The organism is Kitasatospora sp. NPDC001527 (assembly GCF_040298605.1).
Taxonomy (GTDB): Bacteria; Actinomycetota; Actinomycetes; order Streptomycetales; family Streptomycetaceae; genus Kitasatospora.
In genome coordinates, this window is the sequence record NZ_JBEPAM010000028.1 from 1 (window position 1) to 108,007 (window position 108,007).

The window sequence follows — 108,007 nt, forward strand, 5'->3', positions numbered from 1 at the left end:
GCGCGGTCGCGGGGGAATCCCTCGGACATGCACAGCAGGAGGCCGTCCGCGGAGACCACCACCGTGTGCGACACCCCGGGGGTGTTGTCCACGAAGTTGGTGATCAGCCAGTTCAGGTTCTGTGCGGCCTGGCTCATCTGATTCAACTCAACGCTCCTGATGATCTGCGGCGTTGCCGTCGGTCCGGCCCCCGAAACTATCGAACCCGGGCTGCTGGGCACCATGGTGGAAACCGGCCTGGTTGCCCTGGTCGGCCTGGCCCTGGTTGCCCTGCGCCGGGTTGCCCGGCGCCTGGCCGGCCGCCTGCTCGGCACCGGCCCGGCGGCCCTGCTGGATGCCGCGGCGCAGGTTGGTGAGGCGGCCGCGGACCTCCTCGGGTGCCCGGGAGACCTGCGGACCGGTCAGCGGGGACGCCTCGGCGGTGCCGGAGACCAGGTTGGCCTGCGGGGTGCGCCGGGGCAGGCCCGACATGGTCACCCCGCTGGTCGACGGCTCGCGGACCTGCTCGGCGCGGCGCCAGCGCTCGTCGTTGGCCGACGGGCGCCACGGGGCGTCACCCGGCTGCTGCTGGGCCTGCTGCTGGGCCTGCTGCTGCGGCTGCTGGGTCTGTTGCTGGGTCCGGTCGGCCTGCGGCTGGGTGGCCGGCCGGCCGGGTGCCTGCGGCGGGTGGCCCGGGGCGGTGGTGCCGGGGCGGCGCGGCTGGTACGGCCGCGGCCGGCTCTGCTGCTGGGCCGGGCGGCCCTCCTCGCCGGGCCGGCCCTGCCCGGCCGGGGCCCCGCCGTCGGACGGTCCGGTCGGCAGCGCCATCGGCTCAGGGCGGGCGGGCGGCTGCTGGACCGGCTGCTGCGGGGCCTGCGGCTGCTGCGGCCGGCCGGCCTGCTCCGGACGGACCGGGTTGGGCATGCTCGGCAGCACCGGCTCCACCAGGCCGAGGCCCAGCGGGTCGCGCGGGTCGATGTCGCTGGCCTCGAACCGGGGGCGGGCGAACTGCTGGGTGCTCTCCACCGGGGTGGGCTCGGCCGCCGGCAGCGGCTGGGCCTGCTGGACCTGCGGCAGCGGCTGGGTCTGCTGCTGCGGCTGCTGCCGGTCACCCGGCGCGGGCCGCTGCGGACGGCCGCCCTGGCCCTGCGGGCCCTGCGGACCGCCCTGGGGGCCCTGCGGCGGACGGCCCTGGCCGGGCCGCTGACGCTGCGGCAGCCCCTCCTGCGGACGCTCACCGGGGCGGGCGCCCTGCGGCGCGCCCGGGCGGCCCGACTGGTCGGCCCAGCCGTGCTGGGGCTGCTCGCCGCCGCGGGCGGCGGGGACGCCGTCGCCCTGCGGGCGCTCCTGGCCGGGACGGCGTCCGCCCGGGCCGCCCTGCTGCGGGCCGCCCTGCTGGGCACCGGGCTGCTGGCCGCGGCGGGGCAGGCCGCCGGGGCCGCCCTGCTGCGGGCCCCCTCGGCCCGGGGTGCGCTGCGGCAGGCCGCCCTGCTGGGCGGGACCCTGCTGGTGGGGGGCCTGCTGGGCGGGACCCTGCTGGCCGGGGGCACCCGGCCGCCCGCCCTGCTGCGCCGGGTTCTCGCGCAGCGACTGGCCGGCCTGACGGGTCGGCAGACCGCCGCCCGCGCCCTGGCCGCTCTGGCCGCCCTGGCCGCCCTGTCCGCCGGACGGGCCGGGCCCGCCCTGGCCGAGCTGCGGCCGGCCCTGCGGGGCACCGCCCGCCGGACCCTGGCCGAGCGCCGCCGGGGCGCCGGGGCGCCCGCCCGGACCGGCCGGGACCTGGCGCTGCTGGCGCGGCGTCGGGGTGACCCCGCGCTGCTGCTTGGGCTGGCCGCCACCGGAGCGGCCGGGGCCGCGGCGGTCGGCGGAGTTGGTGACGTCCACCGGGAGCATGACCAGCGCGGTGGTGCCACCGGAGTCGCTGGGGCGCAGCTGGATGCGGATGCCGTGGCGCAGCGACAGGCGGCCGACCACGAACAGGCCCATGCGGCGGGAGACCGAGACGTCCACCGTCGGCGGGTTGGCGAGGCGCTCGTTGATCTCGGCGAGGTCGTCGGGGCTCAGGCCGATGCCGGTGTCGTGGATCTCGACGAGCACCCGGCCGTCCGGCAGCGCGTGGCCGGTGACCCGCACGCGGGTCTGCGGGCTGGAGAACGAGGTGGCGTTCTCCAGCAGCTCGGCGAGCAGGTGGACGAGGTCGTTGACGACGCGGCCGGCGACCTCGGCCGACGGCACGGCGGCGAGCTCGATGCGCTCGTACTGCTCCACCTCGGAGGCGGCGGCGCGCAGCACGTCGACCAGCGGGACGGGGCGGGTCCAGCGGCGGCCCGGGTCCTCACCGGCGAGGACGAGCAGGTTCTCGCCGTTGCGGCGCATGCGGGTGGCGAGGTGGTCCAGCTTGAAGAGGTTGGCCAGCTGGTCCGGGTCGGCCTCGCGGCTCTCCAGCTCGGAGATCAGCGACAGCTGGCGCTGGATGAGGCCCTGGCTGCGGCGCGAGAGGTTGGTGAACATCGCGTTGATGTTGCCGCGCAGCAGGGCCTGCTCGGCGGCGAGGCGGACGGCCTCGCTGTGCACCATGTCGAAGGCGTGCGCCACGTGGCCGATCTCGTCCGCGGAGTCGACGGCGACCGGCTCGACGGTGACGTCCACGTCGTGCGGGTCGGACTCGGAGAGCGTCTTGACCAGCTCGGGCAGCCGCCGCTCGGCGACGTCCTCGGCCGCGGCCTGCAGACGGGTCAGCGAGCGCACCATCGAGCGGGCGATCAGACCGGCACCACCGAGGGCGACGAGCAGCACCAGCGCGACGGCGGCACCGATGATCAGGGCCTCGGTGTCGGCCTGGGACTGGAGCTCCTGGGCCTTGCCGTCGAGGTCCTCGATGAGCTTGGACTCGATCCGGCGCTCGGCGGCGATCTTGGCGGTGGACTGCTCGTACCAGTCCTTGTAGCTGACGGTCTCGGCCTGGCGGATGCCGCTCTGCTGGAGGATCGAGCGCGCGAAGCGGTCGGCCGCGGCGACCACCGAGTTGTAGCTCAGCTGGCCGCGCAGGTTGTCCAGGTCGTGCGAGGTGTAGATGTTGTTGAACCCGGTGAGCGCGTTGTCGTAGGACGACTTCAGCCGGATGCCGAAGGACTCGTCGCTGAGGCTGAGGTCCGGGCCGCCCGGGTTGGCGAGCGCGGCGCTGATCAGCGCGCGCTGCTGCGAGGTGGCGTTCTTGGCGAGCGAGAACTGCTGGAGGGCGCGGGTCGCGCGGACCAGCTCGCGGTTGTTGGACGCGAGCGCGATGTCCTGGGTGATCGACAGCAGGTCGCGGATGATCACGTCGTACGCGGTGATCGTCGCCTGGATGTTCTGGTTGTTCTGGTACGGGTTGCCGCGCGCGTCGGAGACCGAGTTCAGGTCCTTGCGGATCTGGAAGAGCAGCGCCTTTCCGCCGGAGAGTTCGAGGTTCTCGAACTTGTCCGAGGACGCGGTGAAGGTGCGGCTGAGGTCGTCGGTGACCTTGCGGGCGGCGACGATGTCGTCGTCCAGCGGCGCGTTGGGCTTGGCGGTGATCGGGCCCGCGCTGACGTCCCGCTCGTTCTGCAGGGCGTTGGCGAGGTCGGTCGCCTTCTTGGCCAGGTCCGAGAGGTTGGCCATCTGGGCCAGCTGCTGCGAGGTCTCGAGCGAGGTCTGGATGCGCAGGCCACCGAGGACCAGCGCGACCAGGACCGGGAGCGCGAGCAGGGCGATGAGCTTGCTGCGGATGCGCCAGTTGCGCATGGCGAGGCGGCTCATGCCCTTGGCGCGCCGGCGGGTCAGGGAGCTGCGGAGCTTGCCGCGGGTCGACTTCCGCTCCGCCCCGTCCTCCTCCGGCCCGCCGACCACGTCGGGTGCCGGTTCGGCCGGGCCGCCGGGGGCCGCCGCCTGCTGGGGGGCTGCCACGGGCTCACGCGACTCCGGGTCACCCGCGGCGCCGCTACCCCTTTTGAAACGTCCCTGCACTGGCGTCGCAACCTCTGGACCGGGCGTCCCGCCGCGTCGCCACGGCCTGGACGGTGTCGAGTTTCCATCCGCACCCCGGCCGGTCCGGGAGAGCGGGTCACCGGGGTGGACAGCTCCCTACCCACGGTCCGTGGCATTCCAGCACAGCCGGGGAATCCCAACAAGGGCGGACGGGGCACACCGGACGGCACTACGCACCGCGCGCGGTAACTCACCGACTGTGCGGCAAACGGACCGGAATACCGCCTTTTTCGGACACTCGCCGGATACATGCCAAGCAGACCCGAGATCAACACGATGGGCGGAGCTTCGGGTATGCCCGATATTTCCGATATGCCAGTAAAGGGCGATGCAGCGATATGTCGGATATCAGAGATATGTTCCGTGTTTTGTGACCAAAATCACAGACGAATGTGTAGCTTTGGTCACGGTGGCTGTGGAAAGAGATCCGTAATCTTGCTGTATCCGGAGCACGGCCCCTGATCAGCCTGCCCAGAATCTCCCCGAATCACTCAGGCCGGTGCCGATCGTGGTCGGTCGCCCGGCCGCGACCTTGAGGTGCTGACGAGATGTCCCAGGCGAAGAAGGCCACCAGGTCCACGCTGACCAGCCGCTCCACGGCGAACCCGCGCCGGACGACGCTGGCCTCGGTCGAGGACTTCGGCCAGATCCCCGGCGCCCGCAAGCCCGAGGACGTCGTGACCTACGCGGCCGAACTGCCGGCCGCCACCGCCAACCCGCGCCGCACCCAGCTGATGGTCGCCCCGGTGGTGAACGTCCCGCAGGACTGAGGCGTTCCGCGTACGCCCCGACGGGCGCCGTCACCCTGGTGACGGCGCCCGTCGTGTCTTCGCCCGCTCGCGGCGGCGGGCCAGGTCAGGGCCCACGCGATAGCCTGGGCAGCGATCGAGCGGGGCCGGGTCCGAAGGGGCCGCGGCACCCACCAGCGCCCGGGCGCGCCCCGGGCGGCCGTCGAAGCGAGGGGTAGCCCAGCCGTGCGCATTGCCAGGTTTTCCGTCCGGGAAGGGAGCCCTGCCGCCGGCAGCGTCTCCTTCGGTGTGGTCGAGGGGGACCCGGCCCGGCCGGAGTCGCTGGTGGTCCACGCGCTGGCCGGCCACCCGTTCGGTCAGCCCCAGCCGACCGGCGAGAGCTACCGCTTCCAGGACGTCCGGCTGCTCAGCCCGATGCTGCCCAACAAGATCGTCGCGGTCGGCCGCAACTACGCCGCGCACGCCGCCGAGCTGGGCAACGACGTCCCGGACGTCCCGCTCACCTTCTTCAAGCCGTCCACCTCGGTGATCGGCCCGACCGAGTCCATCGCCTACCCGCCGTTCTCCTCGGACGTCCAGCACGAGGCCGAACTGGCCGTGGTGATCGGCCGGATGTGCCGCGAGGTGCCGCTGGACCGGGTGCCCGAGGTGATCCTCGGCTACACCTGCGCCAACGACGTCACCGCGCGCGACGTGCAGCAGCGCGAGGGCCAGTGGGCCCGGGCCAAGGGCTTCGACACCTCCTGCCCGCTCGGCCCGTGGATCGAGACCGACCTCGACCCCTCCGACCTCGCCGTCACCTGCACGGTCAACGGCGAGCTGCGGCAGACCGGCCGCACCTCGCTGATGGTCCGCTCGGTCGCCGAGCTGATCGTGCACGTCTCCGAGGCCATGACGCTGCTGCCCGGTGACGTCATCCTCACCGGCACCCCCGCCGGGGTGGGGCCGCTGAACGTCGGCGACGAGGTCGCCGTGACCGTCGAGGGCATCGGCACCCTGGCCAACAAGGTGGTCAAGCGTGGCTGACGCCCCGGCCGTGCGGGTGCGCTTCTGCCCGTCCCCGACCGGCAACCCGCACGTGGGCCTGGTCCGCACCGCCCTGTTCAACTGGGCCTTCGCCCGCCACCACGGCGGCACCCTGGTCTTCCGCATCGAGGACACCGACGCGGCCCGCGACTCCGAGGAGTCCTACGGGCAGCTGCTCGACGCGATGAAGTGGCTCGGTTTCGACTGGGACGAGGGCCCGGAGGTCGGCGGCCCGCACGCGCCCTACCGCCAGTCGCAGCGGATGGACGTCTACGCGGACGTCGCCCGCCGGCTGCTGGAGGCCGGCCACGCCTACCACTGCTACTGCTCCACCGAGGAGCTGGACGCCCGCCGCGAGGCCGCCCGCGCGGCCGGCCGGCCCTCCGGCTACGACGGCCACTGCCGCGACCTGACGGACGAGCAGCGCGCCGTCTTCGCGCTGGAGCGCCGCGAGCCGATCCTGCGCTTCCGGATGCCGGACACCACCATCGCCTTCGACGACCTGGTGCGCGGCACGCTCTCGTTCGAGCCGGAGAACGTCCCCGACTACGGCATCGTCCGGGCCAACGGCGCGCCGCTCTACACCCTGGTCAACCCGGTGGACGACGCCCTGATGGGCATCACCCACGTGCTGCGCGGCGAGGACCTGCTCTCCTCGACCCCGCGCCAGATCGCGCTCTACGCCGCGCTCGCCGACATCGGCGTCGGCGACGGCTCCACCCCGCGCTTCGGCCACCTGCCGTACGTCATGGGCGAGGGCAACAAGAAGCTCTCCAAGCGCGACCCGCAGGCCTCGCTCAACCTCTACCGGGAGCGCGGCTTCATCCCCGAGGGCCTGCTCAACTACCTGTCGCTGCTGGGCTGGTCGCTCGCCGAGGACCGCGACGTCTTCACCGTGGACGAGCTGGTCGCGGCCTTCGACATCACCAAGGTCAACTCCAACCCGGCCCGCTTCGACCTGAAGAAGTGCGAGGCGATCAACGCCGAGCACCTGCGCCGGCTGGCCCCGGAGGACTTCGTCCGCCGCCTGGTGCCGTACCTGCAGGCCCCCGGACTGCTGCCGGCCGAGCCGAGCGCCGGGCAGCTGGAGCTGCTGGCGAAGGTGGCGCCGCTCACCCAGGAGCGGATGGTGGTGCTCGGCGAGATCGTCGGCATGGCCGGCTTCCTGTTCGTCGCGCCCGAGGACTTCGCCGTCGACCCGCAGGACGCGGCCAAGGTGCTCACCGCGGACGCCCGGCCGGTGCTGGAGGCGAGCATCGCGGCGCTGGGGACGCTCGGCGACTTCGAGCCGGAGGCGATCCAGGCCGCGCTGCGCGAGGCCCTGGTGGAGGGCCTGGGCATCAAGCCGAAGTTCGCCTTCACCCCGCTGCGGGTGGCGGTGACCGGCCGGCGGGTCTCCCCACCGCTGTTCGAGTCGATGGAGCTGCTCGGACGCCCGGAGACGCTGCGCCGGCTGACCGCCGCCGCGGCGGCCCTGCCGGCGGCCTGACCCCGCCCGCGGGCCCGGTCGCGCGCCGGGCCCGCGGCCTCCCCGGACGTCACCGGACAGCCCCCTGCCCGCTGCCTGGGGTTATCGATTTTGGAGCCGGGGCGGACGTCGGGTAATGTTCTTTCTGCGCCGCCCGGGAGGGCAACGACGAGGGAGCGAAACCCACGCCGGAGCCGGACGGGAGGCGCAAGCCCGAGCGGATCCCCGACAGGGGTTCAACTCTGGTGGGGTATGGTGTAATTGGCAGCACGAGTGATTCTGGTTCATTTAGTCTAGGTTCGAGTCCTGGTACCCCAGCGCAGTACCGCGGTCCACCCGGATCGCACAACAGAAGAGCAAGCCCCCGTTGTGTAGCGGCCTAGCACGCTGCCCTCTCACGGCAGTAGCGCCGGTTCGAATCCGGTCGGGGGTACTGGTCCCGCAAGGGACCGCCTGGAAAGCCCCCGTTGTGTAGCGGCCTAGCACGCCGCCCTCTCAAGGCGGTAGCGCCGGTTCGAATCCGGTCGGGGGTACTGATCTCGCAAGGGATCGCCTGGAAAGCCCCCGTTGTGTAGCGGCCTAGCACGCCGCCCTCTCAAGGCGGTAGCGCCGGTTCGAATCCGGTCGGGGGTACCGAAGCGTGAAGCCGATGGGCCAGCTCATCGGCTGATTGCTTTGTTGGGGTATGGTGTAATTGGCAGCACGAGTGATTCTGGTTCATTTAGTCTAGGTTCGAGTCCTGGTACCCCAGCCAGAAAATGAAGGCCCCGGTCCCCGGGGTCTTTCTTGTTTCCCGGCCCGGGAATTCCACCGACCCGAAGGGCCCCGCTCGGCATCGAGCGGGGCCCTTTTCGGTATTCCGTGGGGGAGTGGGGGAAACGGGGAGTGGGGGCGGGGGAAGGGCCGGGGGTCAGCTGCGGCGCAGGGCCTCGGTGAGGCGGTTGGCGGCCTCGATGATGGCCTGGGCGTGCAGCCGGCCCGGGTGGCGGGTCAGGCGCTCGATCGGGCCGGAGACCGACACGGCGGCCACGACGCGGTTGGAGGGTCCGCGGACCGGCGCGGAGACGGACGCCACGCCCGGCTCCCGCTCGCCGATCGACTGGGCCCAGCCGCGCCGCCGGACGCCGCTGAGCGCGGTGGCGGTGAAGCGGGCGCCCTGCAGGCCCCGGTGGAGCCGCTCGGGCTCCTCCCAGGCGAGCAGGACCTGGGCGGCCGAGCCGGCCTTCATCGGCAGGGTGCTGCCGACCGGGACGGTGTCCCGCAGACCGGAGAGCCGCTCGGCGGCCGCGACGCAGATCCGCATCTCGCCCTGCCGGCGGTAGAGCTGTGCGCTCTCGCCGGTGACGTCGCGCAGGTGGGTCAGGACCGGGCCCGCGGTGGCGAGCAGCCGGTCCTCGCCCGCCGCGGCGGAGAGTTCGGACAGGCGGGGGCCGAGGATGAAGCGGCCCTGCATGTCCCTGGTGACCAGACGGTGGTGTTCGAGTGCGACGGCGAGTCTGTGGGCCGTGGGGCGCGCCAGACCGGTGGCGGCGACCAGCCCCGCCAACGTGGCGGGGCCCGACTCCAGTGCGCTCAGCACCAGAGCGGCCTTGTCGAGAACGCCGACGCCGCTAGAGTTGTCCATGCGCTAAGACTGCAGTCTCATTCCGCGAGACGCAAGTTCAATCTTCCGCGAAAAGCGCCACTCTGGATGCAGCAGCCCGGGAGACATCCAGGATGCGGCCCCGGCCGGGTGTCCGCATCGTGGACACCGATCCGGCGTGCAGGTCGCGCGACGCGCCGCACAGGGCGGCGACAGCTTCGACCCCGACGACACGAGAAGGCCGGCAACGCGGCCGGCTGGAGGGAACCCGATGGGACGGACACTCGCAGAGAAGGTCTGGGACGACCACGTCGTCCGGCGCGCGGAGGGCGAGCCCGACCTGCTCTTCATCGACCTGCACCTGCTCCACGAGGTGACCAGCCCGCAGGCCTTCGACGGCCTGCGGCTGGCCGGGCGCACGGTCCGCCGCACCGATCTCACGATCGCCACCGAGGACCACAACACCCCGACCCTGGACATCGACAAGCCGATCGCCGACCCGGTCTCCAGGGTCCAGCTGGAGACCCTGCGCAGGAACGCGGCCGAGTTCGGCGTCCGGATCCACTCGCTGGGCGATGTCGAGCAGGGCGTCGTGCACGTGGTCGGCCCGCAGCTGGGCCTGACCCAGCCCGGCACCACCGTCGTCTGTGGCGATTCCCACACCTCCACCCACGGCGCCTTCGGCGCGCTGGCGTTCGGCATCGGCACCAGCCAGGTCGAGCACGTGCTGGCCACCCAGACCCTGCCGCTGGCCCCGTTCCGGACCATGGCGATCACCGTCGAGGGCGAGCTGCCCGAGGGCGTCACCGCCAAGGACCTGATCCTGGCGATCATCGCCCGGATCGGCACCGGCGGCGGCCAGGGCTACGTCCTGGAGTACCGCGGCTCGGCGATCCGCGGCCTCTCCATGGAGGCCCGGATGACCGTCTGCAACATGTCCATCGAGGCGGGTGCCCGGGCCGGCATGATCGCCCCCGACGAGACCACCTTCGCGTACCTCAAGGGCCGCCCGCACGCCCCGCAGGGCGAGGACTGGGACGCCGCCGTCGAGTACTGGAAGACCCTGGTCACCGACGAGGACGCGGTCTTCGACCACGAGATCTTCATCGACGCCTCCGAGCTGACCCCGTTCGTGACCTGGGGCACCAACCCCGGCCAGGGCGCCCCGCTCGGCTCCGCCGTCCCGGACCCGGCCTCCTTCGCCGACCCGCAGGAGCGGATCGCCGCCGAGAACGCCCTGGCCTACATGGGCCTGGAGGCCGGCACCCCGCTGCGCGAGGTGGAGGTCGACGCGGTCTTCGTCGGCTCCTGCACCAACGGCCGGATCGAGGACCTGCGCGCCGCCGCCGAGCTGCTGCGCGACCGCCGGGTCGCCGACGGCGTGCGGATGCTGGTCGTGCCCGGCTCCGTCCGGGTCGCCCTGCAGGCCGTCGAGGAGGGCCTGGACAAGGTGTTCACCGCGGCCGGCGCCGAGTGGCGGCACGCGGGCTGCTCGATGTGCCTGGGCATGAACCCCGACCAGCTCGCCCCCGGCGAGCGCTGCGCCTCCACCTCGAACCGCAACTTCGAGGGCCGCCAGGGCAAGGGCGGACGCACCCACCTGGTCTCGCCGCAGGTCGCCGCCGCGACCGCCGTCCTGGGGCGCCTGGCGGCCCCCGCCGATCTGGTGGCCGACGCCGCCGTGGAGGTCTGAGCAGCATGGAGAAGTTCACCACCCACACCGGCCGGGCCGTGCCGCTGCGCCGCAGCAACGTCGACACCGACCAGATCATCCCCGCCCACTGGCTCAAGAAGGTCACCCGTTCCGGTTTCGAGGGCGGGCTGTTCGAGGCCTGGCGCAAGGACGAGTCGTTCATCCTCAACCGGCCCGAGCGCCAGGGTGCCACCGTCCTGGTGGCCGGCCCCGAGTTCGGCACCGGCTCCTCCCGCGAGCACGCCGTCTGGGCCCTGCAGAACTACGGCTTCCACGCGGTGATCTCCTCGCGCTTCGCCGACATCTTCCGCGGCAACTCGCTGAAGAACGGCCTGCTGACCGTGGTCCTCCCGCAGGAGACCGTGGAGCGGCTCTGGGAGCTCACCGAGGCCGACCCGGCCGCGGAGATCACCGTCGACCTGGAGGCCCGCGAGGTGCGCGCCGAGGGCGTCACCGCGCCCTTCGAACTGGACGACAACGTGCGGTGGCGGCTGCTCAACGGCCTGGACGACATCAGCATCACCCTGCGGAACGAGGCCGACATCGCCGCGTTCGAGGAGCGTCGTCCCGCGTTCAAGCCGCGTACCCTGCCGGTGGCCTGAGCTCCCCTTCTGAACAAGCATTCTGACGAACCGCCGGATGGCCCGCTCCCCCCTCGGGGGGGCGGGCCATCCGCCGTTCCGGGGCGGGAGTTGTGCCCGCCCGCCGCCCCCGGATTGGGGATTCGGTTTTGCGGCAGAGGGCCCCCGAGCATGCACAACTGCGTGTAGATGGCACAATCAGTGCATGCACCGGCACCATGAACCTCCGTACGCGGGCGGCGAACCCGCGTCACCGGAGTCCACGGGCCGGGGATCCGAACGCCGAATTGACGATCGGCCGGACGCCGCAACCTCACCTGCTGAGGGGCCGGACGACCCGGAAGTCGCAGCGCTCTTCGCGCTTGTGGCCGAGCGGTTGAAGCAAGCTCACGACCGCGTGCATGCGCTGAACGTGTCTGCCGATGCAAAGACCGCTCTCACCCGTCAACTGCTCATCGTCACGGAGACCGCCAAGCGCGATCTTCCGGAGGCGGCGCGGCGGTTGAGTCGCTTTGTGCAGGACCTCGACGAGGGGCGCCCGCCCGTCGACTGAGGTCGCCGACGCGCAAATCCATTGCGACACTAGGGTGATTCGCGCGTTTGGTAATTGAAAGTCCGCAGATACATACCTAACGTGCGAAATGAACGGATGGAATCATCCGGCGCCCGTTTCCGAAGGGGAAGACGTGAACAAGGCTCAGCTTGTCGAAGCGGTGGCCGAGCAGCTGGGCGGTCGCAAGGCTGCCGCAGAGGCCGTCGACGCAGTGCTCGACACCATGGTGCGCGCCGTCGTGGCCGGCGACCGCGTTTCGGTCACCGGTTTCGGCACCTTTGAGAAGGTGGAGCGCTCCGCGCGCTTCGCCCGCAACCCGCAGACCGGCGAGAAGGTCAAGGTCAAGAAGACCTCGGTGCCCCGCTTCCGCCCGGGCCAGGGCTTCAAGGACCTGGTCAGCGGTGCCAAGAAGCTGCCGAAGGAAGGCCCCTCGGTGAAGAAGGCCCCCAAGGGCTCCCTCACCCCGGGCAAGAGCGGCGTCGCCGCGACCCCGGCCGCCAAGCGGGCTGCCACCAAGCGTTCCGCCACGGCCGCCGCCGCTGCCGCCGCCACCCCGGCCAAGAAGGCCGCCGCCAAGAAGGCGACCGCCACCAAGGCCACCGCCACCAAGGCGACCGCCGCCAAGACGGCCACCGCGGCGAAGAAGACCACGGCTGCCGCCAAGAAGGCGGCGACCGCCACCAAGAAGACCACCGCCGCCGCCGCGAAGAAGACCACCGCGGCCGCGACCAAGAAGACCACGGCCGCCGCCAAGAAGACGGCGACCACGGCTGCCGCCAAGAAGACCACCGCGACCGCCAAGAAGGCGACCGCCACGGCCAAGAAGACGGCTCCGGCGAAGAAGACCGCCACCCGCAAGACCACCGCGCGCAAGACCACCGCCAAGTAGTCACCGCGCGTCCGCGCCGGACGGCCTTCGAGAGCCGTGGCACCGCCATCCCCCGGAATTCCGGGCAGGGCGGGGCCACGGCTCTTCGCTTTTCCGGGATTTCCGGGGCGGGCCGGGGATCAGCCCGCGGCCGGGTCCGGGAAGGTCTGCAGCGTCACGAAGACCACCCGGCGGGCCTCGCCGGTGCCCTCGGTGCGGATCCGCACCCGCTGGCCGGGGCGCAGCAGCCGCAGGCCGCCGGCGTCGAAGGCGTCCGCGCCGAACGGCACCGGGGTCCCGTCGTCGAGCAGCACGGAGCCGGCCCGGGTGGCGGGGTCGAAGGTGAACGCGGTGGCCTGCATGGCAGCAGCATAGCGAGGGCCACCGACAGTTCCCCGCGCCGTCTCAGCGGGGCCGCCGCGGGGGCAGGTAGCCGAGCCGGGCCGCCAGGGCGGTGGTGTGCGGGCCGACGCCGAGTGCCAGGGCCTCGGCCAGGTCCTCCCCGGTGTCGACGTCCCGGCGGACCGACTCCACGCGGGGCAGGCGCAGTTCGCGGGCGCCGCCGGCCGCGTGCCGGGCCCGCGAGCCGCCCCCGAACGCGGGGGCGAGCACGCTGCCCGGGGCGCAGGCCAGCAGGGTGGTGCCCACGCCCGGGGCGTCCGCCAGGAAGGCCCGGCCGGTCGCGGGCGCGGCGCCGAGCACCCGGGCCAGCTCGTCCGGGCGCAGCGCCGGCAGGTCCGCCGAGAGCGCGGCCAAGGGCGCGCGGGGCGCGAGCAGCAGCGCGGTCGCCGCGCCGTGCGCCAGTGCCTCGTTGAGGCCGCCCCCGGGCTCGTCGTCGACGATCAGGGCGCCGAGCGCGGCCAGCCGCGCACCGGCCCCGGCGTCCCGGGTCACCACCAGGACCCGGCCGACCCCGGGCGCGGCCAGCGCGGCGCCGACGGTGTCCAGGGCGAAGGAGAGCGCGAGGTCCGGGCGGTGCGGGCCGGCGAACGGGGCCAGCCGGGACTTGGCCCGGGCGAGCGGCTTGAGCGGCAGCACCAGCGACCAGCCGGCGGCGGGTGCGGCGGGCGCGGCGGGCCCGCTGGGGCGTACGGTGTCCTGGGTCATCGGCGTCATTGTGGCGCTGGTCCCGGAGCCCTCGCCAGGCCGTCCGAGCTGTGCGGACGTGCGTTTGATCACGCCCGCGCGGCGGGCGGGCGGGGTTGCTCGACAGCCGGTGAGCGGTCGGGCGAGACTGTTCCGCGCCCGCGCCCCGAGAGGCCGCGGACGCGAGATCGACCGCGGCACCCCGGCGTGCCGCACGGATGAGGAGGATCTGGGGTGGCCCGCCGCTCGTACGCCAGCTTCGGCAATGCCGACTACGGCTTCTGGTACCGCTTTGCGGCCGTGCTGGTGAAGCCGGTGACGACCGCCCTGGTCAAGCCCGACTGGCGGGGCTGGGAGCACCTCCCGAAGGAGGGCGGCTTCATCGCCGCCGTCAACCACAACTCGATCATCGACCCGGTGGTGTACGCGCACTGGCAGTACAACAGCGGGCGGCCGCCGCGGATCCTCGGCAAGTCCTCGCTGTTCTCGGTCCCGTTCATCGGGTTCATGCTCCGCAAGACCGGCCAGATCCCGGTGTTCCGCGAGTCGACCGACGCCGCGCAGGCGTTCCGGGCGGCCATCGACGCGGTCGACCAGGGGCAGTGCGTGCAGTTCTACCCGGAGGGCACGCTCACCCGGGACCCGGACCTGTGGCCGATGACCGGCAAGAGCGGCGTCGCCCGGGTGGCGCTGATGACCGGCGCCCCGGTCATCCCGGTCGCCCACTGGGGCGCCCACGAGATCATCCCGCCGTACGGCAGGGGCGCTTCGGGCAAGGGCAGGTTCAACCTGTTCCCGCGGCACCGGGTGACCGTCGCGGCCGGTCCGGCCGTCGACCTGAGCAAGTACCGGGACCAGGAGCTGACCGCCCAGGTGCTCAGGGACGCCACCGAGGACATCATGACGGCGATCACCGCCGTGCTGGCCGACATCCGCGGCGAGGAGCCGCCCGCCGAGCGGTACGACATGCGGGAGGCCGCCCGCAGACGGGCCGCCGCCGCGGCGGCCCGCCGGCCCGCCGCGGCCCGGGGCACCGACGGCACCGGGGAGGGCGACAAGTGACCCGCTGCGCCGTGTTCGGCACCGGCTCCTGGGGCACCGCGTTCGCGATGATCCTCGCCGACGCCGGCTGCGAGGTGACCCTCTGGGGCCGCCGCCAGGAGCTGGCGGACGCCGTCAACGCCACCCACACCAACCCGGACTACCTGCCCGGCGTCCGGCTGCCCGACTCCGTCCGGGCCACCACCGACCCCGCCGAGGCGCTGGCCGGCGCGGACTTCGCGGTGCTGGCGGTCCCCTCGCAGACGCTGCGCGAGAACCTGGCCGCCTGGGCGCCGCTGCTGGAGCCGCGGACCGTCCTGGTCAGCCTGATGAAGGGCATCGAACTCGGCACCGCCAAGCGGATGACCGAGGTCGTCGCCGAGGTCGCCGGGGTCGGTCCGGAGCGGATCGCCGTGGTCAGCGGACCGAACCTGGCCCGGGAGATCGCCAACCGGCAGCCGGCCGCCAGTGTGGTCGCCTGCACCGACGAGGCGGTCGCCAAGCGGCTCCAGGCGGCCTGCCACACGCCGTACTTCCGGCCGTACACCAACACCGACGTGATCGGCTGCGAGCTCGGCGGGGCGGTCAAGAACGTGATCGGCCTGGCGGTCGGCATGGCCGACGGCATGGGCCTGGGCGACAACACCAAGGCGACGCTGATCACCCGCGGGCTCGCCGAGACCACCCGGCTGGGGCTGGCGCTCGGCGCCGACCCGTACACCTTCGCGGGGCTGGCGGGCATGGGCGACCTGGTGGCGACCTGCTCCTCGCCGCTCTCCCGCAACCACACCTTCGGCGTCAACCTGGGCCGGGGCATGTCGCTCGCGGAGACCATCGCGGCCACCCGGCAGACCGCCGAGGGCGTCAAGTCCTGCGAGTCGGTGCTCGACCTGGCCCGCCGCAACGGCGTCGACATGCCGATCGTCGAGGCGGTGGTGGACGTCGTCCACAGCGGCCGGCCCACCCAGGAGGCGCTGCAGGCGCTGATGTCCCGCTCCGCCAAGCCCGAGCGCAGGTAGCGGGCCGGGTCGGTCACCGGCCGGAAACCCGCCTCGGGGTACCCTTCCTCGCGATATGAGCATCGAACAGACCTCCCAGAACCCGTCCACGAAGCCGCGGGTCGCCGTCGTGTTCGGCGGCCGCAGCTCCGAGCACGCCATCTCGGTCTCGACCGCGGGCAGCGTGCTGAAGGCGATCGACCGCGACAAGTACGAGGTGCTGCCGATCGGCATCACCCAGGAGGGCCGCTGGGCGCTGGTCAGCGACGAGCCGGCCCGGATGGCCATCACCGACGGCCGGCTGCCGAGCGTCGACCACGTCGCCGAGTCCACCGAGGGCCAGGTCGCGCTGCCGGTCGGCCCCGGCAGCCGCGAGGTGGTCTGGAGCGAGCCCGGCAGCGCCCCCAAGGCGCTCGGCGAGGTGGACGTGGTCTTCCCGCTGCTGCACGGGCCGTGGGGCGAGGACGGCACCCTGCAGGGTCTGCTGGAGCTCTCCGGCGTGCCCTACGTCGGCAACGGCGTGCTCGCCAGCGCGGCCGGCATGGACAAGGAGTTCACCAAGCGCCTGCTGGCCTCGCACGGCCTGGGCGTCGGGCGGTACACCGTGGTCCGGCCGCGCGAGTGGGAGACCGAGGAGGGCCGCGCCGCCGTCCGCGAGCGCGCCTCGGGCCTCGGGCTGCCGCTGTTCGTCAAGCCCTGCCGGGCCGGCTCCAGCATGGGCATCACCAAGGTCAAGGACCTCTCCGACCTCGACGCCGCGATCGAGGAGGCCCGCCGGCACGACCCCAAGCTGATCATCGAGGCGGGCGTCTCCGGCCGCGAGATCGAGTGCGCGGTGCTCGAGTTCGAGGACGGCCCGCGCTCCAGCGTGCCGGCCGAGATCCTGGTCGGCGGCGGCTACGAGTTCTACGACTTCGAGGCCAAGTACATCGACTCCTCCGAGGTCCGGATCCCGGCCGAGCTCTCCGCGGAGGAGACCGCCGAGATCCGCCGGCAGGCGATCGCCGCGTTCGAGGCGCTCGGCTGTGAGGGCCTGGCCCGGGTCGACTTCTTCCTGCTGGAGGACGGCGGCTGGATGGTCAACGAGGTCAACACCATGCCCGGCTTCACCCCGATCTCGGCCTACCCGAAGATGTGGGAGGCCACCGGGCTGTCGTACCCCGAGCTGATCGACCGGCTGCTGCAGGCGGCGCTGCGCCGCCCGACCGGCCTGCGCTGACCGCGCGACGACGGACGAGGGCGGTCCCGGAAGCCCGGGACCGCCCTCGGCGCGTGCGGGCCGCGGTCAGGGGATGGTGGCCCTGACCACGTCGGAGAGCGCGGCGGCGGCGTCCAGCGGGATGGCGGTGGCCCCGCCGGGGACGGTCACCTCGACGAAGACGGCGCGCTGGGTGGCGGTGAACCGGTAGCCGCCGTCGCCGAGCGGCTCCGGCCACCAGGTGACCTCGTTGACCGTCGGCGAGATCTCCTTCTGCTTCTCGTCGACCAGCGCCTCGGGGTGCGGCACGCCGCAGCGCAGCACGATGCGCGGCGAGGAGGCCCAGGCGGCGACGTACGGGGAGGCCGGGGAGGGGTCCTTGCGCGGATGGCCGAGCAGTTCCCCCGGCAGGGCGGCGGCGAGCGCCCGGCAGTACTCGGCGGCCTTGCCGCGCGGCTCGGGCGTCTCGACCTTCGGGTCGGCGGGCGCGCTCCAGCTGCCGAGCAGCACCACGACGGTGCAGGCGAGCGCGGTCGGCACCGCCAGCCACCGGACGGGGGCCGGCAGTGCCGCCAGGAAGCGGGGGACGCGCAGTTCTCGGGTCACCCGCCGATGGTATGCGCGTCTTACAGGTGGACGACCGGACAGGTGAGGGTGCGGGTGATGCCCTCGACCTGCTGGACCTTCGCGACCACCAGACGGCCGAGGGCGTCCACGGTGTCCGCCTCGGCCCGGACGATCACGTCGTACGGGCCGGTGACGTCCTCGGCCTGGAGGACTCCGGGGATCTTGGCGATGGAATCGGCGACGGCGCTGGCCTTGCCGACCTCGGTCTGAATCAGGATGTAGGCCTGTACCACGGGGACCTCCCGGCGGCTGGGTACGGGGATCACCGCCGTGATCGCCCGGTCGGGCGTCGGGTGGGGAGAACGGGCTCACGGCAGACTGATCACCACGCTACCTCCCGGCGGGCCGGGGAGGGGAGACCCCTGCGCCTTCGGAGGGCGTACGCTGCGCGCGGAGGCGGCGTGACCGCAGGACGTACGCGCCCGGCCGGGCGCAACCGAGAGGACGGCAGATGCAGGGGACCGTGGGCGAGCTCGGCGAGTTCGGACTCATCAGGGAGCTGACCGCCCGGGTACCGCTCACCGACGCGGTCGACCTCGGCCCGGGTGACGACGCCGCCGTGGTGAAGGCCCCGGACGGCCGGGTGGTGGCCACCACGGACGTGCTGATCGAGAACCGGCACTTCCGCCGGGACTGGTCCACCGCCTACGACGTGGGCCGCAAGGCGGCCGCGCAGAACCTCGCCGACGTGGCCGCGATGGGCGCGGTGCCGACCGCGCTGCTGCTCGGCCTGGTCGCGCCGGCGGACCTGCCGACCACCTGGGCCACCGAGCTGATGGACGGGCTGCGCGACGAGTGCCAGGTGGCCGGCGCGACGGTGGTCGGCGGCGACGTGGTGCGCGGGGACACCATCACGCTGGCCATCACGGCGCTCGGGGACCTCCAGGGGCGCGCGCCGGTGACGCGCGCCGGTGCCCAGGTGGGCGACGTGGTCGCGGTCACCGGCTGGCTCGGCTGGTCCGCGGCCGGACTGACGGTGCTGCAGCGCGGCTTCCGCTCGCCGCGGGCCTTCGTCGAGGCGCACCGCCGCCCGGAGCCGCCGTACCACGCGGGACCGGCCGGGTCGGAGCTGGGCGCCACCTCGATGATCGACGTGAGCGACGGCCTGGTCGCCGACCTCGGGCACGTGGCCGGGGCCAGCGCGGTGGACATCGACCTGCGGGCGGCCGACTTCGACGTGCCCGCGCAGATGGCGGACATCGGCCAGGCGGTCGGGGTCGACCCGCTGGTCTGGGTGCTGTCCGGCGGTGAGGACCACGCGATCGCCGCGACCTTCCCGCGCGGGGTGCAACTGCCCGCCCGCTGGCGGGTGGTGGGCGAGGTCGTCGGCCGGGCCCGGGCGGCCCGCGGCGGCCGGGTGACGGTGGACGGCGAGGCCTGGGACCGGGTCGGCGGCTGGGACCACTTCTCGGAGTGACAACCGGCCCGCGCCGGGCGGCGGTTGACGGTTGCCCGGCCGGGGCGCGGGGCGGCCGGACGGCGTACGGCGGGGCGCGCCGCGGTGGCGTCGCGGCGTGCGGGCGGTCTCGGGGCGGGGGAGTGCGTAGGCTTGACCCACAGCCGGACCGCCCGCTGTTCTCGCGAGTGGTCTGGACCACTGTGGTCTGAACCACTTCGAGCGGGAGAGCCCACCACCATGCGAATCGGAGTCCTGACCAGCGGCGGCGACTGCCCCGGCCTGAACGCAGTGATCCGTTCCGTGGTGCACCGGGGCACCGATGTGCACGGCGACGAGATCGTCGGCATCGAGGACGGCTTCCTGGGCCTGATCGAGGGCCGCACCCGCCCGGTCTCGCACGACGACGTCACCGGCCTGCTGACCCTCGGCGGCACCATCCTCGGCTCCGCCCGGGTGCAGCGCGACCGGATCCGGTGGGCGGTGGAGAACGCCAAGACCCTCGCCCGGGACATCGGCATCGACGCGCTGATCGCCATCGGCGGCGAGGGCACCCTGACCGCCGCCCGGTTGTTCAGCGAGGCCGGACTGCCGGTGGTCGGCGTCCCGAAGACCATCGACAACGACATCGACGCCACCGACGTCACCTTCGGCTTCGACACCGCGGTGCACGTCGCCACCGAGGCGATCGACCGGCTCAAGACCACCGCCGAGTCGCACCAGCGCGTCATGGTCGTCGAGTTGATGGGACGCCACACCGGCTGGATCACCCTCACCGCCGGCATGGCGGGCGGCGCGCACGGCATCCTGATCCCGGAGAAGCCGTTCGACATCGAGGCGGTGGCCCGGATGGTCGAGGACCGGTTCGCCCGCGGCAAGAAGTTCGCCATCATCGCCGTCGCGGAGGGGGCCTCCCCGATGCCCGGCACCATGCGCTTCGACCACGGCGAGGTCGACCGGTTCGGGCACCGGACCTTCGGCGGGATCGGCAACCGCCTCGCCCACGAGCTGGAGAACCTGCTCGGCAAGGAGGCCCGCCCGGTCATCCTCGGCCACGTCCAGCGCGGCGGCACCCCCACCGCCCGCGACCGGGTGCTCGCCACCCGGTTCGGCTGGCACGCCGTGGAGGCCGTCCACCGCGGCGCCTTCGGCCACTTCACCGCGCTGCGCCGCAACGACATCCGGCTGGTGCCGATCGCCGACGCGGTGACCCGGCTCAAGACCGTCCCCGAGGACCACTGGGCGGAGTCCGAGGCCGTGCTGTGACCGCGTAGGTTGGGGGCATGTCCACCACCGCACCCCCCCGCGTCCTCACGGTCGCCGGCTCGGACTCCGGCGGCGGCGCCGGGATCCAGGCCGACCTCAAGGCGATGCTCGCCCTCGGCGTCCACGGCATGAGCGTGATCACCGCCGTCACCGCGCAGAACTCGCTCGGCGTCCAGGGCTACTGGGAACTGCCCGCCGAGGCCGTCCGCGCCCAGTTCCGCAGCGTGGCCGACGACATCGGCGTCCAGGCCGTGAAGACCGGCATGCTCGCCTCGACCGAACTGGTCGAGACGGTCTCCGAACTGCTGGCCGGGATCGACGCGCCGGTCGTGGTCGACCCGGTCGGCGTCTCCAAGCACGGCGACGCGCTGCTCGCCGCCGAGGCCGTCGCCACCGTCCGGGAGCGGCTGCTGCCGGTCGCCACCCTCGCCACGCCCAACCTGCACGAGGTGACGCAGCTCACCGGCCGGGTGGTCGAGGACGAGACGCGGATGCTGGACGCCGCGAAGGCGCTGCTCGACCTCGGGCCGCGCTGGGTGCTGGTCAAGGGCGGGCACCTGGCGGGCGAGGCGGCCGACCTGCTGTACGGCGGGGCGGGGGAGGAGCACTGGTACCGGGCGCCGCGCTACGACAACCGGCACACCCACGGCACCGGCTGCACCCTGGCCAGCGCGATCGCGGCCGGTCTGGCCAAGGGCGAGGAACTGCCCGAGGCGGTGGCCTCGGCGAAGGAGTACATCACCGGCGCGATCGCCGGCGGCTTCGCGCTCGGCGCCGGCATCGGACCGGTCGACCACGCCTGGCGCTGGCGCTGAGGCTCCCCGCACACGCCTGTGGGCGGGCCCGAGGGCCCGCCCACATCGGATCGGTCACATGCCGGAACGACAGAAAGCCGGTTCACCCGAGGATGAACCGGCTCACTGGAGGACCGGCATGCCGGTCTGCGCGTCAGCGCGAGACCTTACCGGCCTTGATGCACGAGGTGCAGACGTTGAGCCGCTTCGGCGTCCGCCCAACCACAGCGCGCACCGTCTGGATGTTGGGGTTCCAGCGACGGGGGGTACGGCGGTGCGAGTGGGAGATGCTGTTGCCGAAGCCCGGCCCCTTGCCGCAGACGTCGCAGTTGGCAGCCACAGGAGTCACTCCAAGACTTCAGATCATTTACGTGAGACAACCCCGCCAGACCAGCGGAGCACTCGCGTGAACCGAACCGGACCAAGGGGTGAGCCTGAACCTGTTCCAGGCAACCGGAAGAGCATACAACGCTTGCTTCCGTTCGACGAAACTACCATGACCGGCCGGGTGATCGCTCCGGCCGCCGTGTCCGCCGCCCCCTCCCGGCCCCCGATAACCTGCCGGTACCACCCCTCGCCGTTCACCCTCAGGCCATCACGGCGTCCCACTCCGGAGGAGACCTGGTGCTGCACACGCTCGACGCCCCGGCCGTGCGCAGCTGGTGCCAACTGGCGCTGCGCGCGCTCGGCCAGGCCCGCGAGGAGATCGACGCACTCAACGTCTACCCGGTCCCGGACGGCGACACCGGCACCAACCTGTACCTGACCGTGGAGTCGGCCGCCGCCGAGGTGGAGAGCCGGTTCACCGACCCGGGCCCGGAGCCGGCGCCCGGCCTGGCCGAGACCGCCCGGGCGATGGCCCGCGGCGCCCTGGTCGGCGCCCGCGGCAACTCCGGGGTGATCCTCGCCCAGTGGCTGCGCGGCACCGCCGAGAAGCTCGCCGAGGGCGGCGGCGCCGACCAGTTGCGGGCCGCCCTCCAGCGGGCCTCCGACGCCGCCTACCAGGCCGTCGCCGAACCGGTCGAGGGCACCCTGCTGACCGTCGCCCGGGTCGCCGCCCGGGAGGCCGCCCGGGCCGGCGGCGGGCTCGGGCAGGTCGCCGAGGCCGCCTACCGGGCCGCCCGCGACGCGCTGCGGCACACCCCCGAGCAGCTCCCCGTGCTCGCCGAGAACGGTGTGGTGGACGCCGGCGGCCGCGGCCTGGTCGCCGTCCTCGGGGCGCTCGCCGACGCGGTGGCCGGCCACCAGCCGATGGGGCCGGTCGCGCTGCGCGGCGACGTCGGGCTGGCGGAGAGCTGCGAGCTGCACGTGCGGCCGCCCGGCCCGGGGCACCCGGCGTTCGAGGTGATCTACCTGCTGGACGCCCCCGACGAGGCGCTGCCCGCGCTGCGGACCCGGCTCGGCGAGCTGGGCGACTCGCTGGTGGTCGGCGGCGGCGACGGGCTGTGGAACGTCCACGTCCACGTCGACGACGCGGGCGCCGCCGTCGAGGCCGGGGTCGAGGCCGGGCGCCCGCACCAGATCCGGATCACCCACTTCGCCGAGGCCGCCGCCCGCTCCGGCGCCGCCACCGACCGGGGCGAGCCCGAGCGGCCCGCCCGCGCGGTGCTCTCGGTGGTCTCCGGCGAGGGCCTGGCCGAGCTCTGCGAACAGGCCGGCGCGGTCGTCCTGCACGCCGAGCCCGGCCGTCCGCCGGCCAGCGCCGAACTCACCGCCGCCGTGCGCCGGGCCGCCGCCCGCGAGGTGGTGCTGCTGCTCAACGACCCCGAACTGCGGGCCGCCGCCGGCGCCGCCGCCGACCAGCTGCGCGAGGAGGGCGTGCGGATCGCCGTGCTGCCCACCCGCTCCCCGGTGCAGGGCCTGGCCGCGCTCGCCGTGCACGAGGCCGGGCGGCGCTTCGACGAGGACGTGGTCGCCATGACCTCGGCGGCCGGTGCCACCCGGTACGCCGAACTGGCCGTCGCCGAGGGCGAGTCCTGGACCATGGCCGGGGTCTGCCAGGCCGGTGACGTGCTCGGCCTGATCGACGGGGACGTCGCGGTGATCGGCACCGGCCTGGCCGGGGTCGGCCGCAGCGTGCTGGACCGGATGCTCGGCGGCGGCGGCGAACTGGTCACCCTGATCCTCGGGGAGGGCGCCCCGGAGAGCCTCGCCGAGGGCCTCGTCGCGCACGCCCGGCAGAGCCAGCCCGAGGTGGACGCGGTGGTCTTCCACGGCGGCCAGGAGTCGGCGCCGCTGCTGATCGGCGTGGAGTGAACGCCTGGATTGTCGGTTCGGTGGTGTAAACAGGGGCCTTGATGGGCGCTCTCGATGAACCACTGACCAAGCTCGTCGGCGACCGGACCGCCAAGGTGCTCGCCGACAGCCTGAAGCTGCGCACGGTCGGGGACCTGCTGCACCACTATCCGCGCCGCTACGTCGAACGCGGCCAGCTCACCAGCCTGGACGAGCTGGAGATCGACGAGCACGTCACCGTGCTGGCCCGGATCGAGAAGGTCACCCTGATCCCGTTCCGCGGGCGCAAGGGCGACCGGCTGGAGGTGGTGGTCACCGACGGCCGCAGCCGGCTCTCGCTGGTCTTCTTCAACCAGGGCTGGCGGCAGAAGGAGCTGCGGCCGGGGACGCAGGGCCTGTTCGCGGGCAAGGTCGGGATGTTCAACCGGACCCGCCAACTGGCCTCCCCCGACTACCAGCTGCTCGACGAGACGGACGGCGACAACGCCGCCGCCCAGTTCGCCGGGCGGCTCATCCCGGTCTACCCGGCCAGCGCCCAGATGCCCAGCTGGAAGCTCTCGCTCTGCGTGGAGACGGCGCTCACCAAGCACCTGTCCGACGTCGGCGAGCCGCTGCCCGCCGAACTGCGCGAGCGCCACGGGCTCATCCCGCTGCCCGAGGCGCTCGAACTGATCCACCGCCCGCGCGGCCAGGCCGACCGCGAGCGCGCCCAGGAGCGGCTGCGCTGGGACGAGGCGTTCGTCCTGCAGGTCGCCCTCGCCCAGCGCCGGGCCGCCGACTCCGCCCTGCCCGCCAAGCCGCGCGAGGCCCGCCCGGGCGGCCTGCTGGACGCCTTCGACGCCCGGCTCCCGTTCACCCTCACCGAGGGCCAGCGGAAGGTCTCCGCCGAGATCGCCGCGGACCTCGCGAGCGACCACCCCATGCACCGCCTCCTCCAGGGCGAGGTCGGCTCCGGCAAGACCCTCGTCGCGCTGCGGGCGATGCTGGCGGTGGTCGACGCGGGCGGCCAGGCGGTGCTGCTGGCGCCCACCGAGGTGCTCGCCCAGCAGCACCACCGGTCGATCGTCGAGATGATGGGCGACCTGGCGGAGGGCGGCATGCTCGGCGGGTCCGACCTGGGGACGCGGGTGGTGCTGCTCACCGGGTCGATGGGCGTCCCGGTCCGGCGGCAGGCACTGCTCGACATGGCCTGCGGGGACGCCGGCATCGCGATCGGCACCCATGCGCTGATCGAGGACAAGGTGCAGTTCCAGGACCTCGGCCTGGTGGTGGTCGACGAGCAGCACCGCTTCGGCGTCGAGCAGCGGGACGCGCTGCGCGCCAAGGGCGAGCAGCCGCCGCACCTGCTGGTGATGACGGCCACCCCGATCCCGCGCACCGTCGCGATGACCGTCTTCGGGGATCTGCAGACCTCCGTCCTGGACCAGCTGCCGGCCGGCCGCTCGCCGATCTCCACCCACGTGGTGCCGGCCGTCGAGAAGCCCAACTTCCTGACCCGCGCCTGGGAACGGGTCCGCGAGGAGGTGGCCAAGGGCCACCAGGCGTACGTGGTCTGCCCGCGGATCGGCGACGAGGAGCCGGACGAGGGGAAGGGCGCCAAGGGCGCGCGGAAGAAGCGCCGCGCCGAGGACCTGGAGGAGCTGCTCGACGACGCGCCGGACGAGGGCGCCGCTGCCGAGGGCGACCGGCGGCCCCCGCTGTCCGTCGTGGAGACCGCCGGGAAGCTGGTCGCCGGCCCGCTGGCCGGGCTGCGGGTGGAGATCCTGCACGGGCGCCTCGCGCCGGAGGCGAAGGACGAGGTGATGCGCCGGTTCGCGGCCGGCGAGGTGGACGTGCTGGTCGCCACCACGGTGATCGAGGTCGGCGTCAACGTCCCGAACTCCACCGCGATGGTGATCATGGACGCGGACCGGTTCGGCGTCTCCCAGCTCCACCAGTTGCGCGGCCGGGTCGGCCGGGGCTCCGCCCCCGGGCTCTGCCTGCTGGTCACCGACATGCCGGCGGCCAGTGCCGCCCGGGCCCGGCTGGACGCGGTGGCGGGCACCCTGGACGGCTTCCAGCTGTCCCGGATCGACCTCGAACAGCGCCGCGAGGGCGATGTGCTGGGCCAGGCGCAGTCCGGGGTGAAGTCCTCGCTCAAGGTGCTCTCGGTGCTGGAGGACGAGGAGGTCATCGTCACCGCCCGCGCCGAGGCCACCCGGCTGGTCGCGGAGGACCCGGACCTCACGGCCCACCCGGACCTGCGCACCGCGCTGGAGAGCCTGCTCGACGAGGACCGCGCGGCCTACATGGAGAAGGGCTGAGGGCACGCAGGAACAGCCCGATTGTCAGACCCCCGGGAGAGAATGAAGGTGTTCAGGGCGCACCCCCAAGGTGCGCTCCTGACACGACACTTGGGGGTTTAGCCATGGCATTCCGTCATCTCAACGAGCTCCCGCTGGGCGACAAGGTCTTCCGGATCGAACTCGCCAGCGACGACGACCGCGAGGTCACCCTCACCCTCACCGGCTGGCGCGAGGGGGCGGCGGCGGCCCCGCTCGCCTCCGGCAAGTTGCGGCTGCCGGTGGAGGACGTCGCCTCGCTGCGGATCGCGCTCAACCGCGCGCTCCGGGCGCTGGCGATCGTCGCCGACGTCTCCGAGCCCATCCCCGACCGCGACGTGCTGCGCGAGCTCTACCCCGGCCACGGCGCCCCCTGGGTGCCGCAGCACGAGGAGGAGCTGGTGCGGCGCTTCCACGAGGGCGAGACCGTCGCCCGGATCGCCGCCCGCTTCGGCCGCACGCCCGACTCCGTCCGCACCAAGCTGCGCGAGCTCGGCCACGACCCGCGCCGCCCCGAGTACTGCCCGCCCGACGGCTGCCTCTCCTGGTCCCGCTACGCCTCGCCGTCGCTGCTGGGCGCGGCCGTCCCGCCCCAGGCGGCCGGATCCGAGGCGAGCTGATCACCCGACCGCGTGAGCGCGGCCCCCGCCGGGCGGACCGGCGGGGGCCACGGCCGTATAGCGTGGTCGGGCAGCGACGAAAGGACCTCCCACCACCATGACCCGCGTGATCGCCGGGGCGGCCGGCGGCCGCCGGCTGGCCGTACCGCCCGGCCGGGGCACCCGCCCGACCTCCGACAAGGCCCGTGAGGCGATGTTCTCCACCCTGGAGGCGCTGCGCGGCACCACCCTGCACGGCGCCCGGATGCTGGACCTGTTCGGCGGATCGGGCGCGGTCGGCCTGGAGGCGCTCTCGCGCGGCGCCGAGCACGTCCTGCTGGTCGAGGCGGACGCCCAGGCGGCCCGGGTGATCCGGGAGAACGTCCGGACGATCGGTCTGCCGGGCGCGCTGGTGAAGGCCGCCAGGGCGGAGAAGGTGATCGCCGGGCCCGCCCCCCAGGCCCCGTACGACCTGGTCTTCCTCGACCCGCCGTACGTCGTCACCGACGACGAGGTGCGCGAGATGCTGATCACAATGTCAGCTGGAGGCTGGCTCGCGGAGGACGCACTCGTCACCGTGGAGCGGAGCACCCGCGGCGGCGAGTTCGGCTGGCCCGAGGGCTTCGAGGTGCTGCGCTCCCGCCGCTACGGCGAGGGCACGCTCTGGTACGGTCGCGCCGCCGCGGAGACCCGCCACCACCCCTAGCGGGCCCGGGCCCGCAGGATTCCCGTTACCCCACGAGGGAGCACACACGCCATGCGCCGCGCCGTCTGCCCCGGGTCGTTCGACCCGATCACCTACGGTCACCTCGACATCATCGGGCGGGCCTCGAAGCTGTACGACGTGGTGCACGTCGCGGTGCTGGTCAACCGGAACAAGCAGGGCATGTTCAGCATCGAGGAGCGGATCGAGCTGATCGAGGAGACCACCGCCCAGTACGGCAACGTGGTGGTCGAGTCGCACCTCGGCCTGCTGGTGGACTTCTGCCGGGAGCGGGAGATCCCGGCGATCATCAAGGGCCTGCGCGCGGTCAGCGACTTCGACTACGAGCTGCAGATGGCCCAGATGAACCACGGCCTGACCGGCGTCGAGACGCTCTTCGTGCCGACCTCGCCGACCTGGAGCTTCCTCTCCTCGACGCTGGTGAAGGAGGTCGCCTCCTACGGCGGCGACGTCTCGCACCTGCTGCCGGAGGTCGCGCACCGCCGACTGGTCGAGCGGATCGCCGAGCGGCGCGCCCAGCAGTAGCCGGCCCGGGGTGACCGGCCGTCCGTTTCTGCCGGTTCGTCACGGTTTGCCCGAGGAGTGGAAAGACGGCCGGGTCCGGGCGTTGTGACCTCGCCCGGCAGTGGCCGTACAGTCTGTATTCCAGCCCTGCGGTGACGTCCACCGCGCCGGGCGCTGCCTCCGCCGGACCTCGGCGGCACACGGAAAGACGAAGCCCCGTGGACGTGCAGAACAAGGTCGACGAGATCGTGGCCGCCGTCGAGAACGCCCGCTCGATGCCCATGTCGGCCTCCTGCGTGGTGAACCGTGCCGAGCTGATCGGACTGCTCCAGGAGCTCCGGGCGTCCCTGCCCGCCGAGCTGGCCCAGGCCCAGTCGGTGATGGCCGACCACGAGTCGGTGGTCGCGGACGCCCAGGCCGAGGCCGACCGGATCATCCAGGGCGCGCACGCCGAGCGCGGTTCGCTGATCTCCGACACCGAGGTGGTCCGCCGGGCCCGGGCCGAGGCGGACCGGATCCTCGCCGAGGCCCGTGCCGAGATCGAGACCAAGCGCGCCGAGGCCGACGACTACGTCGACAGCAAGCTCGCCAACTTCGAGGTCGTGCTGACCAAGACGCTCGGCGCGGTCGGCCGGGGCCGCACCAAGCTGCGCGGCGACGCGAGCGTCTTCGAGACCGAGTACGAGGGCGAGACCGACGGCGAGGAGTTCCAGCCGCAGCGGATCAGCCCCAGCCCCGAGGTCGACGAGTACGTCGATGTGAAGCTCGCCACCCTGGAGAACGTGCTCAGCGCGACCCTGGAGGCGGTCGGCAAGGGCCGCGACAAGCTGACCGGCAAGCGGCCCATCGACGAGCTCGGCGCCTACCTGGCCGCCGCCGACGAGGCGCAGCAGGCCAAGGAGCGGGCCGAGGCGGTCGCGGCCGGCTTCGCCGCCGACGCGGACGGCAGCGAGCTGGCCTGGTACCGCGAGGAGGTGCCGCAGCAGCAGTCCTGGCCGGAGCAGACCCCGGCCGCGGCCGGCTGGCAGACGCCCGGCGCGGACCAGTACGCGGCCGCGCAGCAGGGCGGAGCCCAGTACGCCGAGGTGTACGGCGGCGGCTTCGACCCGGCCGGCGGCCAGAGCGCGGACCCGTACGGGGGCCAGTACGGCTACCAGCAGCAGGGGCAGCAGCCCGGGTACGACGCCGGGCAGGGCGCCGGCTACGGCTACCCGCCCCAGCAGCAGCAGGGCTACCCGGAGCAGCAGCAGTACGGCGGCGGCTACGGCTACCCGCAGCAGCCGGCCAACCCGCCCGCGCCCGTGCCGCAGCAGACCCAGGCCGGGCTGGACGAGACCAGTTTCTTCGACACCAGCATGATCGACATGACCCGGCTGCGGGAGCTCGGCGGCCGGTAGCGCCCGGGCACGAAGTTGGGCCTGGCGGGAGACTCGGGTAGTCTGACCACTCCGGCCTCTCCGTGTCGGGCCGTCGGTCTGCCCGCGCATCCTCCGACGAGCAGCGCCGCGCATCGGTACCCCCCCAGGAAGTCAGGACACTTTGAACCGCCTCGACCACCGCGACCCCCTCGTGTTCGACACGCACGAGCTGGGCCGTCGTCCGGGTGCGCTGCGCAAGGTGTCCCGGACCCTGGAGGCCCCCGGGGGCCTCGGGATCATCGACGTGATCGGCGTCCCGGAGAAGAGCGAGATCACCCTGGACCTCCGCCTGGAGTCCGTGGTCGAGGGCGTGCTGGTCACCGGCACCGCCGAGACCCGGGTCGAGGGCGAGTGCGTCCGGTGCCTGGAGCCCGTCGAGTTCGACCTCGACGTGGACTTCCAGGAGCTGTACTACTACCCGGAGTCCGACGAGCGTCACCGCGCCCGGACCGCCGGGGCGGAGGACCTCGAAGAGGACTCCGAGGAAGAGACTTACCGCCTGGAGGGCGATTACTTCGACCTCCAGCCGGTGCTGCGTGACGCGGTGGTGCTCGCACTGCCGCTGCAGCCGGTGTGCCAGGAAGACTGCCTGGGCCTGTGCTCCGAGTGCGGAGCGCGCCTGAGTGACGACCCGGCCCACCACCACGATGCCGCCGACCCCCGGTGGGCGGCTCTGCAGGGACTCTCCGCCGCCCACGGCGACGAGGGTGACGGAATCAAGTACAGCGACACCCGTGAGGGTCTCGCCGAGAACCAGGAGAAGTAGCCGTGGCTGTTCCGAAGCGGAAGATGTCGCGCAGCAACACGCGCCACCGCCGGTCCAACTGGAAGGCCGTTGCCCCGGCCCTCGTGGCGTGCGACCGCTGCCACGAGCCGAAGCTCTCGCACATCGCGTGCCCGAGCTGCGGCACGTACAACCGCCGCCAGGTCCTCTCGGTCTGATCGGCGGGGTGTACGGATCGATGTCGGACGGTAACTCCTCCCGCAAGGCGACCGCGGTCCCGAAGGCTCCTTCGGGCGGCGGCAAGGCCGGCGGGCCGGCTTCGACCGAATACGACGTTCTGGAAGGGCGCCTCGGGTACTCGCTCGAGCGCGCCCTTCTGGTACGCGCCCTGACCCACCGCTCGTACGCGTACGAGAACGGTGGTCTGCCCACCAACGAGCGCCTGGAGTTCCTCGGCGACTCGGTGCTGGGCCTGGTGGTGACCGACACCCTCTACCGCGTCCACCCGGACGTCCCGGAGGGAACGCTCGCCAAGCTGCGCGCCGCGGTGGTCAACTCGCGCGCGCTCGCCGACGTCGGCCGCGGCCTGGAGCTGGGCGCGTTCATCCGGCTCGGCAAGGGCGAGGAGGGCACCGGCGGCCGCGACAAGTCGTCGATCCTCGCCGACACGGTCGAGGCGGTCATCGGCGCGGTCTACCTGGACCGGGGCCTGGACGCCGCCACCGAGTTCGTCCACCGGCTGTTCGACCCGCTGATCGAGGAGTCCTCTCAGCTGGGTGCCGGTCTGGACTGGAAGACCAGCCTCCAGGAGCTCACCGCCTCGGTGGGCATCGGAGTGCCGGAGTACGTGGTCGAGGAGTCCGGTCCGGACCACGAGAAGACCTTCACCGCCGCGGCCCGGGTGGCCGGCGAGGACTTCGGCAGCGGCGTCGGCCGCTCGAAGAAGGAAGCCGAGCAGAAGGCGGCGGAGAGCGCCTGGCGGGCGATCAAGGAGAAGTACGCCGACCGCCTGCCGAGCGGCGCCTGACCACGCAGTAGCCTTCCTCCTGCAGAGCCGAGTCGTTGTGCTGGAGGCGTGTTTCCCGTGCCCGAACTTCCCGAGGTCGAGGTCGTCCGCCGCGGTCTGGCGAACTGGGTCGCCGGGCGGACCGTCGCCGGCGTCGAGGTGCTGCACCCCCGTGCGGTGCGCCGCCAGCCGGCCGGCGCCGCGGACTTCACGGCCCGGCTCACCGGCACCACCCTCGGCGCGGCGCAGCGCCGCGGCAAGTACCTCTGGGTCCCGCTGGCCGGTACGGGTGAGGGCTTCTCGCTGATCGGCCACCTCGGGATGAGCGGCCAACTGCTGGTCCAGGACCCGGCGGTGCCGGACGAGACGCACCTGCGGGTGCGGCTGCGGTTCACCGACGGCGGGCGCGAGCTGCGCTTCGTCGACCAGCGGACCTTCGGCGGGCTGGCCGTCGAGGAGGCCGAGGACGGCGATCCGGAGGGCACCCCGGTGTCCATCGCGCACATCGCCCGTGATCCGCTCGACCCCCGCTTCGACGACGCCGCCTTCGCGGCGGCGCTGCGCGCCCGGCGCACCACGGTCAAGCGGGCGCTGCTGGACCAGACGCTGATCAGCGGGGTCGGCAACATCTACGCCGACGAGGCGCTGTGGCGCTCCCGGCTGCACTACGACCGGCCGACCGCGACGCTGACCCGGCCGCAGGCGCTGCTGCTGCTGGCCAGCGCCCGGGACGTGATGACGGCGGCGCTGGCCGTCGGCGGCACCAGCTTCGACAGCCTGTACGTGAACGTGAACGGCGAGAGCGGCTACTTCTCCCGCGACCTGGACGCCTACGGGCGGGAGCACGAGCCCTGCCGGCGCTGCGGCACCGCCATGCGGCGGGCCGCCTGGATGAACCGCTCCAGCTACTTCTGCCCCCGCTGCCAGCGCGTTCCGCGCGTGCGCAGCGGGGGCTGAACCCGCGCCGGGGCCGAACCCGGGAGCTCAGCTCCTGGCGAGCTCCGGTTCGGCCGGTTCGGCCTCCGGCAGTCCGCCGTGGGTGTCCTGGCCGAAGTAGGCGACGCCGACCGCCGCGACCACCGCGAGCAGGAAGCCGGCCACGCCGAGCCAGCCCAGCCCGGCCTTGGAGGAGTCGCCGAGCCAGAGCACGCCGACCGCGCCGGGCAGCACCGTCTCGCCGACCACCAGGGCGGCGGTGGCACCGTTCACCGAGCCGATCTGCAGGGCCACGGTGTGCACGTACATCCCGCCGATGCCGCCGACCAGGATCGCGTACAGGGCCGGGTCGGAGAGCAGCGCGCCGAGGTCGAACGGCTCCACGCCGTTGAGGATGCGCACGCCGACGCCGAGCGCGCCGAAGCCGAGGCCGGAGAGCAGACCGGCGACGATCGCGCCGTTGGAGCCCATCCGGCGCACCAGCAGGGCGCCGCCGACCAGCAGCACGGTGGTGACCGCCAGCAGCCACCAGTGGAACGCCATCGCGGCGTGGTGGCCGCCCTCGGGCCCGGCGGAGACCGCGAGCAGCACCAGCGCCGAGCAGAGCACGCCGATCGAGGCCCACTCCAGCTGCTTGAGCCGGATGCCGAGCAGCTTGATCGAGAGCACCGCGGTGATCACCAGGTTGGCGCTGATGATCGTCTGGGAGAGGAACAGCGGCAGCAGCCGGGCGGCCAGCGCCCCGAGCCCGAAGCCGATGAAGTCCAGCACCGTGCCGAGGATGAACTCCCAGGTCACGGCGGCCTTGGCGGTGGAGGCGAGGCTGGGCCCGCCGTGCGCGGTGGTGCCGGCGGAGCCACCGCCCTTGGCGGCCTCCTCGCGGGCGGAGCGCCGGGAGCCGACCGCCTGCAGGACCGAACCGGTGCCGTAGCAGGCGGAGGCCGCCACGGCGGTGACGAGGCCGATCAACACGCGGAGCTCCGATCAGGGGGTGGTGCGGATGGTCAAGAGAAGGTCATGGCGGGGCGGTACGGCCCCTACTATGCCCGGTCGCGCGGTACGGTCGGGACGCCTGCCCGGGCGGCCTGCCCGGTCCGGTTTCCGCCGGGAGGTACGCGCGGGGCCGGTGACCGGGTTCCCGTCCCGGGGGCGCCTCAGGGGCGGCCGGTCGGAAGATCATCCCGCAGGAGGGGGCCCACCCCGGCGGACGGTGGGGGTGCCCGGCCGCGCGGTGCCCGGCCGGTATGCCGGTGAGCGGGGCCGTTCGGGGTAGCGTCGAGATATGAGAACCCTTGCACGACGACGTTCCCGGGGCGCCGGGCCGCTGGCACTGGTGTCGGCGCTGCTCGGGCTGCTGCTCCTGCTGGCACCGGCGGCCTCGGCGGCCGGCGGTCTCGACGACGCGGCCGCGACGCTCAAGCAGGGCCGGGTGTACGTCGACCCGGCGATGGCGGGCCGGTTCGGCCAGGGCCAGGCCGACGCCCTGACCGAGAAGATCCGCGAGGCGGACAAGCCGATCTTCGTGGCGGTCGTCCCGGCCGCCGATCCGTACGGCGCCAGGACGGTCTTCGAGGACCTGCGCACCAAGGTCGGCATCACCGGCACCTACGCGGTCTGGCGCGGCGACCAGTTCCAGGCCCGCTCCGACAAGGCCGCGCTGCCCAGCGCCAGCGCCGAGCGGATCGCCGGCGCCGCCTTCCGCTCGCACCCCGGCGACATCGACGCCACCCTGAACGACTTCGTCGACACCGCCGCCCCGCAGATCAAGGGGCACGCGGTGAACAGCGACAAGGGCGGGGTCTCCACCGCCGCGGTGGTCGTCCCGCTGGCTCTGCTGGCGCTCGCCGGCACCGGCGTCTTCCTGCTGTTCCGGCGGGCCAAGCGGCGCAAGGAGGAGCAGCGCCGGGCCGAGCTGGCGCAGCTGCGCCAGGTGGTCGACGAGGACATCACCGCCTACGGCGAGGAGCTGGACCGGCTCGACTTCGCCCCCTCCGCGCCGGACGCCGACGACGTGCAGCGCGGCGACTACACCCACGCCCTGGACTCGTACGAGAAGGCCAAGCGGCTGATGGACGAGGCCAGGGGGCCGGAGGACGTGCGGCCGGTCACCGAGGCGCTGGAGGACGGCCGGTTCGCGCTGGCCACCCTGGCGGCCCGGCGGGAGAAGCGGCCGCTGCCCGAGCGCCGCCCGCCGTGCTTCTTCGACCCCCGGCACGGCCCCTCCGTGGTGGACGCCGAGTGGTCCCCGGCGGGCGGGGCGGCGCGCTCCGTGCCGGTCTGCCGGGCCGACGCGGACCGGCTGGCCACCGGCCTGGCCCCGGACGTCCGGACCGTCCCGACCGAGCACGGCCCGCAGCCGTACTGGAACGCTGGCCCGGCCTACGGCCCCTGGGCCGGCGGCTACTTCGGCGGCTTCGGCGGCGGCGGCCTGCTGCCGGGGCTGCTGGTCGGCACCATGCTCGGCTCGATGATGGCCACCCCGGCGTACGCGGCCGGCCCGGTCGACGCGGGCTCCGGCTACGACGGCGGCGACTACTCCGGCGCCGACTACAACTCCTCCGACTTCGGTGGCGGCTTCGACGGCGGCGGCGGTGGGGACTTCGGTGGCGGCGGCGACTTCGGTGGCGGTTTCTGACCCTGTCCCGCACCCCCGGTCGATGCGATGATCGGCCCACGGCCCCCGCCGGGCGACCGGCGGGGGCCGTGGTGTGTCGGGGACATCGTGTGCCGGGGCGTCGTCGGAGGGGGCGGGGAAATGGCACCGGACCGTGCACTGGCGGAGCCGTGGCTACGGGCGGGGGAGGAACTGCTCGGGCTGGTCGAGGTCCGGCTGAGCGCGCTGGTCCTGCGGCCCCCGAAGCCGTACCGGCAGCGCGGGCGCGACGTGGACACCGGGGCGGAGATCGCGCTGAACCACGGTCTCGACGTCCTGGACCCCGAGGGCCTGGTGGTCCTGGCGGGTCTGACCGTCGCCCTGGTCGGCGGGCGGCTGTTCACGCCCCCGGTGCGGGGCGGCTGGGAGAGCACCGCGGGCCGGTTCGCCGCCGCGGCCCGCGAGGCCGAGCTCTCCCGCACCTCGGAAACCTTCGGCTGCGTGCTGCTCGCCGTCACCGACCGCCGGACGCTGCTGCTCAAGCGGCGCGGCGCGCTGGGGACGGACCACCTGGTCGACCTCGGCCCGTTCCGGTTGCGCGGCCCGGGTGCCGCGCGTCGGCGGCGCGGCCGTCCCCGACGGGTGGGGCTGCGGTTCACGGACGGGTCGACGGTGGCCGTGCGGGTGGCGCCGGAGCGGCTCAAGGCGCTGGCCGGACTGGCCTTCCTGAGCGGGAGGGGTTGAGAACGAAACCCGCTGGGGCAGGCTGTCGGACATGACCTCCGCCCCGCGTCCCGTCCTGCCCGTCCTGCCCGGTCGGCCGTGCTCGATCGCCGCCGCGCTGCACGTGGTGGGGGAGAAGTGGGCGCTGCTCGCGGTGCGGGAGCTGTTCTACGGCAACCACCGCTTCGACCGGATCGCCCGGAACACCGGAGCCCCGCGCGACCGGCTCACCGCGCGGCTGCGGACGCTGGAGGAGGCGGGCGTGGTCGAGCGGCGGGCCTACAGCGAGCGGCCCCCGCGGTACGAGTACCACCTGACCGAGGCCGGCCGCGACCTCGCCCCGCTCACCCAGGCGCTGCTCGCCTGGGGCGACCGCTGGGTGCTGCCCGAGGCGCCGGTGGTCTTCGAGCACCGGCCCGAGGGGCACCCGCCGCACCCGTACGACCCGCGGTGGGTCTGCCGGACCTGCGGCGAGCCGGGGCGCGGCGGCGGGCTGCGGGCCGGGATCCGCAGCCCGGGCTGGACCGCCGAGGGCCCCGCCGGCCCGTGACGCGCGCCGCCGTCCGGGCGGATAGGGTCGGGGGCATGCACGGTCGCGACGCCCACAGTGACGAGCCGGTCCGGGTCACGGCCTGGGTGCGCGGCAGGGTCCAGCAGGTCGGCTTCCGCTGGTGGACCAGGGCACGGGCGCTGGAGATCGGCCTGACCGGCTACGCGAGCAACCTCGGCGACGGCCGGGTGCAGGTGGTCGCCGAGGGCCTCGCCGCGGACTGCGAGCGGCTGCTCGCCCTGCTCAGGGGCCCGGACACCCCGGGCCGGGTCAGCGGGGTGACCGAGATCTGGACCGCCGTCGGGTCCGGCTACGGGACCTTCGAGATCCGCTGAGGGCGCCTGCCGCAACGGCCCCCGGGGGGCCGTGCGGAAATCGATCGGCAACCGGCGGTGTCGTACGGTTGCCATCCGGGCAGACTCGTGGTTGACTCCGCATCGAACGATGATCCACGAGCATGTGGTGGACCCCCCTTCGTGACCGCCCGGCGTGACGACACCGCCAGGCAGGTGACAGGGGCGCGGTAGCGTGCGGTGATCGTGTTGACCCGTACCGTCTTTGGTGAGACGCTGGAAGCCCGCGCACACGATCGCGTCATCCCGGTAGGCACATGCCCCCGCGAGCGCAGCTCACGGTGGTCGTGTCGTAGTGCCCAGCCAGCACTGCCGGTGCGCGCCGCGCGTGCGTCCCCCTTCCCCCTAGACCTGTACCGTTCCGGTTCGGTCACTCAGCGTGGAGGACCATTCATCATGGCAAAGGCGCTTCTCGGGTACGTCGGCGGCCCCGACCCGCGAATGCTCTCCGAGATGCGACGGCTGCAGCAGCGCGTCCAGGATCTCGAAGCCGAGCTCCTTCGGATGCAGGCTGAGAACGACGCTCTCACCGCTGTCGCCGGCGAGCACTCGCTGCTCAACAGCATCGATCTGGACCAGCGGGAGCCGGCTCTCACCTGAGTCCCGCCCGATCCCCCGATCGACGCCGCTGTGCACTGAGCCGCCCCGAAAGGGACGCAGCTTGCAAGGGACGCCCCGCGTGGCGTCCCTTCGTCGTGTCCGGACGTCGTCGTGTCCGGGGATCGCCGTGTCCGGGCGCCGGTCGCCGGGCCGCCGGGGGATACAGTCGCCGCTGGAGCCCCTGGCGAGCGAGGTGAGGAGACCGGCGCGTGCACCTGAAGAGTCTGACCCTGCGCGGGTTCAAGTCCTTCGCCTCCGCCACCACCCTCCGCTTCGAACCCGGCATCACCTGCGTGGTCGGACCCAACGGCTCCGGCAAGTCCAACGTCGTCGACGCGCTCTCCTGGGTGATGGGCGAGCAGGGGGCCAAGTCGCTGCGCGGCGGCAAGATGGAGGACGTCATCTTCGCCGGGACCAGCGGGCGCGCCCCGCTCGGCCGCGCCGAGGTCAGCCTCACCATCGACAACACCGACGGCGCCCTGCCGATCGAGTACTCCGAGGTGACCATCACCCGGACGATGTTCCGCAACGGCGGCAGCGAGTACGCGCTCAACGGCGACACCTGCCGCCTGCTCGACATCCAGGAGCTGCTCTCCGACTCCGGCATCGGCCGGGAGATGCACGTCATCGTCGGCCAGGGCCGGCTCGACTCCGTCCTGCAGGCCGATCCGATGGGCCGGCGCGCCTTCATCGAGGAGGCGGCCGGCGTCCTCAAGCACCGCAAGCGCAAGGAGAAGGCGCTGCGCAAGCTGGACGCGATGCAGGTCAACCTCAACCGCGTCCAGGACCTGGTGGCCGAGCTGCGCCGCCAGCTCGGTCCGCTCGGCCGGCAGGCCCGGATCGCCCGGCGCGCCGCCGGCATCCAGGCCGACCTGCGCGACGCCCGGCTGCGGCTGCTCGCGGACGACCTGCTCGCGCTGCGCACCGCCGTCGAGGCGGAGATCGCCGACGAACTGGCCCTGCGGCTGCGCCGCTCCACCGTCGAGCAGGAACTCGGCCACGCCATCCGGCGCGAAGCCGTGCTGGAGGCGCAGGTCCAGCAGCTCGGCCCGGGCCTGGAGGCCGCCCGGCAGACCTGGTACCGGCTCTCCGCGCTGGCCGAACGCACCCGCGGCACCATCGGGCTGGCCGAGGCGAAGGCCCGGCACGCCGCCACCGGCGGGCGGACCGAGGAGCGGCCCGGCCGGGACCCGGAGGAGCTGGAGCGCGAGGCCGGGCGGGTCCGGGAGGAGGAGGCCGCGCTGGCCGAGGCCCTGGAGCAGGCCCGGGAGGCGCTCGACGAGGCCGTCGAGGCCAGGACGGAACTGGAACGCGCCCTCGCCGCCGAGGAGCGCCGGCTCAAGGACGCCGCCCGGGCCATCGCCGACCGCCGCGAGGGGCTGGCCCGGCTCCAGGGGCAGGCCGCCGCCGCCCGCTCCAAGGCCGCCGCCGCCGAGGCCGAGACCGGCCGGCTCGCCGAGGCCCGCGACGAGGCGCTGCTGCGGGCCGAGGCCGCCCGGCAGGAGTACGAGGAACTGCGCGCCCGGGTCGGCGACGGCAGTGCGGACGGCGAGCGGGCCGACACCGCGCACGACAGCGCCCGGGAGCGGCTCGCCGCCGTCGAGCAGGAGCTCACCGCCGCGCGCGAGGCCGCCGGCGCCGCCGAGCGCGAACGGGCCGCGCTGACCGCCCGGCACGAGGCGCTGGCGCTCGGCCTGCGCCGCAAGGACGGCAGCGGCGCGCTGCTCGCCGCCGGGGACCGGCTGACCGGACTGCTCGGACCGGCCGCCGCACTGCTGCGCTCGGCCCCCGGCCACGAGACCGCCGTCGCCGCCGCCCTGGGCGCCGCCGCCGACGCGGTGGCCGTCGACTCGCCCGGCTCCGCCGCCGAGGCGCTGCGGCTGCTGCGCAAGGAGGACGCCGGCCGGGCCGCCCTGCTGATCGCCGACGCCCCCGAACCGGCCGGACCGGCGGGGGAGTTGCCGCCCGGCGCCCGCTGGGCCGCCGACCTCGTCGACGGACCGGCCGCGCTGCGGGCCGCCGCCGACCGGCTGCTGGCCGGCGTCGCGGTGGTCGACACCCTCGACCAGGCCCTCGCCCTGGTCGCCGCGCACCCCGCGCTGAGCGCCGTCACCGCCGACGGCGACCGGCTCGGCTCCGGCTTCGCGCACGGCGGCTCCGGCGCCGCCCCCAGCCTGCTGGAGACCCAGGCCGCGGTGGACGAGGCCGCCCGGGCGATCGCCGAACTCGACGTCCACTGCGCCGAGTCGGCCGGGCGACTGGCCGAACTCACCGAACGGCGCCGGGAGTCGGCCGCCGAACTGGAGCAACTCGCCGTCCGGCGGCGGCAGCTGGAACGCGAACGGGCCGAGGTGGCGGGCACCCTGGGCCGGCTCGGCGGACAGGCCCGGGCCGCCGCCGGCGAGGCCGAACGGCTGACCGCGGCCGCCGGCCGCGCCGAGGACGGCCTGGCCCAGCTGCTCGCCACCGCCGAGGAGCTGGCCGAGCGGCTGGAGGTCGCCGAGGAGACGGCCGCCGACGGGGAGGACGAGCCGGACGCCGCCGAACAGCAGCGGCTGGCCGGGGCCGCCACCGCCGCCCGGCAGAGCGAACTGGAGGCCCGGCTCGCGGTGCGCACCCACGAGGAGCGGGTCCGCGCCCTGGCCGGCCGGGCCGACCAGCTGGACCGGGCCGCCCGCGCCGAGCGCGAGGCGCGCGCCCGGGCCGCCGAGCGCCGCCGGCGCGCCGAGCACGACGCCGCCGTCGCGGGCGCCGTCGCCGCGGGCGCCCGGCAGCTGCTCGCCTGCCTGGAGGTGTCGCTGGCCCGCGCGGACGCCGAACGGGCCGCCGTCGAGCAGGCGCGGACGGGGCGCGAGGCGGAGCTGAAGGAGCACCGCGAGCAGGGGCGCGCGCTCAAGGACGAGCTGGACAAGCTGGTCGACGCCGGCCACCGCGACGAGGTGCTGCGGGCCGAGAAGCGGCTGCGGATCGAGCAGCTGGAGGGCCGGGCGCTGGAGGAGTTCGGCATCGAGGGCTCCGAGCTGCTGGCCTCCTACGGGCCGGACCGGCCGGTTCCCCCGTCCACGCCGGAGGAGGGGCAGGAGCCGGGCGAGCCGCGGCCCTACGTCCGCGCCGAGCAGGAGCAGCGGCTGCGCGCGGCCGAGCGGGCGTACCAGCAGCTGGGCAAGGTCAACCCGCTGGCGCTGGAGGAGTTCGCCGCGCTGGAGGAGCGCCACACCTTCCTCGGCGAGCAGCTGGACGACCTCAAGCGCAGCCGGCGCGACCTGCTCGACATCGTCAGGGACGTCGACCAGCGGGTCGAGCAGCTGTTCACCGCGGCCTACCACGACACCGCCGCCCAGTTCGAGGGCGTGTTCTCCCGGCTCTTCCCGGGCGGCGAGGGCCGGCTGGTGCTCACCGACCCGGAGTCCATGCTGACCACCGGCGTCGAGGTGGAGGCCCGCCCGCCCGGCAAGAAGGTCAAGCGGCTGTCGCTGCTCTCCGGCGGCGAGCGCTCGCTGACCGCGGTGGCGCTGCTGGTCTCGATCTTCAAGGCCCGGCCCAGCCCGTTCTACGTCATGGACGAGGTGGAGGCGGCGCTGGACGAGACCAACCTGCGCCGGCTGATCGCGATCATGGAGGAGCTGCGGGAGAGCTCCCAGCTGATCGTGATCACCCACCAGAAGCTGACCATGGAGTCCGCCGACGCCCTGTACGGGGTGACCATGAAGGGCGACGGCATCTCGCAGGTGATCAGCCAGCGGCTGCGGGAGGACCGGAAGGAACGGCGGCCCTGACCGGTTCCGGATCCATCCGGCGGCCTGCGGTCCGCGCGGACCGGTGTCGCGGATACTGGTTGGGTTATGGAATACGTGATTCTTGCCGTAGTCATCGCGGTGATCGCCGTAGGCGCGATCGCCGGACTCGTCGTTTCCGGCAGACGACGCCAGCAGCTGCCCCCGAAGTCGCAGGCGCCCGTCATCACGGCGCCCCCGACCCCGCGCGAGCCCGCCGTCGGCGAGGAGGCCGCGCCGCCCACCGAGGAACCGCGCCGCACCGTCGAGGAGGTGGAGCTCCCGGCCGCCCCCGAGGAGGTGGAGGAGGCCGCGCCCGCCGAGCCGGCGGCCCCCGCCATCGAGGTCCCCGAGCCCACCGCCGGCCGTCTGGTCCGGCTGCGCTCGCGGCTCTCCCGTTCGCAGAACTCGCTCGGCAAGGGCCTGCTCTCGCTGCTCTCCCGCGAGCACCTCGACGAGGACACCTGGGAGGAGATCGAGGAGACCCTGCTGACCGCCGACGTCGGCGTGGCCCCCACCCAGGAGCTGGTCGAGCGGCTGCGCACCCGGGTCAAGGTGCTCGGCACCCGCACCCCGGACGAGCTGCGCAGCCTGCTGCGCGAGGAGCTCGTCGAGCTGATCGGCAAGGACGCCGACCGCACCGTGCACTCCACCAAGCACGAGGAGGGCCCCGCGGTCGTCCTGGTCGTCGGTGTCAACGGCGTCGGCAAGACCACCACCACCGGCAAGCTGGCCCGGGTGCTGGTCGCCGACGGCCGTACGGTGGTGCTCGGCGCGGCCGACACCTTCCGTGCCGCCGCCGCCGACCAGCTGCAGACCTGGGGCGAGCGGGTCGGCGCGCGCACCGTGCGCGGGCCCGAGGGCGGCGACCCGGCGTCGATCGCCTTCGACGCGGTCAAGGAGGGCATCGCCGAGGGTGCGGACACCGTGCTGGTGGACACCGCCGGGCGTCTGCACACCAAGACCGGCCTGATGGACGAGCTGGGCAAGGTCAAGCGGGTCGTCGAGAAGCACGGCCCGGTGGACGAGGTGCTGCTGGTGCTGGACGCCACCACCGGTCAGAACGGGCTCATCCAGGCCCGGGTCTTCGCCGAGGTGGTCGACATCACCGGCATCGTGCTGACCAAGCTGGACGGCACGGCCAAGGGCGGCATCGTCGTCGCCGTCCAGCGCGAGCTGGGCGTGCCGGTCAAGCTGATCGGCCTCGGCGAGGGTGCCGACGACCTGGCGCCGTTCGAGCCGGGCGCGTTCGTGGACGCGCTGATCGGGGACTGAGCACCGCCCGGTGCCACCGGTGAAGGGTCCGCTCCCGCAAGGGGCGGGCCCTTCGGCGTTCCCGCCGGGGCGACCGGCGACTCAAGCGATCCAGGCGGGTTCGCGGGTGCGTTCGCGGCCGCGGTGGCAGGCGTAGGCGAGGGTGCCGAGCAGCAGGCGGGCCTCGGGCGGGCAGCCGGCGTTGTCGCGGGTGGGGCGGCGCAGCCAGCGGACCGGGCCGAGCCCGGCGAGCACGGTGGGCGGCGCGGCGACGAAGCTGCCCTCGCCGTGGCAGGTGAGGTCGAGCGCGGCGTCGTCCCAGCCCATCCGGTAGAGCAGGTCCGGCAGCCGGCGGGCGGTGCCGGGCGCGACCAGGAACTGCAGCCGCCCGGTGGGCGAGGAGAGCACCGGGCCGACCTGGGTGCCCATCCGCTCCAGCCGGACCAGCGCCTGCAGGCCGGCCGACTCGGGGACGTCGAGGACGTCGAAGGCGCGTCCGGTGGGGAACAGCACCGAGACCTCGCTGCCGGGGCGGGCGGCCGGTCCGGCGCCGGGGACGGGGTGCAGGCCGGGGGCGGCGCAGCGCGGCGTGCCGCAGTGGCAGCGGTCCGGGGTGCCGGCCGTGCGGGCGGGCTCGCCGACGACGACGGCCCAGCCCCAGCGGCCGGTGTACTCCGCGGCGGCCTGGCGAGCGGTGGCGCGGGTGCGGCGGCGCGCTCCCAGCGGTGACAGCCGCAGGTGCCCCAGTCGAAGTTCGCCGAACAGGTTCTCCATGCCTCCCCCAACAGGTTCTCGTTGCCGATGGTTACGGGATGGTGACTGTGTGTTGCTTTTTCTGTGCGTGGTGCGTGGTGCGGTAGCGGCGCGCAGCGCGCGGTGTGCGCCAGTTGCCCTGGTGCGCCCCGAGCGCCGCCTTGTGGTCGGCGGCGTCGATGCCGGATCGTCTGTGCGCGGGAGGGTCGTCGGTCGGTGCGGGTGCGAAATCCGCCCGTGGCGGCGGCGGTTCGCCTGAAAAGCCGGGTACCGTCGGGGACTTGGCGGCCTGCATATGCCGGGCCGCCGGGACTTCCCAGTGAACCGCCTGCGGGCTGGGTTCGGTTCACTCATGGGGGTGGCGAAAGGTGGCGTTTCGCCAGGGCCGCTCCCCGGGGCGGTGCGCGGGCGTTACGTTCAGCACACGGACCTCGTCGGCGAGTCCGCTTCCGGCCATGGCGGGCCGGGAGTTGGTGAACTGACGGTCCGTCTGTGGCGGCAGCGCCGCAGTCCGGTACGAAACACGTCTGGCAAGAGCCCGCAACCGTCGGGCGGTCACGATCGGGGCCCCGGGGGCCCGGGCGGGATGGGGACGGACCCATGGCAGAGAAGCAACCCAACGAGAAGCTGACCACGTGGTTCGCCCGTAGCGGCTGGTCCAAGGGGGAGTTGGCCCGCCAGGTCAACCGCCGGGCCCGGCAGATCGGGGCCCACCACGTCTCCACGGACACCTCGCGGGTGCGGCGCTGGCTCGACGGCGAACAGCCGCGCGAGCCGATCCCGAAGATCATGTCCGAACTGTTCTCCGAGCGGTTCGGCTCGGTGGTCTCCATCGAGGACCTCGGCCTGCGCGCCGCCGTGCCGGTCTCCACCGTCGGCGGCGGCGTCGACCTGCCGTGGAGCGCGCCGCAGACCGTCCAGCTGATCAGCGACTACTCGCGCAGCGACCTCATGCTCAACCGGCGCGGCTTCCTGGGCACCTCGCTCGCCCTGACCGCCGGCGCCGCGCTGATCGAGCCGATGCAGCGCTGGCTGGCGCCCGGCCCGACCGGCACCCCCACCCCGATCCTCACCGCGGCCAACGGCGGCGAGCCGTTCACCGGCCGGCTCTCCGAGCCCGAGCTGGAACTGCTCGAGCAGACCACCGTCATGTTCCGGCAGTGGGACGCGCAGAACGGCGGCGGACTGCGCCGCAAGGCCGTGGTCGGCCAGCTCCACGAGGTCACCGACCTGCTCCAGGAGACCTACCCCGAGGCGACCACCAAGCGGCTGTTCCGGCTCACCGCCGAGCTGGCGCACCTGGCCGGCTGGATGTCCTACGACGTCGGCATGCACCCGAGCGCGCAGAAGTACTACGTGCTGGCGCTGCACGCCGCCAAGGAGGCCGGCGACCGCCCGTTCGGCGCCCTGATCCTCACCGACATGAGCCGGCAGATGATCCACCTCAACCGGGGCGAGGACGCGCTGGAGCTGATCCACCTCGCCCAGTACGGCAGCCGTGACACCGCCACCCCGCGCCAGCAGTCCCTGCTGTACGCGATGGAGGCGCGGGCGTACGCCACGATCGGCGAGGTGAACCGGTGCGCCCGGGCGATCCGGCTGGCCGAGGACACCTTCACCGACATCCGCGAGGGCGACGCCGACCCGGACTGGCTGAAGTTCTTCTCGCCGGCCGAGCTGAACGCGGAGAACGCGCACTCCTTCCGCGACCTCGCCTACCACTCGGACAACGCCGAGCTGTACGCCTCGATGTCGGCGCCGGTGATGGAGCGCGCGGTCGACCTGTTCCGGCAGGACGGCGACCACGTCCGCTCGTACGCCTTCAACCTGGTCGGCATGGCCAGCGTGCACCTGCTGCAGAAGGAGCCGGAGCAGGCGGCGGTCTTCGCCGAGCAGGCGGTGGACATCGCCACCAAGGTCCGCTCCGAGCGGCTCAACTCGCGGGTCCGCAAGACCACCGAGGCCGCCGCCTCCCGCTTCAAGGGCGTGGACGCGGTCAGCCGGCTCAAGGAGCGGGTGGTCCAGGACATCCCCGAGTACGTCTCGGTGGTCTGAGCCCCACCGTGACACCCCTCACCGACCGTGCCGGCCGCCGACGGCACGGTCGGTGCCGTGTTCACGCGGGCGTAACCCCGCGGTCGCCCTCGTCACGGAGGTGAAACACCCGGCCGCATCGGCCGAAACCGGCCTTCGGCACGCTCCTGGTCAACGCCGACGCCCCGGGCGCAACGGGACAGCACCCGGGTGCGGATCGGCTTCCAGTCAGGAGGAGAGGCCGATGCCGGACGGTTTCAGCGCGGGCGACACCGCCTTCGTACTCATCAGTGCCGCCCTGGTCATGGTGATGACCCCGGGGCTGGCGTTCTTCTACGGGGGGATGGTCCGGGCCAAGAGCACCCTGAACATGCTGGCGATGAGCTTCCTGTCACTGGGCATCGTCAGCGTGCTGTGGGTCCTCTACGGCTACTCGCTCAGCTTCGGGCCCGACGCGGGCGCCGGCCTGATCGGCAACCTGGACTTCCTCGGGATGCGCGGCGTCGGCCTCACCGACCTCACCGGGACGATCCCGGTGACCGCCTTCTCCGCCTTCCAGCTGATGTTCGCGGTCATCACCCCGGCGCTGATCAGCGGGGCGATCGCGGACCGCGCGAGATTCGCGGCCTGGGGCCTGTTCGTGGCGCTCTGGGTGACCGTGGTGTACTTCCCGGTCGCCCACTGGGTGTTCTTCTTCGACGGCGGCCACGGCGGCTGGCTCGGCGACCGCAACGGTGTGATCGACTTCGCCGGCGGCACGGCCGTCCACATCAACGCCGGGGTCGCGGGCCTGGCGCTCTGCCTGGTGCTCGGCAAGCGGATCGGCTTCCGCAAGGACCCGATGCGCCCGCACTCGCTGCCGCTGGTGATGCTGGGCTCCGGGCTGCTCTGGTTCGGCTGGTTCGGCTTCAACGCCGGCTCGGCGCTGGCCGCCAACGGCGTGGCGGCGATGGCCCTGCTCAACACCCAGATCGCCACCGGCGCCGCGCTGGTCGGCTGGCTGGTCTACGAGAAGCTGCGGCACGGCGCGTTCACCACACTGGGCGCCGCCTCCGGCGCGGTGGCCGGACTGGTGGCCGTCACCCCGGCCTGCGGCTCGGTCTCCCCGCTCGGCGCGGTGGCGATCGGCCTGGTCGCCGGTGCCGTCTGCGCGGCCGCGATCAGCCTCAAGTACCGCTGGGGCTTCGACGACTCGCTCGACGTGGTCGGCGTGCACGCCGTCGGCGGGGCGATCGGCTCGCTGCTGGTCGGCCTGTTCGCGACCGGGACGGTCGGCCAGAGCGCCAAGGGCCTGTTCTACGGCGGCGGGTTCGGGCAGCTGGGCAAGCAGGCGATGGGCGTGGCGGTGGTCGCCGTCTACTCCTTCGTGCTCTCCTGGCTGCTGGCCAAGGCGGTCGACCGGGTGATCGGCTTCCGGGTCGCCGAGGAGGTCGAGCTGGCCGGCATCGACCAGGCCGAGCACGCGGAGTCCGCGTACGACTTCAGCGCGCTGGGCTCGGGTCTCGGCCGGACGGCCGCCCCGGCCGCGGCCCTGGTCGCCGCGGCGACGGCCGCCGTGCCCGCCCCCGTACCCACTGCCGTGCCGACGGCGAACAGCACCGAGAAGACCGAGGTGGACGCCCGATGAAGCTCATCACCGCCGTCATCAAGCCCTACCGCCTGGACGAGGTGAAGGCCGCCCTGCAGGCCTTCGGCGTGCACGGCCTGACCGTCTCCGAGGCCAGCGGCTACGGCCGGCAGCGCGGCCACACCGAGGTCTACCGGGGCGCGGAGTACACCGTGGACCTGGTGCCCAAGGTCAGAGTCGAGGTCCTGGCCGAGGACGAGGACGTCGAGCCGCTGATCGACGTCCTGGTCGACGCGGCCCGGACCGGCAAGATCGGCGACGGCAAGGTGTGGGCGGTGCCGGTCGACACGGCCGTGCGGGTCCGCACCGGCGAACGCGGCCCCGACGCCCTCTGAGGCCCGGGCGCATGGCCACCGCACCCGACGCCCCCGGGCCCGGCCCCGCCGCCGCGGCCCGGGCCCGGCTGCTCGCCGCTCCCGGCCCCGGCGGCCGGGAGCGCCGCGCCGCGCTGTCCGCGCTCACCGACGACTGGCTGGCCGGCCTGTTCGCCGAGGCCGGCGCCCCCGCCGGGGTCGCGGTGGTCGCGGTCGGCGGCTACGGGCGCGGCGAGCTCTCCCCGCGCAGCGACCTCGACGTCCTGCTGCTGCACGAGGGCCGGCTGGACCCGGCCCTGCCCGAGCGCCTCTGGTACCCGGTGTGGGACTCCGGGGCCTCGCTCGACCACGCGGTGCGCACCCCGGCCGAGGCCCGGTCGGTGGCCGCCGCCGACCTGAAGGCCCAGCTCGGGCTGCTGGACGCCCGGCACGTGGCGGGCGACCCGGCGCTCACCGCCGCGCTGCGCTCCGCCGTCCTCGCCGACTGGCGGGCGGGCGCCCCGCGCCGGCTGCCCGAGTTGCGCGAGCTGGGCCGGGAGCGCGCCGAGCGGCACGGCGAGCTGTCCTTCCTGCTGGAGCCCGACCTGAAGGAGGCCCGCGGCGGCCTGCGCGACGTCGTCGCGCTCGGCGCGATCGCCGCGAGCTGGCTGGCCGACGCGCCCCGGGAGGGTCTGGACGCCGCCGCGCTCCGGCTGGCGGACGTCCGGGACGCCCTGCACCTGGTCACCGGCCGGTCCACCGAGCGGCTCTCCCTCCAGGACCAGGACCAGGTCGCCGAGCGACTGGGCGTGCCGGACGCGGACGCCCTGCTGCGCCGGGTCTACCGGGCGGCGCGGACCGTGGCCTACGCCTCCGACCTCGCCTGGCGCTCGGTGGAGCGGGTGCTGGCCGCCCGCTCGGGCCGGGGCCGCCGACCGCACCGGCGCTTCCCGTTCGGAGGCCCGTTCGCCGGCCCCGGCCGGGGCGCGGTGGCCCGGGGAGCGGTGGAGCGCCGGCCGCTCGCCGAGGGCGTCGTCGAGCAGGACGGCGAGGCGGTGCTCGCCCAGGGCGTCCGCCCGGCCGCCGACCCGGTGCTGCCGCTGCGCGCCGCGGCCGCCGCCGCGCAGAACGGCCTCCCGCTCTCGCACGCGACGGTGCGCCGGCTGGCGGCGGAGTGCCGGCCGCTGCCGGTGCCCTGGCCGGACGAGGCGCGCGAGCAGCTGGTCACCCTGCTCGGCGCGGGCGAGGCCTGCCTGCCGGTCTGGGAGGCGCTGGAGTCGCAGGGGCTGGTCACCCGGCTGCTGCCGGACTGGGAATGGGTGCGCTGCCGGCCGCAGCGCAACGCGGTGCACCGCTGGACGGTCGACCGGCACCTGGTGGAGACCGCGGTGCGGGCCGCCGCGATGACCCGCCGGGTGGCCCGGCCGGACCTGCTGCTGGTCGCCGCGCTGCTGCACGACATCGGCAAGGGCCGGCCGGGTGACCACAGCGAGGCGGGCGAGGCGGTCGTCCGTGCCCTGGCCGCCCGGATGGGCTTCGACCCGGAGTCGGTGGAGACCCTGGCGGTGCTGGTCCGCCACCACCTGACCCTGGTGGACACCGCGACCCGGCGGGACCCGGACGACCCGGCCACCGTGGAGGCCGTCACCAAGGCGGTCGGCTCGGTGCCCCGGCTGGAGCTGCTGCGGGCGCTGACCGAGGCGGACGCGCTGGCCACCGGGCCGGCCGCGTGGAGCGGCTGGCGGGCTTCGCTGGTGGACGGCCTGACCGCCCGGGCCGCCGCCGTGCTGACCGGGGCGGGCGGCGGCCGGCCCGGCCCCGTCGAGGCCGAGCCGACCGCCGAGCAGGAGCGGCTGGCGGTGGAGGCGGCCAGGACCGGCGGCCCGGCGCTGTCGCTGTCGGCCCGCAGCGAGTCGGCCGCGGCCGGCACCGGGCCGATGGGTGTGCGGCTGCTGCTGGCCGTCCCGGACCGCCCGGGGCTGCTGGGCACCGTCGCCGGGGTGCTGGCCCTGCACCGGCTGGCGGTCCGCTCGGCGGGGCTGCGCGAGCTGGACCCGATCGGCGCCGGGCCGGTGCTGCTGCTCTCCTGGACGGTGGCCGCGGAGTTCGGTGAGCTTCCGGAGGCGGCGCGGCTGCGGGCGGACCTGCGCCGGGCGCTGGACGGCTCGCTGGACGTCGCCCGGCGGCTGGCCGAGCGGGACGCGGCGGCCCCGCGGCGGCGGGGCGTGCCCGCGCCGCCGCCGGTGGTCGTGGTGGCGCCGCCGGTGGCCTCGGCGAGCGCGACGGTACTGGAGGTGCGCGCGCACGACGCCCCCGGGCTGCTGCACCGGATCGGCCGGGCGCTGGACGGCGCCGGGGTGCGGGTGCGGACCGCGCACGTCTCCACGCTCGGCGCGGACGCCGTCGACGCCTTCTACCTGACCGACGCGGCGGGCCGCCCGCTCGGCGCGCGGAGGGCGGGGGAGGTGGCGGACGCGGTCCGGGCGGCGCTGGGCTGAGGCCGTTCGCGGGGCCGTCCGCGAGACCGCTCCCGAGGCCCGCCGGAGACCGGTCGAACCCGGGTGGAGACCGTCACCGGGGCGGACGGATACCCTTGGGGACGACGACCGTACTCACACCGATGCCGCAGAGGACCCGCGACGACGTGTTCGACACCCTTTCCGATCGCCTCGCAGCGACGTTCAAGAACCTCCGGGGCAAGGGCCGCCTCAGCGAGGCGGACATCGACGCCACCGCCCGCGAGATCCGCATCGCGCTGCTGGAGGCGGACGTCGCGCTGCCGGTCGTCCGGGCCTTCATCAAGCAGGTCAAGGACCGCGCGCTCGGCGTCGAGGTCTCCGGCGCGCTGAACCCGGCACAGCAGATCATCAAGATCGTCAACGAGGAGCTCATCGCCATCCTCGGTGGCGAGACCCGCCGGGTGCGGTTCGCCAAGAATGGCCCGACGGTGATCATGCTCGCCGGTCTCCAGGGTGCCGGTAAGACCACCCTCGCCGGCAAGCTCGGCCACTGGCTCAAGAAGCAGAAGCACACCCCGCTGCTGGTCGCCTGCGACCTCCAGCGCCCCAACGCCGTCAACCAGCTGCAGGTCGTCGCCGAGCGCGCGGGCGTCGCGTTCTACGGCCCCCAGCCGGGCAACGGCGTCGGCGACCCGGTCCAGGTGGCCCGGGACTCGATCGAGTACGCCAAGCAGAAGCAGCACGACGTCGTCATCGTCGACACCGCCGGCCGCCTGGGCATCGACGCCGAGCTGATGCAGCAGGCCGCCGACATCCGGGCCGCCGTCAACCCGGACGAGGTCCTGTTCGTCGTCGACGCGATGATCGGCCAGGACGCGGTCACCACCGCGCAGGCCTTCCTCGAGGGCGTCGACTTCACCGGTGTGGTGCTCTCCAAGCTCGACGGCGACGCCCGCGGCGGTGCCGCGCTCTCGGTCGCGCACGTCACCGGCCGGCAGATCATGTTCGCCTCCAACGGCGAGAAGGTCGACGACTTCGACGCCTTCCACCCGGACCGGATGGCCTCGCGCATCCTGGGCATGGGTGACGTCCTCTCGCTGATCGAGAAGGCCGAGCAGACCTTCTCGCAGGCCGAGGCCGAGAAGATCGCCGCCAAGCTGCGCGGCGGCCCGAAGCAGTTCACCCTGGACGACTTCCTGTCCCAGCTGGAGCAGGTCCAGAAGATGGGCTCGATCTCCAAGCTGCTGGGCATGCTGCCGGGGATGGGCCAGATCCGCGAGCAGATCAACAACATCGACGACAAGGACGTCAACCGCGTCGGCGCGATCATCAAGTCGATGACCCCCACCGAGCGCGCCGAGCCGGAGCTGATCAACGGCTCCCGGCGGGCCCGCATCGCCAAGGGCTCGGGCGTCCAGGTCGGCGAGGTGAAGAACCTGGTCGAGCGGTTCTTCGAGGCCCGCAAGATGATGTCGGCGATGGCCTCCGGCAAGGGCGTCCCCGGGATGCCGGGCATCCCGGGCATGGGCGGCGGCGGCAAGAAGTCCGCCAAGAAGGCCCCGGTCGCCAAGGGCAAGCGCAAGAGCGGCAACCCGCTGAAGCGGGCGCAGGAGGAGGCCGCGGCCGCCGAGCGCCGCGCGCTCGGTGGCGGTCAGGCGCCCGCCGAGGGCGGCGCGTTCGGCCTCGGCGCGGGCAAGGGCCCGGCCGACTTCGAGCTGCCCAAGGAGTTCAAGGACCTGCTGTAGCCGGTCCTGCCGCAGTCCCGCCGCCGTGCCGGCGGCCCCGCACGGTCCCGGAACGGGCCGCGGGAACGGCCTGCGGGAACGGCCCGCCACCCGGTTGTCCCCGGGCGGCGGGCCGTTCGCACGCCCGGTGGGCATTCGAGATGATGGTCCGATGCGAGTGACGATCAGGGCCCCGCGGGTCGGGGACGAGGCGGCGTACGCCGAGGCGGTCCGCCGGTCCGCCGAGCACATCGGCCGGTGGAACCCGGTGGAGCCGGACGCGCTGCCGGATCTGATGGAGCGCCAGGGGCCGTCCTTGCGGACCTACCTGATCGTGGACCGGGAGACCGGTGGACTGGTCGGCAAGGTCAACGTGGCCAACATCGTGATGGGCCGGTTCTGCAACGGCGCGCTCGGCTACGACTCGTTCCTGCCGTTCGCCGGCACCGGGCGGATGACCGAGGGCATGCGGCTGGTGCTGGACCGCTGCTTCGCCCCCCTGACGGAGGGCGGGCTCGGGCTGCACCGGCTGGAGATCAACGTCCAGCCCGACAACGACCGGTCGATCGCGCTGGCCAAGCGGCTGGGCTTCCGGCACGAGGGGTTCACCCCGCGGATGCTGTTCCTCCAGGGCTCCTGGCGGGACCACGAGCGGTTCGCGCTGACCGCCGAGGAGTGGCCGGCGCCGGCCGACGCGGAGGAACGGGACTGAGCGGGATTGATCGGGACCGAGCGGCGCCGCGCGGGGACGGGCGCCCCGTCCCGCGGGCGCCCCCCCCGGTCCCGCGTGCCCGGGCGGGGCGGCGTTGCGCTTGGAGGTGCCGAGCGGATGTCCGTATTGTCCGATGGGTGACTGATCCCGTGCCACCGCGCCAGACCCCCGACCAGCCGTGGCGATCCGAGGGCGCCCCGCCCCCGCCGCCCCCGCGGCGCAAGATGCCCGGCGGCTGGCTGGGTCTCGTCCTCACCGCCCTCGTGGTGTTCCTGATCAGCGACGTGCTGCTGTCCTTCTTCGGCCCCGGCGGCGCCACCACGATCTCCTACACCGAGTTCAACAACCAGCTGAACAAGGGCAACATCACCAAGATCTACTCCAAGGGCGACGCGATCGAGGGCACCCTCAAGAACGCCGAACCGAAGCCGGACGGCGGCAAGGGGACGTACACCGAGTTCGACACCCAGCGGCCGGTCTTCGCCGGGGACAACCTCTGGACCACCCTCCAGCAGCAGGGCGTCGAGGTCACCGCCGAACCGGTGGTCCAGCAGCGCAGCTTCCTCGCCAACCTGCTCATCTCGCTGGCCCCGATGCTGCTGCTGATCCTGGTCTGGGTGCTGCTCGCCCGGCGAATGGCCGGCGGGCTCGGCGGCGGGGCGCTCGGCCGCAAGGCCCCGCCCAAGCCGGTCGCCGAGGCCGGCCGTCGCACCACCTTCGCCGACGTGGCCGGCATCGACGAGGTCGAGGCCGAGCTCACCGAGGTGGTCGACTTCCTGAAGAACCCGGACCACTACCGCCGGCTCGGCGCCAAGATGCCGCGCGGCGTGCTGCTCAGCGGCCCGCCCGGCACCGGCAAGACCCTGCTGGCCCGGGCCGTCGCCGGCGAGGCGGACGTGCCGTTCTTCTCCGCCTCCGCCTCCGAGTTCATCGAGATGATCGTCGGCGTCGGCGCCAGCCGGGTGCGCGAGCTGTTCGCCGAGGCCCGCAAGGTCGCCCCGGCGATCATCTTCATCGACGAGATCGACACCATCGGCCGCCAGCGCGGCGGCGGCGGTGGCCTGGGCGGTCACGACGAGCGCGAGCAGACGCTCAACCAGATCCTCACCGAGATGGACGGCTTCACCGGCTCCGAGGGCGTCATCGTCATCGCCGCCACCAACCGGGCCGACGTGCTCGACCCGGCGCTGCTGCGCCCCGGCCGCTTCGACCGGCGGATCACCGTCAGCCCGCCGGACCGCGACGGCCGCGCGGCGATCCTGCGCATCCACGCCCGGCAGGTCCCGCTGGCCGGCGACGCCGACCTGAACCAGCTCGCCAAGGTCACCCCCGGGATGACCGGCGCCGAACTGGCCAACCTGGTCAACGAGGCCGCCCTGCTCGCGGTCAAGCGCCGCCAGGACGCGGTGAACGAGCGGGACCTCTCCGACGCGCTGGAGAAGGTCCAGCTCGGCGCCGTCCGGCCGCTGGTCATGCCGCAGGCCGAGCGGGAGCGGACGGCGTACCACGAGAGCGGCCACGCCCTGCTCGGCATGCTCCAGCCGGGCGCCGACCCGGTCCGCAAGATCACCATCGTGCCGCGCGGCCGCGCCCTCGGCGTCACCCTCTCCACCCCGGAGACCGACCGGTACTCCTACACCGAGCCCTACCTGCGCGGCCGGATCATCGGCGCGCTCGGCGGGATGGCCGCCGAGCAGGTGGTCTACGGGGTCATCACCACCGGCGCGGAGAGCGACCTGGAGCAGGTCACCAACATCGCCCGCGGCATGGCCGGGCGCTGGGGCATGAGCGAGCGGGTCGGCCGGCTCACCGCCGTCCCCTCCGACCCGCAGGGCGCGTACGGGCTCTCCGCGGCGCCGACCACGCTGGACGCGGTGGACGAGGAGGCCCGGCGGATCGTCGCGGAGTGCTACGAGGAGGCGGTGCGGCTGCTGACCGAGCAGCGGGCCCGGCTGGACGCGCTGGCGGCGGCGCTGCTGGAGGCGGAGACGCTGGACGAGGAGGCGGCCTACCGCGCGGCGGGGGTGCCCCGGAAGGCGCTCGACCAGGCCTGAGGGCCCGAAGGCCTGAGGCCGGGCGCCCGGGGTCGGGGGCCGGCGGGTCGGGGCCGGCGGGCCGGACGGCCGGATCGAGGGGCGCGTGCCTTGTCGGCGCGCGCCCCTCGGCCGTCGCGTGCCACGGCCGGGCCGATGCGCCGCCCGGCCCCGCGCGCGTCCGGCTCAGCGGGGCCGTTCGGCGATCAGGTAGCGGAAGACGTTGGTCATCCGCACCGCGCCGTCCGGCCGCAGGTAGGGCTGCAGCGACTCCTCCAGCTCCTTCGTCACCAGCGCCGGCCCGGAGAACTCCGCCGCCGCGTCGTACAGCCCGGTGGAGAGCAGCCCGCGCACCGCGCTCTCCAGGTCCGGGTAGGCGAACGGGCAGCCGACCCGGCCGCCGCCGGCCGGGCGCAGGCCGGTCCCGGCGAGCAGGTCCTCCAGCGCGCCGGGCGGGCTCAGCTCGAAGGGGTCGCGCGCCCCGCTGCGCCGGGCCATCCGCCGGGCGACGTCCAGCACGGCCGCGCTCTCGCAGCGCTCCCGCGGCCCCCAGGCGGCCAGCACCACGTGCCCGCCGGGCAGGACCAGCCGGGCCGCCCGGGCCACCGTCCGGCGCGGTTCGGCGCCCGTCGGCGGCTGCTCGAAAACGGTGACCAGCGAATAGGCCGAGCGGGCGACCTCCGGCTGCGGCCGGTGGTCCGCGCCGACCCGCAGCCGGCGCTCCCGGGCCAGCCCGCGCAGCTCGTCGTCGGGCTCGAGTCCGGCCACCTGCGCGCCCCGGCCGGCGGCCAGCAGCAGGGCGAGGCCGGAGCGGCAGCCCAGGCCCAGCACGCTGGTCGCCGGACCGACCTCCAGGCGGTCGTGGACGGCCTCGTAGAGCGGCACCAGCATCCGCTCCTGGATCTCCGCCCAGTCCCGTGCCCGGGCGGCGGCCCGCCCGGTGCCGGGGGGTGCTGCGGTCGTGCCGGTCACCCGCGCTGAAGCCATCGCGGCCTCCCATCCGGTCCTTCGGTGTGCTGCTCCGACCCCCCTCGACGTCCCGCCCCCACTCCAGCGAACAGCGGCTCGGGCCCGGCGTCCAGAGGGGTGGGGGGTGGTGCGCGCGTGTCGGGGGCGTGCGCCCCCGGCGGGTCGCCGGGCGGAACGGATTCGAAGTCCGGGGCCCGCTCCCCGTACGATTCGCCCATGGCTAAGGCACCCGTTCTCACCCCCCAGGCGGAAGACTTCCCGCGCTGGTACCAGGACCTCATCAACAAGGCCGAGCTGGCCGACAACGGTCCGGTGCGCGGCACCATGGTCATCCGACCGTACGGCTACGGTCTGTGGGAGCGGATGCAGCAGGAGATGGACGCCCGGATCAAGAAGGCCGGCGCCCAGAACGCCTACTTCCCGATGTTCATCCCGCAGTCCTACCTGACCAAGGAGGCGGAGCACGTCGAGGGCTTCGCCCCCGAGCTCGCGGTGGTCACGCACGGCGGCGGCAAGCAGCTGGACGAGCCGGTCGTGGTCCGGCCGACCTCCGAGACGATCATCAACGAGTACTTCTCGAAGTGGGTCCAGAGCCACCGGGACCTGCCCCTGCTGATCAACCAGTGGGCGAACGTGGTCCGCTGGGAGCTGCGCCCGCGCGTCTTCCTGCGCACCACCGAGTTCCTCTGGCAGGAGGGCCACACTGCCCACGCCACGTACGAGGACGCCCGTGACTACGCCTCGATGATCCACACCGAGGTCTACGGCGACTTCATGACCAACGTGCTCGGCATCGACGTCGTGCTCGGCCGCAAGACCGCCAAGGAGCGCTTCGCGGGCGCCATCAACACCCTCACCCTCGAGGGCATGATGGGCGACGGCAAGGCGCTGCAGATGGGCACCAGCCACGAGCTGGGCCAGAACTTCGCCAAGGCGTTCAACACCACCTACCAGCTGCAGGGCGCCGAGCGCGAGTACGTCTGGCAGACCTCCTGGGGCGTCTCGACCCGCATGGTCGGCGGCCTGATCATGTCCCACGGCGACGACAGCGGCCTGCGCGTCCCGCCGCGGCTGGCGGCCGTCCAGGCCGTCGTCCTCGCCATCAAGGGCGACGACGCGGTGATCGCCAAGGTCCGTGAGATCGGCGCCGCGCTGGAGTCCGCCGGCGTCCGCGTGGTCGTCGACGACCGCACCGACACCCCGTTCGGCCGCCGGGCCGTCGACTGGGAGCTCAAGGGCGTGCCGCTGCGGATCGAGGTCGGCCCGCGCGACCTGGAGAACGGCACCGCGATGCTGGCCCGCCGGATCCCGGGCGGCAAGGAGCCGGTCTCGATCGACTCCCTGGCGGCGACCCTCCCGGGGATCCTGGAGGAGGACCAGGCCCTGCTGCTGCGTCAGTCGCGCGAGCGCCGCGAGGCCCGCACGGTCGACGTCAAGACCATCGACGAGGCCGTCGAGGCCGCCTCCACCGGCTGGGGCCGGATCTCCTGGGCCGAGCTGGGCGCGGAGGGCGAGGCCAAGCTGGCCGAGCAGGGCGTCTCGGTGCGCTGCATCGTGGCCGCCGACGGTTCGGTCCCGCAGACGGACGACCAGGAGGGCAACGTCGCGCTCGTGGCGCGTGCCTACTGACCGTTCGGTGGCTTCCGCGGGAGCGGACGATCACGAAGGATGTCGCCGCAAAACGATGTCCGACGACGTGTTCTGACGGCCGCTGACCTGCCTGACGGGAAATTCGGACGGCCGATGACCGGCGTTGTTCCGAACATGTCTCACATGCCGACATCCCTACTGGTCGGTCAACTGCCGGTATTAACGGAATAGCGGTACGGTGTACGGCCCGTGGCCCTGTCAACTCGGCAGGACCACGGGCCGTACGTCCTGGGGGCGACAGCCCGCCCCCGGGCGGAATTGACGAGCCCGCCGCGCCGGCGGGCCCAAACCTGCAGGGGGTTGGTCTTGCGTCAGATCCGGAACGCGCATTTCGCGCGTAGTCGCACATTCCTGAGAGTTTCCTGGGAATTCCCGGGGAACCGGAACGCGCGGAACATCAGCTCCTACTCCATCGTTGGTCTAGCGTGAGCACGACACAGCCCCTCGTTCTCGCGGCCGAACTGGCCGCCGCCTGGAGTGACATCCAGGCCTATCATCAGGACCTCCCCGACCTCGCCTCGCCCGAGGCGCTGATCGGCGAGTCCTCCTCGGCCTGTGGCACCCGGCTCGGTTTCGAGCGGCTCCTCCACGAGGCTGCCCATGGTCTGGCCGCGGCCCGGGACATCCGGGACACCTCGCGGGCCGGCCGCTACCACAACCGGCGCTTCCTGCTCCTGGCCTCCGAGCTGGGCCTGGCGCACCCGGTCGAGCCGCACGCCAGCAGCGGCTTCTCCCAGGTGACCATGCTCAAGGAGACCCGCGAGCGGTACGCCGAGACCATCGAGCGCCTGGACCGCGCCCTCGGCGCGCACCAGGAGGCGGTGGCCGGCGAGGGATCCTCGCGCGCCTTCCGCGGCCCGGCGGCCCGGCACGGCTCCTCCGGGGGAGGCGTCCGGGTCAAGGCGGTCTGCGGATGCGGGCGCAACGTCCGGGTGGTGCCGTCGGTGCTCGCGCAGGCGTCCATCGTCTGCGGCGCGTGCCAGCAGCCGTTCAAGATCGCGTAGTTGCGGTTCGCACCTCGTCGCACGAACCCGGGGAGCCTCACGGCTCGGGGAACCGGGGGAGACCGGCGGGCGGCTGTGCGGGCAGTGGCCCGACCGGAGCGATCCACCACCACCGATCCACCGATCCACTGATCCACTGATCCACTGATCCACACCAATGCACCACTGATCCACCGATGATTCGCCAGTGAGGTGCACCGCGCAGGTGCGAGTTGGGCTGACCGGGAGCGGGGGCTCCCGGTCGACCTGTTTTCGGGGGTCGGCGCCCCGTGTGGCAGAATGGACCGCTGAGTACTCGGCAGCCGGGCAGGACCCCTCTCTCCTTCGGCTGGCGTGTCCCTTGAACGGCCCACCGCGCAACCCCACGCGAGGGCGGGGCCGCTCACCCACGTCAACACCAGGAGATTCCACTCCCGTGGCAGTCAAGATCAAGCTGAAGCGTCTCGGCAAGATTCGCTCCCCGCACTACCGCATCATCGTCGCCGACGCCCGCACCAAGCGTGACGGCCGTGCGATCGAGGAGATCGGCATCTACCAGCCGACCTACAACCCCTCGAAGATCGAGGTCGACGGCGACCGCGCCCAGTACTGGCTGTCCGTCGGCGCCCAGCCGACCGAGCCGGTGCTCGCCATCCTGAAGCTGACCGGCGACTGGCAGAAGTTCAAGGGCCTGCCGGCTCCGGAGCCGCTGAAGGTCGCCGAGCCGAAGGTCGAGGACTTCTCGCACCTGTTCGCCAAGGCCGTCGCCGGCTTCGAGGACGCCACCACCGGTGTCGCCATCACCCCGAAGGCCAAGAAGTCGGACAAGGCCGAGGCTGAGGCCGACGCCGCCGCCGAGGCCTGAGCGTGATCGAGGACGCCCTCGACCACCTGGTGAAGGGCATCGTCGAGCACCCCGACGAGGTGCAGGTGCGCTCGCGCAACCTGCGTCGGGGCAACACCATCGAGGTGCGGGTGCACCCCGATGACCTCGGCAAGGTGATCGGCCGGGGTGGCCGCACGGCGCGCGCCCTGCGCACCGTGGTCGGCGCCCTCGGCGGTCGCAACGTCCGGGTCGACCTGGTCGACGTGGACAACATTCGCTGACCAGGCTGCTCGTTCAGCCGTCAGGGTTTTCGAGGCCGGCCGGGACGCATGTCGTCCCGGCCGGCCTTCGCCGTTCTCGCGGCATCCGCAGCATGTGCGGCACCCTTCCGCACCCGCAGCACTCCGCAGCACCAGTACTTTGCAGCACCAGCACTCCGTAGCACTCCGAGCACTCATCCAGGAGAACGATCACCGTGCAGCTCGTCGTCGGCAAGATCGGCCGCGCCCACGGCATCAGGGGGGACGTCAGCGTCGAGGTCCGTACCGACGAGCCGGAGCTCCGGCTCGGCCCCGGTGCCGTCCTGCTCACCGACCCGGCCTCGGCCGGCCCGCTGACCGTCGAGTCCGGCAAGGTGCACAGCGGGCGGCTGCTGCTGCGGTTCGCCGGCGTCAAGGACCGCAACGCCGCCGAGGCGCTGCGTGGCACGATCCTGATCGCCGAGGTCGACCCGGAGGAGCGTCCGGACGACCCGGAGGAGTACTACGACCACCAGCTGATCGGCCTGGACGTGGTCCTGCTCGACGGCACCCCGGTCGGTGAGCTCACCGAGGTGGTCCACCTGCCCTACCAGGACCTGCTCACCGTGAAGAAGCCGGACGGGACGGAGGTGCTGGTGCCCTTCGTCAGCAGGATCGTGCCGACCGTCGACCTGGAGAACCAGCGCGCCGTCATCGACCCGCCGGCCGGCCTGATCGACCCCGAGGACGCCGAGGTCGTGCGCGGCGAGGCGGAGCCGGGCGCGGAGGACGCGGAGGACGCGCGGTGAGCTCCGAGGAGGCCGTGGAGACCACGGAGGCCGTCGAGAGTGCCGAGGCCGTGGAGACCACGGAGGCCGTCGAGAGTGCCGAGGCCGTGGAGACTGCGGAGGCCGTCGAGGCTTCGGCGCCGGCCGTGCGGCACGGGATGCGGATCGACGTCGTGTCGATCTTCCCCGAGTACCTGGAGCCGCTGAACATCTCGCTGGTCGGCAAGGCGCGCGCCCGCGGCCAGCTCGACGTGCACGTCCACGACCTGCGCGACTGGACGCACGACGTGCACCGGACCGTCGACGACAGCCCGTACGGCGGCGGCCCCGGCATGGTGATGAAGCCCGAGCCGTGGGGCGAGGCCCTCGACGCGGTGCTCGCCCGGGGGCCGGAGGGGGAGGTGCCGACCCTGGTGGTGCCCACCCCCAGCGGCCGGCCGTTCACCCAGGAGCTCGCGCAGGAACTGGCCGGCCGCCCCTGGCTGGCGTTCACCCCGGCCCGGTACGAGGGCATCGACCGGCGGGTGATCGAGGAGGCGGCCACCCGGATGCCGGTGGTCGAGGCGTCGATCGGCGACTACGTGCTGGCCGGCGGCGAGGTCGCGGTGCTGGTCATGGTCGAGGCGATCGCCCGGCTGCTGCCCGGCGTGCTCGGCAACGCCGAGTCCCACCGGGACGACTCCTTCGCGCCCGGCGCGATGGCCGACCTGCTGGAGGGCCCGGTCTACACCAAGCCCGCCGAATGGCGCGGCCGCACGGTGCCGGACATCCTGCTGAGCGGCAACCACGGCAAGATCGCCCGCTGGCGCCGCGACCAGGCCTTCGCCCGCACCCTGGCCAACCGGCCCGATCTGGTGGCGCGCTGGCGGAACGCGGACTTCGACAAGAAGGACCGTGCGGCGCTCGCCGGGCTCGGCCTCGCCTGGGACGAGGAGCTCGGCCGATTTCGGTCCGCGGCCGGTGGTGTGGAAGAATAGGCCGCTGCTGTCTGTCGCTGGGCTCCTCCCGCAGGGGTCACGTGGTTCGGCGCCCCCGCCACGGGGGGATCGCCGGTAGCCGGTGCGGCCCGCAGCAGACCCCATTTCTGACGACTTCCGTGGGCGGCCCGTGGCGCCTGCGATGGAGAGCAACATGAGCAACAAGCTCGCTGCTGTCGACGCGGCCTCGCTGCGTAGCGACATTCCGGCGTTCCGCGCCGGTGACACCCTGAAGGTGCACGTCCGGGTCATCGAGGGCAACCGCTCCCGTGTCCAGGTCTTCCAGGGCGTCGTCATCCGCCGCCACGGCGCCGGCGTCGGTGAGACCTTCACCGTTCGCAAGGTCAGCTTCAACGTCGGTGTCGAGCGCACCTTCCCGGTGCACACCCCGGTCGTCGAGAAGATCGAGGTCGTGACCCGCGGTGCGGTCCGCCGCGCCAAGCTGTACTACCTGCGTGACCTCCGCGGCAAGGCCGCGAAGATCAAGGAGAAGCGCGACCGCTGATCCACCGGCCCCCGGTACCGCCGGGGGATCGGATCGCTCTGGGGGGCCGGGCTGCCGCACGGTAAGCTCAGCCCCCGATGAGCACGCACGAACCACCCGCGGACCGCGACGGCCGTCCCGCACCCATCGGTGCGGGTTCGCCGACGCGGTCCGCGGTCGTTTCCGCGGCCCGCTCCGAGGAGGACGCTGCCGCGGGGACCGACACCCCCGCCGGCGCCGAGTCCGAGTCCGATTCTGACGTCGAGGGTGACGTCGAGGGTGACACCGACACGGATACCGACGTCGAGGCCGAGACCGGCGCGGAGGGGGCGGGCAGGAGCTCGCGCTCGCGGGACCTGCTGGTGCTCACCGCGATCTGCCTGTTCGTGCTGCTGCTGGTGAACGCCTTCGTGGCGCGTCCGTTCTCGGTGCCCTCCGGGTCGATGGAGAACACCCTGCGCCCGGGCGACCGCCTGGTCGTGAACCAGCTGTCCTACGCCTTCGGCGGCCACCCGCAGCGCGGTGACGTGGTGGTGTTCGACGGTACGGGCTCCTTCCTCCGCAAGCCGCTGGAGCGCGACGGCCTCTGGAAGTCGCTGCGCTCCTTCGGCCGTGACATCGGACTGGTCCCGGCCGGTGACTCGGTCTACGTGAAGCGGGTCATCGGCGTCGGCGGCGACCGGGTCACCAGCGCCGGCCCGGGCCACTCGCTCACCGTCAACGGTGTGCCGGTCGACGAGTCCGGCTACCTGTACCCCGGCGACGAGCCGTCCGCCGTGGCCTTCGACGTGGTGGTGCCGCCCGGCAAGCTCTTCGTGATGGGCGACCACCGCAGCGCCTCCCGGGACTCCCGCGACCATCTCGGCGACCCCGGCGGCGGGTTCGTCCCCGAGTCCAGGGTGATCGGCCGGGCCGCCTGGGTGGTCTACCCGGTCGGGCACTGGGCCGCTGTGGACCGGCCGGCGGCCTTTGCCGCGACAGGGGGGACCGGTGGCCATGGGGACCAGAGGTAGGGGGCGGCTCGCCGACCACCCGCCCGCCGGACCCGCGTCCGGCTCCCCGACCGGCCCGGCGGACGACTCGGCGACCGGATCGGCGACCGGATCGGCGACCGGATCGGTGACCGGCCCGGGGAACGACTCGGGGAGTGCCCCGGGGAGCGGCCCCGCGCCCGGGGCGACGGAGGGGACCGCGCCCGCCCCGGTGGCGCGCGGGCGCGCCGAACGCCGGCGTACCGCCCGCCGTGCCGCCCGCCGCCGCAGACGCTCCCGCCTGCGCGAGATCCCGCTGGTCGTCGTGGTGGCGCTGCTCGTGGCGCTGGTGATGAAGACCTTCCTGGTGCAGGTCTTCGTCATCCCCTCCGGCTCGATGGAGCAGACCATCCAGGTCGGGGACCGGGTACTGGTGGACAAGTTCACCCCCTGGTTCGGCGCCGAGCCGGAGCGCGGCGAGGTGGTGGTGTTCAAGGATCCGGGCGGCTGGCTGGAGAACGCGCACGGATCCTCGACGGACGGGGTGGTCCTGCGGGCGGCCAAGCAGGTGCTGACCTTCGTCGGGCTGCTGCCCTCCGACAGCGAGCAGGACCTCATCAAGCGGGTGATCGGGGTCGGTGGTGACACCGTCGAGTGCTGCGACGAGCGGGGCAGGGTCAGCCTCAACGGCAGTCCGCTGGACGAGCCCTACCTCGCGCCGGGCAACCCGCCGTCCCGGCAGCCGTTCAAGGTGAAGGTGCCGCAGGGCCGGCTCTGGGTGATGGGCGACCACCGGGACGTCTCCGCCGACTCCCGTTTCCACATGGGCAATCCGGGGCAGGGCACCATCCCGGTGAGCGGTGTGGTGGGAAGGGCGTTCATGATCGCCTGGCCCCTCGGCCGGGTTCATCAACTTGAGGTGCCGGTTTCACTCTCCTCGGTGGCACGGGCTCCGGCGCACGGCGCGACCGCGCCGGACTCGCCGGGCAGGGGGCCGGTTCCTGAGGAACCTCCGCTCGTTATGGGTGTGTTGGGCATCCTTCCGCTCGTCGGCCGCCGGGTGGGGCGGGTCAGGTCGTAGGCCCGGGCGGCCGTTCGCAGGCGGGACCGCGCGTGTGGGACCGCGAGCCGGATGCCCGGGAGTGATAGAGAAGTGCTGGGTGCGGCCGACTCCTGTCGGGGGGCCGTGCCCGAAGGCCGCGCCGGTGTCAGGCGGACCCGTCCGGGGCCGTTCCTGGCGGGTGTGGCCGGCGGTGGAGCGTGGTGCCCGCTGTGCGGCACTGTGAGCGCGGACGCACAGGCGTCCGCACAGCAGGGAGGAGACGTTGTGGGGGATTTGGTGATCGGCGCCCGCTCAGGCGCCGGCGAGCCCGAGGGCTCCGGCGCCCGGGCGGCCCGGTCCGCGGAGGCCTCGGCGCCCTCGGCTTCGGCCGAGGAGGCGGCGGCCCAGTCCGCGGACGGGCACGGCGACGGTTCGGGCGAAGCCCCGCCGCCCCTCCCGGGAGCCTCCGGACCGGCGGACGGTACCGAGGAGCAGCCGCCACCGAGCGAGCGCAAGCCGCGTTCGTTCTGGAAGGAGCTGCCGATCCTCATCGGCATCGCCCTCGTCCTGGCGCTGGTGATCAAGACGTTCTTCGTCCAGGCGTTCTCCATTCCGTCGGAGTCGATGCAGAACACGCTGCAGGTCGGTGACCGCGTCCTGGTGGACAAGCTCACCCCGTGGTTCGGCGCCGAGCCCGAGCGCGGCGAGGTCGTCGTGTTCCACGACCCGGGCGGCTGGCTGGCCGACGAGCCCACCAAGGAGAGCAGCAACTCCTTCGTCCGGGGCGTCCAGGACGTGCTGAGCTTCGTCGGCCTGATGCCCTCCGACAACGAGAAGGACCTCATCAAGCGGGTCATCGCGGTCGGCGGGGACACCGTCGAGTGCGAGGGCGAGGGCCCGGTGAAGGTCAACGGGGTCGCGCTCGACGAGCCCTACGTCTACCCCGGCAACACCCCGTGCGGGACGAAGCCGTTCGGCCCGTTGAAGGTTCCCGACGGCCGGATCTGGGTGATGGGCGACCACCGCGCGGACTCGCTCGACTCGCGCTTCCACATGGACCAGCCGGGCGGTGGCTCCGTCCCGGTGGACGAGGTGATCGGGCGCGCCTTCGTGGTGGCCTGGCCGGTCAACCACTGGTCGACGCTGCCGGTTCCGGACACCTTCGACCAGAAGGGCCTGGCGGCGGCCGTGCCGGCGGTGCCCGCCGCGGCCGGTGCCGTGGGCGCCGTCGCCCTGCTCCCGCTGGTCCGCCGACTGCGGAACCGGCCGGACCGCGACCGGCGGTCCTGACCCCGGCCGGGGGCTCCCGGGTCTTGCGCGGGCCGTGGTACCGACGAGTAATCTGCTCGGACGTGCCACGGCCCGCCGGGTTTTCCGCCCGTGGCCCGAGCGCGCCGCCATGAGCGTTTCCGGGTCGGTCGGGGTTTGGACGGTGTCGATGAGCAGTGCCGTGGAACGGACGACCGACGATCGACCGGCCGCCGCCCGCCCCCGGCGCGGACCCGGAGCCGTCGCCCAGGGCGTGCTGCTCGCCCTCGGACTGGTCCTGCTGATCGGCGGCTTCGCGGTGATCGCCGCGAGCTACCGGCCGTACAGCATCCCCACCGCCTCGATGGAGCCCGCCCTCCAGGCCGGCGACACCGTCCTGGCCCGCAGGACCGACGGCGGGGACGTCCGGCGCGGTGACGTGGTGGTCTTCCGCGACCAGGCCTGGGGCGGCCGGCTCATGGTCAAGCGCGTGGTCGCGGTCGGTGGTGACACGGTCGCCGTCGGCGGCGGCGACCAGCGGCTGACCGTCAACGGCAAGCCGGTGGACGAGCCCTACCTCGCGGACCAGGGCGCCCAGGGCGCCGCCTTCAGCGTGGAGGTCCCGCCGGGCCGTCTCTTCCTGCTCGGCGACAACCGGCTCGGCTCGCTCGACTCCCGCGTCCACCTGGAGGTCGACGGCGGGACCGTCCCGGCCACCGAGGTGCAGGCCAGGGTCGAGGCCACCGTGCTTCCGCTCGGCCGGGCGGGGTTGCTGGCCGGCACCTCGGCGTTCGAAGCGGTCGGCGGGGACCGCTCGGCGGGCCCGGGACCGCTGGAGCCCGCGTTCTGGGCGAGCGTTGTAGGCGCGGCGACGATCCTCGTGACCACGGCGGTGAGCGGGGTGGCGGGCCTGGTGCACCGTCGCCGCCGCGCGGTCTGACTCCGGCTGGCCCGGTGCGCGCCGGGACCGCTCTTCCCAACCTCGCCCCGGACGACCGCTCCGGGTGGCAGGATCGGGGGAGCGACCGGGGCGGACGAAGGGAGCGTGGAGGCTCGTCATGGCGGCACAGCGGCGCAGGGCCTCGCGGATCCTGCTGCTCGACGGGCAGGACCGGCTGCTGCTCTTCCACGGCTCGGACCCCGCGGTCCCCGGCGTGACCTGGTGGTTCACCCCCGGCGGCGGCTTGGAACCGGGGGAGGACGTCCGGGAGGCCGCCGAGCGCGAGCTCCTGGAGGAGACCGGGCTGCACGGCGTGGAGCTGGGACCGGTGGTGGCGTACGGCAAGGCTTCGTTCTCCTATCGGGGGCGGCGCTACGAGCAGGATCAGTGGTTCCACCTGGCCCGCACGGCGGAGACGGCGCTGGACCACTCCGGCATGGGCGAGGACGAACACGCCCAGTTGCTCGCGGCACGCTGGTGGACGGTCGGGGAATTGCGGGCCACCGCCGAGACGGTCTATCCGGTCGGGTTGGTGGACTTTCTGGAGCGGCTGTTGACCGAGGGGCCGCCGGCTTCCCCGGTGAGGCTCTGAGGGTGAGTGCGGTGGTCCACAATGGGTGGACGTGACAAGTTGAGGGGACGCCTGGATGAGTGCCGAAGATCTCGAAAAGTACGAGACCGAGATGGAGCTCAAGCTCTACCGGGAGTACCGGGACGTCGTCGGCCTGTTCAAGTACGTGATCGAGACCGAGCGACGGTTCTACCTCACCAATGACTACGAGCTGCAGGTGCACTCGGTGCAGGGCGAGGTGTTCTTCGAGGTGTCGATGGCGGATGCGTGGGTCTGGGACATGTACCGGCCGGCCCGGTTCGTCCGCAAGGTCCGGGTGCTGACCTTCAAGGACGTGAACATCGAGGAACTCGCGAAGAGCGACCTGGAGCTGCCCTCGGACGAGTCCGGCTTCGGGAACTGACGGTGGACCGCCCGGTCCCCGGATGTCCAGGGGAATTTCGGGTATTCCGGGATAATCACCCCCGAGGGTGACAGGAGTTATCCACAGGCCCGGGTTTTCCACAGGCGAGAACAACTCTCTGGTCCGCTTCCGGACCGCACGGCAACCTCCACGGCGGAGGTGGTCACCGTGCAGGAGATCGAGCGCGCCACGCGCAAGCAGACCGCGAAGGCCCGGCGGGAGGGGCAGCCGCGCCGGAGGGCGACGCGGGCCCCGGCGGGCGGCCCGCCCCCGCCGCCCGGGCCGGGACCGGAGCGGCCGACCAACACCGGCCTCGGCCGCTACGGCGAGCAGGTCGCCGCCCGCCGGCTCGCCGAGGACGGGCTGCGCATCCTCGACCGCAACTGGCGCTGCGTCGAGGGCGAACTGGACATCGTCGCCCTCGACGGCGACACCGTGGCGGTCTGCGAGGTCAAGACCCGCTCCGAGCGGGGCTTCCAGCAGCCCAGCGAGGCCATCGGCCCGACCAAGGCGGACCGGCTGCGCCGTCTGGCCGAGCGCTGGATGGCCGAGCGCTGGCCGGGCCACTTCGCCCGGCTGGCTGGCCCCGAGTACCGGCCCGGCAGTACCGACCCGCCGTGGGCGCCCGTCCCGCCCGGCGGCGTCCGGATCGACCTGATCGCCGTCATCAACCGGACCCGTGGCGCCGCCTCGGTCGACCACCTGCGGGGGGTGGTCTGAGATGGCCTTCGCCCGGACGTGTTCCGTGGCCCTGGTCGGCGTCGACGGGGTGATCGTCGAGGTCCAGGCCGATCTGGAGCCCGGGGTGGCGGCGTTCACCCTGGTCGGCCTGCCCGACAAGGCGCTCTCCGAGGCCCGCGACCGGGTGCGCGCGGCGGTCGTCAACAGCGGCGAGGCCTGGCCGCAGCGGAAGCTGACCGTCGGGCTGAGCCCGGCCTCGGTGCCCAAGAGCGGCAGCGGCTTCGACCTCGCGGTGGCCTGCGCCGTGCTGGCCGCCGCCGAACGGCTCGACCCCTCCTCGATCGCCGACCTGCTGCTGATCGGCGAACTCGGGCTGGACGGGCGGGTGCGCCCGGTGCGCGGGGTGCTCCCGTCGGTGCTGGCCGCCGCCGACGCCGGCTACCGGCGCGTCGTGGTCGCCGACCAGACCGCCGCCGAGGCCGAGCTGGTCCCCGGGGTGACCGTCCTCGGCGTGCGGAGCCTGCGCCAGCTGATGGCCGTGCTCACCGGTGCCCCGGAACCGGAGGAGCCCGCCGACCGCCCCGGCGGGCACCCCGACCCGTTGATGGCGGGCCTGATGCTCCCCAGCGCGGGGGTGCGCGGCCTGCCCGACGAGGCGAGCGCCCGCACCGACCTCGCCGACGTGGCCGGCCAGTACGAGGCCCGCCGGGCCCTGGAGATCGCCGCCGCCGGCGGCCACCACCTCTATCTCAAGGGACCACCCGGCGCGGGCAAGACCATGCTGGCGGAGCGGCTGCCGTCGCTGCTCCCGCCGCTGACCCAGAAGGAGGCACTGGAGGTCACCGCGGTCCACTCGGTCGCGGGGCTGCTCCCGGCCGGGCGGCCGCTGGTCGACCGCGCGCCCTACTGCGCCCCGCACCACTCGACCACCATGCCGGCGATCGTCGGCGGCGGCAGCGGGCTGCCGAGACCGGGTGCGGTCTCGCTGGCCCACCGGGGCGTCCTGTTCCTCGACGAGGCGCCGGAGTTCCCCGTCCGGGTGCTGGACGCACTGCGCCAGCCGCTCGAATCGGGCGAGGTGGTGATCGCCCGGTCGGCCGGATCGATGCGGCTGCCGGCCCGGTTCCTGCTCTGCCTGGCCGCCAACCCCTGCCCGTGCGGGAGGCACTCGCGGCGGGGCGAGGGCTGCGAGTGCACCCCCGCGATGGTCAGCCGCTACCAGGGCCGGCTCTCCGGGCCGCTGCTCGACCGGGTCGACCTCCAGGTCCAGGTCGCCCCGGTGACCAGGGTCGAACTGATGCAGCGCGACGCCTCGGCGGAGACCACCGAGGTCGTCGCGGCCCGGGTGCTGGCGGCCCGCGAGCGCGCGGCCACCCGACTGGCCGGCACGCCGTGGCGGACCAACGCCGAGGTCCCCGGCCACGAGCTGCGCACCCGCTGGCAGCTGGCGCCGAACGCGCTGAACGACGCCGCGCGTCAGCTGGAGCGGGGCCTGCTGACCGCCCGCGGCCTGGACCGGGTGCTGCGGGTCGCCTGGACGGTCGCCGACCTGGCCGGCCGGGACCGGCCGGAACAGTGCGACGTCCGGACGGCCCTCGTCCTGCGCACCGGAGTCGAGCAGGGGCTCCCGCTGACGGAGCGCTTCCTCGGCCGACCGGACACCGCCCGGGAGCCGACCGGCGCCCGCTTCGACGACCGGCCCGACGACCGGCCCGACGACCGGTCCGAGCGCCGCCCGGCCCGCTCCCGGTCCGCCCCCCGGAAGCCCGATCCGCAGCCCGAACCCGAGGAGGCCGGCCCGTGAACCGCACCATCGACGACCTCGCCCCGGGCCCGCCCGCGGACCCGGGAACCGCCACCCGACCCGGGGCAGCGCCCGAGCCGGCGCCCCGGCCGCAGCCCGGGCCCGAGCCCGAGCACGAATCCGGCCCCGAGCCCGAGCCGGAACCCGCTCCCGAGCCCGAGCGCATCGCACGCGCGGCGCTCAGCCGGCTCAGCGAACCCGGGGACGCCGCCCTCGGCCGCTGGCTCGCCGGCTCCGGCGCCCTCGACGTCGTCCGGGCGATCCGCGACGGTACGGCACCCGGCCGCCCGGGCCCGGACGGCACCCGCCTGGCGGCCTACCGGGCCCGGCTGACCGGCCTCGACCCGGTCGCCGACCTGGAACGGGTGCGGGCGGTCGGCGGACGCTTCATCATTCCGGGCGACACGGAGTGGCCGAGCCAGCTGGACGACCTCGGCGAGACCCGGCCCACCGGCCTCTGGGTGGTCGGCACCGGCTCGCTGCGCCTGCTCGCGCTGCGCTCGGTCGCGGTGGTGGGCGCCCGGGCGTGCACGGCGTACGGCGCGCACGTCGCCGGGGACCTCGCCGCCCAGCTCGCCGAGCGGGGCTGGGTGGTCGTCTCCGGCGGCGCCTACGGCATCGACGCGGCCGCCCACCGGGGCGCGCTGGCGGTCGGCGGCCCGACCGTCGGCGTGCTCGCCTGCGGGGTGGACGTGGCGTACCCGCGGGGCAACACCGGGCTGATCCGCCGGATCGCCGAGCAGGGGCTGCTGCTGAGCGAACTCCCGCCGGGGGAGCACCCGACCAGGTTCCGGTTCGTGCTGCGCAACCGGGTGATCGCGGCGCTGACCCGCGGCACCGTGGTGGTCGAGGCGGCGCTGCGCAGCGGGGCGCTCAGTACCGCCAGACGCGCCCGGGACCTCAACCGGCACACCATGGGCGTGCCCGGCCCGGTGACCTCGGAGCTGTCCGCCGGGGTGCACGCCCTGATCCGCAGCGGCGCCGCCGCCGTGGTGACCGACGCCGCCGAGGTCGCCGAACTGATCGGCGCGATCGGCGAGGACCTGGCGCCGCAGCGCGGCGGCCCGGTGCTGCCGAGGGACCTCCTGGAACCGGCGGCGGCCCGGGTCCTGGAGGCGGTGCCCGCCACTCCGGACGGCGCACCGGTGGAACGGCTGGCCCGGCAGTCCGGGCTCCCGCCGGACGAGGTGCTCCAGCGGCTCTACGAGCTGGGCTCGCTCGGCTACATCGAGCGGCACGGCGCGCACTGGCGCCTGGTGCGCAGGAGGTGACGGCGGCTCCGGAGGCCCGGCGGCGCGGGTGGACCACACGGACGAGTGGGAGGAGGGCCGGGGATTGACGGACCGGGCGGGTGCGGCGCGGCCCGGCGTCCGGCTCGTGGACCTCCGGCGGCCCCGGTGAGGCGGCACGAACGCCACCGGATCGGGGGACGACCGAGTGGCGGTAGCACTGTGCAGTGACTCGGTCACGCTACGCTCGCCATGCCTTCCCTATCAGCACATGACTCGGCAGAACGGCGCAGACCAACGTATGCCCACACACATTCCCGGACACCGAGTGACCGGTGGCGCCCGGTCCTCGGGAGGGCCGCGCACCGAGCGGCGCACCGTGACCGAGTTCCCGCCCAAGGGCACGGGTGGGATGGGGGCCCTCGCACGGCAGGGCGGCCGCCCGGCGCACCCCGGGGCGCACGACGACCGGCCGGACGCGCCCGGCGCTTCCGCCGACACGGCCGCCCCCGGGCCGGCCGAGGCGCCGGGTGTCCGCCGGGAGGCGGGCGGCCGGGAGCGCACGGCGCTCGAGGAGCTCTGGCGCGCCTACAAGGAGACGGCCGACCAGCGGCTGCGGGAGCAGCTGATCCTGCACTACTCACCGCTCGTCAAGTACGTGGCGGGCCGGGTCGGGGTCGGCCTGCCCTCCAACGTCGAGCAGGCGGACTTCGTCTCCTCCGGGGTCTTCGGGCTGATCGACGCGATCGAGAAGTTCGACATCGAACGTGCCATCAAGTTCGAGACCTACGCCATCAGCCGGATCCGCGGCGCGATCATCGACGAGCTGCGGGCACTGGACTGGATCCCGCGCTCGGTGCGGCAGAAGGCGAAGGCGGTCGAGCGCACGTACGCGACGCTGGAGGCCCGGCTGCGGCGGACGCCGAACGAGCCCGAGGTGGCGGCCGAGATGGGCATCGCCATCGAGGACCTGCACGCCATCTTCAGCCAGCTCTCGCTCGCCAACGTGGTGGCGCTCGACGAACTGCTGCACCCGGTCGGCGAGGGCGGCGACCGGCTCAGCCTGATGGACACCCTGGAGGACCACGGCGCCGACGACCCGGTCGAGGTGGCCGAGGACCGCGAGCTGCGCCGGCTGCTGGCGCAGGCCGTGAACACGCTCCCCGAGCGGGAGAAGACCGTGGTGACGCTCTACTACTACGAGGGGCTGACCCTCGCCGAGATCGGCCAGGTGCTCGGCGTGACGGAGAGCCGGGTCAGCCAGATCCACACCAAGTCGGTGCTCCAGTTGCGCGCCAAGCTGTCGGACATCCGATAGCTCCGCGGGGTGCGCCGCGCACGTCCGTACCGCGCCCCGCGCCCCGGTACGCAACCCTCCGCATCGCGGCGGTGCGCGGCACCGTACCGGCGGGATGTAGGGCTCCGTACAGTGGAGTGCGTGCCGAAGATCCGAGCGGCCAGTGTGGCCGAGCACCGTCAGATGCAACGGGCAGCCCTCCTCGACGCTGCCCGCAGTCTCCTCACCGAGGGAGGCACGGAGGCCCTGACCTTCCCCGCGCTCGCCGCGCGCACGGGGCTCGCGCGGTCCTCGGTGTACGAGTACTTCCGCTCGCGGGGGGCCGTGGTCGAGGCGCTCTGCGAGACCGACTTCCGGCTCTGGGCCGCCGAGATCGAGGCCGGGATGGCGAGCCGGGACACCGCGGCCGAGCGGATCGAGGCCTACGTCCGCGGCCAGCTCGCGCTGGCCGCCGACCCGCGCCACCGGGCGGTGGCCGCGATCTCCGCGCTGGAACTGGACGACGCGGCCCGTGAGCGCATCCGGGCGGCCCACGGGACGCTGGTGGGACTCGTGGTCCAGGCTCTGGAGGACCTCGGCCACGAGCAGCCCCGGCTGGCCGCGGCGCTGCTCCAGGGCATCGTGGAGGCGGCCGTCCGGCAGTCGGAGCAGCGGGCCGCGGGCGGCCGGGCGGAGAGCCCCGAGGTGATCGCGGACGCCGCCGTCGCCCTCGCCCTGCACGGTCTCGGCCCGGGCTGACCCGCCGGGCCGGGTCCTGGGGGAGCGGGTCGGCGAGCGGCAGCAGCCGGGCCCGGCCGGTGCCGAACAGCGCCGGCGGATCGAGGTAGCGCCGCCCGCGCAGCAGGCCCCAGTGCAGGCAGGCGCCGTCGCCGCAGTGCCCGGACCCGCCGGTGAGCCGTCCGATCACCTGGCCCGCCGCCACCGCCGTGCCCACCGGGAGGGTGCCGGTCACCGGGAGATAGGTGGTCCGCAGCGGGGGTGCCGGGGGAGCGCCCGCCGTCGCATGGGTGACCGTGACCACCGGCCGCCCGGCCACCGGCCCGGCGAACGTCACCACCCCGGGAGCCGCCGCCCGGACCTCCGCACCGGGAGCGGCGGCCAGGTCGACACCCCGGTGTCCCGCACCCCACGGCCGCGCCGGTGCCTCGAAGCGGCGGGCCACGGCGCCGGGCCCGCCACCCGGTCCGTCCACCGGCCACGCCCGCCCGGTACCCGCACTCCCGCCCGCCGCGAGCCCGAGCGCCCCGGCCCGCCCGGCCGGCACGAGCACCAGCAGCACGCCCAGCACCAGCACCAGCACCATGACCATCGCCAGGCCTGGGACCAGGAGCGGAGGGACCGGCCGGTCCGGTCGCCGACCGCCCGGCGGAGCGTTTGAGGCCCCCGGCGCCACGGGGCCGGCCGGAACCCGAGCAGCAGCAGTCATGGAGCCGAGGCTCCCCGGCCCGCGCCGGCCCGGCCACCCCCGCCCCGCTTCCTGTGGACAACCGGCCCCTGTGGACGGTGGCTGTCCCTCCAACGGGCGTACCCCGCCGGGTGGACAGGGGCCCAACAGAGCCGTCCGGGCGCCCCGGACCAGGGGTGTCCCCGGCCGCCCGCTCCCCGCGGAGTCGCCCGGCGCTCGGCGCTTCCCGTACACTTCACACGCGACCCGGTCCGCCGGGTCGACTTCGCACGCCCCGCCACCGGTGGTCAGAAGCGGCTCCGCCGCCACCCCTGCCAGGTGCGAGTGCCGCTCGGTCCGCCGAGCCCGGCCGGTCCTCGGACCACCGGGTGGAAGCGGCTCGGCACGTTCGGGGCGTCAGGCGTGGCTGTCACCTGGCCGCCACGGACAAACCGAGCCTGACCCGGCCGTACGCACGCGCCGAGCGGGGAGCGCCACCGCGCGCCGACCGCGACGCCTGCGCCGATGCCGGGCGTAACACCTGAGGAGCACGGCCATGGCCGTCGTCACGATGCGGGAGCTGCTGGAGAGCGGCGTCCACTTCGGTCACCAGACCCGCCGCTGGAACCCGAAGATGAAGCGCTTCATCATCACCGAGCGCAACGGCATCTACATCATCGACCTCCTGCAGTCGCTGAACTACATCGACCGCGCCTTCGAGTTCATCAAGGAGACCGTTGCCCACGGCGGCAGCGTCCTCTTCGTCGGCACGAAGAAGCAGGCCCAGGAGGCCATCGCCGAGCAGGCCACCCGCGTGGGCATGCCCTACGTGAACCAGCGCTGGCTCGGCGGCATGCTGACCAACTTCTCGACCGTCTACAAGCGTCTGCAGCGCCTCAAGGAGCTGGGCGAGCTGGACTTCTCGGACGTGGCCGGCTCCGGCCTCACCAAGAAGGAGCTCCTGGTCCTCCAGCGCGAGCACGACAAGCTGGAGAAGACCCTCGGCGGTATCCGCGACATGCAGCGCGTTCCCAGCGCCGTCTGGATCGTGGACACCAAGAAGGAGCACATCGCGGTCGGCGAGGCCCGGAAGCTCAACATCCCGGTCGTCGCCATCCTCGACACCAACTGCGACCCCGACGAGGTCGACTACAAGATCCCGGGCAACGACGACGCGATCCGCTCCGTCACCCTGCTGACCCGTGTGATCGCCGACGCCGTCGCCGAGGGCCTCAAGTCCCGCGCGGGTGTCGCCAAGGGCGACGTCAAGGCCGAGCCGGGTGCCGACCAGCCGCTGGCCGACTGGGAGAAGGACCTCCTGGAGGGCGAGAAGAAGGCCGACGAGGCCCCCGCCGCTGAGGCCCCCGCCGCCGAGGCGCCGGCCGACGAGGCCCCCGCTGCTGAGGCCCCCGCCGCCGAGGCGCCGGCCGAGCAGGCCTGACGTACCAAGGGTGAGGGGCACCCGCCGGTACGACACCGGTCGGTGCCCCTCTCTCCCGTGCCTGGGCCGAACCACCGGCCCGGGCACTACCCCACGCAGACACGCGAGACGCGAGAAGAGATTCACACCATGGCGAACTTCACCGCCGCGGACGTCAAGAAGCTCCGTGAGCTCACCGGCGCCGGCATGATGGACTGCAAGAAGGCCCTGGACGAGGCCGAGGGCAACGTCGAGAAGGCCGTCGAGATCCTTCGCATCAAGGGCCAGAAGGGCGTTGCCAAGCGCGAGGGCCGCGACGCCTCCAACGGTGCCGTCGCCGCGCTGATCGCCGAGGACAAGAAGTCCGGCGTCCTGGTCGAGCTGAACTGCGAGACCGACTTCGTCGCCAAGGGTGACAACTTCGTCAAGGTCGCCGACGCGATCGCCGCCCACGTCGCCGCCACCGCTCCGGCCGACCTGGACGCCGCCCTCGCCTCCGAGATCGAGGCCGGCAAGACCGTCCAGCAGTTCGTCGACGAGGCCAACGCGACCCTGGGCGAGAAGATCGTCTTCCGCCGCTTCGCGCAGTTCGGCGGCGACGGCTTCGTCGCGGTCTACCTGCACAAGACCAGCCCCGACCTGCCGCCGGCCGTCGGCGTCCTGGTCGAGCTGGACAAGGAGAACGCCGAGGTCGCCAAGGACGTCGCGCAGCACATCGCCGCCTTCGCGCCGAAGTTCCTGTCCCGCGAGGACATCCCGGCCGAGGACCTCGAGAACGAGCGCCGCGTCGCCGAGGCCACCGCTCGCGAGGAGGGCAAGCCGGAGGCCGCCCTGCCGAAGATCGTCGAGGGCCGCGTCACCGGCTTCGTGAAGGAGAACTCCGTCCTGGAGCAGGCCTTCGCGAAGGACAACAAGAAGACCGTCGCCAAGGTCCTCGAGGAGAACGGCGTCGCCCTCAAGCGCTTCGCCCGCTTCCGCGTCGGCGCCTGAGCCACGTTCCACCCGGGCTTCCGGCCGTAGGCTGGAAACCGCCCCCGCCCCGCTGACCGGGGCGGGAGGGAACGCGCCGTACGGGCTCACCCAGCGCCATCCGTCCATGGGCGAGCCACGTCGGCAGCATGAACGACGAGGAGGCCATTGCCGTGCAGGACACCGAACCGGTTCCCGCGGCAGTGGCCTCCTCGCGTGTACGCGCAGGCCGGGGATCCGCACGTCCGCGCCTGTGAACCAGTAGGTGTAGAAGGAGAAGTCCATGCAGGAGACGCAGGAGACCGCGCAGGACACCCACGACGGCACGCGCCGCCGGGTGCTGCTGAAGCTGTCCGGTGAGGCCTTCGCCGGCGGCGGCGGGCTCGGCGTCGATCCGGACGTCGTGCACGCGATCGCCCGCGAGATCGCCACGGTCGTCCGCGCGGGCACCGAGGTCGCCGTGGTGATCGGCGGCGGCAACTTCTTCCGCGGCGCAGAGCTCCAGGTCCGCGGCATGGACCGGGCCCGTTCGGACTACATGGGCATGCTCGGCACGGTCATGAACTGCCTCGCGCTCCAGGACTTCCTGGTCAAGGAGGGCATCGAGACCCGGGTCCAGACCGCCATCACGATGGGCCAGGTCGCCGAGCCGTACCTGCCGCTGCGCGCCGTCCGGCACCTGGAGAAGGGCCGCGTGGTGATCTTCGGTGCCGGTATGGGCATGCCGTACTTCTCGACCGACACCACGGCCGTGCAGCGGGCCCTGGAGATCCACGCCGACATCCTGCTGATGGGCAAGAACGGCGTGGACGGCGTCTACGACGCCGACCCCCGGACCAACCCCGACGCGGTCAAGTTCGACGCGCTGGAGTACTCCGAGGTCATCGCGCGCGACCTCAAGGTCGCCGACCTCACCGCGATCACGCTGTGCAAGGACAACAACCTCCCGATGCTGGTCTTCGAGCTGCTCGCGGAGGGCAATATCGCCCGGGCGGTGAAGAGTGAGAAGATCGGCACACTCATCAGCCAGGATTCTGTCCGGGCCTGAGCAGCCACCAGCCGCACCGGACGGCGCCGCGGCCGCGAGGCCCCGCCGCCGACACCGGTCGGGACAACCGCAGATGAACCGGACAGGGAGATCACAGTGATCGAAGAGACCCTCCTCGACGCCGAGGAGAAGATGGAGAAGGCCGTCGCCCACGCCAAGGACGACTTCGCCGCCATCCGCACCGGCCGCGCGCACCCGGCGATGTTCGCCAAGATCGTCGCGGAGTACTACGGCGCCGTGACGCCGATCAACCAGCTGGCCTCCTTCTCCGTGCCGGAGCCCCGGATGGCGGTCGTCTCGCCGTTCGACAAGACCGCGCTGAAGGCGATCGAGCAGGCGATCCGCGACTCCGACCTGGGCGTCAACCCGTCGAACGACGGCTCCATCATCCGGGTCGTGCTCCCCGAGCTGACCGAGGAGCGCCGCCGCGAGTTCATCAAGATCGCCCGCGGCAAGGGCGAGGACGCCAAGGTCTCGATCCGCGCCGTGCGCCGCAAGGCCAAGGACGCCATCGACAAGCTGGTGAAGGACGGCGAGGTCGGCGAGGACGACGGCCGCCGCGCCGAGAAGGAGCTCGACGACACCACGGCCAAGTACGTGGCCTCCGTCGACGAGCTGCTGAAGCACAAGGAAGCCGAGCTGCTCGAGGTCTGATGAACGACGCCCCTGACGCCCCTGGCTACTGGGGCCCGTCCGACCAGCAGTACCAGCCGTACCGGCCGCACCGGCCTGCGCAGGGACCAGCCGCCCCTGCGCAGGCCTCCGGCATACCCGGGCACCCGGCGCCGCAGCCCGGACCGTACGGGCAGTACGGCGCGGGTGACCCCGGCCACCGAACGGGTCACTCCCAGCAGCCTCCGGTGTACTGGGACCCGGACGCGGAGGAGACTCAGGTCATGCCTCCCGTACCGGCCGACCCGGGCCCCCAGCCCGCGCCCGCGCCCGGGGCCGACCCCGCCGAGGGGCCGGCCCGGGAGGCGGGTCGGCTGAGCGGACCGCTGTTCCGCGACGAGCAGCCCGGGGCGGCGGAGCCGGGTGCGTCGGAGACGGTCGTGCTGCGCGCGATCACCGACGACACCCCGCCCGCCCCCGCGGGCGGGCCGTACCCCGGCACGCCGGGCGGACCGGTGGCGGGGCAGCCCTTCCTCGTGCCGTCGTCCCACCCAGCGCAGGAGACACCCGTGGCCCAGGCCGATCCGCAGCCTCAGCCGCCGCAGCGCAAACAGCGCGGCGGCCGCAACCTCCAGGCCGCGATAGGCGTGGGCGTCGGCCTCGGCGCGGTGATCGTCGCCTCGCTGTTCGTCGTCAAGGCGCTGTTCCTGGTCGTGGTGATCGCGGCGGTGTCGGTCGGCGTCTGGGAGCTGACCAGCAGGCTGGCCGAGCGCAAGGAGATCAAGGCGCCGCTGATCCCGCTGGTCGCGGGTGGCATCGCCATGGTCGCCACCGGTTACTGGTCGGGCATCCAGTGGGCGGCGGCCTCGCTCGCGCTCACCGGGCTCGCGGTGATGGTCTGGCGGATGACCGAGCCGCCCGAGAACTACCTGCGGGACATAACGGCGGGCATCTTCACCGCCTTCTACGTCCCGTTCCTCGCGACCTTCGTGGCGATGATGCTGGCCGCCGACGACGGTCCGCAGCGGATCGTGCTCTTCCTCATCGTCACGGTGTGCAGCGACACCGGGGCGTACGCGGTGGGCTACAAGTTCGGCAGGAACAAGCTGGCGCCGACGATCAGCCCGGGCAAGACCCGCGAGGGCCTGGCCGGCGGCATCGGCCTGTCGATGCTGGCGGGCGCGCTGCTGATGGAGCTGATCATCGACGGCGGCAGCTGGTGGCAGGGCCTGATCCTGGGCGGCTGCGCGGCGGTCACCGCGACCCTGGGCGACCTGGGCGAGTCGATGATCAAGCGCGACCTGGGCATCAAGGACATGGGCACCCTGCTGCCCGGCCACGGCGGGATCATGGACCGGCTGGACTCGCTGCTGCCGACCGCCCCGGTGGTCTGGCTGCTGCTGGCGGCCTTCGTCGGCAGCTGAGCCGCCGACCCGCGCCCACGGGCCCCGGACGCACGGCGTCCGGGGCCTTCGCGCGTCTGCGACACTGGAACAACCATGCCTAAGCCCGGAGAACACTCACCGGGGCGGCGACGAAGGGCCCTCTACCTGCGACTTTCCCGCGTGTAGGGGGCCCTCGCGCGTCTGCCGGGCCGTCCCTGGGCCGTCAGGTGGTCGAATCGCCCGGCAGGAACAGCCGGTCGACGGCCTTCCGGGCGCGGTCCTGGCTGTTCGGCATGAGATGGGCGTAGACCCTGAGTGTCAGGGCCGGGTCGGCGTGGCCCAGGTAGTCGCTCACGGCCCGGATGCTCTCCCCGGCGTCGAGCAGCACGGAGGCGTAGAAGTGCCTCAGGGCGTGCATGCCGTGCTCCCTCGCGGAGGCGTAGGCCTCGCCGGGGCGCGGCGTCGGGATGAGGCCGGCCGCCGCGAGCGCGGGCTTCCAGTCCTGCAGGTTGAAGTTGCTCCGCCAGACCAACCCGTCGGCCGTGTTGCTGAACAGCAGCCGGAAGGTGACCGGCGGCCCGTCCGGGGTCTTCCACGGGAGCGTGACCGGCACGGGCTTGCAGCCGTCCATGTGGGCCCGGACGGCAGCAGCCACGGAGCTGGGGAGCGGCACGTCGCGTTCCTTGTTGCACTTCGGCGGAGCGAACACGGCCTTCCCCCGGATCTGCTTCACCTGACGGAGCACGTGGACGGTACCCGTCTCGAAGTCGAGTGCGTCGTCCTCCGCCAGGCCGACGATCTCGCCCTGCCGCAGTCCGCACCCGGCGCCCAGGTCGGCCATCGCTCGGTATCGCTCCGGCAGTGCGCCGCGCACCGCGAACACCTGCTCCGGGAGCCAGGGCACGACGCGGCGAGTCTCGACGGCCGGCGGGCGGACCGACGCCGCGCCGCACGGGTTCCGACTAAGGAGTCCGTCGTCCACGGCGGCCGACAGAACGGACCGGACGTCCGAGTAGATGTTCCGGGCGTACCCGCCCGAGATCGGGCTCTGCTCCAGCTCCTTCACCAGCTCCTGAATGTGGGAGGGCCGGAACGAGTCGAGCGGTCGGCGGCCGATCCGGGGGAACGCGTGCAGTCGTAGCCTGGTCTCCACCAGGACCTGGCTGGCCGGGTCGGTGGTCTGGGCCTTGAGCCACCGCTCGGCGAACTGCTGAAAGGTCGTCCTGGACGCCTTGGGGTCGAGGTACTGGCCGCGCGACATGTCGGCCTCGATCCGAGTCAGCCAGTCCTCGGCCTGCCGCTTCTGGCGGTCGGGGAAGCTCTTGGACTTCTCGGTGCCGTCGGGCCCGATGTAGCGGGCGCGGTAGCGCTTGCCGGTGCCGTAGCGGTCGGTGCGGACGCGGTGGGGCTTGCCGTCGGGGCCGGTCTCGGTCTTGTACCAGCGGTCTTGGATGTGGCCGGCCATGGGCCGCTCCTTGGGTGGTCGCGAAGGGGTGCCAGGGGCTGCAAGATCAGGTGCCAGCGGGGGTGACAGGGGGGTGCCAGTCGGTGACTGTCACCCCTCGCGCGCGCGTTACCTGGGGGAATCGGCCTCGGGTGACAGTCAGCGACTGGCGCCTGTCACCTGACAGTCGGGTTAGGCGGCGGTCTGGTGTGTCTGGTCGGTGACCCATTGGGCGACGGCGTCGGGGTGGTAGCGCAGGTGCCGGCCGACGCGGAAGCCGGGCGGGCCAGTGTGCTTGCGGCGCCACTGATAGACGGTCTCCAGCGGGACGCCGAAGAGGGAAGCGATGTCCTCGGGGGTGAGGAAGCGGGTGGGCAGGGGGACGGCGGCGGGCGGGTTGTCGGGCGGGGTGCGGCGGTTGGCCAAGGTCTCCTCCGGGGGCGGTTGGGCTGTTGCGGCACCTGTCGCCTCACCTGTCGTGTGGCCTGTCTGTCACCTGTCGCCTGTCACCTGTCTGTCGCCTGTAAGGCGCAGGTCAGGGGGGTGTTTCGGGGCTGTGGGGCCCGTTTCGGGGTGGGGATGACAGGTGACAGGCGACAGGTGACAGGTGGGTGGTGGGGCTGTCGTCTCGCTTGTCGTGCGGCTTGTCGTCTGCCTGGCTTGTCGCTTGTCTTGTCGCTTGTCGCCCCCCAGGTCGGAGGGGGGTTCCGGGGCTTGGGGGTGGATCGGCGGGGGGTTGGGGCGACAGGCGACAAGACAGGCGACAAGCGGGCCGGTGGTCGGTCTGGCTGCGGTGGGTGACGGTGCCGGGGGTGTCAGGGCGGCCGTCAGGGGTGTCAGGACCGTCAGGACGGTCCGGCGGGCGGGGTCCGGGGGGTGTCAGGACGGTCAGAACGGCTCGCGGCGGGGTGTCAGGACCGTCAGGACGGCGCGCTGAGGGGTGCCGGAGGGTGTCAGAGCGGGTGTCAGACGGGGTGTCAGGGCCGTCAGACGGGGGTGTCAGAGGCGTCAGCTCGCGCGCGCGTGCGCGTTACCCGGGGATCTGGGCGTCAGCGGGTGTCAGACGGTTCCTGACACCCGGCGTCTGACGGCCGGGGTGATCTCTTTTGGTGACGGTGGGTGACGGTCGCCGTGTGGCCCTGGCTCGGTGACGCGGTGTGGTCCTGAAGAGGCCACCCGCCCGCCGGGCGTCGGCGGGGGTGGTGTCTTCCCGGCGGTCTTGGTGGGGAGCGGGCGCGGGGCGTCGGGGTGGCCGGTGGGGTGTCCAGTTTTGTGGACGGCCGGGCGGTCGACGGGGCGTGGATGAGGGGCATGGTGGCGGCCTTCCGGTCCGGGGTGCGGGTGAAAAGGTTGAGAAGGTTGTTAAGGGGTCTGACCTGCGGTTTTGGCTGGTGCTAAGTGGGGTGGAAAGGGGTGGAAAGGGTCGGGGGCTGCGGGGGGTTGGGGGCTTAGCACCCCTTTCCACCCCGCTTCTCACCCGGCGTTTTCGCAGGTCAGCGGCCTTTTCACCCTTCTCACCCTTTTCACTCGGGGGGTGCGAAGAGGTAGACGGTGCGGTGGCGGCCGTCGCCGGGCACCTGGGCGGCGGCGAAGCCGGGCAGCTCGCACAGGCGGGCGGTGAGGTCGGCGCGGTAGGCGGCGTTGCGGCGCTTGAAAAGCCGGTAGACGTCGTCCCCGCTCAGCCCGCCGGGCGCGGCGGCCTTCACAGCGGCGGCGAGCTTGTCGAGGTCGGGGTCCCCGGTGCCGTCGGCGAGCGCGCCGAGGATGTGGGCGGCGCTGGCCCGGCCGTAGCGGACCAGGGCCCAGGCGGCCCGCAGGTGGTGTTCGTGGATGCGGTCGGTGTGGTCGGTCAGCGCGTAGACCATGGCGGCGCGCTTGGCGTAGGGGGCGGCGCGGGCGGTGAACTCCGCGAGGGGCCCGTCATCGGCCTCATCCCCGCACAGCGCCGGGTAGACCTCGTCGCGCCAGAGCTGCGCGGCCTCCGGGCTGAGCTGGACTTCGCCGATGCGGCGGGCGTCGGCAAGGACGGTGCGCCAGGCGGTGGCGAGGTTGTCGATCAGCTCGTCCGGGGCGCCCGCGGCGTCCGGCAGCAGCAGGTTGCGGTGGACGAAGACCGGCAGGAAGCGGTTGTAGGTGCCGCCGGCCATCTCGGCGTCCTGCATCTTCGCCCGCAGCTCGCGCGGGCTGATGTGGCCGATGACGGCGATGTGCGGGGCGGTCGCGGACAGGGCCTCCCGGTTCATCACCCCGAGGTCTTCGCCGTTCCACGCCTGCCGCAGGATGCCGCTCAGGGAGGACCCTTCGCGCCGTCCCCGGGCCATGGTGACGCCGTACTCGGACTCGACGACCCACAGGCGCTTGTCGGTGATGCCGGGGTCCTTGTCGCCGTCGCCGTCGCGCACCGCTTCGATCAGGCCCTCGCCGGAGGAGAGGCCGGAGCGGGCGTTGGCGGCGGTGAAGTCGGGGACGGTGGCGGCGAGGAGGCGCTTCACGGTGTTGGTGGCGGCGCCCTTCCGCCCGGCGGCGGTGGCGCCGACGGTGAGGGCCCAGATGAGGGCGGGGTGGCGGTCGTTGCCGATCCACAGGAACGGGCCCGGGCCGATGGCGGCGCCGGCGGCGGACAGCAGGTTCACCAGGATGCCGACGGGGTCGGCCTCGGTGGTCGGGTCGAGGTCGCGGACGGTCTGTCCGGCCCAGCCGCAGAACACGTCCGGGTCGGGGACGGGGCCCGGCCGTTCGGGGCGCGCGGCGCCGGTGGCGGGGTCGTACAGGGGGTTGGGTCGGGCCTGTGGTCGGCCGTCGGGGGCGGTGGGGAGGGTTTCGACAGACACGGGTTCTCCGGCGGTTCGCGGGTCGGTCAGGGACGGCGGTACGGGCCGTTCGGGTGGTGGGTCGCGCACGGGTCGGTTCCTCCGTCGGGGGATCGCTGCCCCCTTAAGAGCGCTTCTCCTCGGGGGATCGGGGCGGGCAGGCCGGGCACCGTCGCCCCCGCTCCGCCAAGGAACAGCGCTCTTAAAGGGGGTGGTGCCGTCCGTCGGCCGGGTGCTCACCGGCAGGGACACCCTTCTCGCTGATCAGCAAGGGGGCGGGGTGGCCGGGTGGTGAAGAGGCCACTCGGCCGCCGTCGGGGTTGGAAGAGGAGCACCAGGGGCACGGGGTGCTCCTCTTGTTGTGGGGCGAGCCGCCCGGGGGCCGGGTGGTCTCTTCGGTCGGGTCAGGGGCGGTGACCGGAACAGCGCTTCTCCGGCCCCTGGTGGCCGGTGAACGGCCGGGTGTTCGCCGCCGCTCACCGGCGCTCACCCGGGCCGTTTCAGGGGCACCGGTCCGGGTTTCAGCGGCGCCCCGGGGTGTTTCACCCCCGCCCGGTTGGAGGGGGTGAACGCTTCGGGGACGGGCCCGTGCTCACCGGTGTTCACCCGTGTTCACCGCTCCCGACAGCCCGCCGTTTCAGCGCCACCGACGGTTGTTTCAGGTCCGGCCGGTGGAGCTTCAGGCACGGCACCGACGGCTTCAGCACCGTCGGGTGCTCACCCGGTGAGCGGTGGTGAACACCCGCCCCGACGGGCTGCTGTTTCAGGTTCACCACCCGCCGTTTCAGGTGCGGGCGGCGGTGTTTCAGGGCCGGTCGGTGCAACTGGTTGGTTGGCGATCGGCCCTTGGGGGAACGGGGTGGGAACGCTTTCGGGAACGCCGGGAACGGTTCCGGGGAACGCCGGGAACGGTTCCGGAGAAGTCCGGAGGGAAGGCCGGATGCTCCGAGCCGACCGGCGCGTGTACCCGGGGGTGTACTCGCGTACCCGGGTACGTACTCCGCCCTGGTGAGCGCCGGTGAGCGGTGGTGAACACCAGCCCGTTCGGCGGGCGGTGTACCCGCCGTACAGGCCGGGCGGATACACCTGCGGGTGCACCGGATACGCCGTACCCGGCCAGGCCGGTGAGCACCGGGTGAGCGGGTGGTGAGCGCCGGTGAGTGTTCACCGCCGACGGGGTGTTCACCCGGTGAGCGCGGCCCTGCCGTGCGGGATGCCCCGGGCCCTGAGGTAGGCCCGGAAGGCTTCGCGCTCGATGCGGATCGTGCCCCGGCCGGTGCCCACCCGGTAGGACGGGAGCCGACCGGAGTGCACCTCCCGGCGCGCGGTCTCGTCCGAGACGCCGAGCGCCCGAGCCACCTGGGCGAGCCTGAGCGGTTCGTCCGAGCCGTACCCGGCCAGTTCGGCCAGCAGCTCGCCGCTCGTGGGCTGCGACGTGCTCATACGCGCATCCCTCCCTGCCCGACCAGCGCGGCGGAGGTGACGACCCGCACGCCGGGGGTGTCGGTCGGGGCGGCGGGCGCCTCCGGGGCGGTGACGCCGAAGATGTGGGTAATGACGGTTCCGAGGCTCACCGCGAAGTCGTGGAGGTCGGAGGCGTGGCGGCCGGTGTAGATGTCCATGGCCATGTCGGCGAAGTCCTCGGCCACGTCCACGCTGGTCTGCGCCATGGCGTACCACAGGCACTCCATGATCTTGGACTCGTTTCCGGGCTTCAGGTCCTCCTGCATCAGGACCGCGTGCGGGGTGAAGAGCAGGCGGCCCAGGATCTCCGTGAACGACAGGTGCAGGGTCATCTGCACCGCCACACGCGGGGCGGTCTCACCGTCGTCCGGGTCGCCGAACACGCTCACCTGGGAGCGGACGGGACCGACGGTCAGTGGCTGGGTGGCGAGCGAAGCGTGCATGATGGAACTCCCTTCATGGGGCGCGGAGCGGCGGCTTTCTTGGCGGATGGGCGCCGCTCCACTGCGTCTACCTGGGCTTCACGGGCACCCCCGAGGGGGCGACCCGTCTCTCAACTGGTGCGCACCAGTAGTTTGGCAACTGGTGCGCACCAGTGTCAAGCGTTTCCCTGTCGGGCCGTCAGTTCCGGCCGCATCTCTATGGAACGACGTGCGCCAACGACCCGGTAGCCAGCGGGGGTTAACCCTGTTTTGTTAACCCGCCATGGGGGAGTTCTACGTGCGGCATGCTGAGTACGAACATGCCGACCACGAACGGGCGTCACCACGGCAGGGGCGGGCACATGGGACAGCGTCTAAGGGAGGCCCGCAAGCAGCGCGGCTGGTCTCAAGAGCGGTTGGTCCGGGAGATCAGCCGGTACGCCGAGCAGCACCTCACCGACGTGGCTTCGCCGGCCAGCCTCAAGGTCTACGTCTCCGAGTGGGAGAACGGGCGCCGCGCGGTCTCCAGCACCTACGCGCTGATCCTCCGGGCGCTGTTCGGGATGACCGATGACGAGCTGTTCGGAGCCCCGGAGTCGGCCGCCCCCGCCGCCGACGGCTACGACGAACTCATCGGCCGGATCGACTCGGCCCGCAGTCTAAGCCTCGGCATGGTGGACACCTTCCTGAACCAGACCGAACTCCTCCGGAGCTTCGATCGGCAGATGGGCGCCGCCGCGCTGGTCGACCAGATGCGGGCGCATCTCGACGCGCTGGAAGACGCGCTGACGTTCGCGGTTCTTCCCGACGCTCGTCGGCCGGTGGCCACGGCCTTGGCGGGCGCGGCCACGCTCGCGGCCTGGCAGGCCTTGGACGTCGGAGCGGTGGAGCGCGCATGGCGTCACTACGAGCTGGGCAAGCGGGCGGCGGCCGAAGCCGAGCAGCCTATGTACCTCGCGCACGCCATGGCGGAACAGGCGTACGTCCTCGCCGATGCGGGCCGCCCGGAAATGGCGGTGGACCTGGTGCGCGACGCTCAGCGGACCGGCGGGACGAAGGTGTCCCCGCGGCTTGCCGCGTGGCTGTTCGCGGCGGAGGCAGAGCTGTGCGCGAAGGCGGGTCTCGCTCGTGACTGCCGTGATGCGCTGGACCGCGCAGCGGCTGTGCTGCCCGCTGGCGACGAAGCGCGCGACCCCGACATGCTGAGCATCTTCCTGAACGCTGGCCACATGGCGCGCTGGCGCGGGAACGCTCTCGCCATGCTCGGAGAGGATGACGCACTTGCCGAGCTGTACGTAGCCCTTGAGCGGATGGATCCGGCGTTCACACGGGCGACGGCGGGCCTGCGGTGCGATCTGGCACAGGCGCACCTGGCGCGCGGAGAGTTCGGCCAGGCGAGAGAGCACCTGCAAAAGGCCCGCCTCCTCGCGAACCGCACAGGGTCGGTTCGGCAGAGGAGGCGGATCGAGCGTCTTACCGGGCGCTTGTAGGCCGCTGAGAGCGGGTGGCCAGCAGGTGGAGCAGAGCGACGAGCGTTCCCGAGCCGAGCAGCTCGTCACGGGCGATGAGGCCCGGGACGTCGGCCAGCGGGATCCACTCGATCAACCCGGCCTCTTCCGCGTCCGTCGGCTCGCCGACGAGCGTTGCGCCCCGGGCCACGAAGATCTCGTGAGGGGAGTCCACCATGCCCACCATCGGTTGGTAGGTGACCACGTGCTCAACCGTGGCCGGCCGCCAGCCGGTCTCCTCCTCGACTTCACGGGCCGCCGCCGCAGCGGCATCCTCGCCCGCGTCCACGATCCCGCCGGGAAGCTCCCACCCGAACCGGCCCGGAACGAACCGGTACCGCCAGAGCATGAGCACGCGGTCCTGGTCGTCCACAACCGCCGTGATGGCCACGTGCTGGAGCCGGACGACGTGGTGCTCGAAGCGCTCAACGCCCGGCGGCTCCACATCGACCAGGGCGAGCTTGACCCACTCGTTGTCGTACACCAGGCGCTCGCCGTGGATCCGCCACGGCTCCAGTTCGCCGTGCGGCGCGGTGACCGTCGCGGCGGTCGGCTGCTCGGCCGCGCTGACGTAGTAGCCGCTCCCGTGCTGGGCGATGACCAGCCCCTCGGCGGCGAGCTTCGCCAGGACGAGCCGGACGGTAGTCCGACCGACGCCGAGGTCCGCCGACAGCACCCGCTCGGAAGGCAGCTTGGCGCCCTCGGCGAGTTTGCCGGACCGGATCCACTCCCGGATGGTCTCTTCGATCTGCTCGGTCTTCCCGCCCATGCCCTCTCGCACTCTCCCACCGTCGGCGACTGGCGCGCGCCAGTCTAGGCGCATCGATGCATTCTTCATGGTGGTCTTTCTCATGTCAGACCGGGTGGCTCCCCCTAGGCCGCGATGCCGTCGGCCGGGCCGTCTGTGGGCCGTCCGGAGGTGGCCAACGATGACAAGTGACGGCCAGCACCGACCGTTCACTCCCTTGTGGGGAGGGGGTCAGCATCCGGCGTCTGCGACACTGGACGGACCATGCCTAAGCCCGGAGAACTCACCTTTGTCGCGCCGCGCGGCGCCAAGCCCCCGCGACACCTCGCCGACCTGAGCCCCGCCGAGCGCAAGGAGGCCGTCGCCGAGCTGGGCGAGCAGCCGTTCCGCGCCAAGCAGCTCTCGAACCACTACTTCGGCCGGATGTCGAACGACCCGGCGAGCTGGACGGACATCCCCGCCGCCAGCCGGGAGAAGCTCACCGGGAGCCTGCTGCCCGAGCTGATGTCGGTGGTGCGGCACGTGTCCTGCGACGACGACACCACCCGCAAGACGCTCTGGAAGCTCTTCGACGGCACGCTCGTCGAGTCGGTGCTGATGCGCTACCCGGACCGGGTCACCATGTGCATCAGCTCGCAGGCCGGCTGCGGCATGAACTGCCCGTTCTGCGCCACCGGCCAGGCGGGGCTGACCCGCAACCTGTCCACCGGCGAGATCGTCGAGCAGATCGCCGCCGGGATGCGCGCGCTCAAGGCCGGCGAGATCCCGGGCGGGGAGGCCCGGCTCTCCAACGTGGTCTTCATGGGCATGGGCGAGCCGCTGGCCAACTACAACCGGGTGCTGGCCTCGATCCGCCGGCTGACCGACCCGGCGCCGGACGGCTTCGGCCTCTCCCAGCGCGGCATCACCGTCTCCACCGTCGGCCTGGTCCCGGCGATGCACCGCTTCGCCGACGAGGGGCTCAGCTGCCGCCTGGCGCTGTCGCTGCACGCGCCGGACGACGAGCTGCGCGACGAGCTGGTGCCGGTCAACACCCGCTGGAAGGTCGCCGAGGTGCTGGACGCGGCGTGGAACTACGCCGAGAAGTCCGGCCGCCGGATCTCCATCGAGTACGCCCTGATCAAGGACATCAACGACCAGGCGTGGCGGGCGGACCTGCTCGGCCGGCTGATCAAGAACCAGCGGGTGCACGTCAACCTGATCCCACTGAACCCCACCCCGGGCTCGAAGTGGACGGCCTCCCGGCCCGAGGACGAGCGCGAGTTCGTCCGGCGGCTCCAGTCGCACGGCGTGCCGACCACCGTCCGCGACACCCGCGGCCAGGAGATCGACGGCGCCTGCGGCCAGCTCGCGGCGGCCGGCTGACCGCGAGGCCGTCCGGCGGATCAGGTCAGGACCTGACCTGACCGGACCGGACCCGCCGGGTCAGCACCGGGTCAGTACGGGCGTCAGCGCAGTCCGGCGGCGGCCAGGGCAGCGGTCGCCCCGCCGGTGACCAGCAGGACGGTGCCGGCCATCAGGGTCCGCAGTACGACGGCGCCGACCAGCAGCCGGGGCGCCGTGCCGAGCCGCAGCAGCGCCTCGCAGCCGCCCCGGCGCGCGGTGCGCAGCTCGGCCAAGCGGACGGCCACCGCGCCCGCCGCGCAGCCCAGCACCAGGCCGGCCTCGATCGCGGGCAGCACGTCGGCGCTGCCGGGCTCGCCGAGCCAGTAGCGGATGGTGGTGAGCACCATCGCGAGCGCCAGGGTGAGTACGGCCAGCGGCGCACCGAGCCGGCGGGCCTGCGCGGTGAGGCCGCGTCCGGCCAGCAGCCGCAGCGGGGTCGGCCGGCCGACCGCCAGCAGCCGGCCGGCCCAGCCGAGCAGCGGGCCGGTGAGCAGGGCGAGGCCGAGCGCGCAGGCCGCCCAGCCGCCGAGCGCGGCGGTGCTGGTGGTGCCGAGACCGGCCGGCAGGTGGATCGGGCGGCCGTCTGCCGCGGCGCCGGGGCGCAGCGCGATGAGTTCCAGGGCGAGCCCGAGCACGACGAGGCCGATCGGAAGGGCGAGCCGCCACGGTCCGAAGCCGGTCGGCTCGGGCCGCGGCCGGCCGGGCAGCGTCTCGGCGTGCGGCACGGCGCCGGCCGCGGCGAGGCCCGCGGTGAGCGGGACGAGCGCGAGCAGGGCGACCGGCGCGGCGGCCGGCAGCGCCACGCCCATGCCGAGTTCGTCGGCGAGAGCGGGGCCGGCGATGTCGTTGCGCAGGATCAGGAAGAGCAGCAGGGTCAGGCCGGCGCCGGTGCCGCAGGCGAGCGCGACCTCGCCGGCGATCAGGGCGCGGATCCGGGCGGCCCCGGCCCCGGCGGTGGTGAGGCCGGTGATCCGTTCGGCCCGCCGGGCGGGCAGCGCGCGGGCGGCGACGGCGGCGAACCAGGCGACCGCGGCCAGCGGGGGCAGGCACCAGAGCAGCCGGACGAGCGCGTCGGAGCCGGCGACCGGGTCGCTCATCGCCCGGCCGAGGGCGCGCAGCAGGAAGGCGGCGACGACGGCCCCGGCCAGGGCGGTCAGCAGCCAGCGGCCGAGGTCGAGGGCCCGGTAGCCGCGGGCCAGACGGAGGTAGAACACGTCCGGCCCCCTCAGTGGCCGGCGGCCGGGACGGCGGTGGTCCCGGCGGTGCCGGGGGCGGCGGGGGCGCGCGGCACGGGTGCGACGGGGCCGGTGAGGCGTCCGTCGACGAGGGCGACGGCGCGGTCCGCGTACCGGACGAGCTCGGGGTCGTGGGTGGCCAGCACGAGGGTGAGCTGGTGGGAGCGGGCCGCGCTGGTCAGTATCCGCAGGACCTGGTCGGCGGTCTCGCGGTGCAGCGGCGCGGTGGGGTCGTCGGCGAAGACGACCGGGGGGAGCGGGGCGAGGGCCCGGGCGACGGCGATCCGCTGGCGCTGGCTCTGCAGCAGCCGGTCGGGCCGGACCTTGGCGAGCTCGCCGATGTCCAGGCGTTCGAGCCACTCGTCGGCGGCGGTGTGGGCGGCCTTGCCGCCGGCACCGGCCAGCAGCAGCGGCAGGGCGACGTTCTCCCGGGCGGTCAGTTCGGGCACCAGGTGGGGCTCGGAGCCGACGAAGCCGAAGCGGTCGCGGCGCAGCCGTTCCCGGCCGGCCCGGCCGAGGGTGTGCACGGGGGCGCTGTTGAACCAGACCTCGCCCTCGTCGACGGGGAGCAGGGCGGAGAGGCAGCCGAGCAGTGTGCTCTTGCCGGAGCCGCGCGGGCCGGTGACGGCGAGGACCTCGCCCTCCCGGACCCCGAGCGAGACGCCGCGCAGGGCGGGGGTGCCGTGATGGGACTTGACGATCCCCCGGGCCCACAGCACGTCGTTGTCAGGAGGGGCCGCTGCCATGAGGTTCCGTCCTGGGGGCCGCAGGGATATGACAGTCGTCAGATTAGAACGATCGGGCCTGGGCGCGGGCGCGGCACACTGCTCCATCCAGGGCAAATCACCCGCAATCAGGCGTGTTTGATCCGAAGAGCGGTCCGAAGAGCGCTCCGAAGAGCGGGTCGGTGGCAGGTGCCGCGGGTGGCCGGGGACCGGGCCGGGAACGCCGCAGGGCGGCCCCGCCGAAGCGGGACCGCCCTGTGACGGAGGGTGGGAAAGGAAAGCCGGGGATCAGAGCTTCGCCCACGCGTCGGTGAGGCTGGTCCGCAGGATCTGCTCGATCTCGTCGAAGGTCGACTGGTCGGAGATCAGCGGCGGGGCCAGCTGGACGACCGGGTCGCCACGGTCGTCGGCGCGGCAGTACAGGCCGTTGTCGAAGAGGGCCTTCGACAGGAAGCCGTAGAGGACGCGCTCGACCTCATCGTCGTTGAAGGACTCCTTGGTGACCTTGTCCTTCACGAGCTCGATGCCGTAGAAGTACCCGTTGCCGCGGACGTCGCCGACGATCGGCAGGTCGCGCAGCTTGCTCAGGGTGCCCAGGAAGGCGGCCTCGTTGTCGAGCACGTGCTGGTTCAGGCCCTCGCGCTCGAAGATGTCGAGGTTGGCCAGCGCCACCGCGGAGGAGACCGGGTGGCCACCGAAGGTGTAGCCGTGCAGGAAGGTGTTGTCGCCCTTGTAGAACGGCTCGGCGATGCGGTCCGAGATGATCGTGGCGCCGATCGGGGAGTAGCCCGAGGTCATGCCCTTGGCGCAGGTGATCATGTCGGGCTGGTAGCCGAACTTGTCGGCGCCGAACATGGTGCCCAGGCGGCCGAAGGCGCAGATGACCTCGTCCGAGACCAGCAGCACGTCGTGGCGGTCGCAGATCTCGCGCAGGCGCTGGAAGTACCCGGGCGGCGGCGGGAAGCAGCCGCCGGCGTTCTGCACCGGCTCGACGAAGACGGCGGCGACGGTCTCGGCGCCCTCGTTGAGAATGGCCACCTCGATCTCGTCGGCGCACCAGCGGCCGTAGGCCTCGGGGTCGACCGTGCCGTCGGGGCCGGCGAGGAAGGCCGGGGCGCGGTAGATGTTGGTGTTCGGGGCCTTGTGGGTGCCCGGCACCAGCGGCTCGAACGGGGCCTTCAGGCCCGGCAGGCCGGTGATGGACAGGGCGCCCTGCGGGGTGCCGTGGTAGGCGACGGCGCGCGAGATGACCTTGTACTTGGTCGGCTTGCCGATCAGCTTGAAGTACTGCTTGGCGAGCTTCCAGGCGGTCTCGACGGCCTCGCCGCCACCGGTGGAGAAGAAGACCTTGTTCAGGTCGCCCGGGGCGTAGTTGGCCAGACGCTCGGCCAGCTCGACGGCCTTCGGGTGGGCGTAGCTCCACACCGGGAAGAAGGCGAGCTCCTTGGCCTGCTTGGCGGCGGCCTCGGCGAGCTCCTCACGGCCGTGGCCGGCCTGGACGACGAACAGGCCGGCGAGGCCGTCGAGGTACTTGCGTCCCTTGTCGTCCCAGACGTAGGTGCCCTCGCCCTTGACGATCGTCGGCACGGGGGAGTTCTCGTACGACGACATGCGGGTGAAGTGCATCCACAGGTGGTCGTAGGCGGTCTTGGAAAGGTCCTTCTGCGCCGGGTCGGCTGTCATCGGGTGCCCCAGGTGTAGGTCTGTTTCCGGAGCTTCAGGTAAACGAAGCTCTCGGTGCTCCGCACGCCGGGAAGCGCGCGGATGCGCTTGTTGATCAGTTCGAGCAGGTGCTCGTCGTCCTCGCAGACCAGTTCGGCCAGGAGGTCGAACGAGCCCGCGGTGCAGACGACGTAGTCGACCTCGTCGAGGGCGGCCAGCGCGTCGGCGACGGGTTCGATGTCGCCCTCGACCCGGATTCCGACCATCGCCTGGCGGGTGAAGCCGACGGTGAGCGGGTCCGTGACGGCGACGATCTGCATCACGCCCTGGTCGAGCAGCTTCTGGACGCGCTGCCGCACGGCCGCCTCGGACAGGCCGACGGCCTTGCCGATGGCGGCGTACGGGCGGCGCCCGTCCTCCTGGAGCTGCTCGATGATCGCCTTGGAGGCGGCGTCGAGGGGAACGCTGGCGTTCCGGTCGCGGTTGGCCACGCCGCCACTGTGCCCGATCGTTCCCGTGTTCGCAAGCGCGGAAACTGCTGATTTCGTCGTGATCTTGGAAAACCCATGCGGATTTCATCGTCTGTGCGCGGCCGGCCTGTCGATACCGGCAGTCGTCGGGCTACCCTGGCTGCGGTACGCGCGCGGCCCCGCAGCGCCGCGCGCATTCCGCCAAACCAGTGGACCGCGGCACTTCCGGCGCGGCCACTCGGCGCCCTTCGTCGGCCGGTCCGGCCGACGTACCATGGCGCCGGATTCTGCAACGCCGCAGGCCGAGACCGAGGAGAGACCCGTGAGCGACCTTCGCACGCTGCGCAACTACATCAACGGTGAGTTCGTCGATGCGGCCGACGGCCGCACGCTCGACATCGTCGACCCCACCACCGGCGAGGTCTACGCGACGTCCCCGCTGTCCGGCGCCTCCGACGTGGACGCCGCCATGGACGCCGCCGCGGCCGCGTTCCCGATCTGGCGCGACACCACCCCGAGCACCCGGCAGAAGGTGCTGCTCAAGGTCGCCGACGCGGTCGAGGCCCGTGCCGACGAGCTGGTGGACGCCGAGTGTCGCAACACCGGCAAGCCGCGGGCGCTGACCCTCTCCGAGGAGATCGGCCCGATGGTCGACCAGATCCGGTTCTTCGCCGGCGCCGCCCGCCTGCTGGAGGGCAAGGCCGCCGGTGAGTACATGGACGGCATGACCTCGATCGTCCGCCGTGAGCCGGTCGGTGTCTGCGCCCAGGTCGCGCCGTGGAACTACCCGATGATGATGGCGGTCTGGAAGTTCGCCCCGGCCATCGCCGCCGGCAACACCGTCGTGCTGAAGCCCTCCGACACCACCCCGGCCTCCACCGTGCTGCTGGCCGAGATCATCGGCGGCGTCCTCGCGGAGCTGGAGCTGCCGGCCGGCGTCTTCAACGTGATCTGCGGCGACCGCGAGACCGGCCGTCTGATGGTCGAGCACAGGACCCCGGCGATGGCCTCCATCACCGGTTCGGTGCGCGCCGGCATCCAGGTCGCCGAGTCCGCCTCCAAGGACGTCAAGCGCGTCCACCTGGAGCTGGGCGGCAAGGCCCCGGTCGTGGTCTTCGAGGACGCCGACATCGCCGAGGCCGTCGAGGGCATCTCGATGGCGGGCTTCTTCAACGCCGGCCAGGACTGCACCGCCGCCACCCGCGTGCTGGTGCACGAGTCGATCCACGACGCCTTCGTCGAGGCGCTGGCCAAGGCCGCGGCGGAGACCAAGACCGGTGGCGTGGACGACGAGGACGTGCTGTACGGCCCGCTGAACAACGCCAACCAGCTGAAGCAGGTCTCCGGCTTCATCGAGCGCCTGCCGGAGCACGCCAAGGTCGAGGCCGGCGGCCACCGGGTCGGCGACAAGGGCTTCTTCTACGCCCCGACCGTCGTCTCCGGCCTGCGGCAGGACGACGAGATCATCCAGAACGAGGTCTTCGGCCCGGTCATCACCGTGCAGAGCTTCTCCGACGAGGAGCAGGCCGTCGGCTACGCCAACGGCGTGGAGTTCGCGCTGGCCTCCTCGGTGTGGACCAAGGACCACTCCCGCGCCATGCGGATGTCGCGCCGCCTGGACTTCGGCTGCGTCTGGATCAACACCCACATCCCGCTGGTCGCCGAGATGCCGCACGGCGGCTTCAAGAAGTCGGGCTACGGCAAGGACCTGTCCTCCTACGGCTTCGAGGACTACACCCGCGTGAAGCACGTCATGACCGCGATCTGAGCGGGTCATGACCGTCGGGCGCGGTATGACCGCGATCTGAGCGGGTCATGACCGTCGGGCGCGGTATGACCGCGATCTGATGCTGTTCCGATGATCGTGTGATCGGATCATGGGCCCGGGTCCTGGTGACCCGGGCCCTGTGCCTTTGCACCCTGTCGGCCCCGGGTGCGACCGACTGACAGGATGGACCTCCATTTCGGCCCGACGAGTCCCTAGCCTTGCCGCATGAGCATCCCCACCGCTGACTCAGCCGCCGGCCAGGCCGTCAAGGCCGCCGACCGCGCGCACGTCTTCCACTCGTGGTCCGCCCAGGCGCTGATCGACCCCCTCGCGGTGGCCGGCGCCGAGGGCTCGTACTTCTGGGACTACGACGGCAACCGCTACCTCGACTTCTCCTCGCAGCTGGTCAACACCAACATCGGGCACCAGCACCCGAAGGTGGTCGCGGCGATCCAGGAGCAGGCGGCGAAGCTCTGCACCATCGCCCCCGGCTTCGCGGTCGAGTCGCGCAGCGAGGCCGCCCGGCTGATCGCCGAGCGCACCCCGGGCGACCTCGACAAGGTGTTCTTCACCAACGGCGGCGCCGAGGCCAACGAGAACGCCATCCGGCTGGCCCGGCTGCACACCGGCCGGCAGAAGGTGCTCTCCACCTACCGCTCCTACCACGGCGCCACCGCCAACGCGATCGCCCTGACCGGCGACCCGCGCCGCTGGGCCAACGAGACCGGCGTCTCCGGCATCGTGCACTTCTGGGGCCCGTACGCCTACCGCTCCAACTTCCACGCCGAGAACGAGGCGCAGGAGTGCGAGCGCGCGCTGGCCCACCTGGAGCAGATCATCGCCTTCGAGGGCCCGGCCACCGTCGCGGCGATCATCCTGGAGACCGTGGTCGGCACCGCGGGCATCCTGGTCCCGCCGCCCGGCTACCTGGCCGGCGTCCGGGAGATCTGCGACCGGTACGGCATCGTCTTCATCCTCGACGAGGTGATGGCCGGCTTCGGCCGCACCGGCGAGTGGTTCGCCGCCGACCACTGGGGCGTCACCCCCGACCTGCTCACCTTCGCCAAGGGCGTCAACTCGGGCTACGTCCCGCTCGGCGGCGTCGCGATCAACGCGGAGATCGCCGCGACCTTCGCGGAGCGGCCGTTCCCCGGCGGCCTCACCTACTCGGGTCACCCGCTGGCCTGCGCCTCGGCCGTCGCCACCATCACCGCGATGGCGCAGGAGGGCATCGTCGAGAACGCCAAGCACATCGGCGAGACCGTGCTCGGCCCCGGCCTGCGCGAGCTGGCCGAGCGCCACCCGTCCGTCGGCGAGGTGCGCGGGCTCGGCGTGTTCTGGGCGCTCGACCTGGTCCGGGACCGCGCCACCCGCGAGCCGCTGGTGCCGTACAACGCGGCCGGCGCCGCCAACGCGCCGATGGCCGAGCTGGCCGCCGCGTGCAAGCAGCGCGGGCTGTGGCCGTTCGTCAACATGAACCGTTTCCACGTCGTCCCGCCGTGCACCGTCACCGAGGAGGAGGCGACGACCGGCCTCGCCGTCCTCGACGAGGTGCTGTCGCTGGCCGACGCGCACACCGTCTGACCACACCGACAGGACGGCCCCGGGCGCTTCCCCCCGTGCGCCCGGGGCCGTCCCACGCTCCGGAGGCCCCAACCATGCCCAGCACCACCAAGACCCGCCGCCCGAGCGGGGCCCGCCGTCCGACCCGCCGCCGGGTGCTCGGCGCCACCGCCGGACTGCTCGGGACCGCCGCCCTGACCGGCTGCGGCATCCCGTCCGCCTACGTGGACGAGGACCGCCGCTCGGTCCCGGACCGCTCGGAGGACGAGAAGCGGCTGGGCTTCTCCAACTGGACCCAGTACATCGACGCCGACGACGACGGCGGGCGCCCGACCCTGGACGGGTTCACCGAGCGGACCGGGATCAAGGTCACCTACACCGAGGACATCAACGACAACGACGAGTTCTTCGGCAAGATGGGGCCGGTGCTCACCCAGGGCACCGATCCCGGACGCGACCTCATGGTCGTCAGCGACTGGATGGTCGGCCGGTACATCGGGCTCGGCTGGGTGCAGGCCATGGACCGGGCCAACCTGCCCAACGTCACCGCGCAGCTGGACCCGCAGCTGGCCGACCCGGCGGTCGACCCCGGGCGCAGGCACAGCGTGCCCTGGCAGTCCGGGATCACCGGCATCGCCTACAACCGCAAGGAACTCGGCCGCGAGCTGAAGTCCGTCTCCGACCTCTGGGCACCCGATCTGAAGGGCCGGGTCACCCTGTTCGCGGGGCTGGACGAGGCGCTCGGCCTGCTGATGCTCTCGCACGGCGCCGACATCACGGCCTTCACCGAGGACGACGCGAACCGGGCGATGGACCTGGTGCAGCGGATGGTCGACGGCCGGCACGTCCGCCGGTTCACCGGCAACGACTACACCAGCGACCTGGCCTCCGGCGCCGCGCTGGCCTGCCAGGCGTACTCCGGGGACGCCGTCCAGCTCACGGCGGAGAACCCGGACATCGCCTTCGTGGTGCCCGAGGAGGGCGGGGAGCTGTGGGCCGAGAGCCTGCTGATCCCCAACCGGGCCGTGCACAAGCGCAACGCCGAGCTGCTGATCGACCACTACTACCAGCCCGAGGTGGCCGCCGAGCTGGCCGCCGCCGTGCAGTACATCTGCCCGGTGCCGGCCGCGCGCGAGGTGCTCGCGGCCAGCGGGGACCGGGAGAAGGCGGAGCTGGCGGAGCACCCGCTGCTCTTCCCGACCGAGGAGATGCGCGCCCGGCTGCACACCATGCGCGACGTCACCTCGGCCGAGCGGCCCGCCCTGCACAAGGTGTGGACCCGCATCACCGGCGTGTAGCGGCCCCCCGGTCCGGCCGCTACCGGCGCACCGCGTCCAGCGCGAGCAGGGCGACGTGCAGCGAGAGGCAGGACTCGACCTGGTCGAGGTCGACCCCGAGGATCCGCTCGACCTTGTGCAGCCGGTCGTAGAAGGACGGCCGGGACAGGTGCGCGGCATCGGCGGCCGCGGACTTGTTCCGGCCCTGCTCCAGGTAGATCCGCAGCATCTGCACCAGCTGGCCGTTGTGCTCGGCGTCGAAGGCGAGCAGCGGGCCCAGCTCCCGTTCGACGTAGGTCTGCAGCCGGGCGTCGTCGCGCAGCAGGTGCAGCAGGCCGCGCAGCCGCACGTCCGGCAGCCGGTAGTACGAGGCCGTCCGGCCGCCGGGCACGTCGTGCAGCGCGGCGTCGGCGACCTGGGTGGCCTCCAGCAGGGTGCGCCGGGCGTCGCGGACCGAGCCGACCGAGGAGCCGACCGCGACCACCGGCGCCGGCGCGGCGGGGTCCCGGGCCGCCTCGGCTGCCAGCCGGCGCAGCGCCGCGGCGAAGGCGTCCAGCGCGGCGTGCTCGTCCTGCTGGGGGCCGAGCGTGATCAGCACGCCGACGCCCTCGTCGTCCAGCGCCCCGACCAGGGCGGAGAGCCGGCAGGCGCGCACCGCGCTCGCCGCCAGTTCGGTGAAGTCGCGCAGCCGGGCCTGCGCCTCCAGCGCGGCGGGGATCGGGCCGCGCCGCTGGCGCAGCACCGCGCCGACCAGCCGCCGCCCCTCCAGCGGCACGCCGAGCGCCTGGGCGCGCAGCGCCACCTCGGAGACGGTCAGCGCGTGGGTGAGGATGCCGGAGAGGAGGGTGCGGTGGGTCTGCCGCTCCAGGCTCTCCCGGTCGCGGACGACCAGCCGGTTGAGCGCCAGCGCGGAGGCGCCGCGCTCCAGCAGCATGGTGAACGGGTGCGGGCCGCCCTCCGGCAGCGGCCCCGGCTCCTGCACCAGCACCAGCCGCCCCCAGTCCTGGCCGCGGGCGCCGACCGTGGTGACCAGCCAGCCGCTGCGCGGGTCGTGCCCGGTGCGCCCGGGCGGGCGGACCCCGCGCGAGCGGCGCTCCCAGTCCTCCAGCAGCTCGGCCTCGGGCCGCCCGGCGGGGTCGTGCGTCAGCACCTGGTGGGCGAGGTTCTCCAGCACGACCGGGGCGCCCGCGATCCGGGCCACCTGGCGGACCACCTCGACCGGTTCGGCGCCCTCCACGACCAGCTCGTTGAAGATCTGGTGGATCGCCTCGGAGGTGCGCAGCTGCTCCAGCTGGGCGTTGACCACCAGGGCGTGCACCGCCTCGGTGACGGCGACGAAGCGCAGTTCGCGGCGGAGCGCGATCAGCGGCAGGCCGCGCTGCTCGGCGGCGTGCACCAGGGCGCGCGGCAGGGTGTCGAAATAGCGCCGGCCGTACTCGATGACCAGCCCGGCCACGCCGATGTCGGCGAGCTCGCGCACGTACCGGGCCAGGCCCTCGCGGTCCTCGGGCAGGGCGATTCCGGTGCTCAGCACCAGTTCGCCGCCCTGGAGCATGCCGGCGACGTCGGGCAGCTCGCTGACGTGCACCCAGCGGACCGGGCGTTCCAGGTGGTCGGCACCGGCCACCACCTGCGGCAGGCCGCGGCGCATCACCTCCAGGTCGAGCACGCGGGCGACGGTGGGGAGCATCGACGGCCTCCAGGGTTCAGAGTGTCAGGCAATCATTCATCACGGCGACGACCTGTTGCCCTGGCCGAAGCCTTGCACCCTGTAAGGCGCTTCGCGTCGAGGTTGTCGCAGTGACCCTTGTCACGCCCCGGCGGCAGCGGGCATGGTCAGCGGGTCGGCTGTGGCGAGATCCGGACATCATCGGTGATCGACGATCGGATGCCCCGCACCGCACCCCGCGCCCCGCGTACGACCCGACCGGTCACGGGGCCCCGGTGCGACCCCTCGGCCCGCCGGCGCGTGCAGCACGGCCGGGCCGGCGCGCCGTCCGTGCGGCACACGAACCACCGGGACTTGGAGGAAGACATGGACCTGACCGACTTCGGCGCGGGCGCGCAGTACATCGCGGGCCGGTGGAGCCGGGGGAGCGGCGATCCCTTCCAGGTCGTCAACCCGGCCGACGGCAGCGTCGTCGAGGAGGTCACCCTGGCCTCCGCCGAGCAGGTCGACGAGGCCGTGGCCGCCGCCCGGGCCGCCCTGCCCGAGTGGGCCGGCGCCACCCCCGGCGCCCGCTCCGAGGCGCTGACCCGCCTGGCCGCCGTCCTCACCGACGCGGCCGGCGACCTCGCCCGGGTCGAGACCGCGCAGACCGGCAAGCCGGTCAAGCTCTCCACCGAGTTCGACGTCCCCGGCACCATCGACAACACCGCCTTCTTCGCCGGGGCCGCCCGCAACCTGGAGGGCAAGGCCGCGGGCGAGTACTCGGGCGACCACACCTCCTACGTGCGGCGCGAGGCGATCGGCGTGGTCGGCTCGATCTCGCCCTGGAACTACCCGCTGCAGATGGCCGCGTGGAAGGTCCTGCCGGCGATCGCGGCCGGCAACACCATCGTCCTCAAGCCGGCCGAGCTGACCCCGCTCACCTCGCTGATGTTCGCCCGGGCCTGCACCCTGGCCGGCATCCCGGACGGCGTGGTCAACGTCGTCACCGGCGCGGGGCGGGTCGCGGGGGAGCACCTGGTCGCCCACCCGGACGTCGCGATGGTCTCCTTCACCGGTTCCACCGCGGTCGGCAAGCGGGTCGCCGAACTCGCCACCGCGACCGTCAAGCGGACCCACCTGGAGCTCGGCGGCAAGGCCCCGTTCGTGGTCTTCGACGACGCCGACCTGGACGCCGCCGTGCACGGCGCGGTCGCCGCCTCGCTGATCAACGGCGGCCAGGACTGCACCGCGGCCACCCGCGCCTACGTCCAGCGCCCGCTCTACGACGCCTTCGTGGCCGGCGTCGCCGAGCTGTACGGCGCGATCCGGACGGGCGACCCGCTCGACCCGCGCACCGACCTCGGCCCGCTGGTCTCCTTCACCCACCGCGACCGGGTGGCCGGCTTCGTCGAGCGCGCCCGCGGCTACGCGACCGTGGTCACCGGCGGCGCCGCCCCCGCGAAGGGCCACGACGGATCCGACCTCACCCGCGGCGCCTACTACCGCCCCACCCTGATCACCGGCGCCGCCCAGGACAGCGAGGTCGTCCAGGGCGAGATCTTCGGCCCCGTCCTGGTCGTGCTGCCCTTCGACGGCGACGACGAGGGCCTGCGGCTGGCCAACGACACCCCCTACGGCCTGGCCGCCTCGGCCTGGACCGGCAACGTGCACCGCGCGCTGCGCGCCACCCGCGAGATCGCGGCGGGCTGCGTCTGGGTCAACGACCACATCCCGATCATCAGCGAGATGCCGCACGGCGGCTACAAGTCCTCCGGCTACGGCAAGGACATGTCGCAGTACTCGCTGGACGAGTACACCCAGGTCAAGCACGTCATGTTCGACACCACCGCGGTCGCCCGCAAGGACTGGCACCGCACCGTCTTCGGAGACAGATAACCGGACCGGGTGGTCCCCGCCACCCCCCCTTCGCCCCCCAGGAGGCCCGTCCCATGGCGTTCAACGAGCTCACCGACGGACTGTCGGAACCGGTCCGCAAGGCCTGGGAACGCAGTCTGACCAGTGGCCGGGCCGCCCTCGGCCGGCGCGCCGTGCTGCGCGCCGCCGCCCTCACCGCCGGCGCGGGCTCGCTGGCCGCCTGCGGCATCCCGCCGGCCAGGTCCGTCAACGGGACGGGCGACTCCACCGCGAACGCCGCCAAGGACCTCTCGGACAGCGAGCGGGAGGTGAACTTCTCCAACTGGCCGCTCTACGTCGACGCCGACGAGAACGACAAGGAGAAGCACGGCACCCTGGAGGCCTTCACGGCCGCCACCGGGATCAAGGTGAAGTACACCGAGGACGTCAACGACAACGTCGAGTTCTTCGGCAAGGTGAAGCCACAGCTCGCGGCCGGCCAGGACACCGGCCGCGACCTGATGGTGCTCACCGACTGGATGGCCGCCCGGATGATCCGGCTCGGCTGGGCGCAGAAGCTCGACCCGGCCAACGTCACCACCGCCATCACCACCGTCGAGTCCCGCTTCCGCGCCCCGGACTGGGACCCGGGCCGGCTCTACAGCTACCCGTGGGCCGGCATCCAGGTGGTCATCGCCTACAACAGGAAGGCCACCAGGGGGAAGGAGGTCACCAGCGTCGCCCAGCTGCTGGAGGACCCCGACCTCAAGGGCCGGGTGACCTTCCTGTCCGAGATGCGCGACAGCATCGGCATCACCCTGCTGGACATGGGCAAGGACCCGGCGAAGTTCACCGCCGACGACTACGGGGCCGCCGTCGCCCGGCTGCAGAAGGCCGTCGACAACAAGCAGATCCGCCGCTTCACCGGCAACGACTACGGCCAGGAGCTCTCCTCCGGCGACATCGCCGCCTGCGTCGCCTGGGGCGGCGACCTGATCCAGCTGCGCGCGGACAACCCCGACATCGAGTTCGTCATACCCGAGAAGGGCTTCGTGAGCAGCACCGACAACCTGCTGATCCCGGCCAAGGCCCAGCACAAGGCGAACGCCGAGAAGCTGATCGACTTCTACTATCAGCCGAAGATCGCGGCGCAGCTGACCGCGGGAATCGGCTTCGTCTCCGCCGTCGCCGGCGTGCAGGAGGAACTGGCCGCCATCGCCCCCGACAGCGCGGCCAACCCGCTGGTCGTCCCCACCCCCGAGATGGCGGCCAAGGCGCACGTCTTCCGGACCCTCACGGAGAACGAGGAGAGCGACTTCGAGGAGAAGTTCTCCAAGCTCATCGGCGCCTGACCCCCCACTGACGGCAGAGAATCCCAGAGAGACACCACCCATGACAGAGCAGCAGAGCTCCGCGGCCGTCGGCGGCGACGTCCGCCTCACCGGAATCGGCAAGACCTACGGCTCCTTCACCGCCGTCCACCCGTTGGACCTGACCGTCCCCCAGGGCTCCTTCTTCGCCCTGCTCGGTGCCTCCGGCTGCGGCAAGACCACCACCCTGCGGATGATCGCCGGGCTGGAGGAGCCCACCGCCGGCACCGTCCTGATCGGCGGCCAGGACGTCACCGAGCTCCCCCCGTACAAGCGGCCGGTGAACACCGTCTTCCAGAGCTACGCGCTCTTCCCGCACCTCGACATCTTCGAGAACGTCGCCTTCGGCCTGCGCCGCCGCGGCCGCAAGGACGTCAGGAAGCAGGTCGAGGAGATGCTCGAACTGGTCGAGCTCGGCCAGTACGCCCGGCGCAAGCCGCACCAGCTCTCCGGCGGCCAGCAGCAGCGCGTCGCCGTCGCCCGCGCGCTCATCAACCACCCCCAGGTGCTGCTCCTCGACGAGCCGCTTGGCGCACTCGACCTCAAGCTCCGCCGCCAGATGCAGCTGGAGCTCAAGCGGATCCAGACCGAGGTCGGCATCACCTTCGTGCACGTCACCCACGACCAGGAGGAGGCCATGACCATGGCCGACACCATCGCGGTGATGAACGGCGGCCGGGTCGAACAGCTCGGCGCCCCCGCCGAGCTCTACGAGAACCCCGCCACCACCTTCGTGGCCAACTTCCTCGGCCAGTCCAACCTGCTGGCCGCCGAGGTCACCGGCGGCGCAGGCGAGGACCTGCTGCTCACCGCCGCCGGCGCCCGGCTCACCGTCCCCAGGGCCCGCCGCGCCGGCGGCGCCACCCGGGTCCACCTCGGCGTGCGGCCGGAGAAGATCACCATCGAGCACGGCTCCGCCGAGGTCGCCGACGGCCGCAACCGGCTCGCCGGCACCGTCGTCGACTCCAGCTTCATCGGCGTCTCCACCCAGTACCTGGTCCGCACCGACGGCGGCCAGGAGGTCACCGTCTTCGAGCAGAACATGGAGCGCGACGCCCGGATCGTCCCCGGCGCCCCCGTCGTCCTGCACTGGAACCCGGCCCACTCCTTCGCCCTGGACGCCGCCCAGGCGATCGACGCGGGCACCGGGGAGGCCGCCGCGTGACCACCACCACCCCGGCCGCGCCACCGCAGGTCGTCCCCCTGCCCGCGGACGCCCCCGGGCCCCGGCGCCGGCTCACCCCGTACTGGCTGCTGCTGCCCGGCATAGCCTGGCTGGTCGTCTTCTTCGCGGTGCCGATGGTCTACCAGGCCTCCACCTCGCTGCAGACCGGCTCGCTGGAGGACGGCTTCCGCGTCACCTGGCACCTCGCCACCTACTGGGACGCCCTGGTCGAGTACAAGTGGCACTTCGTCCGCTCGTTCGGCTACGCCGCCACCGCCACCGTGCTCTGCCTCGCCATCGGCTACCCGCTCGCCTACACCATCGCCTTCAAGGTGAGCCGGCGCTGGCGCAACGTCCTGCTGATCCTGGTCATCGCGCCGTTCTTCACCAGCTTCCTGATCCGCACCCTGGCCTGGAAGACCATCCTCTCGGACGGCGGCCCGGTGGTCGGCGCGCTCGACGCCCTGCACGTCCTCGACGTCACCGCCGCCCTCGGCCTCACCGAGGGGGACCGGGTGCTCGCGACACCGCTCGCCGTGGTCTGCGGCCTCACCTACAACTTCCTGCCGTTCATGATCCTGCCGCTGTACACCTCGCTGGAGCGGATCGACCCGCGCCTGCACGAGGCCGCCGGCGACCTCTACGCCCGCCCGTTCACCACCTTCCGCAAGGTGACCTTCCCGATCTCGCTGCCCGGCGTGGTCGCCGGAACCCTGCTCACCTTCATCCCGGCCTCCGGCGACTACATCAACGCCCAGCTGCTGGGCTCGCCGAGCGAGCAGATGGTCGGCAACGGCATCCAGAAGCAGTTCCTGAACGTGCTCGACTACCCCACCGCGGCGGCGCTGAGCTTCATCCTGATGGCCCTGATCCTGGGCATCGTGACGGTCTACATGCGCAAGGCCGGGACGGAGGAACTGGTCTGATGTCCCGAGTGATCGCCTGGATCCGCCGCAACCTGGTGGTGCTGGCCGGCCTGCTGGCCCTCGCCTACCTGGTGCTTCCCAACCTGGTCGTGCTCGCCTTCTCGTTCAACAAGCCGGTCGGCAAGTTCAACTACGAGTGGAACGAGTTCTCCACCGACGCCTGGACCGACCCCTGCGGCGTGGCCGACATGTGCCAGTCGCTCTCGCTCAGCCTGCAGATCGCGGTCGCCGCCACCATCGGCGCCACCGTGCTGGGCACCATGGTCGCCTTCGCGCTGGCCCGCTACCGCTTCCGCGGCAAGGCCGCCACCAGTGCGATGATCTTCCTGCCGATGGCGATGCCCGAGGTCGTGATGGCCGCCTCGCTGGGCACCCTCTTCCTCAACATGCGCATCCCGTTCGGCTTCACCACCATCCTCATCGCGCACATCATGTTCTGCCTGAGCTTCGTGGTGACGGCCGTCAAGGCCCGCGTGATGAGCATGGACCCGAGGCTCGAACAGGCCGCCCAGGACCTCTACGCCACCCCCACCCAGACCTTCCTGCGGGTCACCCTGCCGCTCGCCGCCCCCGGCATCGCGGCCGGCGCGCTGCTCAGCTTCGCGCTCTCCTTCGACGACTTCATCATCACCCAGTTCAACTCGGGCCCGACCACGGTCACCTTCCCGATGTTCGTCTGGGGCGCCTCGCAGCGCGGCATCCCGGTCCAGGTGAACGTCATCGGCACCGCGATGTTCATCGCCGCCGTCGCGCTCACCATGGGCGGCCAGTGGCTCGGGAACCGCCGCAAGGCCACCGCCTGACCGGCCCGGCCGCCCTCCCGGCGTACCGTCGGGAGGGCGGTCGACCACCATCACCAATGTGTAGAAAGTGGCTGATAATGCATGGACTCCGCCCGCGCACTCAGTGACGCCAGGCCCACCCCCTTCTGGCTGGAGGACCCGGGGCGGCCGACGGCACTGCCCGCCCTGGTCGGCGACACCAGCTGCGACCTGCTGGTCGTCGGCGGCGGCTACTCCGGACTCTGGACCGCCCTCGTCGCCAAGGAGCGCGACCCCTCGCTGGACGTCGTCCTGGTCGAGGGGCAGGAGGTGGGGTGGGCGGCGTCCGGCCGCAACGGCGGATTCTGCGCGGCCAGCCTGACCCACGGCTTCGGCAACGGCCTGCAGCGCTGGCCCGCCGAACTGGGACAGCTGGAGCGCCTCGGCGCCGCCAACCTGGACGGCATCGAGGCCACCCTCCAGCGCTACGGCATCGACGCCGAGTGGGAGCGCACCGGCGAGATCGACATCGCCACCCAGCCGCACCAGCTCGACGAACTCCAGGAGGTCGCCGAGGCCGTCGCCCGGTACGGCCTCGACGTCACCGTGCTCGACCGCGACGAACTGCGCGCCCAGGTCGACTCGCCCACCTTCCTCGGCGGGATCTGGGACAAGGACGGCGTTGCCATGGTCCACCCCGCCAAGCTGGCCTGGGGTCTCAAGCAGGCCTGCCTGGGCCAGGGCGTGCGGATCCACGAGCACACCCCGGCCACCGCCCTGCGCGAGCACGGCGGCGGCATGGCCGTGCGCACCCCCTACGGACGGGTCTTCGCCCGCAAGGTCGCGCTCGGCACCAACGCCTTCCCGTCCCTGCTCAAGCGCGTCCGCCCGTACATCGTCCCGGTGTACGACTACGCGCTGATGACCGAGCCGCTCACCGACGAGCAACTCGCCGCCATCGGCTGGCACGGCCGCCAGGGGCTCAGCGACAGCGCCAACAAGTTCCACTACTTCCGGCTCTCCGCGGACAACCGGATCCTCTGGGGCGGCTACGACGCCGTCTACCGCTTCGGCGGGCACGTCCGGCACGAGTACGACCAGCGGCCGGAGACCTTCCGCACCCTGGCGCGGAACTTCTTCCACTGCTTCCCCCAGCTGGAGGGCGTCCGCTTCACCAACGCCTGGGGCGGCGCGATCGACACCTGCAGCAGGTTCTCCGCCTTCTTCGACACCGCCCACCACGGCCGGGTCGCGTACGCCGTCGGCTTCACCGGCCTCGGCGTCGGCGCCACCCGGTTCGGCGCCGAGGTCATGCTCGACCTGCTCGCGGGGGAGCGGACCGAGCGCACCGAACTGGAGATGGTCCGCCGCAAGCCGCTGCCGTTCCCGCCCGAGCCGGTCCGCTGGGCCGGCATCGAGCTCACCACCCGCTCGCTGGAACACTCCGACCGCACCGGCGGACGCCGCAACCTCTGGCTGCGCACCCTCGACCGGATGGGGCTCGGCTTCGACAGCTGACCGTCCGGCGCCGCGCCCGCCGATCGCACAGGTGCCCAGGGTGTGGGCGCCGGCCGGGTACGTGTCGGCGCCAACCGTGTAAGAGAGACCCGCCGTCCGCCTCTCGTTGGTGACGGCGGGTCTCCGTGTCTCCCGCCGCCACCGAACGCACCGACGCGCAGAGCGGGGACAGCACATGGAGATCACCGGACTGGACTGGCTGGCCCGGACCGCACCCGACCCGGCGGCCTTCCGGGAGCAGTGGGAACGCAGCGGCCTCGGCCTGGTGCTGCTCCCGGCCGGACGGCAGTGGGACGTCCTCTCCGTCCCCGGCCGGCTCGGGCGCCCGGCCGCCGACCTCCTCGGCGCCCGGGCCTGCGGGCCGGTCCTCGCGGACTTCGGGGACGAGTACCTCGGCTTCCTGGTGCCCGCCGGCACCGCCGCCCGCTGGATCGGCACCGGCGTGCGCTGCGCCGGAGAGGGCACCTGGGTCGTCGTCCCCCACCCCGACCGCCGCGGCCGGGGCGTGCGCTGGCTCGTCCCGCCCGACGGCACCGGACGGCTCAACGACCCGGTCCTCCTGGAGCTCGCCCTGCACGAGGCGGCCGCCGAACTCGGCGACTGGTGACCGCCCGGCCCGCGCCGGTCCGCCGGGCGCGCCGCCGCCGGTGGCGCGCCAGACTGGAGGGGTGACCACCGCCCCGGACGCCGTCGGCCCCTCCCTCCACCCGGGCCCGGCCCAGCTGCGCCTCGCCGAACTGGCCGGGCCCGTGTGCGACCGGCACGGGCTCGCCCTCGCCGGGGGGCACGCCCTGCGCGCCCACGGCGTCCCGGCCTGTGACCAGGACGGGCTCACCCTGGTGGCCGCCGGCGCCACCGACCTGCCGCAGGCCGCCGCCGACCTGGCCGCCGCCTACCGCGCGGCGGGCGGCGTCGTCGTCGAGCGCCCCGGCACGCCCCGGCTGGAGCAGCTCTCGGTCCGGCTGGTCCTGGGCGGACGGGCGCACACCGTCGAACTGCGCAAGGAGCCGCTGGGCCACCGCCCGGTCCGGGTCGACCTCGCCGGGCCGACCGGCACGCCGCCGGCCGTGACCGTCGTCGCTCTGGAGGACGCCGCCGCCCTCACCACCGCCCTGCTCGTGGACCGCGCCCTGCCCCGGGACCTGATCGACGTGCACGCGCTCACCTCCTGCTACCGCGAGGGCGAACTGCTCGCCCTGGCCACCGGGCTGGACGCCGACTTCCAGCCCACCGCGCTCGCCGAGCGGCTGGAGACGCTGGCCGAGGCCGCCGACGGCCGGTTCCGGGCCCGGGGTCTGCCCGCCGAGGAGGTCGACGAGCTGAAGCGGTGGGCACTGGCCTGGGCCCAGGACCTGCGGCTGGACCTGCTGGAGACCCAGGAGGCGGCGGACGGTCTGCACGATCCCTATCTGGAGGACCAGGAGGACGCCTGACGGCCCCCGGCCCTCCGGTCCGTGTCACCCGGAGGGGGCCCGTCCGACGACCTGTAAGGCTGAATCCCCGATCCCCGTCAGCCTGTTCGTTGAGACCGGTCCGAGTGGCCAGCAGACTGGACGGTGAGCGCGGTAGCCCCGTGACCCCGCCGCCCGTCCCGTACGGGCGGCGCCACACCAGGGACCGGTGGCGTCAGGCCGCCCGGACTTCGGAGGCAGACGGACCTTGAGCAAGCACATCACCCACTGGATCGGCGGCCGGCCGGTCGCCACCGCCGGTGCCGCGCCCCGCCGCGGTGACATCTTCGACCCGGCCACCGGCCAGGTCACGGGCCAGGTCGACTTCGCGGAGGTCGTGGAGGTGGACCAGGCGGTGGCCGCCGCCGCCTCGGCCTTCACCGAGTGGCGCACCGCCTCGGTCGCCAAGCGCGCCACGGTGCTCTTCTCCTTCCGCGAGCTGCTCAACGCCCGCAAGGACGAGCTGGCGGCGATCATCGTCGCCGAGCACGGCAAGGTGCACTCGGACGCGCTCGGCGAGATCGCCCGCGGCCTCGAGGTCGTCGAGTACGCCTGCGGGATCCCGCAGCTGCTCAAGGGCGGCTTCACCGAGCAGGCCTCGACCGGCATCGACGTCTACTCGATCCGCCAGCCGCTCGGCCCGGTCGCGATCATCTCGCCGTTCAACTTCCCGGCCATGGTGCCGATGTGGTTCTTCCCGATCGCCATCGCGGCCGGCAACACCGTGGTCGTCAAGCCGTCCGAGAAGGACCCGTCCGCCGCCAACTTCCTCGCCGAGCTGTGGAAGGAGGCCGGCCTGCCCGACGGCGTCTTCAACGTCGTGCACGGTGACAAGGTCGCCGTCGACCGCCTGCTGGAGCACCCCGACATCAAGTCGGTCAGCTTCGTCGGCTCCACCCCGATCGCCCGCTACGTCTACGAGACCGGCACCCGCTACGGCAAGCGCGTCCAGGCCCTGGGCGGCGCCAAGAACCACATGCTGGTCCTGCCCGACGCCGACCTCGACCTGAGCGCCGACGCCGCCGTCAACGCCGGCTTCGGCGCGGCCGGCGAGCGCTGCATGGCGGTCTCCGTCCTGGTCGCCGTCGACCCGATCGGCGACGAGCTGGTCGAGAAGATCAAGCAGCGGATGGCCACTCTCACGGTCGGCCCCGGCTGCAACGGCGAGTCCGAGATGGGCCCGCTGGTCACCGGCCAGCACCGGGACAAGGTCACCTCCTACGTGGAGTCCGGCCTCGCCGACGGCGCGGACCTGGCCGTCGACGGCCGCAAGCACCCGGTCACGGCCGAGGACCGCAACGGCACGCCGACCGCGGACGGCTTCTGGCTCGGCCCCACGCTGTTCGACCACGTGAAGCCCGGCATGTCCGTCTACACCGACGAGATCTTCGGCCCGGTCCTCTCCGTGGTGCGCGTCGCCTCCTACGAGGAGGGCCTCGCCCTGATCAACGCCAACCCCTACGGCAACGGCACCGCCATCTTCACCAACGACGGCGGCGCGGCCCGGCGCTTCCAGTACGAGGTCGAGGTCGGCATGGTCGGCATCAACGTGCCGATCCCGGTGCCGGTCGCCTACTACTCCTTCGGCGGCTGGAAGGCCTCGCTGTTCGGCGACGCCCACGCCTACGGCCAGGACGGCGTGCACTTCTTCACCCGCGGCAAGGCGGTCACCCAGCGCTGGCTGGACCCGTCGCACGGCGGCATCAACCTCGGGTTCCCGACCAACAGCTGAGTCCGACACCCGGGGCCGGCCACGGGGCCGGGACCCGAGTCGGAGCACCGCAGGCCGGTCCGCAGAAGCGCGGGCCGGCCTGCGGCATGCCCGGGAGTTTGCTTGGCGTTTGCCTTCGGCCGCGAACCGGCGTAGTGTTCCCTAGTCGCTCGACAGGGAGCACCGGACACGCATAGGCGCGGACGGTCCCGGGGCGGCCAATTCTCTGGAAATACCAACGCCTCCCCGGCATGGGGTTATTTGGCGTGTGCATTTTTGTGGATTGCGGTCGGATTCGCTTTTCGGAGCGGAGGTCGGCTAGAGTTTGAAACGTCGGACG

96 protein-coding genes, 5 tRNA genes and 1 pseudogene are annotated in these 108,007 nt (G+C 73.2%); 79 read left to right on the forward strand and 23 right to left on the reverse strand.

The window, feature by feature from the left end:
- Together ABT238_RS23575 and ABT238_RS23580 are read right to left on the reverse strand one after the other, a co-directional pair.
- Positions 1–137: roadblock/LC7 domain-containing protein (locus ABT238_RS23575; protein WP_329882915.1), on the reverse strand; the 137-nt coding region annotated here is incomplete at its 3' end.
- A gap of 10 nt (positions 138–147) precedes the next feature.
- Positions 148–3,903 (reverse strand): sensor histidine kinase, encoded by a 3,756-nt coding sequence (locus ABT238_RS23580; RefSeq protein ID WP_350785559.1) that lies wholly within the window; start codon positions 3,901–3,903, stop codon positions 148–150.
- A 629-nt stretch (positions 3,904–4,532) separates the two neighbouring features.
- Here ABT238_RS23580 and ABT238_RS23585 point away from each other — a divergent pair.
- The 8 genes from ABT238_RS23585 (at position 4,533) to ABT238_RS23620 (ending at position 7,981) form a co-directional block, all read left to right on the forward strand.
- Positions 4,533–4,754: a hypothetical protein gene (locus ABT238_RS23585; RefSeq protein WP_350568773.1), complete on the forward strand. Its 222-nt coding sequence runs from the start codon at positions 4,533–4,535 to the stop codon at positions 4,752–4,754.
- 204 nt (positions 4,755–4,958) lie between these two features.
- Positions 4,959–5,759 (forward strand): fumarylacetoacetate hydrolase family protein, encoded by an 801-nt coding sequence (locus ABT238_RS23590; protein ID WP_350568771.1) that lies wholly within the window; start codon positions 4,959–4,961, stop codon positions 5,757–5,759.
- Entirely contained in the window at positions 5,752–7,248 is a 1,497-nt protein-coding gene (gene gltX / locus ABT238_RS23595; RefSeq protein WP_350568769.1) for a glutamate--tRNA ligase, read from the forward strand. The genes ABT238_RS23590 and gltX overlap by 8 nt, the downstream gene beginning before the upstream one ends.
- Before the next feature lie 225 nt (positions 7,249–7,473).
- Positions 7,474–7,545 (forward strand) — tRNA-Gln (locus ABT238_RS23600).
- Positions 7,546–7,587: 42 nt separating this feature from the next.
- Positions 7,588–7,660 (forward strand) — tRNA-Glu (locus tag ABT238_RS23605).
- A 27-nt stretch (positions 7,661–7,687) separates the two neighbouring features.
- Positions 7,688–7,760: transfer RNA gene (locus ABT238_RS23610), tRNA-Glu, on the forward strand.
- Positions 7,761–7,787: 27 nt separating this feature from the next.
- Positions 7,788–7,860 (forward strand) — tRNA-Glu (locus ABT238_RS23615).
- Between the two features lie 46 nt (positions 7,861–7,906).
- Positions 7,907–7,981, forward strand: a tRNA-Gln gene (locus tag ABT238_RS23620).
- 156 nt (positions 7,982–8,137) lie between these two features.
- Here ABT238_RS23620 and ABT238_RS23625 read toward each other — a convergent pair.
- Positions 8,138–8,851, reverse strand: coding sequence for an IclR family transcriptional regulator (locus ABT238_RS23625; protein WP_030306825.1), 714 nt, complete (start codon positions 8,849–8,851; stop codon positions 8,138–8,140).
- Positions 8,852–9,080: 229 nt separating this feature from the next.
- Here ABT238_RS23625 and leuC point away from each other — a divergent pair, with 229 nt between their 5' ends.
- The 4 genes from leuC (at position 9,081) to ABT238_RS23645 (ending at position 12,525) form a co-directional block, all read left to right on the forward strand.
- Positions 9,081–10,502, forward strand: a complete 1,422-nt coding sequence (gene leuC, locus ABT238_RS23630) for a 3-isopropylmalate dehydratase large subunit (protein ID WP_350568767.1) — start codon at positions 9,081–9,083, stop codon at positions 10,500–10,502.
- Between the two features lie 5 nt (positions 10,503–10,507).
- A complete protein-coding gene (leuD, locus tag ABT238_RS23635; RefSeq protein ID WP_350568766.1) occupies positions 10,508–11,104 on the forward strand; it encodes a 3-isopropylmalate dehydratase small subunit in 597 nt (198 codons plus the stop codon).
- Between the two features lie 184 nt (positions 11,105–11,288).
- Positions 11,289–11,636, forward strand: coding sequence for an SCO5555 family protein (locus ABT238_RS38815; protein ID WP_380764579.1), 348 nt, complete (start codon positions 11,289–11,291; stop codon positions 11,634–11,636).
- Positions 11,637–11,769: 133 nt separating this feature from the next.
- On the forward strand, positions 11,770–12,525 hold the full coding sequence (locus ABT238_RS23645; RefSeq protein ID WP_350568765.1) for an HU family DNA-binding protein: 756 nt from the start codon (positions 11,770–11,772) through the stop codon (positions 12,523–12,525).
- A gap of 119 nt (positions 12,526–12,644) precedes the next feature.
- Here the strand turns inward: ABT238_RS23645 and ABT238_RS23650 are convergent, their stop codons facing one another.
- Positions 12,645–12,866, reverse strand: a complete 222-nt coding sequence (locus ABT238_RS23650; protein WP_350568763.1) for a hypothetical protein — start codon at positions 12,864–12,866, stop codon at positions 12,645–12,647.
- 43 nt (positions 12,867–12,909) lie between these two features.
- Positions 12,910–13,611 carry a 2-phospho-L-lactate guanylyltransferase gene (gene cofC / locus ABT238_RS23655; protein ID WP_350568761.1) on the reverse strand — a complete coding sequence of 234 codons (702 nt, stop codon included), beginning with the start codon at positions 13,609–13,611 and terminating at the stop codon, positions 12,910–12,912.
- Positions 13,612–13,824: 213 nt separating this feature from the next.
- Between cofC and ABT238_RS23660 the strand changes: the two genes are divergently transcribed.
- Genes ABT238_RS23660 through ABT238_RS23670 form a run of 3 tightly spaced genes read left to right on the forward strand, consistent with a single transcriptional unit; the run spans position 13,825 to position 16,848 of the window.
- A complete protein-coding gene (locus ABT238_RS23660) occupies positions 13,825–14,652 on the forward strand; it encodes a lysophospholipid acyltransferase family protein (protein ID WP_350568759.1) in 828 nt (275 codons plus the stop codon).
- Positions 14,649–15,650 (forward strand): NAD(P)H-dependent glycerol-3-phosphate dehydrogenase, encoded by a 1,002-nt coding sequence (locus ABT238_RS23665; RefSeq protein WP_350568758.1) that lies wholly within the window; start codon positions 14,649–14,651, stop codon positions 15,648–15,650. The genes ABT238_RS23660 and ABT238_RS23665 overlap by 4 nt, the downstream gene beginning before the upstream one ends.
- A gap of 55 nt (positions 15,651–15,705) precedes the next feature.
- Complete coding sequence (locus tag ABT238_RS23670) at positions 15,706–16,848, forward strand: D-alanine--D-alanine ligase family protein (protein ID WP_350568757.1); 1,143 nt, start codon at positions 15,706–15,708, stop codon at positions 16,846–16,848.
- A gap of 66 nt (positions 16,849–16,914) precedes the next feature.
- On the opposite strand, the gene ABT238_RS23675 is transcribed toward ABT238_RS23670, so the two are convergent.
- Together ABT238_RS23675 and ABT238_RS23680 are read right to left on the reverse strand one after the other, a co-directional pair.
- The gene (locus tag ABT238_RS23675; RefSeq protein WP_350568756.1) at positions 16,915–17,433 is read right to left on the reverse strand and encodes a DUF3515 domain-containing protein; all 519 of its coding nucleotides are present in this window, start codon (positions 17,431–17,433) and stop codon (positions 16,915–16,917) included.
- A 20-nt stretch (positions 17,434–17,453) separates the two neighbouring features.
- Positions 17,454–17,687 carry an Lrp/AsnC family transcriptional regulator gene (locus ABT238_RS23680; protein WP_350568755.1) on the reverse strand — a complete coding sequence of 78 codons (234 nt, stop codon included), beginning with the start codon at positions 17,685–17,687 and terminating at the stop codon, positions 17,454–17,456.
- 218 nt (positions 17,688–17,905) lie between these two features.
- Between ABT238_RS23680 and ABT238_RS23685 the strand changes: the two genes are divergently transcribed.
- From ABT238_RS23685 to thiD, 3 genes are all read left to right on the forward strand, one after another.
- The gene (locus tag ABT238_RS23685; RefSeq protein ID WP_350568754.1) at positions 17,906–18,871 is read left to right on the forward strand and encodes a thiamine-phosphate kinase; all 966 of its coding nucleotides are present in this window, start codon (positions 17,906–17,908) and stop codon (positions 18,869–18,871) included.
- 219 nt (positions 18,872–19,090) lie between these two features.
- Positions 19,091–20,116 carry a 6-phosphofructokinase gene (locus ABT238_RS23690; protein WP_350785792.1) on the forward strand — a complete coding sequence of 342 codons (1,026 nt, stop codon included), beginning with the start codon at positions 19,091–19,093 and terminating at the stop codon, positions 20,114–20,116.
- Positions 20,117–20,133: 17 nt separating this feature from the next.
- Positions 20,134–20,931, forward strand: coding sequence for a bifunctional hydroxymethylpyrimidine kinase/phosphomethylpyrimidine kinase (gene thiD, locus ABT238_RS23695; protein ID WP_350568750.1), 798 nt, complete (start codon positions 20,134–20,136; stop codon positions 20,929–20,931).
- Between the two features lie 133 nt (positions 20,932–21,064).
- On the opposite strand, the gene rpmB is transcribed toward thiD, so the two are convergent.
- A complete protein-coding gene (rpmB, locus tag ABT238_RS23700; protein WP_073813963.1) occupies positions 21,065–21,250 on the reverse strand; it encodes a 50S ribosomal protein L28 in 186 nt (61 codons plus the stop codon).
- 284 nt (positions 21,251–21,534) lie between these two features.
- Here rpmB and ABT238_RS23705 point away from each other — a divergent pair, with 284 nt between their 5' ends.
- From ABT238_RS23705 to mutM, 10 genes are all read left to right on the forward strand, one after another.
- The gene (locus ABT238_RS23705; protein ID WP_350785825.1) at positions 21,535–23,166 is read left to right on the forward strand and encodes a DAK2 domain-containing protein; all 1,632 of its coding nucleotides are present in this window, start codon (positions 21,535–21,537) and stop codon (positions 23,164–23,166) included.
- 41 nt (positions 23,167–23,207) lie between these two features.
- Positions 23,208–25,448: an ATP-dependent DNA helicase RecG gene (gene recG / locus ABT238_RS23710; RefSeq protein WP_350785844.1), complete on the forward strand. Its 2,241-nt coding sequence runs from the start codon at positions 23,208–23,210 to the stop codon at positions 25,446–25,448.
- A 104-nt stretch (positions 25,449–25,552) separates the two neighbouring features.
- Positions 25,553–26,086, forward strand: a complete 534-nt coding sequence (locus tag ABT238_RS23715) for a hypothetical protein (RefSeq protein ID WP_350568746.1) — start codon at positions 25,553–25,555, stop codon at positions 26,084–26,086.
- A gap of 97 nt (positions 26,087–26,183) precedes the next feature.
- Positions 26,184–26,771 carry a 16S rRNA (guanine(966)-N(2))-methyltransferase RsmD gene (gene rsmD, locus ABT238_RS23720; RefSeq protein WP_350568745.1) on the forward strand — a complete coding sequence of 196 codons (588 nt, stop codon included), beginning with the start codon at positions 26,184–26,186 and terminating at the stop codon, positions 26,769–26,771.
- 51 nt (positions 26,772–26,822) lie between these two features.
- Entirely contained in the window at positions 26,823–27,314 is a 492-nt protein-coding gene (gene coaD, locus ABT238_RS23725) for a pantetheine-phosphate adenylyltransferase (protein WP_350568744.1), read from the forward strand.
- Positions 27,315–27,511: 197 nt separating this feature from the next.
- Entirely contained in the window at positions 27,512–28,690 is a 1,179-nt protein-coding gene (locus tag ABT238_RS23730; protein WP_350568742.1) for a F0F1 ATP synthase subunit B, read from the forward strand.
- Between the two features lie 142 nt (positions 28,691–28,832).
- Positions 28,833–29,477: a YceD family protein gene (locus ABT238_RS23735; protein WP_350568740.1), complete on the forward strand. Its 645-nt coding sequence runs from the start codon at positions 28,833–28,835 to the stop codon at positions 29,475–29,477.
- Positions 29,478–29,479: 2 nt separating this feature from the next.
- Entirely contained in the window at positions 29,480–29,653 is a 174-nt protein-coding gene (gene rpmF / locus ABT238_RS23740) for a 50S ribosomal protein L32 (RefSeq protein WP_097236113.1), read from the forward strand.
- 20 nt (positions 29,654–29,673) lie between these two features.
- A complete protein-coding gene (rnc, locus tag ABT238_RS23745) occupies positions 29,674–30,462 on the forward strand; it encodes a ribonuclease III (RefSeq protein WP_350568738.1) in 789 nt (262 codons plus the stop codon).
- Between the two features lie 57 nt (positions 30,463–30,519).
- Complete coding sequence (mutM, locus tag ABT238_RS23750; RefSeq protein ID WP_350568736.1) at positions 30,520–31,398, forward strand: bifunctional DNA-formamidopyrimidine glycosylase/DNA-(apurinic or apyrimidinic site) lyase; 879 nt, start codon at positions 30,520–30,522, stop codon at positions 31,396–31,398.
- A 27-nt stretch (positions 31,399–31,425) separates the two neighbouring features.
- Here the strand turns inward: mutM and ABT238_RS23755 are convergent, their stop codons facing one another.
- Positions 31,426–32,349 carry a DMT family protein gene (locus ABT238_RS23755; RefSeq protein ID WP_350568734.1) on the reverse strand — a complete coding sequence of 308 codons (924 nt, stop codon included), beginning with the start codon at positions 32,347–32,349 and terminating at the stop codon, positions 31,426–31,428.
- A gap of 310 nt (positions 32,350–32,659) precedes the next feature.
- On the opposite strand from ABT238_RS23755, the gene ABT238_RS23760 reads away from it, so the two are divergent.
- The 7 genes from ABT238_RS23760 to ftsY all read left to right on the forward strand — a co-directional run bounded on the left by ABT238_RS23760 (position 32,660) and on the right by ftsY (position 41,244).
- Positions 32,660–34,012, forward strand: a complete 1,353-nt coding sequence (locus ABT238_RS23760; RefSeq protein WP_350785985.1) for a hypothetical protein — start codon at positions 32,660–32,662, stop codon at positions 34,010–34,012.
- Between the two features lie 120 nt (positions 34,013–34,132).
- Complete coding sequence (locus ABT238_RS23765) at positions 34,133–34,714, forward strand: hypothetical protein (RefSeq protein WP_350785996.1); 582 nt, start codon at positions 34,133–34,135, stop codon at positions 34,712–34,714.
- Between the two features lie 31 nt (positions 34,715–34,745).
- Positions 34,746–35,243 carry a winged helix-turn-helix transcriptional regulator gene (locus ABT238_RS23770; protein WP_350786015.1) on the forward strand — a complete coding sequence of 166 codons (498 nt, stop codon included), beginning with the start codon at positions 34,746–34,748 and terminating at the stop codon, positions 35,241–35,243.
- Between the two features lie 35 nt (positions 35,244–35,278).
- Positions 35,279–35,578, forward strand: coding sequence for an acylphosphatase (locus ABT238_RS23775; protein WP_350568729.1), 300 nt, complete (start codon positions 35,279–35,281; stop codon positions 35,576–35,578).
- A gap of 414 nt (positions 35,579–35,992) precedes the next feature.
- Positions 35,993–36,196 (forward strand): hypothetical protein, encoded by a 204-nt coding sequence (locus ABT238_RS23780; protein ID WP_270143783.1) that lies wholly within the window; start codon positions 35,993–35,995, stop codon positions 36,194–36,196.
- A 209-nt stretch (positions 36,197–36,405) separates the two neighbouring features.
- A complete protein-coding gene (smc, locus tag ABT238_RS23785; RefSeq protein ID WP_350786059.1) occupies positions 36,406–39,972 on the forward strand; it encodes a chromosome segregation protein SMC in 3,567 nt (1,188 codons plus the stop codon).
- A gap of 66 nt (positions 39,973–40,038) precedes the next feature.
- Positions 40,039–41,244, forward strand: a complete 1,206-nt coding sequence (ftsY, locus tag ABT238_RS23790; protein ID WP_350568726.1) for a signal recognition particle-docking protein FtsY — start codon at positions 40,039–40,041, stop codon at positions 41,242–41,244.
- Positions 41,245–41,325: 81 nt separating this feature from the next.
- Here the strand turns inward: ftsY and ABT238_RS23795 are convergent, their stop codons facing one another.
- The gene (locus ABT238_RS23795) at positions 41,326–41,997 is read right to left on the reverse strand and encodes a bifunctional DNA primase/polymerase (RefSeq protein ID WP_350568725.1); all 672 of its coding nucleotides are present in this window, start codon (positions 41,995–41,997) and stop codon (positions 41,326–41,328) included.
- Between the two features lie 579 nt (positions 41,998–42,576).
- On the opposite strand from ABT238_RS23795, the gene nsdA reads away from it, so the two are divergent.
- From nsdA to ftsH, 7 genes are all read left to right on the forward strand, one after another.
- Complete coding sequence (gene nsdA, locus ABT238_RS23800) at positions 42,577–44,031, forward strand: transcriptional repressor NsdA (RefSeq protein WP_350568724.1); 1,455 nt, start codon at positions 42,577–42,579, stop codon at positions 44,029–44,031.
- A 223-nt stretch (positions 44,032–44,254) separates the two neighbouring features.
- Positions 44,255–45,637, forward strand: a complete 1,383-nt coding sequence (locus tag ABT238_RS23805; RefSeq protein ID WP_350568723.1) for an ammonium transporter — start codon at positions 44,255–44,257, stop codon at positions 45,635–45,637.
- Positions 45,634–45,972, forward strand: a complete 339-nt coding sequence (locus ABT238_RS23810; protein WP_350568722.1) for a P-II family nitrogen regulator — start codon at positions 45,634–45,636, stop codon at positions 45,970–45,972. Before ABT238_RS23805 ends, ABT238_RS23810 begins: the two co-directional genes overlap by 4 nt.
- 11 nt (positions 45,973–45,983) lie before the next feature.
- Positions 45,984–48,428: a [protein-PII] uridylyltransferase gene (locus tag ABT238_RS23815; RefSeq protein ID WP_350568721.1), complete on the forward strand. Its 2,445-nt coding sequence runs from the start codon at positions 45,984–45,986 to the stop codon at positions 48,426–48,428.
- A 146-nt stretch (positions 48,429–48,574) separates the two neighbouring features.
- Complete coding sequence (gene ffh / locus ABT238_RS23820; RefSeq protein WP_350568783.1) at positions 48,575–50,134, forward strand: signal recognition particle protein; 1,560 nt, start codon at positions 48,575–48,577, stop codon at positions 50,132–50,134.
- A 151-nt stretch (positions 50,135–50,285) separates the two neighbouring features.
- On the forward strand, positions 50,286–50,825 hold the full coding sequence (locus ABT238_RS23825; protein ID WP_350568720.1) for a GNAT family N-acetyltransferase: 540 nt from the start codon (positions 50,286–50,288) through the stop codon (positions 50,823–50,825).
- 137 nt (positions 50,826–50,962) lie between these two features.
- Complete coding sequence (gene ftsH, locus ABT238_RS23830; protein ID WP_350568719.1) at positions 50,963–52,879, forward strand: ATP-dependent zinc metalloprotease FtsH; 1,917 nt, start codon at positions 50,963–50,965, stop codon at positions 52,877–52,879.
- Between the two features lie 165 nt (positions 52,880–53,044).
- On the opposite strand, the gene ABT238_RS23835 is transcribed toward ftsH, so the two are convergent.
- On the reverse strand, positions 53,045–53,845 hold the full coding sequence (locus ABT238_RS23835) for a class I SAM-dependent methyltransferase (protein WP_350568717.1): 801 nt from the start codon (positions 53,843–53,845) through the stop codon (positions 53,045–53,047).
- Positions 53,846–54,043: 198 nt separating this feature from the next.
- Between ABT238_RS23835 and proS the strand changes: the two genes are divergently transcribed.
- The 18 genes from proS (at position 54,044) to ABT238_RS23925 (ending at position 70,698) form a co-directional block, all read left to right on the forward strand.
- The gene (proS, locus tag ABT238_RS23840) at positions 54,044–55,456 is read left to right on the forward strand and encodes a proline--tRNA ligase (protein ID WP_350786205.1); all 1,413 of its coding nucleotides are present in this window, start codon (positions 54,044–54,046) and stop codon (positions 55,454–55,456) included.
- 446 nt (positions 55,457–55,902) lie between these two features.
- Positions 55,903–56,481: a hypothetical protein gene (locus ABT238_RS23845; protein WP_350568714.1), complete on the forward strand. Its 579-nt coding sequence runs from the start codon at positions 55,903–55,905 to the stop codon at positions 56,479–56,481.
- 415 nt (positions 56,482–56,896) lie between these two features.
- Positions 56,897–57,325 (forward strand): 30S ribosomal protein S16, encoded by a 429-nt coding sequence (gene rpsP, locus ABT238_RS23850; RefSeq protein ID WP_344337896.1) that lies wholly within the window; start codon positions 56,897–56,899, stop codon positions 57,323–57,325.
- A 2-nt stretch (positions 57,326–57,327) separates the two neighbouring features.
- Complete coding sequence (locus ABT238_RS23855) at positions 57,328–57,567, forward strand: RNA-binding protein (RefSeq protein ID WP_030056773.1); 240 nt, start codon at positions 57,328–57,330, stop codon at positions 57,565–57,567.
- Positions 57,568–57,761: 194 nt separating this feature from the next.
- On the forward strand, positions 57,762–58,334 hold the full coding sequence (gene rimM / locus ABT238_RS23860) for a ribosome maturation factor RimM (protein WP_350568712.1): 573 nt from the start codon (positions 57,762–57,764) through the stop codon (positions 58,332–58,334).
- Positions 58,335–58,471: 137 nt separating this feature from the next.
- Positions 58,472–59,290 carry a tRNA (guanosine(37)-N1)-methyltransferase TrmD gene (trmD, locus tag ABT238_RS23865; protein WP_350568781.1) on the forward strand — a complete coding sequence of 273 codons (819 nt, stop codon included), beginning with the start codon at positions 58,472–58,474 and terminating at the stop codon, positions 59,288–59,290.
- Positions 59,291–59,444: 154 nt separating this feature from the next.
- A complete protein-coding gene (rplS, locus tag ABT238_RS23870) occupies positions 59,445–59,795 on the forward strand; it encodes a 50S ribosomal protein L19 (RefSeq protein WP_063347674.1) in 351 nt (116 codons plus the stop codon).
- 77 nt (positions 59,796–59,872) lie between these two features.
- Positions 59,873–60,787 carry a signal peptidase I gene (gene lepB, locus ABT238_RS23875; protein ID WP_350786283.1) on the forward strand — a complete coding sequence of 305 codons (915 nt, stop codon included), beginning with the start codon at positions 59,873–59,875 and terminating at the stop codon, positions 60,785–60,787.
- Positions 60,771–61,826, forward strand: a complete 1,056-nt coding sequence (gene lepB / locus ABT238_RS23880) for a signal peptidase I (protein WP_350786298.1) — start codon at positions 60,771–60,773, stop codon at positions 61,824–61,826. Before lepB (ABT238_RS23875) ends, lepB (ABT238_RS23880) begins: the two co-directional genes overlap by 17 nt.
- Before the next feature lie 246 nt (positions 61,827–62,072).
- Positions 62,073–63,077, forward strand: coding sequence for a signal peptidase I (lepB, locus tag ABT238_RS23885; protein ID WP_350568707.1), 1,005 nt, complete (start codon positions 62,073–62,075; stop codon positions 63,075–63,077).
- A 148-nt stretch (positions 63,078–63,225) separates the two neighbouring features.
- A complete protein-coding gene (gene lepB, locus ABT238_RS23890; protein WP_350568705.1) occupies positions 63,226–63,975 on the forward strand; it encodes a signal peptidase I in 750 nt (249 codons plus the stop codon).
- 118 nt (positions 63,976–64,093) lie between these two features.
- Positions 64,094–64,567 (forward strand): NUDIX hydrolase, encoded by a 474-nt coding sequence (locus ABT238_RS23895; protein WP_350568703.1) that lies wholly within the window; start codon positions 64,094–64,096, stop codon positions 64,565–64,567.
- 55 nt (positions 64,568–64,622) lie between these two features.
- Positions 64,623–64,949 (forward strand): DUF2469 domain-containing protein, encoded by a 327-nt coding sequence (locus ABT238_RS23900; RefSeq protein WP_030056781.1) that lies wholly within the window; start codon positions 64,623–64,625, stop codon positions 64,947–64,949.
- Positions 64,950–65,126: 177 nt separating this feature from the next.
- The gene (locus ABT238_RS23905) at positions 65,127–65,669 is read left to right on the forward strand and encodes a YraN family protein (RefSeq protein WP_502884321.1); all 543 of its coding nucleotides are present in this window, start codon (positions 65,127–65,129) and stop codon (positions 65,667–65,669) included.
- 1 nt (position 65,670) lies between these two features.
- Positions 65,671–67,434 carry a YifB family Mg chelatase-like AAA ATPase gene (locus ABT238_RS23910; protein ID WP_350786384.1) on the forward strand — a complete coding sequence of 588 codons (1,764 nt, stop codon included), beginning with the start codon at positions 65,671–65,673 and terminating at the stop codon, positions 67,432–67,434.
- On the forward strand, positions 67,431–68,705 hold the full coding sequence (dprA, locus tag ABT238_RS23915; protein ID WP_502884320.1) for a DNA-processing protein DprA: 1,275 nt from the start codon (positions 67,431–67,433) through the stop codon (positions 68,703–68,705). The genes ABT238_RS23910 and dprA overlap by 4 nt, the downstream gene beginning before the upstream one ends.
- Positions 68,706–69,075: 370 nt before the next feature.
- Complete coding sequence (gene whiG, locus ABT238_RS23920) at positions 69,076–69,981, forward strand: RNA polymerase sigma factor WhiG (protein ID WP_350568700.1); 906 nt, start codon at positions 69,076–69,078, stop codon at positions 69,979–69,981.
- Positions 69,982–70,125: 144 nt separating this feature from the next.
- Positions 70,126–70,698: a TetR/AcrR family transcriptional regulator gene (locus ABT238_RS23925; RefSeq protein WP_350786993.1), complete on the forward strand. Its 573-nt coding sequence runs from the start codon at positions 70,126–70,128 to the stop codon at positions 70,696–70,698.
- A gap of 136 nt (positions 70,699–70,834) precedes the next feature.
- Here ABT238_RS23925 and ABT238_RS23930 read toward each other — a convergent pair.
- Positions 70,835–71,386: pseudogene (locus ABT238_RS23930) on the reverse strand (peptidoglycan DD-metalloendopeptidase family protein); the annotation flags it as partial.
- Positions 71,387–71,900: 514 nt separating this feature from the next.
- Between ABT238_RS23930 and rpsB the strand changes: the two are divergent.
- The 5 genes from rpsB (at position 71,901) to ABT238_RS23955 (ending at position 76,817) form a co-directional block, all read left to right on the forward strand.
- Positions 71,901–72,785: a 30S ribosomal protein S2 gene (gene rpsB / locus ABT238_RS23935; RefSeq protein WP_350568698.1), complete on the forward strand. Its 885-nt coding sequence runs from the start codon at positions 71,901–71,903 to the stop codon at positions 72,783–72,785.
- A 129-nt stretch (positions 72,786–72,914) separates the two neighbouring features.
- Complete coding sequence (gene tsf / locus ABT238_RS23940; RefSeq protein WP_350568696.1) at positions 72,915–73,754, forward strand: translation elongation factor Ts; 840 nt, start codon at positions 72,915–72,917, stop codon at positions 73,752–73,754.
- 262 nt (positions 73,755–74,016) lie between these two features.
- Positions 74,017–74,781 (forward strand): UMP kinase, encoded by a 765-nt coding sequence (gene pyrH / locus ABT238_RS23945; protein WP_350568694.1) that lies wholly within the window; start codon positions 74,017–74,019, stop codon positions 74,779–74,781.
- A gap of 96 nt (positions 74,782–74,877) precedes the next feature.
- Positions 74,878–75,435: a ribosome recycling factor gene (frr, locus tag ABT238_RS23950; protein WP_350568693.1), complete on the forward strand. Its 558-nt coding sequence runs from the start codon at positions 74,878–74,880 to the stop codon at positions 75,433–75,435.
- Positions 75,436–75,677: 242 nt separating this feature from the next.
- Positions 75,678–76,817 carry a phosphatidate cytidylyltransferase gene (locus ABT238_RS23955; RefSeq protein WP_350786487.1) on the forward strand — a complete coding sequence of 380 codons (1,140 nt, stop codon included), beginning with the start codon at positions 75,678–75,680 and terminating at the stop codon, positions 76,815–76,817.
- A 184-nt stretch (positions 76,818–77,001) separates the two neighbouring features.
- Here the strand turns inward: ABT238_RS23955 and ABT238_RS23960 are convergent, their stop codons facing one another.
- The 5 genes from ABT238_RS23960 to ABT238_RS23980 form a co-directional block, all read right to left on the reverse strand.
- On the reverse strand, positions 77,002–78,243 hold the full coding sequence (locus tag ABT238_RS23960; RefSeq protein ID WP_350786518.1) for a tyrosine-type recombinase/integrase: 1,242 nt from the start codon (positions 78,241–78,243) through the stop codon (positions 77,002–77,004).
- 171 nt (positions 78,244–78,414) lie between these two features.
- Positions 78,415–78,648 (reverse strand): helix-turn-helix domain-containing protein, encoded by a 234-nt coding sequence (locus ABT238_RS23965; protein ID WP_350786530.1) that lies wholly within the window; start codon positions 78,646–78,648, stop codon positions 78,415–78,417.
- Between the two features lie 1,097 nt (positions 78,649–79,745).
- Complete coding sequence (locus ABT238_RS23970; RefSeq protein ID WP_350786546.1) at positions 79,746–81,053, reverse strand: DUF3987 domain-containing protein; 1,308 nt, start codon at positions 81,051–81,053, stop codon at positions 79,746–79,748.
- Between the two features lie 1,161 nt (positions 81,054–82,214).
- A complete protein-coding gene (locus ABT238_RS23975; RefSeq protein WP_350786564.1) occupies positions 82,215–82,475 on the reverse strand; it encodes a helix-turn-helix domain-containing protein in 261 nt (86 codons plus the stop codon).
- Positions 82,472–82,939 carry a hypothetical protein gene (locus ABT238_RS23980; protein ID WP_350786578.1) on the reverse strand — a complete coding sequence of 156 codons (468 nt, stop codon included), beginning with the start codon at positions 82,937–82,939 and terminating at the stop codon, positions 82,472–82,474. The genes ABT238_RS23975 and ABT238_RS23980 overlap by 4 nt, the downstream gene beginning before the upstream one ends.
- Positions 82,940–83,280: 341 nt before the next feature.
- On the opposite strand from ABT238_RS23980, the gene ABT238_RS23985 reads away from it, so the two are divergent.
- The gene (locus ABT238_RS23985; protein WP_350787002.1) at positions 83,281–84,408 is read left to right on the forward strand and encodes a helix-turn-helix transcriptional regulator; all 1,128 of its coding nucleotides are present in this window, start codon (positions 83,281–83,283) and stop codon (positions 84,406–84,408) included.
- On the opposite strand, the gene ABT238_RS23990 is transcribed toward ABT238_RS23985, so the two are convergent.
- On the reverse strand, positions 84,392–85,195 hold the full coding sequence (locus ABT238_RS23990) for a GntR family transcriptional regulator (RefSeq protein WP_350786606.1): 804 nt from the start codon (positions 85,193–85,195) through the stop codon (positions 84,392–84,394). The genes ABT238_RS23985 and ABT238_RS23990 overlap by 17 nt on opposite strands.
- A gap of 243 nt (positions 85,196–85,438) precedes the next feature.
- Between ABT238_RS23990 and rlmN the strand changes: the two genes are divergently transcribed.
- The gene (rlmN, locus tag ABT238_RS23995; RefSeq protein ID WP_350568691.1) at positions 85,439–86,539 is read left to right on the forward strand and encodes a dual-specificity RNA methyltransferase RlmN; all 1,101 of its coding nucleotides are present in this window, start codon (positions 85,439–85,441) and stop codon (positions 86,537–86,539) included.
- An 83-nt stretch (positions 86,540–86,622) separates the two neighbouring features.
- Here rlmN and ABT238_RS24000 read toward each other — a convergent pair whose 3' ends face one another.
- The 4 genes from ABT238_RS24000 to ABT238_RS24015 form a co-directional block, all read right to left on the reverse strand.
- Positions 86,623–87,774: a hypothetical protein gene (locus tag ABT238_RS24000; RefSeq protein ID WP_350786643.1), complete on the reverse strand. Its 1,152-nt coding sequence runs from the start codon at positions 87,772–87,774 to the stop codon at positions 86,623–86,625.
- 11 nt (positions 87,775–87,785) lie between these two features.
- Positions 87,786–88,541 carry an ABC transporter ATP-binding protein gene (locus ABT238_RS24005; RefSeq protein WP_350568687.1) on the reverse strand — a complete coding sequence of 252 codons (756 nt, stop codon included), beginning with the start codon at positions 88,539–88,541 and terminating at the stop codon, positions 87,786–87,788.
- 267 nt (positions 88,542–88,808) lie between these two features.
- Entirely contained in the window at positions 88,809–90,203 is a 1,395-nt protein-coding gene (locus ABT238_RS24010; RefSeq protein WP_350568685.1) for an aspartate aminotransferase family protein, read from the reverse strand.
- Positions 90,200–90,673: an Lrp/AsnC family transcriptional regulator gene (locus ABT238_RS24015; RefSeq protein ID WP_030243538.1), complete on the reverse strand. Its 474-nt coding sequence runs from the start codon at positions 90,671–90,673 to the stop codon at positions 90,200–90,202. Before ABT238_RS24015 ends, ABT238_RS24010 begins: the two co-directional genes overlap by 4 nt.
- A 253-nt stretch (positions 90,674–90,926) precedes the next feature.
- Between ABT238_RS24015 and ABT238_RS24020 the strand changes: the two genes are divergently transcribed.
- The 3 genes from ABT238_RS24020 to ABT238_RS24030 all read left to right on the forward strand — a co-directional run bounded on the left by ABT238_RS24020 (position 90,927) and on the right by ABT238_RS24030 (position 95,281).
- The gene (locus ABT238_RS24020) at positions 90,927–92,420 is read left to right on the forward strand and encodes a gamma-aminobutyraldehyde dehydrogenase (protein ID WP_350568684.1); all 1,494 of its coding nucleotides are present in this window, start codon (positions 90,927–90,929) and stop codon (positions 92,418–92,420) included.
- A 225-nt stretch (positions 92,421–92,645) separates the two neighbouring features.
- Positions 92,646–94,004, forward strand: coding sequence for an aspartate aminotransferase family protein (locus ABT238_RS24025; RefSeq protein ID WP_350786714.1), 1,359 nt, complete (start codon positions 92,646–92,648; stop codon positions 94,002–94,004).
- Between the two features lie 74 nt (positions 94,005–94,078).
- A complete protein-coding gene (locus ABT238_RS24030) occupies positions 94,079–95,281 on the forward strand; it encodes a polyamine ABC transporter substrate-binding protein (protein ID WP_350568680.1) in 1,203 nt (400 codons plus the stop codon).
- Between the two features lie 19 nt (positions 95,282–95,300).
- On the opposite strand, the gene ABT238_RS24035 is transcribed toward ABT238_RS24030, so the two are convergent.
- On the reverse strand, positions 95,301–96,950 hold the full coding sequence (locus ABT238_RS24035) for a PucR family transcriptional regulator (RefSeq protein ID WP_350786754.1): 1,650 nt from the start codon (positions 96,948–96,950) through the stop codon (positions 95,301–95,303).
- A gap of 345 nt (positions 96,951–97,295) precedes the next feature.
- On the opposite strand from ABT238_RS24035, the gene ABT238_RS24040 reads away from it, so the two are divergent.
- From ABT238_RS24040 to ABT238_RS24080, 9 genes are all read left to right on the forward strand, one after another.
- Complete coding sequence (locus ABT238_RS24040) at positions 97,296–98,807, forward strand: gamma-aminobutyraldehyde dehydrogenase (protein WP_350568677.1); 1,512 nt, start codon at positions 97,296–97,298, stop codon at positions 98,805–98,807.
- Positions 98,808–98,860: 53 nt separating this feature from the next.
- Positions 98,861–100,117 (forward strand): ABC transporter substrate-binding protein, encoded by a 1,257-nt coding sequence (locus tag ABT238_RS24045; protein WP_350568676.1) that lies wholly within the window; start codon positions 98,861–98,863, stop codon positions 100,115–100,117.
- A gap of 40 nt (positions 100,118–100,157) precedes the next feature.
- Positions 100,158–101,300 (forward strand): ABC transporter ATP-binding protein, encoded by a 1,143-nt coding sequence (locus ABT238_RS24050; protein ID WP_350568675.1) that lies wholly within the window; start codon positions 100,158–100,160, stop codon positions 101,298–101,300.
- Positions 101,297–102,226 (forward strand): ABC transporter permease, encoded by a 930-nt coding sequence (locus ABT238_RS24055; protein ID WP_502884319.1) that lies wholly within the window; start codon positions 101,297–101,299, stop codon positions 102,224–102,226. The genes ABT238_RS24050 and ABT238_RS24055 overlap by 4 nt, the downstream gene beginning before the upstream one ends.
- Positions 102,226–103,029: an ABC transporter permease gene (locus ABT238_RS24060; protein ID WP_350552617.1), complete on the forward strand. Its 804-nt coding sequence runs from the start codon at positions 102,226–102,228 to the stop codon at positions 103,027–103,029. Before ABT238_RS24055 ends, ABT238_RS24060 begins: the two co-directional genes overlap by 1 nt.
- 81 nt (positions 103,030–103,110) lie before the next feature.
- Positions 103,111–104,505 carry an NAD(P)/FAD-dependent oxidoreductase gene (locus ABT238_RS24065; RefSeq protein WP_350568674.1) on the forward strand — a complete coding sequence of 465 codons (1,395 nt, stop codon included), beginning with the start codon at positions 103,111–103,113 and terminating at the stop codon, positions 104,503–104,505.
- 175 nt (positions 104,506–104,680) lie between these two features.
- Positions 104,681–105,112: a hypothetical protein gene (locus ABT238_RS24070; RefSeq protein ID WP_350786851.1), complete on the forward strand. Its 432-nt coding sequence runs from the start codon at positions 104,681–104,683 to the stop codon at positions 105,110–105,112.
- Between the two features lie 61 nt (positions 105,113–105,173).
- Positions 105,174–105,938: a nucleotidyl transferase AbiEii/AbiGii toxin family protein gene (locus tag ABT238_RS24075; RefSeq protein ID WP_350786870.1), complete on the forward strand. Its 765-nt coding sequence runs from the start codon at positions 105,174–105,176 to the stop codon at positions 105,936–105,938.
- A 226-nt stretch (positions 105,939–106,164) separates the two neighbouring features.
- A complete protein-coding gene (locus ABT238_RS24080) occupies positions 106,165–107,688 on the forward strand; it encodes a CoA-acylating methylmalonate-semialdehyde dehydrogenase (RefSeq protein WP_350568668.1) in 1,524 nt (507 codons plus the stop codon).
- The last annotated feature ends 319 nt before the right edge of the window (positions 107,689–108,007 follow it).

Bases quoted from the DNA above. Each gene is read 5' to 3' on its own strand.
- tsf (WP_350568696.1), top strand. From the start codon at position 72,915: ATGGCGAACTTCACCGCCGCGGACGTCAAGAAGCTCCGTGAGCTCACC.
- ABT238_RS23685 (WP_350568754.1), top strand. From the start codon at position 17,906: ATGCAGGGGACCGTGGGCGAGCTCGGCGAGTTCGGACTCATCAGGGAG.
- ftsY (WP_350568726.1), top strand. From the start codon at position 40,039: ATGGAATACGTGATTCTTGCCGTAGTCATCGCGGTGATCGCCGTAGGC.
- ABT238_RS23910 (WP_350786384.1), top strand. From the start codon at position 65,671: ATGGCCTTCGCCCGGACGTGTTCCGTGGCCCTGGTCGGCGTCGACGGG.
- ABT238_RS23980 (WP_350786578.1), bottom strand. From the start codon at position 82,939: ATGCACGCTTCGCTCGCCACCCAGCCACTGACCGTCGGTCCCGTCCGC.
- ABT238_RS23835 (WP_350568717.1), bottom strand. From the start codon at position 53,845: ATGGCTTCAGCGCGGGTGACCGGCACGACCGCAGCACCCCCCGGCACC.
- proS (WP_350786205.1), top strand. From the start codon at position 54,044: ATGGCTAAGGCACCCGTTCTCACCCCCCAGGCGGAAGACTTCCCGCGC.
- leuD (WP_350568766.1), top strand. From the start codon at position 10,508: ATGGAGAAGTTCACCACCCACACCGGCCGGGCCGTGCCGCTGCGCCGC.
- ABT238_RS24005 (WP_350568687.1), bottom strand. From the start codon at position 88,541: ATGGCAGCGGCCCCTCCTGACAACGACGTGCTGTGGGCCCGGGGGATC.
- ABT238_RS23975 (WP_350786564.1), bottom strand. From the start codon at position 82,475: ATGAGCACGTCGCAGCCCACGAGCGGCGAGCTGCTGGCCGAACTGGCC.
- ABT238_RS23650 (WP_350568763.1), bottom strand. From the start codon at position 12,866: ATGCAGGCCACCGCGTTCACCTTCGACCCCGCCACCCGGGCCGGCTCC.
- nsdA (WP_350568724.1), top strand. From the start codon at position 42,577: ATGGCAGAGAAGCAACCCAACGAGAAGCTGACCACGTGGTTCGCCCGT.
- ABT238_RS23955 (WP_350786487.1), top strand. From the start codon at position 75,678: ATGCCTCCCGTACCGGCCGACCCGGGCCCCCAGCCCGCGCCCGCGCCC.
- ABT238_RS23760 (WP_350785985.1), top strand. From the start codon at position 32,660: ATGAGAACCCTTGCACGACGACGTTCCCGGGGCGCCGGGCCGCTGGCA.
- ABT238_RS23585 (WP_350568773.1), top strand. From the start codon at position 4,533: ATGTCCCAGGCGAAGAAGGCCACCAGGTCCACGCTGACCAGCCGCTCC.
- rlmN (WP_350568691.1), top strand. From the start codon at position 85,439: ATGCCTAAGCCCGGAGAACTCACCTTTGTCGCGCCGCGCGGCGCCAAG.
- ABT238_RS24020 (WP_350568684.1), top strand. From the start codon at position 90,927: ATGGCGCCGGATTCTGCAACGCCGCAGGCCGAGACCGAGGAGAGACCC.
- ABT238_RS23775 (WP_350568729.1), top strand. From the start codon at position 35,279: ATGCACGGTCGCGACGCCCACAGTGACGAGCCGGTCCGGGTCACGGCC.
- ABT238_RS38815 (WP_380764579.1), top strand. From the start codon at position 11,289: ATGCACCGGCACCATGAACCTCCGTACGCGGGCGGCGAACCCGCGTCA.
- ABT238_RS23765 (WP_350785996.1), top strand. From the start codon at position 34,133: ATGGCACCGGACCGTGCACTGGCGGAGCCGTGGCTACGGGCGGGGGAG.
- ABT238_RS23825 (WP_350568720.1), top strand. From the start codon at position 50,286: ATGCGAGTGACGATCAGGGCCCCGCGGGTCGGGGACGAGGCGGCGTAC.
- ABT238_RS23715 (WP_350568746.1), top strand. From the start codon at position 25,553: ATGGCATTCCGTCATCTCAACGAGCTCCCGCTGGGCGACAAGGTCTTC.
- ABT238_RS24050 (WP_350568675.1), top strand. From the start codon at position 100,158: ATGACAGAGCAGCAGAGCTCCGCGGCCGTCGGCGGCGACGTCCGCCTC.
- ABT238_RS23900 (WP_030056781.1), top strand. From the start codon at position 64,623: ATGAGTGCCGAAGATCTCGAAAAGTACGAGACCGAGATGGAGCTCAAG.
- ABT238_RS24060 (WP_350552617.1), top strand. From the start codon at position 102,226: ATGTCCCGAGTGATCGCCTGGATCCGCCGCAACCTGGTGGTGCTGGCC.
- ABT238_RS24045 (WP_350568676.1), top strand. From the start codon at position 98,861: ATGGCGTTCAACGAGCTCACCGACGGACTGTCGGAACCGGTCCGCAAG.
- ABT238_RS24025 (WP_350786714.1), top strand. From the start codon at position 92,646: ATGAGCATCCCCACCGCTGACTCAGCCGCCGGCCAGGCCGTCAAGGCC.
- ABT238_RS24030 (WP_350568680.1), top strand. From the start codon at position 94,079: ATGCCCAGCACCACCAAGACCCGCCGCCCGAGCGGGGCCCGCCGTCCG.
- ABT238_RS23805 (WP_350568723.1), top strand. From the start codon at position 44,255: ATGCCGGACGGTTTCAGCGCGGGCGACACCGCCTTCGTACTCATCAGT.
- rnc (WP_350568738.1), top strand. From the start codon at position 29,674: ATGTCGGACGGTAACTCCTCCCGCAAGGCGACCGCGGTCCCGAAGGCT.
- ABT238_RS23690 (WP_350785792.1), top strand. From the start codon at position 19,091: ATGCGAATCGGAGTCCTGACCAGCGGCGGCGACTGCCCCGGCCTGAAC.
- ABT238_RS23795 (WP_350568725.1), bottom strand. From the start codon at position 41,997: ATGGAGAACCTGTTCGGCGAACTTCGACTGGGGCACCTGCGGCTGTCA.
- ABT238_RS24035 (WP_350786754.1), bottom strand. From the start codon at position 96,950: ATGCTCCCCACCGTCGCCCGCGTGCTCGACCTGGAGGTGATGCGCCGC.
- leuC (WP_350568767.1), top strand. From the start codon at position 9,081: ATGGGACGGACACTCGCAGAGAAGGTCTGGGACGACCACGTCGTCCGG.
- ABT238_RS23815 (WP_350568721.1), top strand. From the start codon at position 45,984: ATGGCCACCGCACCCGACGCCCCCGGGCCCGGCCCCGCCGCCGCGGCC.
- whiG (WP_350568700.1), top strand. From the start codon at position 69,076: ATGGGGGCCCTCGCACGGCAGGGCGGCCGCCCGGCGCACCCCGGGGCG.
- rsmD (WP_350568745.1), top strand. From the start codon at position 26,184: ATGACCCGCGTGATCGCCGGGGCGGCCGGCGGCCGCCGGCTGGCCGTA.
- trmD (WP_350568781.1), top strand. From the start codon at position 58,472: ATGCGGATCGACGTCGTGTCGATCTTCCCCGAGTACCTGGAGCCGCTG.
- ABT238_RS23810 (WP_350568722.1), top strand. From the start codon at position 45,634: ATGAAGCTCATCACCGCCGTCATCAAGCCCTACCGCCTGGACGAGGTG.
- ABT238_RS23770 (WP_350786015.1), top strand. From the start codon at position 34,746: ATGACCTCCGCCCCGCGTCCCGTCCTGCCCGTCCTGCCCGGTCGGCCG.
- rpsB (WP_350568698.1), top strand. From the start codon at position 71,901: ATGGCCGTCGTCACGATGCGGGAGCTGCTGGAGAGCGGCGTCCACTTC.
- ABT238_RS23990 (WP_350786606.1), bottom strand. From the start codon at position 85,195: ATGGGCGGGAAGACCGAGCAGATCGAAGAGACCATCCGGGAGTGGATC.
- ABT238_RS23670 (WP_350568757.1), top strand. From the start codon at position 15,706: ATGAGCATCGAACAGACCTCCCAGAACCCGTCCACGAAGCCGCGGGTC.
- lepB (WP_350786298.1), top strand. From the start codon at position 60,771: ATGGGGACCAGAGGTAGGGGGCGGCTCGCCGACCACCCGCCCGCCGGA.
- ABT238_RS24065 (WP_350568674.1), top strand. From the start codon at position 103,111: ATGGACTCCGCCCGCGCACTCAGTGACGCCAGGCCCACCCCCTTCTGG.
- lepB (WP_350786283.1), top strand. From the start codon at position 59,873: ATGAGCACGCACGAACCACCCGCGGACCGCGACGGCCGTCCCGCACCC.
- recG (WP_350785844.1), top strand. From the start codon at position 23,208: ATGGGCGCTCTCGATGAACCACTGACCAAGCTCGTCGGCGACCGGACC.
- ABT238_RS23625 (WP_030306825.1), bottom strand. From the start codon at position 8,851: ATGGACAACTCTAGCGGCGTCGGCGTTCTCGACAAGGCCGCTCTGGTG.
- rplS (WP_063347674.1), top strand. From the start codon at position 59,445: ATGAGCAACAAGCTCGCTGCTGTCGACGCGGCCTCGCTGCGTAGCGAC.
- ABT238_RS23960 (WP_350786518.1), bottom strand. From the start codon at position 78,243: ATGGCCGGCCACATCCAAGACCGCTGGTACAAGACCGAGACCGGCCCC.
- coaD (WP_350568744.1), top strand. From the start codon at position 26,823: ATGCGCCGCGCCGTCTGCCCCGGGTCGTTCGACCCGATCACCTACGGT.
- ABT238_RS24010 (WP_350568685.1), bottom strand. From the start codon at position 90,203: ATGACAGCCGACCCGGCGCAGAAGGACCTTTCCAAGACCGCCTACGAC.
- ABT238_RS24040 (WP_350568677.1), top strand. From the start codon at position 97,296: ATGGACCTGACCGACTTCGGCGCGGGCGCGCAGTACATCGCGGGCCGG.
- thiD (WP_350568750.1), top strand. From the start codon at position 20,134: ATGTCCACCACCGCACCCCCCCGCGTCCTCACGGTCGCCGGCTCGGAC.
- ABT238_RS24070 (WP_350786851.1), top strand. From the start codon at position 104,681: ATGGAGATCACCGGACTGGACTGGCTGGCCCGGACCGCACCCGACCCG.
- lepB (WP_350568705.1), top strand. From the start codon at position 63,226: ATGAGCAGTGCCGTGGAACGGACGACCGACGATCGACCGGCCGCCGCC.
- cofC (WP_350568761.1), bottom strand. From the start codon at position 13,611: ATGACCCAGGACACCGTACGCCCCAGCGGGCCCGCCGCGCCCGCCGCA.
- ABT238_RS23985 (WP_350787002.1), top strand. From the start codon at position 83,281: ATGGGACAGCGTCTAAGGGAGGCCCGCAAGCAGCGCGGCTGGTCTCAA.
- ABT238_RS23895 (WP_350568703.1), top strand. From the start codon at position 64,094: ATGGCGGCACAGCGGCGCAGGGCCTCGCGGATCCTGCTGCTCGACGGG.
- pyrH (WP_350568694.1), top strand. From the start codon at position 74,017: ATGCAGGAGACGCAGGAGACCGCGCAGGACACCCACGACGGCACGCGC.
- ABT238_RS23780 (WP_270143783.1), top strand. From the start codon at position 35,993: ATGGCAAAGGCGCTTCTCGGGTACGTCGGCGGCCCCGACCCGCGAATG.